Origin of the sequence: Anaerobacterium chartisolvens (assembly GCF_003337415.1) — a bacterium.
GTDB classification, from domain to species: domain Bacteria; phylum Bacillota; class Clostridia; order Acetivibrionales; family DSM-27016; genus Anaerobacterium; species Anaerobacterium chartisolvens.
This window is the reverse complement of sequence record NZ_QPJT01000005.1, coordinates 115,343-230,685: the sequence shown is the minus strand read 5'-3', so window position 1 is coordinate 230,685 and position 115,343 is coordinate 115,343. Positions and strand designations below refer to the sequence as shown.

General features: G+C 42.3%; 78 protein-coding genes and 1 other annotated feature (2 of these 79 running past the window's edge). Of the genes, 19 read left to right on the top strand and 59 right to left on the bottom strand.

The features are described from left to right. The 6 genes from mfd to purR all read right to left on the bottom strand — a co-directional run. A protein-coding gene (gene mfd, locus DFR58_RS06355) for a transcription-repair coupling factor (protein WP_114296967.1) crosses the window boundary here: on the bottom strand, positions 1 to 2,094 show its 5' portion. It extends 1,428 nt beyond the left edge of the window; only the first 2,094 of its 3,522 coding nucleotides appear in the window; it begins with the start codon at positions 2,092 to 2,094; the stop codon falls past the left edge of the window. Positions 2,095 to 2,151: 57 nt separating this feature from the next. Further along, positions 2,152 to 2,721, bottom strand: coding sequence for an aminoacyl-tRNA hydrolase (pth, locus tag DFR58_RS06350; RefSeq protein WP_114296966.1), 570 nt, complete (start codon positions 2,719 to 2,721; stop codon positions 2,152 to 2,154). Between the two features lie 160 nt (positions 2,722 to 2,881). Next, on the bottom strand, positions 2,882 to 3,841 hold the full coding sequence (locus DFR58_RS06345; RefSeq protein ID WP_114296965.1) for a ribose-phosphate diphosphokinase: 960 nt from the start codon (positions 3,839 to 3,841) through the stop codon (positions 2,882 to 2,884). A 62-nt stretch (positions 3,842 to 3,903) separates the two neighbouring features. Next, positions 3,904 to 5,286: a bifunctional UDP-N-acetylglucosamine diphosphorylase/glucosamine-1-phosphate N-acetyltransferase GlmU gene (gene glmU, locus DFR58_RS06340; protein ID WP_114296964.1), complete on the bottom strand. Its 1,383-nt coding sequence runs from the start codon at positions 5,284 to 5,286 to the stop codon at positions 3,904 to 3,906. Positions 5,287 to 5,702: 416 nt separating this feature from the next. Continuing rightward, positions 5,703 to 5,963 carry a septation regulator SpoVG gene (gene spoVG / locus DFR58_RS06335; protein ID WP_114296963.1) on the bottom strand — a complete coding sequence of 87 codons (261 nt, stop codon included), beginning with the start codon at positions 5,961 to 5,963 and terminating at the stop codon, positions 5,703 to 5,705. Between the two features lie 167 nt (positions 5,964 to 6,130). Continuing rightward, on the bottom strand, positions 6,131 to 6,949 hold the full coding sequence (purR, locus tag DFR58_RS06330) for a pur operon repressor (RefSeq protein WP_114296962.1): 819 nt from the start codon (positions 6,947 to 6,949) through the stop codon (positions 6,131 to 6,133). Positions 6,950 to 7,236: 287 nt separating this feature from the next. On the opposite strand from purR, the gene murC reads away from it, so the two are divergent. Then, on the top strand, positions 7,237 to 8,643 hold the full coding sequence (gene murC, locus DFR58_RS06325) for a UDP-N-acetylmuramate--L-alanine ligase (protein WP_114296961.1): 1,407 nt from the start codon (positions 7,237 to 7,239) through the stop codon (positions 8,641 to 8,643). 132 nt (positions 8,644 to 8,775) lie between these two features. Here the strand turns inward: murC and DFR58_RS06320 are convergent, their stop codons facing one another. The 3 genes from DFR58_RS06320 to DFR58_RS06310 form a co-directional block, all read right to left on the bottom strand. Continuing rightward, a complete protein-coding gene (locus DFR58_RS06320; protein ID WP_114296960.1) occupies positions 8,776 to 9,135 on the bottom strand; it encodes a helix-turn-helix domain-containing protein in 360 nt (119 codons plus the stop codon). A gap of 155 nt (positions 9,136 to 9,290) precedes the next feature. Then, complete coding sequence (locus DFR58_RS06315; RefSeq protein WP_114296959.1) at positions 9,291 to 10,118, bottom strand: endonuclease VIII; 828 nt, start codon at positions 10,116 to 10,118, stop codon at positions 9,291 to 9,293. 135 nt (positions 10,119 to 10,253) lie between these two features. After that, positions 10,254 to 12,449 carry a glycoside hydrolase family 9 protein gene (locus DFR58_RS06310; protein WP_114296958.1) on the bottom strand — a complete coding sequence of 732 codons (2,196 nt, stop codon included), beginning with the start codon at positions 12,447 to 12,449 and terminating at the stop codon, positions 10,254 to 10,256. Positions 12,450 to 12,845: 396 nt separating this feature from the next. Between DFR58_RS06310 and DFR58_RS06305 the strand changes: the two genes are divergently transcribed. Further along, the gene (locus DFR58_RS06305; protein WP_114296957.1) at positions 12,846 to 14,450 is read left to right on the top strand and encodes a hypothetical protein; all 1,605 of its coding nucleotides are present in this window, start codon (positions 12,846 to 12,848) and stop codon (positions 14,448 to 14,450) included. Positions 14,451 to 14,457: 7 nt separating this feature from the next. Here DFR58_RS06305 and DFR58_RS06300 read toward each other — a convergent pair whose 3' ends face one another. After that, complete coding sequence (locus DFR58_RS06300; RefSeq protein ID WP_114296956.1) at positions 14,458 to 15,048, bottom strand: cupin domain-containing protein; 591 nt, start codon at positions 15,046 to 15,048, stop codon at positions 14,458 to 14,460. Positions 15,049 to 15,291: 243 nt separating this feature from the next. Between DFR58_RS06300 and DFR58_RS06295 the strand changes: the two genes are divergently transcribed. The 4 genes from DFR58_RS06295 (at position 15,292) to DFR58_RS06280 (ending at position 18,292) form a co-directional block, all read left to right on the top strand. Beyond that, on the top strand, positions 15,292 to 15,660 hold the full coding sequence (locus DFR58_RS06295) for a YbaN family protein (protein WP_114296955.1): 369 nt from the start codon (positions 15,292 to 15,294) through the stop codon (positions 15,658 to 15,660). A 74-nt stretch (positions 15,661 to 15,734) separates the two neighbouring features. Then, positions 15,735 to 15,790 (top strand) — a sequence feature (sodium ion sensor (DUF1646 type); this cis-regulatory element may regulate processes involved in with the transportation of sodium ions). Between the two features lie 84 nt (positions 15,791 to 15,874). After that, positions 15,875 to 16,210, top strand: a complete 336-nt coding sequence (locus DFR58_RS06290; protein ID WP_170138054.1) for an OadG family protein — start codon at positions 15,875 to 15,877, stop codon at positions 16,208 to 16,210. 391 nt (positions 16,211 to 16,601) lie between these two features. Next, positions 16,602 to 16,793: a hypothetical protein gene (locus DFR58_RS06285; protein ID WP_114296953.1), complete on the top strand. Its 192-nt coding sequence runs from the start codon at positions 16,602 to 16,604 to the stop codon at positions 16,791 to 16,793. A gap of 131 nt (positions 16,794 to 16,924) precedes the next feature. Next, entirely contained in the window at positions 16,925 to 18,292 is a 1,368-nt protein-coding gene (locus DFR58_RS06280) for a CCA tRNA nucleotidyltransferase (RefSeq protein ID WP_114296952.1), read from the top strand. 13 nt (positions 18,293 to 18,305) lie between these two features. Here DFR58_RS06280 and DFR58_RS06275 read toward each other — a convergent pair whose 3' ends face one another. The 5 genes from DFR58_RS06275 to mtaB form a co-directional block, all read right to left on the bottom strand. Beyond that, complete coding sequence (locus DFR58_RS06275; protein ID WP_114296951.1) at positions 18,306 to 19,355, bottom strand: DUF3048 domain-containing protein; 1,050 nt, start codon at positions 19,353 to 19,355, stop codon at positions 18,306 to 18,308. 130 nt (positions 19,356 to 19,485) lie between these two features. Next, positions 19,486 to 19,815 (bottom strand): DUF1292 domain-containing protein, encoded by a 330-nt coding sequence (locus DFR58_RS06270; RefSeq protein WP_479722727.1) that lies wholly within the window; start codon positions 19,813 to 19,815, stop codon positions 19,486 to 19,488. Positions 19,816 to 19,996: 181 nt separating this feature from the next. Beyond that, complete coding sequence (gene ruvX / locus DFR58_RS06260) at positions 19,997 to 20,431, bottom strand: Holliday junction resolvase RuvX (protein WP_114296990.1); 435 nt, start codon at positions 20,429 to 20,431, stop codon at positions 19,997 to 19,999. A 79-nt stretch (positions 20,432 to 20,510) separates the two neighbouring features. Beyond that, complete coding sequence (locus DFR58_RS06255) at positions 20,511 to 20,747, bottom strand: IreB family regulatory phosphoprotein (protein ID WP_114296989.1); 237 nt, start codon at positions 20,745 to 20,747, stop codon at positions 20,511 to 20,513. Between the two features lie 162 nt (positions 20,748 to 20,909). Continuing rightward, entirely contained in the window at positions 20,910 to 22,283 is a 1,374-nt protein-coding gene (mtaB, locus tag DFR58_RS06250) for a tRNA (N(6)-L-threonylcarbamoyladenosine(37)-C(2))-methylthiotransferase MtaB (RefSeq protein ID WP_114296988.1), read from the bottom strand. 375 nt (positions 22,284 to 22,658) lie between these two features. Between mtaB and DFR58_RS06245 the strand changes: the two genes are divergently transcribed. Next, positions 22,659 to 22,886 carry an HPr family phosphocarrier protein gene (locus tag DFR58_RS06245; protein ID WP_114296948.1) on the top strand — a complete coding sequence of 76 codons (228 nt, stop codon included), beginning with the start codon at positions 22,659 to 22,661 and terminating at the stop codon, positions 22,884 to 22,886. A 40-nt stretch (positions 22,887 to 22,926) separates the two neighbouring features. On the opposite strand, the gene DFR58_RS06240 is transcribed toward DFR58_RS06245, so the two are convergent. The 4 genes from DFR58_RS06240 to eno form a co-directional block, all read right to left on the bottom strand. Further along, complete coding sequence (locus DFR58_RS06240) at positions 22,927 to 23,376, bottom strand: 2-thiouracil desulfurase family protein (RefSeq protein ID WP_114296947.1); 450 nt, start codon at positions 23,374 to 23,376, stop codon at positions 22,927 to 22,929. A 54-nt stretch (positions 23,377 to 23,430) separates the two neighbouring features. Further along, a complete protein-coding gene (rnr, locus tag DFR58_RS06235; RefSeq protein WP_114296946.1) occupies positions 23,431 to 25,689 on the bottom strand; it encodes a ribonuclease R in 2,259 nt (752 codons plus the stop codon). Between the two features lie 209 nt (positions 25,690 to 25,898). After that, entirely contained in the window at positions 25,899 to 26,150 is a 252-nt protein-coding gene (secG, locus tag DFR58_RS06230) for a preprotein translocase subunit SecG (protein WP_114296945.1), read from the bottom strand. 94 nt (positions 26,151 to 26,244) lie between these two features. Beyond that, the gene (gene eno, locus DFR58_RS06225) at positions 26,245 to 27,546 is read right to left on the bottom strand and encodes a phosphopyruvate hydratase (protein ID WP_114296944.1); all 1,302 of its coding nucleotides are present in this window, start codon (positions 27,544 to 27,546) and stop codon (positions 26,245 to 26,247) included. 259 nt (positions 27,547 to 27,805) lie between these two features. Between eno and DFR58_RS06220 the strand changes: the two genes are divergently transcribed. Then, positions 27,806 to 28,342, top strand: coding sequence for a peroxiredoxin (locus DFR58_RS06220; protein WP_114296943.1), 537 nt, complete (start codon positions 27,806 to 27,808; stop codon positions 28,340 to 28,342). 73 nt (positions 28,343 to 28,415) lie between these two features. Here DFR58_RS06220 and gpmI read toward each other — a convergent pair whose 3' ends face one another. Beyond that, positions 28,416 to 29,951, bottom strand: coding sequence for a 2,3-bisphosphoglycerate-independent phosphoglycerate mutase (gene gpmI, locus DFR58_RS06215; protein ID WP_114296942.1), 1,536 nt, complete (start codon positions 29,949 to 29,951; stop codon positions 28,416 to 28,418). A gap of 141 nt (positions 29,952 to 30,092) precedes the next feature. Further along, positions 30,093 to 32,039: a triose-phosphate isomerase gene (tpiA, locus tag DFR58_RS06210; RefSeq protein WP_114296941.1), complete on the bottom strand. Its 1,947-nt coding sequence runs from the start codon at positions 32,037 to 32,039 to the stop codon at positions 30,093 to 30,095. 677 nt (positions 32,040 to 32,716) lie between these two features. Between tpiA and DFR58_RS06205 the strand changes: the two genes are divergently transcribed. Continuing rightward, complete coding sequence (locus DFR58_RS06205; RefSeq protein ID WP_114296940.1) at positions 32,717 to 33,220, top strand: CBO0543 family protein; 504 nt, start codon at positions 32,717 to 32,719, stop codon at positions 33,218 to 33,220. Positions 33,221 to 33,223: 3 nt separating this feature from the next. Here DFR58_RS06205 and DFR58_RS06200 read toward each other — a convergent pair whose 3' ends face one another. The 3 genes from DFR58_RS06200 to DFR58_RS06190 all read right to left on the bottom strand — a co-directional run bounded on the left by DFR58_RS06200 (position 33,224) and on the right by DFR58_RS06190 (position 35,984). Next, complete coding sequence (locus DFR58_RS06200) at positions 33,224 to 33,790, bottom strand: CBO0543 family protein (RefSeq protein ID WP_114296939.1); 567 nt, start codon at positions 33,788 to 33,790, stop codon at positions 33,224 to 33,226. A 139-nt stretch (positions 33,791 to 33,929) separates the two neighbouring features. Then, positions 33,930 to 34,352, bottom strand: a complete 423-nt coding sequence (locus DFR58_RS06195) for a hypothetical protein (RefSeq protein WP_147273149.1) — start codon at positions 34,350 to 34,352, stop codon at positions 33,930 to 33,932. A 219-nt stretch (positions 34,353 to 34,571) separates the two neighbouring features. After that, a complete protein-coding gene (locus DFR58_RS06190) occupies positions 34,572 to 35,984 on the bottom strand; it encodes a cohesin domain-containing protein (RefSeq protein ID WP_114296937.1) in 1,413 nt (470 codons plus the stop codon). Positions 35,985 to 36,251: 267 nt separating this feature from the next. On the opposite strand from DFR58_RS06190, the gene DFR58_RS06185 reads away from it, so the two are divergent. Further along, complete coding sequence (locus tag DFR58_RS06185) at positions 36,252 to 36,437, top strand: hypothetical protein (RefSeq protein ID WP_114296936.1); 186 nt, start codon at positions 36,252 to 36,254, stop codon at positions 36,435 to 36,437. A 149-nt stretch (positions 36,438 to 36,586) separates the two neighbouring features. Here the strand turns inward: DFR58_RS06185 and DFR58_RS06180 are convergent, their stop codons facing one another. Further along, positions 36,587 to 36,727 carry an AgrD family cyclic lactone autoinducer peptide gene (locus DFR58_RS06180; RefSeq protein WP_114296935.1) on the bottom strand — a complete coding sequence of 47 codons (141 nt, stop codon included), beginning with the start codon at positions 36,725 to 36,727 and terminating at the stop codon, positions 36,587 to 36,589. A gap of 195 nt (positions 36,728 to 36,922) precedes the next feature. Between DFR58_RS06180 and DFR58_RS06175 the strand changes: the two genes are divergently transcribed. Both DFR58_RS06175 and DFR58_RS06170 read left to right on the top strand, forming a co-directional pair. Beyond that, positions 36,923 to 37,909, top strand: a complete 987-nt coding sequence (locus DFR58_RS06175; RefSeq protein ID WP_147273148.1) for a hypothetical protein — start codon at positions 36,923 to 36,925, stop codon at positions 37,907 to 37,909. Positions 37,910 to 37,962: 53 nt separating this feature from the next. Then, a complete protein-coding gene (locus tag DFR58_RS06170) occupies positions 37,963 to 38,793 on the top strand; it encodes a carbon-nitrogen hydrolase family protein (RefSeq protein WP_114296933.1) in 831 nt (276 codons plus the stop codon). Positions 38,794 to 38,812: 19 nt separating this feature from the next. Here the strand turns inward: DFR58_RS06170 and DFR58_RS06165 are convergent, their stop codons facing one another. Next, positions 38,813 to 40,393, bottom strand: a complete 1,581-nt coding sequence (locus tag DFR58_RS06165) for a family 43 glycosylhydrolase (protein WP_114296932.1) — start codon at positions 40,391 to 40,393, stop codon at positions 38,813 to 38,815. 243 nt (positions 40,394 to 40,636) lie between these two features. Between DFR58_RS06165 and DFR58_RS21770 the strand changes: the two genes are divergently transcribed. Next, positions 40,637 to 40,774, top strand: coding sequence for a hypothetical protein (locus DFR58_RS21770; RefSeq protein ID WP_170138053.1), 138 nt, complete (start codon positions 40,637 to 40,639; stop codon positions 40,772 to 40,774). On the opposite strand, the gene DFR58_RS06160 is transcribed toward DFR58_RS21770, so the two are convergent. From DFR58_RS06160 to bioF, 13 genes are all read right to left on the bottom strand, one after another. Beyond that, positions 40,749 to 42,365 carry a PDZ domain-containing protein gene (locus tag DFR58_RS06160; protein ID WP_114296931.1) on the bottom strand — a complete coding sequence of 539 codons (1,617 nt, stop codon included), beginning with the start codon at positions 42,363 to 42,365 and terminating at the stop codon, positions 40,749 to 40,751. The two genes, DFR58_RS21770 and DFR58_RS06160, sit on opposite strands and share 26 nt — an antisense overlap. Before the next feature lie 46 nt (positions 42,366 to 42,411). Beyond that, positions 42,412 to 43,713 carry a sensor histidine kinase gene (locus tag DFR58_RS06155; protein WP_114296930.1) on the bottom strand — a complete coding sequence of 434 codons (1,302 nt, stop codon included), beginning with the start codon at positions 43,711 to 43,713 and terminating at the stop codon, positions 42,412 to 42,414. A 23-nt stretch (positions 43,714 to 43,736) separates the two neighbouring features. Continuing rightward, the gene (locus DFR58_RS06150; RefSeq protein ID WP_114296929.1) at positions 43,737 to 44,393 is read right to left on the bottom strand and encodes a response regulator; all 657 of its coding nucleotides are present in this window, start codon (positions 44,391 to 44,393) and stop codon (positions 43,737 to 43,739) included. 108 nt (positions 44,394 to 44,501) lie between these two features. After that, positions 44,502 to 45,287 (bottom strand): SWIM zinc finger family protein, encoded by a 786-nt coding sequence (locus DFR58_RS06145; RefSeq protein WP_114296928.1) that lies wholly within the window; start codon positions 45,285 to 45,287, stop codon positions 44,502 to 44,504. Between the two features lie 44 nt (positions 45,288 to 45,331). Next, positions 45,332 to 47,992, bottom strand: coding sequence for a DEAD/DEAH box helicase (locus DFR58_RS06140; RefSeq protein WP_114296927.1), 2,661 nt, complete (start codon positions 47,990 to 47,992; stop codon positions 45,332 to 45,334). A gap of 111 nt (positions 47,993 to 48,103) precedes the next feature. Further along, complete coding sequence (locus DFR58_RS06135) at positions 48,104 to 49,399, bottom strand: diaminopimelate decarboxylase family protein (RefSeq protein ID WP_114296926.1); 1,296 nt, start codon at positions 49,397 to 49,399, stop codon at positions 48,104 to 48,106. Further along, entirely contained in the window at positions 49,396 to 50,100 is a 705-nt protein-coding gene (locus tag DFR58_RS06130) for a TrmB family transcriptional regulator (protein ID WP_114296925.1), read from the bottom strand. Before DFR58_RS06130 ends, DFR58_RS06135 begins: the two co-directional genes overlap by 4 nt. 150 nt (positions 50,101 to 50,250) lie before the next feature. Continuing rightward, entirely contained in the window at positions 50,251 to 51,609 is a 1,359-nt protein-coding gene (bioA, locus tag DFR58_RS06125) for an adenosylmethionine--8-amino-7-oxononanoate transaminase (protein ID WP_114296924.1), read from the bottom strand. Between the two features lie 12 nt (positions 51,610 to 51,621). Next, positions 51,622 to 52,332: a dethiobiotin synthase gene (bioD, locus tag DFR58_RS06120; protein WP_170138052.1), complete on the bottom strand. Its 711-nt coding sequence runs from the start codon at positions 52,330 to 52,332 to the stop codon at positions 51,622 to 51,624. Between the two features lie 10 nt (positions 52,333 to 52,342). Then, on the bottom strand, positions 52,343 to 53,323 hold the full coding sequence (bioB, locus tag DFR58_RS06115; protein ID WP_114296922.1) for a biotin synthase BioB: 981 nt from the start codon (positions 53,321 to 53,323) through the stop codon (positions 52,343 to 52,345). Positions 53,324 to 53,338: 15 nt separating this feature from the next. Next, positions 53,339 to 54,142, bottom strand: coding sequence for a malonyl-ACP O-methyltransferase BioC (gene bioC, locus DFR58_RS06110; RefSeq protein ID WP_114296921.1), 804 nt, complete (start codon positions 54,140 to 54,142; stop codon positions 53,339 to 53,341). Positions 54,143 to 54,144: 2 nt separating this feature from the next. Continuing rightward, complete coding sequence (locus DFR58_RS06105) at positions 54,145 to 54,888, bottom strand: alpha/beta fold hydrolase (protein ID WP_114296920.1); 744 nt, start codon at positions 54,886 to 54,888, stop codon at positions 54,145 to 54,147. After that, on the bottom strand, positions 54,885 to 56,231 hold the full coding sequence (bioF, locus tag DFR58_RS06100; protein WP_242987421.1) for an 8-amino-7-oxononanoate synthase: 1,347 nt from the start codon (positions 56,229 to 56,231) through the stop codon (positions 54,885 to 54,887). Before bioF ends, DFR58_RS06105 begins: the two co-directional genes overlap by 4 nt. A 165-nt stretch (positions 56,232 to 56,396) precedes the next feature. Here bioF and DFR58_RS06095 point away from each other — a divergent pair, with 165 nt between their 5' ends. After that, positions 56,397 to 56,627, top strand: coding sequence for an acyl carrier protein (locus DFR58_RS06095; RefSeq protein WP_114296919.1), 231 nt, complete (start codon positions 56,397 to 56,399; stop codon positions 56,625 to 56,627). Positions 56,628 to 56,647: 20 nt separating this feature from the next. Continuing rightward, complete coding sequence (gene fabF / locus DFR58_RS06090) at positions 56,648 to 57,883, top strand: beta-ketoacyl-ACP synthase II (protein ID WP_114296918.1); 1,236 nt, start codon at positions 56,648 to 56,650, stop codon at positions 57,881 to 57,883. A 154-nt stretch (positions 57,884 to 58,037) separates the two neighbouring features. Here the strand turns inward: fabF and DFR58_RS06080 are convergent, their stop codons facing one another. The 5 genes from DFR58_RS06080 to ltrA all read right to left on the bottom strand — a co-directional run bounded on the left by DFR58_RS06080 (position 58,038) and on the right by ltrA (position 62,606). Further along, positions 58,038 to 58,613, bottom strand: coding sequence for a GrpB family protein (locus tag DFR58_RS06080; RefSeq protein WP_114296916.1), 576 nt, complete (start codon positions 58,611 to 58,613; stop codon positions 58,038 to 58,040). Between the two features lie 217 nt (positions 58,614 to 58,830). Further along, entirely contained in the window at positions 58,831 to 59,292 is a 462-nt protein-coding gene (locus tag DFR58_RS06075; protein WP_114296915.1) for a pyridoxamine 5'-phosphate oxidase family protein, read from the bottom strand. Then, complete coding sequence (locus tag DFR58_RS06070; RefSeq protein WP_242987418.1) at positions 59,276 to 59,839, bottom strand: GNAT family N-acetyltransferase; 564 nt, start codon at positions 59,837 to 59,839, stop codon at positions 59,276 to 59,278. The genes DFR58_RS06075 and DFR58_RS06070 overlap by 17 nt, the downstream gene beginning before the upstream one ends. Before the next feature lie 79 nt (positions 59,840 to 59,918). Then, positions 59,919 to 61,172: an ATP-binding protein gene (locus DFR58_RS06065; protein WP_114296914.1), complete on the bottom strand. Its 1,254-nt coding sequence runs from the start codon at positions 61,170 to 61,172 to the stop codon at positions 59,919 to 59,921. 210 nt (positions 61,173 to 61,382) lie between these two features. After that, positions 61,383 to 62,606, bottom strand: coding sequence for a group II intron reverse transcriptase/maturase (gene ltrA / locus DFR58_RS06060; RefSeq protein ID WP_242987415.1), 1,224 nt, complete (start codon positions 62,604 to 62,606; stop codon positions 61,383 to 61,385). 152 nt (positions 62,607 to 62,758) lie between these two features. Between ltrA and DFR58_RS06055 the strand changes: the two genes are divergently transcribed. From DFR58_RS06055 to DFR58_RS21765, 4 genes are all read left to right on the top strand, one after another. Beyond that, on the top strand, positions 62,759 to 63,049 hold the full coding sequence (locus DFR58_RS06055) for a helix-turn-helix domain-containing protein (RefSeq protein WP_147273147.1): 291 nt from the start codon (positions 62,759 to 62,761) through the stop codon (positions 63,047 to 63,049). Positions 63,050 to 63,186: 137 nt separating this feature from the next. After that, positions 63,187 to 63,321: a hypothetical protein gene (locus tag DFR58_RS22480; protein WP_278278800.1), complete on the top strand. Its 135-nt coding sequence runs from the start codon at positions 63,187 to 63,189 to the stop codon at positions 63,319 to 63,321. A 9-nt stretch (positions 63,322 to 63,330) separates the two neighbouring features. Then, entirely contained in the window at positions 63,331 to 63,750 is a 420-nt protein-coding gene (locus DFR58_RS06050) for an IS630 family transposase (protein ID WP_114296911.1), read from the top strand. A gap of 114 nt (positions 63,751 to 63,864) precedes the next feature. Then, positions 63,865 to 64,020: a hypothetical protein gene (locus tag DFR58_RS21765; protein ID WP_170138051.1), complete on the top strand. Its 156-nt coding sequence runs from the start codon at positions 63,865 to 63,867 to the stop codon at positions 64,018 to 64,020. 485 nt (positions 64,021 to 64,505) lie between these two features. Here DFR58_RS21765 and DFR58_RS06040 read toward each other — a convergent pair whose 3' ends face one another. The 15 genes from DFR58_RS06040 to DFR58_RS05975 form a co-directional block, all read right to left on the bottom strand. Next, a complete protein-coding gene (locus DFR58_RS06040) occupies positions 64,506 to 65,690 on the bottom strand; it encodes a class-II aminoacyl-tRNA synthetase family protein (protein WP_114296909.1) in 1,185 nt (394 codons plus the stop codon). A 10-nt stretch (positions 65,691 to 65,700) separates the two neighbouring features. Continuing rightward, positions 65,701 to 65,949 (bottom strand): acyl carrier protein, encoded by a 249-nt coding sequence (locus tag DFR58_RS06035; RefSeq protein WP_114296908.1) that lies wholly within the window; start codon positions 65,947 to 65,949, stop codon positions 65,701 to 65,703. A gap of 16 nt (positions 65,950 to 65,965) precedes the next feature. Beyond that, a complete protein-coding gene (locus DFR58_RS06030; protein ID WP_114296907.1) occupies positions 65,966 to 66,835 on the bottom strand; it encodes a 3-hydroxyacyl-CoA dehydrogenase family protein in 870 nt (289 codons plus the stop codon). Next, a complete protein-coding gene (locus DFR58_RS06025) occupies positions 66,828 to 68,456 on the bottom strand; it encodes a PhpK family radical SAM P-methyltransferase (protein WP_114296906.1) in 1,629 nt (542 codons plus the stop codon). Before DFR58_RS06025 ends, DFR58_RS06030 begins: the two co-directional genes overlap by 8 nt. Before the next feature lie 189 nt (positions 68,457 to 68,645). Beyond that, on the bottom strand, positions 68,646 to 68,900 hold the full coding sequence (locus tag DFR58_RS21680; protein WP_147273146.1) for a YkgJ family cysteine cluster protein: 255 nt from the start codon (positions 68,898 to 68,900) through the stop codon (positions 68,646 to 68,648). A gap of 40 nt (positions 68,901 to 68,940) precedes the next feature. Beyond that, the gene (locus DFR58_RS06020) at positions 68,941 to 70,215 is read right to left on the bottom strand and encodes a B12-binding domain-containing radical SAM protein (protein ID WP_114296905.1); all 1,275 of its coding nucleotides are present in this window, start codon (positions 70,213 to 70,215) and stop codon (positions 68,941 to 68,943) included. Positions 70,216 to 70,255: 40 nt separating this feature from the next. Next, positions 70,256 to 71,860, bottom strand: coding sequence for a radical SAM protein (locus DFR58_RS06015; protein WP_114296904.1), 1,605 nt, complete (start codon positions 71,858 to 71,860; stop codon positions 70,256 to 70,258). A gap of 70 nt (positions 71,861 to 71,930) precedes the next feature. Further along, positions 71,931 to 75,362, bottom strand: a complete 3,432-nt coding sequence (locus DFR58_RS06010) for an AMP-binding protein (protein WP_114296903.1) — start codon at positions 75,360 to 75,362, stop codon at positions 71,931 to 71,933. 49 nt (positions 75,363 to 75,411) lie between these two features. Further along, positions 75,412 to 78,798, bottom strand: coding sequence for a non-ribosomal peptide synthetase (locus DFR58_RS06005; protein WP_114296902.1), 3,387 nt, complete (start codon positions 78,796 to 78,798; stop codon positions 75,412 to 75,414). A gap of 310 nt (positions 78,799 to 79,108) precedes the next feature. After that, a complete protein-coding gene (uvrA, locus tag DFR58_RS06000) occupies positions 79,109 to 83,020 on the bottom strand; it encodes an excinuclease ABC subunit UvrA (protein ID WP_114296901.1) in 3,912 nt (1,303 codons plus the stop codon). A 140-nt stretch (positions 83,021 to 83,160) separates the two neighbouring features. Then, positions 83,161 to 84,780 carry a PhpK family radical SAM P-methyltransferase gene (locus DFR58_RS05995; protein WP_114296900.1) on the bottom strand — a complete coding sequence of 540 codons (1,620 nt, stop codon included), beginning with the start codon at positions 84,778 to 84,780 and terminating at the stop codon, positions 83,161 to 83,163. 98 nt (positions 84,781 to 84,878) lie between these two features. After that, positions 84,879 to 95,618, bottom strand: coding sequence for a non-ribosomal peptide synthetase (locus DFR58_RS05990; protein WP_114296899.1), 10,740 nt, complete (start codon positions 95,616 to 95,618; stop codon positions 84,879 to 84,881). A gap of 295 nt (positions 95,619 to 95,913) precedes the next feature. Then, positions 95,914 to 100,602, bottom strand: a complete 4,689-nt coding sequence (locus DFR58_RS05985; protein ID WP_114296898.1) for a type I polyketide synthase — start codon at positions 100,600 to 100,602, stop codon at positions 95,914 to 95,916. Between the two features lie 13 nt (positions 100,603 to 100,615). Further along, positions 100,616 to 107,986, bottom strand: coding sequence for a non-ribosomal peptide synthetase/type I polyketide synthase (locus tag DFR58_RS05980; RefSeq protein WP_114296897.1), 7,371 nt, complete (start codon positions 107,984 to 107,986; stop codon positions 100,616 to 100,618). After that, positions 107,983 to 115,343: the 3' portion of a non-ribosomal peptide synthetase gene (locus DFR58_RS05975; protein ID WP_114296896.1), read on the bottom strand. 3,151 nt of this gene lie beyond the right edge of the window; the window shows 7,361 of its 10,512 coding nt (coding positions 3,152-10,512); the start codon falls outside the window, past its right edge; it ends in the stop codon at positions 107,983 to 107,985. Before DFR58_RS05975 ends, DFR58_RS05980 begins: the two co-directional genes overlap by 4 nt.

The window sequence follows — 115,343 nt, the reverse complement described above, 5'->3', positions numbered from 1 at the left end:
GAAATTGTTATATTGCTGCTGGGCGAGCACTGTAGTAGGCACAAGGTATGCCACCTGCTTTCCGTCCATAACGGCTTTAAACACAGCTCTTATAGCCACCTCTGTTTTACCGTAGCCCACATCTCCGCAAAGCAACCTGTCCATGGGTCTTTCAGACTCCATGTCCTCCTTTATTTCCTCAATACATTTTAATTGATCTCCCGTTTCCTCGTATGGAAACAGCTCTTCAAGCTGATTCTGCCATATTGTGTCCTTAGAAAAGGCAAAGCCCTTGAGAGACTGCCTCTGCGCATACAGCTTAACCAGTTCCCCTGCAAGCTCCCTTAAGGATTCCTTAACCCTGCTTTTTGCCTTGCTCCACTCAAGACCTCCCAGCTTGTTCATTTTAGGAGTTTTGCCGTCCGAGCCTATATATTTTTGTATCAGGTCAAGCTGGTTGGTGGGAATATAGAGATATCCTCCCTCCTGATATCTTATTTTAAGATAGTCCTTTTTAATGTTCTCTACGGTAAGCTTTTCTATTCCTACGTATTGCCCTATTCCGTGGGCCTGATGAACTACAAAATCCCCCACAGACAGGTCTGTAAACATTTTTATTTTACTTCCCTGTTTTTTTGCAGATGTTTTCCGAAGCTTTTTGTCATGTGAAAACACCTCTTTGTCACTTACCACCGCAAGACCTATTGAAGGATATTCAAAGCCCTTGTTTAAATTTCCCTTTGTCACAATAGCCTGCCCTTGAACCAATTCATAATCACTATCATCTACATAAGGCGCTTCAATTCCTTTTTCGGAAAGTGCCAAAGACAGCCTTTCTCCCCGTGGCCTGAGCCCCGACAGTATTATAATTCTGCTTTTGCCCTTCATCCAGTTCTTTATATCATCCATAAGCAAATCGGTATGTCCCGAATACATGCTTACCGACTTTGAAGGAATGCTGAAGCTTACCGCCGGTTTAAGCCTGTCGCCCTGAGCTGGAAGAGTATTTAAGGTTACCGCATTCCCGTTTTCTATACGGTCTATAATATCCTCAGGTTCAAAAAACACCTCACAGCTCTTTGGCAGTATATAGCCTTTTTCCATCAAGGCCTTACAGCCCTCATAATGCTCCAGGGCAATATTATTAAGCCTCTGGCCAAGTCTTTCAGGCTGGTCTGCAAAAATCATGCCGCAGCCGCCGCTGCGGGCATAGTCAAGCAAATTTGCAGGCTCGCTTATAATATAAGGTATATATTTATCCATACCGGGGAAATAATAATTGCTCCTGAAAGCCTCAATTCCTGAATTGATTTTTCCTTTTATCTGCTTTATATAGTCAGAGCTGCCCATTACTTCAGGCTTTTTGATATGCCGGGACAAATCTGCTTCTATTTGCTTTATAATTTGTTCCTTGTCCTCAGGCCTGTACATTGCTTCCTTTGCGGGAATAATCCTGACAATGCTCAGGTTATTGACAGACCTCTGGGAGGCCACATCAAAGCTTCTGACAGAGTCCACCTCGTCATCGAAAAGCTCTATTCGGGAAGCATATTCATTGTTAACCGCAAATATATCTATTATGCCTCCCCTTATGGAGAATTGCCCCTTTCCCTCAACCGACACAACTCTTTCATACCCCATAGCCACAAGCCTTGCCGGCAATGCCGATAAATTCACTTTATCTCCTTGGCCTATTTTAATTACATTTGCCAAAAAATCTTTGACGGGTGAAAGCTTATGGGCAGCAGCCTCTGCGGAAGTGACTATGATACTGTAATCTCCCGATAATATCCTGTCAAGCATTGTAAGTCTTTGAAAAATTTCATCATAGCTTTTGGCCTCAACATCATGCAATATTATTTCCTTATTGGGAAAAAGCACTGCCTCATTGCCCATAAAAAAAGAAAAATCCTCATGCATTTTTCTGGCCTGCATTTCGTTATAGGTAATAAACAGTCCCTTAACTCCTCCATGCCTGCACAGGGCATGACAAATATGGGCCTTCTGGGAATCAGCCGGCCCCGTAACATTAATTGGGAATGAACAATTTTTAATTGATTTAAGGATGTCTTTGTACTCCTGCATTTCGAGAAGCGGATTTATAAGACTATTCATAGCAATCCTTTCATAAGCTGTAGCTGTCATATTAAATATGGCATATTTAATATGTAATTATTTATTATATTTACTCATAGTCGTTTCAATTCCTCCGCTGATAATTGAAGAAACAGCCTCCACAGCCAAATCAATACTTGTATTTACTGCCCTTCTTTCATCCTCCTTAAACCGGGAAAGGACGTAGTCCGCCAAATCCCAGCCTTCCGGGGGCCGGCCTATTCCGATCCTTATACGCGGGAAATTTTCCGACTGTATGTGGTACAATATCGACCTCATTCCATTATGAGTGCCTGCACTTCCTTTTGACCGTATTCTAAGCTTTCCAGTATCTAAATCAATGTCGTCATATATTATTATAACATCACTTAAGGGGACCTTGTACCAATCTGCTATATCTCTTACACTTTCGCCGCTTAAGTTCATAAAGGTCTGAGGCTTTGCCAGAATAACCCTTTGTCCGTCTATGCTTCCTTCTCCTATAAGCGCCTTAAATTTCAGCTTCGATATTTTTATGCAATGCCTTGCCCCTAGCAGGTCAAGCGTGTCAAAGCCCACGTTATGCCTTGTATTGTCATATTTTTTTCCGGGATTACCCAATCCCACAACTATAAAAAGCCTATCCAAAAAATCCACTCCTCCAATTGCTTTTACGCGACATTAAGGCCCCTTGCTAAAGAGGCCTTACCTTTAAAAATTACCAACCTGTCCTCACTGTCCTCACTGTTCTCACTGTCAGAAACCAATTAGAGAACATTTACCCATCACGGCATACGCAATGGTGCGGCTATCTCTGTGTAAACAATGTGCTTATTGACATATCCCCGTATATTCTCTCTATTGCCTCTGCAAATATACCTGCCACAGACAGAGACTTTATTTTTGAAAGCTGCCTGCCTTGAGGCAGAGGAATAGTGTTTAGGGTAATAAGCTCTTTCATGGGAGATCCCTCTATCCTGTCCAATGCAGGACCGGACAGCACACCGTGGGTGCAGCAGGCATATATTTCCTTAGCCCCTATTTCAGAAAGAGCGTTAACAGCATTTACTATTGTGCCTCCCGTATCAATAAGATCATCTACAAGTATAACCCTCTTATCCTTAACATCACCTATAATATTCATAATCTCGCATACATTTGCTTTCGGCCTTCTTTTGTCAATAATGGCAAGAGGAGTTTCTAAACGCTCCGCCACCTTTCTGGATCGCGTAACACTTCCTACGTCAGGGGAAACAACCACCACATCGTCAAAGGTTTTAAACTTTTGCTTGAAGTATTCAGCCAGCAGCGGCATTCCTACAAGATGATCAAGCGGTATGTCAAAGAAGCCCTGAAGCTGAGGTGCATGTAAATCCATTGTCAAAACCCTGTCTGCCCCCGCCACTGTGATGAGGTTTGCAATGAGCTTGGCGGAGATTGGATCTCTTGCCTTTGCCTTTCTATCCTGTCTGGCATACCCAAAATACGGCATAACAGCAGTGATTCTTCCTGCTGAAGCCCTTTTCAATGCATCTATCATAACCAGAAGCTCTATAAGATTGTCATTTACAGGGCAACAGGTGGACTGGATAATAAACACATCCGACCCTCTAACCACTTCTCCTATATTAACCTGTACCTCTCCGTCGCTGAACTTTCCCACTGTCGCCATCCCTACCGGCAGACCTATTTTTTCAGCAATTTCCTCTGCCAGGCCTCTATTGGAATTTCCAGCAAAAATCTTAATATCTTTTCCGTGTAAATTCATTTCTCTTCCTCTTCTCTATTAATACAGCTTATTCCTTAAACTATAGTTTTCAGTCCCAGATACTATTTACCATCTCTTTTCATATCCTTTTCCTTAACCCAGTTTTCCTTTACTATCTGTCTTGATCTTGCTATGGCAAGAGAGTTTTGTGGAACCTCGTCAGTAATTGTAGAGCCGGCGGCTATATACGCATTTTCCTTAACGGTGACCGGTGCTATCAGATTTACATTGCAGCCTATAAAGCTGTTGTCCCCCACAACAACCCGGCACTTCTTCCTTCCATCATAATTTACAAAAACAACTCCGCACCCCAAATTTACATTTTTTCCGACTTCCGCGTCTCCCACATATGTAAGGTGTGATATTTTAGTTCCGTCCCCTATTGAAGATTTTTTGACCTCAACAAAATCTCCTATTTTTACATTCCTTCCGACATGGCTTCCCGGCCTGACATACGCAAAAGGCCCCACATGAGCTTTCTCTCCTACAAAGCTTTCAATGACTACAGATTTATTGATTTCCGCACCATCTGCAACCTGTGCCGAAACCAGCCTGCTGTCGGGCCCTATAATGCAATCCTCTCCTATAACCGTTTTTCCCTCTATTATTGAACCGGGGTATATTACCGTATCCATGCCTATCTCTGCGTCATCTCCTATAAATGTGGATGCCGGATCAATTATAGTGACCCCTTCTAGCATGTGCCTCTCTAAAATTTTTCTCCTGCAGATCTCAGAAGCACGCGACAACTGAAGCCTGTCATTTATTCCGAGAATTTCATCGGAATCCTCGGCCCTTAACGCTCCTACCTTAAGATTATTTTTTATAAGAATTTCCAGCGTATCGGTAAGGTAATACTCACCCTGACTGTTTGCGTTGTTTATTTTTTTAAGCGCCTCCATAAGGCAGGATATAGTAAAGCAATAAATTCCCGAATTTATTTCCCTTATATTTTTTTCCTCTTCAGAGGCATCCTTATGCTCGACAATTTTTTGTACATTTCCCTGCCCGTCTCTTACAACCCTTCCGTAGCCGTCAGGGCAATCCAGCAGAGCAGTGATAACGGTAGCCGAATTTGAGTTTTCCTCATGGTACCTTACTGTACGTAAAATAGTCTCCGAAGTTATAAGAGGAGTATCCCCGTTTAGTATAATAACACAGCCTTCCTTACCTTTGAGCTGCTCCTCCGCCTGCATTACAGCATGCCCTGTGCCCAGCCTCTCAGCCTGAGTCACATATTCCACCCTGTCCCCCAAGCATTCCATCACCTGATCCGCGCGGTGCCCCACAACCACTACTTGCTTGTCAACTCCCGCTTTTGCGGCTGCTTGACTTACCCATTCAATAATGGGCTTATTCAAAATCCGATGTGAAACCTTGGAGTTTTTTGACTTCATTCTTTTTCCTTCACCCGCAGCAAGTATTACTGCTATTAGGTGTTTCATACTGCCAGTCCCCCCAATACGACTATATAAAATATATATGGAAAACATCCTTAGCTGTTACACTATATTCATAGCAGCCTGTTTTACGGATATATTTTCTCACTTTTTATAAAAAGTTTCAACTTTTTATTTATATATGCAGCGATAAAGATTTTACATGGAGGATATAACTTGATGTAAGAAATTTTTTTGACCCGTAAGGAATACATCTAAGAAAAGCGCCTGATGACATACCCGTGAGACATTTCCCGCAAGGCGTCTTTTCGTTGTAGTTAAAAATTTCTGTAAGCAATTATATCCTCTATGTTTGTAAAATCTTTATCGCGTCCTATATAGCGATTGTTGTTTTCCTTCTTATTTCCATATAGATTTTATCAAGAAAAAAGACACCCTCATCAAGTGTCCTTTTATATCTATTATTCATTTGCGGTAGACTCATATTTTTCAAAAATTGCTTTTTGAATTTTTTCTCTGGCGGCAGCGTTTATAGGATGTGCTATGTCTTTAAACTCACCATCTGGGGTTTTCCTGCTTGGCATCGCAACGAACAGCCCGTTTTGACTTTCTATAACCTTTATGTCATGGATTACAAATTCATTGTCAAATGTTACAGAAACAACGGCCTTCATCTTTCCCTCTACATCAATTTTCCTTATGCGTACGTCTGTAATCTCCATAAGCTGTTACCACCTTCCGTTATATTTGTATATATTAAATATAAATATTCGCTATAAAATAAAATTTTCCTTCTTTACGGGCAATAAAATTTGTATACTTTTTATAAAATCTACTAAAAATTTTATATAATATTCATCTTTTCATATCATATCTTAATTGCAATTTTTTATACCCAGGATATACTGGGCTTTATATCAATCAAATCCTTGGCTTCATTTACCTCATTAAGCGTAAGAAGGGAAAAATAATTGTCCACCAATTTTTTTTGAGGCCGGGCAGTCTCAATCAGCACTCCTATGCCTGCCACTTCACAATCAAACTCCTTTGCAAGCTCCAAAATTCCTTTTGCAGTGCCCCCGCCCTTCATAAAGTCATCTATAAACAGCAGTCTGGATTTTCTTCTTAATGCCTTTAACGATAGCACCATTGTCTGAATCTTTTTTGAAGATCCCGATACATAATTGATATTTACAGACGAGCCGTCGGTTGCTTCATTATAATGCCTTACAATCACCAAAGGAACATTTAAATGCTTTGCAGTCTCAAAAGCCAGAGGTATCCCCTTTGTCTCAACGGTGACCACATAATCCACACCTTGCGAAAAAAAATGTCCTGCAAATATGCGTGCTATTTTACTTATTCTTTCAGGATCACAAATAATGTCGAGCATATAAATATAGTCTCCCGGCAATATTCTTTCACTTTTTGACAGCTCTCCGCAAAGAGAATGCAGCACCTCATGAACCCTGCCTCTTCCCAGAAAGGGCATAAGCCTGACTCCTCCTGCCGCACCGGGTATGGTTTCTATATTTCCCAGCTCAAATCTCTTAAGAGTATTTCCTGCAATATCTATGTCTTCACTTATTGTAGACTTTGCAGATCCGAACATTTCAGCAAAATATCCAAGCGTGAATATTTTCCCGGGTGAATCGCACAATATTTTAATTAACGCCGAAACGCGTTCATTTCTTTGGAGTTTATCCATCCTCATACCTCAGATTAATTCAATTTTAAATATATATATTATACTATATATACAGTACAAAGTGTAAAATATAATAAAAAATGTTCATGCCTTAAATAGTTATATAAATACTAATATTTGGATACTACTAATAATATAATAATTGTATATTTTATATTTTAAGAACTTTTTCTTTTATATAAAATGGTGTATCATATCATATGTAGTGCATAGAGATGCGGGGGCCTTATTTACTGTGCTTTTGTTTCCCGCACAGTTTGATGCACTGATGAAGGAGTGTTTATACTTTGACATATTTTAACTTGTTTGAGTCGGACGTAAAAAAAATACACTTTATAGGAATAGGCGGAAGCAGCATGAGCGGTCTGGCAGAGATCGTCATAAATTTGGGCTATAAAGTATCGGGTTCCGATATAAAAGCCTCTGATGCAACCCAGAAGCTTGAAAAGCTTGGTGCAAGAATACATATATACCACAACGAGGATAACATTGAGGACCCTGATCTGGTTGTATATACCGTTGCGGTGAAGGAAAACAACCCTGAGCTGTGCAAGGCAAGTGCGCTTGGCATTCCCACAATAGACAGGGCCGCTCTGCTTGGGCAGCTTATGAAGAAATATCCGTTCAGCGTCTCCATATCAGGCACACACGGCAAGACTACGACAACCTCAATGGCTGCCATGATTATGCTGGAAGCGGCTTTAAATCCTACCGTGCATATAGGAGGGGAGCTCGCAAGCATAGGCGGTAATACGCGCATAGGAAGCGGCAAGTACTTTTTAACAGAGGCCTGTGAATACTACGGAAGCTTTTTAAAGTTTAATCCGTTTATAGCGGTTGTGCTGAATATAGAGCTGGATCATGTTGATTATTTTAAGAACATAGATCATGTCAAGGATACCTTTCTGCGCTTCGCTTCTCTTGTTCCCCCGGAGGGCTATGTAATAGGCTGTGCGGATGATTCAAATATCCGCTGGCTGCTGGACGGCGTTTGCTGCAATAAAATTACTTACGGCATAGAGAACCAGAATGCCGATTGGACAGCAAAGGAAATTACCTTCGACCAGAGGGGATGCGCCTCCTTTATAGTGTTTAAAAACAAGGAGCGTATGGGAAGCATAGATCTTAATGTGCCGGGAATACACAATGTAAGCAACTCCCTTGCGGCAATATGTGCGTGCTATACCCTTGGCTGCGGCATGGAAGCCATAAGGGAGGGTCTGTTTAAGTTTAACGGCACACACAGGCGCTTTGAGCTAAAGGGCAGCTATAACGATATAAAGGTGATAGACGACTATGCACACCACCCGTCGGAGGTAAAGGCCACCTTAAATGCCGCACGAAACGCAAGCCGGCGGAAGGTGTGGTGTGTCTTCCAGCCTCATACCTATACCAGAACCAAATTCCTTCTCGATGACTTTGCAGCCGCCTTCTCGGATGCGGATACCGTAATTGTATCCGATATTTATGCCGCAAGGGAGGCCGACACGGGAGAAATCCATGCTTCGGTGCTTGCAGACAGAATAAAATTCTCGGGAAAGGATGCGTTATATCTTGACAGCTTTGATGCCATAGCCGAATATCTTGAAGAAAATGTGTCTTCGGGGGATCTGGTGATTACAATGGGCGCAGGGGATATATACAAGGCGGGAGAATTGTTTTTAAAAAAGCTGACGGAAAGGATAGAGGTCTGAAATAAGGGCCTCTTTCTTAAATTATACTTTAAACAATCTTAATTTGGTTCAGCAAATCTTTAGGATTTACGGTATTGTCATATTTATATTCCTTAGAGAATATCCCTCGTATATAAATAGCATTTTATCAGTTCAATTATTGCTCTTAATACCTTTAAATATTTTTACAAGTTTTCCAAGCATTTCATTAGTATATTCCAATTTATCAATATCACATCCGGCTAAGACAGATAGTGCCATGTAGGATATATCTGATTCAGCTTTTCCTTTATCTTCGGCATTACCGAATACAAGATAGTCTATGGAAATTTTCATCAACAATGATATTTTAACAATTGTACCAAGTGAAGGTTTTTGAAACGCATTTTCTATTTTTGAGTAAGAGCTGTAAGATATGCCCAACATTTCACATACTTGTTCTTGGGTAAATCCAAGCTCTTTCCTCCTCTTCTTTATCCTGCTGCTCATTTCTTTATATTGAGACTTATCCATAATTCACCTCTTATAAAGATTGTAAAAAAGATTCCCTTGCTTTACTATTCGTTAAAGCAGTATACTCAAGCATGGAAAAAGACTTGAGAGACATGCTTTTAAACACGTCTGCACAATTAGACAGAAAACTTCAGGCACTGCGTCATAAGCTTGGCCTATAGCCTCTGGCAGCCCTCACAGAAATATATGCTCCCTCCCATATAGCTTGCCTTGCGGATAGTGCTGCCGCATACACCGCAGGGCTTGTCCACAGTGTTTTTGCACAGCCTTGTCCTGTACCCCCCATAGCAGCCAAAGAGATCCCTTTCGGTGTCCCGTCCCCCTTCAAAGACCATCTGCGAAAGGGTGGACTTTATAGAGTTAAACAGGCTGTCTATGTCCCTATTGTCAAGTGTGCTCACCTTCCTCTTGGGATGAATACCACAATTGTAAAGAATGTCCTGCAGCACGCCGTTTCCTAAGCCGGGAATCCTCTGCTCTGTAGCAAGAAAAGCCTTTGCACTGAGCTTTTGCATATCCAGCAGGGATATGAGGGAATCATAATATGCCCTGTCAAATTGAGGCGTTATGGGAGAAGGCTTTTCTTTTGCCACCTTATAGTAGGGGTTGTCCAGCTCCCCCTCCTTAAAGCACCATATGCCTCCATACATCTGCACTGAAGCACTGACAGCCGAGAAATCCTCAAACTCTATAAGAAGCTGGTGCTTTTGAGGATGCCTGTCTCCCTGTGCATGATACCTTAGCCCCACACCGTCCCCGACAAGTATTACGGCTCCACCGGCTTTAATCTCTACCATTCCCCCGAAGCCTTCCGCTCTTTCTACAGTTTTTCCCGAAAGCAGCCCGTGGTAGCCCTCCGGCTCTCCGAAAAACCAAGCGAATTTATGGGGAGATTGAGCGGCGGTTACATTCATAATTGTTTTTCCCAATATTGTGGAATTTATCTGTCCGGCAATAGTAAAAGCCTCCGGCAGCTCAAGCATCGGAACACCTCCTAAGCAGACCCACGGGGCTTGGCCTCACCTAAGCCCCGCCCCTGCTGCTTTTATTTCCATATTATCTTTATGATACTATAAAAAAGATGTTTTTAAAATACCTTTAAATAATATCGGATTATTTTACATCCTGTGAGGAAGCGAATCAATTATATTCATAAGGTAGCTTTTCAAAATAGCATAGTCTATGGAGTTTACCTGTCCGTCGGCGTTGACATCAGCCGCCTGCATATTTGTATTTTGGGCAGGCTCTCCTATCAACACTCTCTTTAGTAATGCAAAGTCTATAGAATTAACATTTCCGTCATCATTCAAATCTCCGTAGATAAACTCCGGCTCTCCCAAAGGAGGTTCCTTACCCCATAGAAGAACACCGTCATCATATATGGGTATGTACGGAGTCATTCCCGCAAAGGATATGGCATCATAGTCAGGAGAGCCCGTTAAACCCTGATACGACCAGTCATTTGTGTTTGAGCCAATGTCGCTGCGCTTATATTTTATTGATACGGTGGCATCCTTTTCACACATTTGCCATTCAGCCGGCAAAATCTGTGTGCCTGAAAAATCCACCGTAAAATAGTAAATATTGTCCTTGTACCGCTTCAGTCCGTAAAGCTTTGCTCCCTCGTTCTGCCCAAGTGTTATTTCCACATCCTCCAGACCATACCCTGCCTCAAACAGCTCGGACAGATCCATGTAATAACGGGCAGAAAGCTTGTCCTTCATTACAGCGGGGTGAGCCGAACGGTTGTTAATCTGAAGCATCAGGTTCAAGGCTCCATAACCCTCATACATTATCCAGCCACGCACGAAATATTCATTCAGGTTGTCCTCGGGAGCTCTGAAATCCTCAGGCTGAGGCCAATTTTGAAGGGGCTCTCCCCCGTATATATCATACATTTTGGCTAAAGCACCTACAAATCCCGCATTATAATCAGTCGCCACCTCGTTTAAGGTGTAGTCGGAGATATCATCCTTCCAGCCGTCGTCCGAGCCCGGACCTCCAACCAACGCCCCGTAAAGTATATTGCGGTGGAACAGGGGTACCGACAGCATACTTGTCCATGAACCGTGGGCAGTCCTGTGATGCGGATGAACAGGCGAATTTTCGCCGAAGCCCACCACATAGCTTCCTCCCCTTGGGTTATCTCCAAGGGCATAATTTATCTGCCTTTCGGCGAAATTGTGATAGGTCTCTTTTTTAGAGGCAGTCCCTACCGTTTTGTCGTCAGACCATACAAATGCTAAAAATGCCGCCGTAGACGCATAGCGCAGAGATCCCCATTGTGAAAGCCATGCCAGACCTCCGGGAGTATACTTCATACTTCCACCAGGCATCCATATGTCTAGGTTTTTTTCAACCATAGCGGCATAACTGCTGTCGTGGGTAGCCTGAGCTATCTTAAGTGCCGCACCGTAGCTCACATCATCCCAGCAATGTGTGTGTCCCCCGCCTAGAGAGGTAACCGGCAAGGCCGACTTAGCCTTGTCAAGGTAATATGTATTCTCTGTTTTTATATAAAGCCAGATAGCTCCCCACGCCAGATCATCCATATACCCTCCCGAAGGATATAAGCTTCCCAGAGGGTTTTTACCTCTATATGTATCGGCAAAGCTGAAAAGCTGCTTTGCATGAGTTAAACAGGTATTGGCATATTCAGGATCGGTAGGCTCAAATATAATGGATGCAATGGCTAATGCTGCGGCAGTCTGTCCTGCCACATCTGACCCCGGTGTGGACGGGTCTACCTTGAAGGATTTCCTGTCAGTCACATAGTCAAGCATTTCATGGGTTACCCATACCGAATGATCCGATTCCTCGTAGCCGCACATATAGTACAATAGATTAGGACTTGGATGTGCCTTTATGAAAAAATCCGTAGCCCATTTGATTTCATCAAGAATATTGTCCAATTGCCCCGACTTTTCAAATGCCCTGCGATACTCATACACCGCCCATCCCAACTGGCCTGCGGCATAGGACATGGGATGAGTGAACTTAATTCCGTCTCCTGCATCTGCCCAGCCCCCCGTCAAATCAAGACCCACGTCCTGTCCGTCTGTCATGGCGGCATCTCCACGGTAAGGCAGAATGTAATCGTCAGGCAAGTCGCCGAGACGGTTGGCCTTGTAGAAAAGAATTGCTTTTTGCATGGCTTCCCCATAGCTGTAGTAAGACCCGCCTATACGCGGTGAAGCAGCTCCCTGTACCGTTGGCCCGGGAGCAAGCAAAGGCAGTAATAAGGAAATTACAAGCAGCATGACAATCGGCCTCAGCCACTTTTTGCATGATGCTTTGCCCTTTGTTTTTTCCATCGTTAATCTTCCCCCTTATAAAATTATATTTATATAAAAGACATTGAAGCCAGTATTTTTAATAATATTGGAGCTTTACAAGGCCAATTGGTTTATTGGGAAATGCGAATTGTTTAGTGTTGTTTATGTTGGGAGCATTGCTTCTAGACTATAATAGGCTTTAATGTAAAAAAATTAATAGAATTACTTTTTATTATATAATTATATTATTAATTTGTATAGTAGGAGAACTATGGTTTTAAAAAAAGTCGTATTTTTGTGCTTCTATTCCGGCAGTTTTTATTATATTTTGAAAATATATTGCGAACATTTTAATTTTAGGCTAATATAATTCTTATAATTTACCATTCATTAAAATTTAAATCTTCCATTTAAAAACAATTGGGGGGTTAATATATGTTGTATTTAGATATAAAATTAGAGCAGCCTCAAGAAATGTTTTGTGAGGAAGCATTATTGGCCACCGTATCATTTTGGCTAAAACGCCGGTATGACATGATTTTCTCCCGGTTTTGGAGTTTTGGGCTGTTGCCCGCAGCTCCGAATAATTCGTCAGCCATTTTTGACAGAATATTTATAGAAGATAACGACTATGCTTCCCTCTTAGAACAATATCACGGTATACAGCTAACCTTTATGGGAATAGAGGGAGTTGAAGATATTATAGGCATAGCATACCGCGAGCTTAAAAAGGGCTTTCCTATTGCAGTAAACTTTAATAACAAATATTACCCCTGGACTCCTGAGAACACAAAAGGGGAGAGCCTTTATTATCCCTGTCTCGTCACCGGAATAAGCGATGACAATGAAGGCATATATTGCATAGACATACATGATTTCAAAAAGCCTGCTATAATACCAAAGGATGTATTCATAAAAGCCTATAAGGACTGTGTAACCTTTTCAATAGTAGATGATGAAAAGAATGATATAGACTGGCGCGCTGTAATTAAGAGCAATACAAGCTCTCTGCTTGAAAATAATTCCTTCGAGTCCATAAGGGAGTTTTCAAAACTCATTGCCAATCCTGACAATTATGCTTTGGAAATCAGCGGCAACGGTAATCTTGGTGAAAAAATAAAATATACATACCACAGCCGGTATTTTTTCTCCCACTTTTTTACTTATTTAATTAATTACCATAACGCTCATGTACTTTCAGAGTGCAGGGATCGTTTTATTTTCCTTTCCAACCAGTGGCTGTCACTGTGGGGACTGGTTACCGCAACAGTTTATCGGCAGAAATTAAATGGTGCGATGGATGTTACTTCACAAGGCAGCTTTATCCGTAAACTTGAAACAGCTTCGGCCAAGCTTTGCAATATTGCCGACATAGAACAAAGCCTTTGTGATGATTTGATAAAGATAATTGAAGGCAGGTCTGTATCCTCCCAGGTAGCAGATTCTTCCGCAAATATAACTGCTCAGACGGACGGGCTTCAGGAATACAGGTTTGTAGATATTTCCGGGTTTCTTAATAATGAGGGGTTTTACAGTGATATAGGCGAGTATACCGAGGCGAGCCTGACATCTACAGGACAGGTTTTTTTGACGCATGGACTCCCTTCGGATGACATATGGAATTTTCAAGGCATGAGATTTAAGTTTCCGCAGCCGGTTGACAACAAAACCGACAATATCTCCTGCGCGGGCCAAAAAATCAATTTAGAAAATGGTTGCTTTTCTTGTATTATGCTTATGGGCTGTGCAGAGTGGGGACACTACTCTGAATTATTGGAAATCCGTTATTTGGATGGAACTGTTTCTCACGTTCCTCTGGAATTTACAGACTGGACCTACCCCGAATCTCATTTTGGTGAGATCGTGGTCTGGGAAGGAATGTGCGCGGAAAAAGACAGAGATGGCGTGTTGAGAAGCAGTATGCTTAAAGGGCATTTGTACGCCAGAGCTTTGAATTTGAACCCAATCCGGCAGTTAGATTATATCCGGCTGCCGGACTGCAGCAATATTCATTTATTTGCAATTACACTTGCAAAGTAAATATCTTCTAGTGCGTGTGACTTTCCTCAGCGGCCTCTGCAATTGCTTTGGTCGCATGAACCGTGCCTTTCGGATGCTGGGGCGGTGCATAAATAGAGTATAATTTAAGCGGCCTGTAGCCTGTGTTGATAAGGTTATGCCATTTACCGGCAGGTATGATGAATGCAAAGTCATCATAGACCTTCTCCTGAAAATCCGGCTTATCCTTTGTATCACCCATTACAACAAGCCCCTGGCCCTCTTCAATGCGTATAAACTGGTCAAGTCCGGGGTGAACCTCGAACCCTATGTCCTCCCCGACATTGATGCTCATTAAGGTAACCTGCAAATGGCTTCCTGTCCATAAGGCCGTGCGGAAGGTATTATTTTGCAAGGTGGCCTCTTCAATGTTGATTGCGAAAGGCTGCGGGCCATAATCCTTCAATTTGATTGTACTTCCGTCCTTTTCCTTACCTGTAAAGGGAATATACTGATTAGGATACTGCTTAAATAAATTTGAGCTATACATTGGTGCAGTCCCGGAGTAAGGAAAGGGATTATAAGCATTATACACCGGCGTGTTTATGTAATATGGATATGTATTATACATGTTATACATATTTCTCAATCCTTTCATGTGCTTATAGCATTATTGTATGCTCTATGCCGAAAGGCTGTGATTTGATTAGCACAATAAGCGCTGCGAAAAGATGAGAGACAAAGACCAGGGGCCTCTTCATCTCCTTATTACAAAACTTATCCGATATATTCTCTGTTTTTATAGCTGTTTATGTAAAAAATTGATATAATAGGTGTATAAAAAATGCTAAGGATTATAACAATATCGGAGGTATAAAGCCTTTTGAAAAAAATTATATATGTTTTAATCGGTATCCTCTCATTGGCACTTGGCTTACTGGGCGCCATACTGCCCGGGCTTCCCACAACTCCTTTTCTCCTGCTTACGCTATATTGCTTCACCAGAGGCTCCGAAAGAATGAATCACTGGTTTAAGGGAACACGGATATATAAAAAATATTTATATGGATATGAAAGGGATAGATCCTTGCCGATACAGCAAAAGCTGGTCGTGCAGCTTGTTGCCAGCTCTGCAATTGCAGCTTCTTTTATTGTGATTGACAACCTTATAATACGCATCCTTCTTGCAGGTGCTTTTGTGACACATCATTACGTTTTTTTATTTGTAATAAAAACACGAAAACAGAATTAAAATAGTCTTTCGTTTTGCTTGCCAAAAATTAAAAATTATGATATACTGGCTGCAATTGAACAGGGTTGATTTACGGTTGGGCGAGTTTGGTATTCGTTTTCAAGATTTCAGTCTTCTGGGGTGGGAAGCTCATTATTTATGAGGCTTTTCGCCCTTTTTATATGCCTTTAAAGCATAAACCATGGAAAAAATTTTTTATGAAAGGGTGGTGTCCATGTCTATAGCTCAAAGTATAGGACTGTCTTTGTTCTGCATTTCATTGGTGTTTTTTGTACTTATATGCCTGTTTTTCTTAATAAAGCTGCTGTCGGTAATTCTAAGCAGTGCAAGGCATAATAAAAGCCAGCCGGCTCTTATACAGGCGGAAGCTTCAGCTCCGGCTGCTAAAGAGCTTGAGGAGGACAATCGCGGTGTTTCGGCAGGAGAGCTTAAGCTTATTAACGTAGATGAAAAAACTGCTGCTATGATCATGGCTATTGTAAGCCATGAATCAGGCATTCCTCTATCTCAGCTTTCTTTTAAATCAATAAGGGCTTTAGAGGAGTCTTAAAGAGGCGTTCTCGTTATGAGGTCCTCTACCTGAATAAACCTGCTTCGAAGCACAATGCGGGTGCAAGTCCTCAGTACCTTGTTTCTCGCATTTGTTTCGCAGCGGCTTTTTATTTGTGAAGCTTTTATGATATCAGCCTTTATACAACAAATCTATTATTCATTCCCATTCTTTTAGCCGATTCAAGAATTCCCGATATTTTGTCGCATGTTTCTTTATCAAAAAGATTTATTTCTATGGCAAACGCACTTTATGTTTATCCTGTAATTTTTTATGTCCGTAAAAATGTACATGGTAATTTAAACGACGAATTAACATATACTTAATATGCATCTAATGCATATGGCTTAAATTCTGTAATACAGGCCACAATAAAAAGGAGCGTATAATAATGTATAAATTTACATGTCTTCGTTGCTACAATTGTAACTCGGTCATAATAAATCTTCCTGAAAGTGAGGTTGAAAAGCTGAACGGCCTTACCTTTCAGTGCGAATGCTGTGATTATCTGAATCTTCTCAGTAATTCACGCTTTATAGAAGCTGCGAAAGAGAATTTGAAAAGCATATGCAGCTTTTCTTAGCCTTCCCTTTTCGCCTGAACATTTACATCTTAAGAGTTGATACATATTTTACTTACTGCCGCACTATATAGTATAATTATTATTAAAAAAGCTACAATAAATAATTATATTATACGTGGTGAAATAAGTATATGGATAATGCTGCCGGTTCAAAACTGAAAATTCACATTCCCCCTCTTCCGCTTCGCGCAATTGAAGCCTTAAACTCAGAAGGCTTTGAAGCGTACGCTGTGGGGGGGTGTGTAAGGGACAGCCTGATAGGCATAAGCCCTAATGATTGGGACATAGCGACAGGCGCAGAGCCGGAGCAGGTTAAAAAGCTTTTCAAAAGAACTGTAGACACGGGTCTTAAGCATGGCACGGTAACTGTTTTGCTGGATAATGAGAGCTTTGAAATTACAACCTTCAGGATAGACGGCGAGTACCGGGACAACAGAAAGCCTGAGGAGGTACGCTTTACCCGCTCACTTAAGGAGGATCTTTCAAGAAGGGATTTCACCGCAAACGCAATAGCCTATCACCCGTTTCACGGCCTAATAGACCCCTTTGGCGGTGTCTCTGACATACAGAAAAGGATTATTCGCGCCGTAGGAAATGCAGAAAAAAGGTTTAATGAGGATGCTTTGAGGATTCTGAGGGCCGTGCGTTTTTCTGCGCAGCTTGGCTTCGAAATAGATAAAAAGACCTTGGAAGGCATAAAAGCCACGTCCTTTCTGCTATCTAACATAAGCAGCGAAAGGATCAGGGATGAGCTTACCCGGTTGCTGCTGTCGAATAACCCTATGAAATTCAGCCTGCTTAACGACACGGGAATTCTCTCTCACGTGCTTCCCGAGCTTGAACCATGCTTTGCAACCGACCAGAGGCATCCTTATCATATTTACAATGTAGCTCTGCATTCTCTGACAGCTGTAAAGAATATTGAAGCCACTCCCGTTCTCAGGTGGACAATGCTTTTGCATGATACCGGCAAGCCTCATACAAAAACCACAGACAAAAAAGGCACCGACCACTTTTACGGACACCATCATAAGAGCACTGAAATAGCGAATGCAGTGCTTAAAAGGCTGAAATTTGACAACAAAACTATAGACACCGTATGCAGGCTGGTTAAGAACCATGACAGGCAAATAGAACCCCAACCCACAGCCGTAAGAAGAGCCGTATGCAGCATAGGCGAGGATATATTTGAGCTGCTTCTGAAAGTCAGAGCAGCCGATATTAAGGCTCAAAACCCCGCCTTCCTGCCCGACAGGCTTGAAAAGCTGGGCAAAATAAGGAACATATATATGGAAATCAAAGCCATGGGGCAGTGCTTAAGCACCAGAGAGCTTTCCATAAACGGGGATGACCTTATAGCATCAGGTTTTCGTCAGGGTAAGGAAATAGGAGGGATATTAAAAAATCTTCTGAAAGAAGTAGTAAATAACCCCGAGCTTAATCAGAGAGAAACTCTTCTGGAAATGGCACTTAAAGCACAGCGCCGCAAACCCCGATGACAACAATTTAAACCTATTCTATGACTGCATTATTGCCCTTAGGCACAATCTGAATCCATGTCTGCCCAGGATTCAATAAAACAGGCTTTCCCTCCATATCCATATACTCTGTTTTTGAGCTTCTTGATTTCTTTGACCATGTTATTTCCATCATTTTTCCGCAGGATATAAACAGCCCTCTTCCGCTTCCTATGTTGGAAAGCTCCTGCCTGTCCTCTCTGTCCCCGCTGATTCTTTTATTTGCGACATACTGAATAATGATGTTCTTTGCCGTTAGCTGAGTATTGTCTGCTCTTTCCATATGAGGCTTTCCCTGCCTGAATCTGGAATATTTTTTAGAGGAGGAATCATACTCATAGCTGCATACATACCCTCCCGAATATTTTATTTTAATCTTCTCGGCCTTTTCACCGGTACCCGGCTCTACGTCCGACGCATTATAAGAAAATATAAGCTTTTTATCGGTGCTCACGGGATATTTAAGCCTTCCCACACACTCATCAAGATTTTTTGCAGAGGTATAAGAATCCTGCCAGTTATTTTTGTCCTTAGTCAGATCCCAGAATGCCTCTCCCCCCTTGCCTACTCCGTTAATATTGTTGATTTTAAGCTTTGAAATGTCCGATTTGGCAAGAGGACTCCATCCAAAATGCACGTATATTGCGTCATGCTCCATAACATAGTCCAGAAAATAATGCCTTGAGCTCCTGACCGGGCCTATTAATTCACCATCGGCGTTCCAGAATATAGGCATAAGCCTTGTTACTCCGCCCTCTGCTATCATCTCATATACTATCTGTGCCTTTTTTATTCCGCCCTGAGGTAAAGGCTTGCTCCCTTCATTATCTATCATTACCGCATACGGCCTTTTACCTTCAACAGGCATAATAAATGCATCCTCTTGGGCTGGCTCTTCTTCAATTCCCGTGTCCTCCGCAGGTATAAAGGTCTGCTCTGAGGTGGAGTCCTGCTCGGCTATTATTTCCTTTGCGTCATTGCTGCAGGCAGAAAGCATTATAAGCAGCAAAAAAAGGGCGGCAAGCATAAGTCCGATTTTCTTCATATGTATTACCCCTCCAGAAATGAGTTATAGATTATGATTCTACAAATATTTATCAATACCTTTTAAAATTAAAATCTTTTTATAGATATGAAGATGATGAATAAAAAAACCGGCATGGCAGCCGGTTTTTTTATTCATCATCTTCAAATTCGTATTCATCTTCCATTCTAAGCTTGAATTCCTCAAACACCGCATTGAGCTCCTCTTCATTCTCTACACTCACAAAGGAGTCCTCTCCGTCTTCCCCATGCTCTATTTTAAGAATAACAACCTCTTCCTCTTCCATATCCTCGTCTTCATTCTCAGAAAGAGGTATTAATATTACATATTCGCTTTCATTAATTTCAATGGTATCCAGATGCTCAAACTCTGCTTCGTCACCATTGTCATCCACCAGTATAACTATATCATCCCGTTCTTCAGCCATCGTATACTCCTCCTGTTCTAAAACATCAATCATTTGGATTCCAACCCATTATAACATATAAAATTACCATTTCCCATATTATTTCAACAAATTTCAAAATGTAATTTAAAATTTGCTTTGGGTACAATAATACTATTGCTAACACCTTCTGAAGCTGCCCCGTGGGCAACCCAAGCTTAGGTTTTGTAATATAAGCTTTTTTATTCAAAGGCGCTTATAAATTCTTTAAGCTGTCAAGATACCCTTGCAGTATATAAACAGCCGCAATCTGATCAACCAGCTTTTTCTTCCTGGAGGTTTTCACTCCAAGCTCATGCATGGTTCTGTTTGCCGCAACCGTAGTGAGCCTCTCGTCCCATTTGATAATTTCAATCCCATTTTCCTCATTATTAATTTTTCTGTCTAAAAGCTCTATAAATTCAAGTGTCTTCTCTCCCCTTGGCCCTATGGTTCCATTCATGTTCTTAGGGAATCCCACAACAATTCTCCCGGCAGAATAGCCCTGCGCCAGCTCGTATATTCTCTGCAACGCTTTAGAGGTACTGCCGTTCAGATTAATAGTCTCCACAGCCTGAGCAATCCAGCCCATAGGATCACTTACCGAAACGCCTATCCTGCTGTCACCATAATCAATTCCCATTATTCTCATACTATTTGCGCTTTCTGTGCACAGCACAGCCCTTCCCATAATATAAAGCCCTGCATTTTTAATAATACAGGGCCAAAGGCTATTTCTTATCCTCCAGATACCACTTTAATATTTCCTCAAGCAGCTCATCCCTCTCAAGCCGCCTTATTACACTTCTTGCGTTCTGATGACTGGTTATATATGTAGGATCACCCGACAGAATATATCCCACTATCTGGCTTATGGGATTGTACCCCTTCTCCTTCAAGGCTTGGTAAACAGTCATTACTACCTCTCTTGCCTCGCTATCCTTATCCTTTTCCACCTTAAACATCATTGTCTCGTTAATATCAGCCACATCAACCACTCTCCCAACTACAGCATAGACTATATCTCACTCAAAACGACCATTTGTAAAATATAAAGTGAAATCATCTATATTTATATAGTAATACAACGGAGTAATTTATGCAAGACATATAAGCTTAGGATTTGCAAATCATTCAACAATTTTTCCGGCAGCATAGTCCTGTTCCGCGCTTTCTATCTCAACCCGTGCAACCTGTCCTTTTAACTTAACGGGAGCCCTGCTGATTACCTTTATGTAATTGGGAGTCAGTCCCTCTATCATTCCTTTTACGCCTGCATAGTGCTGCTCAAAAAGCACAGGCATGATCCTTCCTATAAAACGCGAATTAAATTCAAGTGTTTTGAGCCTTGCAAGCTCTGTAAGCGTCTTGGCTCTCTCCTCCTTTAATTCTGAAGAAATTTGATCCTCAAAATCCGCGGCGGGAGTTCCCTTCCGGCGGGAATATTTAAATATGTGCATTTGTGCAAATGATATTTCTTCTATAAATCTGTATGTCTCTCTAAACTCACTGTCGGTTTCTCCTGGAAATCCCACCATAATATCGGTAGTTATAGCCACATCGGGCACAGCTTGTCTTAGCCTCTCAACCACTTCCTTATATTCAGCTACGGAATATTTCCTGTTCATCCTATTTAATGTGGCATTACACCCGCTCTGGAGCGACAGATGATAGTGCGGGCAAAGCCTTGTAAGCTCCTTTGCCATGCCGATAAACTCATCCGTTATCGCCATAGGCTCCAGCGACCCCAGCCTTATTCTTTCAATCCCTTTAACTTCATGCACCTGCCGGATGATTTCGGTTAATGAGGTGCTTTTAATATCCTTCCCATACGAGGCTATATGTATTCCTGTCAGAACCACCTCTTTAAAGCCGCTTTCCGAAAGTCTTTCCACCTCACTCAAAATCTCATCATGCGGCCTGCTTCTTATGGGTCCTCTTGCATATGGTATAATACAGTATGCACAAAACTGGCTGCAGCCCTCCTGAATTTTCAGAAAGGCCCTCGTGCGCCCCTCATATGCATCTATCTTAAGGGCTTCAAAGCTTTTTTCCTTCATGATGTTTTCCACAATGCAAACCTGTCCGGCATCTGCTTCTATTTCATTTACGTAATCAACTATTTTGCTTCTTTCCCTCGTTCCTATAATGACGTTCACCCCGGGAATATTCCGCACCTCCTCGGGAGATGCCTGAGAATAACACCCTACAACGGCGACAATAGAGTTTTTATTGCTGCTTTTTGCCCTCCTGATCATCTGCCTGGACTTTCTGTCGCTAAGGCTGGTAACGGTACATGTATTTATAACATAAACATCCGCCTCACCGCTGAAATCAACCACCTCATAGCCTTTTTGCCTGAAAATCCCCGCCATGGCCTCCGTCTCATACTGGTTAACCTTGCAACCGAGGGTAAACATTCCCACCGTCTTTTTTCTGCCGTATTGCCTGAAAAACTCTTCACCATCCAAGCTCAAATCAACTTTCCCATTATTATCCTTCATTTTTATAGCATCCTCCGAAAGCCAAAGACTATCCCCGTAAATAAAAATATCCTCATAATTATGTGCTTTATGCACATAGCCTATTATACTCTACCTCACCTCATGCTGACAAATATAATGCTTTCTTGCGTCCTCCTTTTTCCTTAACAGTATTTTCTTAATTTTCACATAAATTTGCACAAAAGTTTGTTAATAATGCACAATACCTTTCATAAGCCGTCTATAATGCCACATTCAGTCCATTTTCCAATAACGGCCTTAGAAAGTTTTAACAACATCCTCATTGACTTGAGACAATAAAAAAGATAATATTATAGTAGGTGGTTATTAAATTGAACAGACTATTGCAACACCTATTATTAAGGAGGTATAGATATGAAAACATTCAATATTATGCTAAAGTCAATCAATGATGTTAAGGATTTCGTTAACTTTGTAAACAAATACGATTTCGATGTTGATTTAACATCCGGTCGGTATATTGTAGATGCAAAATCAATTATGGGAATTTTCAGCCTTGATTTGAGCAAGCCCATTAAGGTTGATGTCCATACAGACGCATGCGATAACTTCTGCGAAGAAATCAAGTCTTTCTTAGTTTAATATACAGTTTATTTAAAAACCGGACATATATGCCCGGTTTTTAAATATTAAGCCGTTCTTCCGAAACAACCTCTATACCGTTTCTTATAAGGAGCTCGGAGGTAACTCCGTTGCCCTTTATTTTATTTCCTGAAAAGCTTCCGTCGTATATGCTTCCACATCCGCAGGACGGGCTTCCCGATTTTAAAACAGCCCTCTTTGCTCCTGTAAGCAAGGCTATTTTCAGCACCTCCTCAGCCCCCTTAATGAATTCCTGCGTTGCGTTCTCTCCATTCTCCTTTACTACAATGCATTTCCCATCCAGTACATCCGCGCCTGTTCCGTTAAGAATTTCGGCCTTAAGGCGCGGGGTGGGACAGCCCCCCATCTGCTCGGGACATACCGGGACAGCCTTGCCGCTCTTAACCAGCTTTTCCGCTTCGCTGTTAAAATTGCTCTTACCGTTATATTTGCACTTCACACCCGCAAGACATGCACTCACAATTACCATTTTTCACTCACCCTCCATACAGCATATCCATATATAGCGATAAAGATTTTTTAATTAAGACTTTTTTCTTCTGCCCTTGCCCATTATATTTTTTTTAACCTTTGGGTCCATAGTCTTTTTACCTCTTTTGATCTTGGCAGGCTTCTGCTCCTTAACATGTTCAGGCGCGCTTTTGGCTTCCTCGGAAGCCGGAGCCTCCACAAGCACAAAATCTATCTTGCGAGCGGCAATATCAGCCCTGGCAAGCTTTACATTCACTATATCCCCTATTCTGTAAATTTTTCTGCTTCTCTCTCCGATCAAATAATACTGCTTGTCATTGTATATATAATAATCATCCTCCATGCTGCTCATCCTTACAAGCCCTTCTATGGTGTTGTCAAGCTCTATAAACATTCCGAAGGATGTAACATTTGAAATAATGCCCTCAAATACTTCTCCCTCCTGCTGCTTCATAAACTCAACCTTCTTTAAATCCTCAGTCTCTCTTTCGGCCTCCTCCGATGCCCTCTCTCTCTCAGAGCAAAGCTTTGCAACTCCTGGCAGCCGGGAATTTAAGACCTCCTGCCTGTCCATTCCCATCTGCCCCTTTATATACTCCTTCATTATCCGGTGTATAATGAGATCGGGATACCTTCTTATAGGTGAAGTAAAGTGGCAGTAATATTTTGCCGCCAAGCCAAAATGCCCTCCGTTTTCATTGCTGTACCTCGCCTTTTGAAGCGAACGCAGCATTACGGTGCTTATTATCCTTTCCTCTCTTTTGCCCTTCACCCTCTCCAACAGCTCCTGTAAGGCTCTTGGATGAATTTTATTAATACCTTTGACATTATACCCAAGATTGTGTATAAACTCATTAAATGAAGAGATTTTTTCGGCATCCGGGTCCTCGTGTATTCTATAAACAAAAGGACAGTTCGCCCAATAAAAATGCTCCGCCACAGTTTCATTGCATACAAGCATAAACTCCTCAATAATTTTATTGGCTATGGTGATTTCATATCTCCTAACTTCTACCGGCCTGCCCTTTTCATCAAGTATGATTTTGGCCTCCTCAAAGTCAAAATCAATTGCTCCTCTTGCAAACCTTTTTTTGCGCAGTATAGCCGCCAGCTCCTCCATAGACTTAAAGTCCTCTATAAGGTAATTATACCTGCTTATAAGCTCGCTGTCGTTTTCAACCAATATTTTATAGACATTCGTATAAGTCATTCTCTCGTTTGTTTTTATAACGCTTTCAAAAATCTCATGATCGACTACTCTTCCGCTTGAATCTACATCCATCATGACGGAAAAGGCAAGCCTGTCCACCTGAGGATTAAGACTGCATATCCCGTTGGAAAGCTTTTTAGGCAGCATAGGTATAACCCTGTCAACAAGATAGACGCTTGTACCCCTTTTCAATGCCTCCTGATCCAGAGGGGAGCCTTCCGTTACGTAGCGGCTTACATCGGCAATATGTACTCCCAGCCTGTAATTCCCGTTAGCAAGCCTTTCTATAGAAACGGCATCGTCAAGATCCTTCGCATCCTCCCCGTCTATAGTCACCATTGTAAGCCCTCTTAAATCACGCCTCCCCTCCAGCATTTCCTCTGTTACGCTATCGTCTATATCCTCCGCCTGTTTTATTACATCCTCGGGAAACTCCTCAATAAAGTTATGCGCCTTTATAATAGACAGTATATCTACTCCTGCTTCATTTGCGTTTCCGATTATCTCAACAATCCGCCCCTCGGCATTTCTTCTTTTTTCCGGCCATTTTACCAGCTCGGCTATAACCTTTTGCCCCGGCTTGGCATTGTTAAATTCATCCCTTGGAATAAATATGTCCCCAGAAATTCTGGCATTGTCGGGAACGACAAACCCAAAGTACTTGCTTTTTTCAAATGTCCCCACAACGGTGTTGTTGGCGCGCTTCAAAATTCTTATTATCTCACCCTCAGACCGTTTATCCGCCGTTGTTTTCTTGCTTATGCGCGCAATAACCCTGTCATTATGCATGGCTCCGTTTAAAGCCTCCGCAGTAATAAAAACGTCGCCTACTCCTTCCTCGTCAGGTATTACAAAACCATACCCGCGCTCATTTCCCTGCAACCGTCCTACTGCAAGGCTCATTCTGTCAGGTACGCCATACCTGTCCTTATGTGTCTTGAATATTCTGCCTTCAGCCTCAAGCTCTTCTATCACCTCTTCAAACTCCTGCAAATCGTCCTTAGGTACATCCAGCACCATAAGCAGCTCCTTGAATAAGAGGGGCTTGTACGCATCCTCTCTCATAAAAGCAAGTATCCGTTCTTTTCTCTGTTCTCTCATACAAAAACCACAGGGCCGCCGCAAAAAACAATTTACACTTATTTCACGGCACTTCCGCTTTCTCCTTATTCATAATTAACTATAACTGTTATCACTAATATCTATTGTTTACAATTATTAATACTTAATTCATATTTTCCATGAGACAAAAAAGACAAAGGGACATTTTTTTGATCCCTTTGTCTTTACTGTATTTACTTTATATTCAACTATATTAATTTGCTTGCGAAAGCATAAACCAGTATTGAGGTAATAAGAAAAGCAATAGCGGCAACGGCAGTGTACTTGCTTAATAAAGCGTCAATAGTCCTGCCCTTGTTCTTACCGAAAAAAGTCTCCGCACCACCTGAAATAGCTCCCGATATCCCTGCTGTTTTTCCAGACTGCAATAATACAATAACGATGATGGACAACGCAAATATTACATGAATTGCAGTTACAATATAGCCACCTACGCTCAAAGGAAACACCTCCTAAAAAATTGACAAGTATCATTCTAACATATTATAGAAAAAAAAACAAGCCATAGCGACTTGTTTTTTTATTAGCAACATATTACTTGTTTTTAAGATTAAACCATGCGCTTAAGCCGGGATATTCTGCAACCTCCCCGAGCTCCTCTTCTATCCTCAGAAGCTGGTTGTACTTGGCAACACGGTCAGTCCTTGAAGGCGCACCCGTTTTGATCTGTCCAGAGTTTGTCGCAACGGCGATGTCTGCTATAGTAGCATCCTCAGTCTCACCTGACCTGTGAGAGGTAACAGCGGTATATCCCGCTCTGTTAGCCATTTCAATAGCTTCCAGCGTCTCTGTAAGAGACCCTATCTGATTAACCTTTATGAGTATTGAGTTGGCAACACCCATATCTATTCCCTTTTTCAGCCTTTCGGTATTTGTAACAAACAGATCGTCTCCGACAAGCTGAATCTTGGAGCCTATCCTTTCGGTGAGCATCTTCCAGCCCTCCCAGTCCTCTTCCGATACGCCGTCCTCAAGAGAAATGATAGGATACCTTTCAGCCAGATCCGCCCAGAAATCCACCATTTCCTGCTTGCTCTTCCTTATACCCGTCTTCCAGAAGAAATAGGTTCCGTCCTCTTGATACATTTCCGTCGCAGCAGCGTCTATAGCTATCCTGAAGTCGTCACCGGGCTTATATCCCGCTTTTTCCACAGCCTCAAGTATAACCTGAATTGCTTCCTCGTCAGTTTTGAGATTGGGCGCAAAGCCTCCCTCATCACCCACTGCGGTGCTGTATCCCTTGCTGCTCAACACTTTTTTAAGGTTATGGAAAACCTCGGCGCACATCTGAAGAGCTGTCTTAAAGCAGCACGCACCAACAGGCATTATCATAAACTCCTGTATATTTACGCTGTTGTCGGCATGTTTGCCTCCATTTATAATATTCATCATAGGCACAGGAAGAGTCTTTGCATTTACGCCTCCTATGTACTGGTACAGGCTTAATCCAAGTGCTTCAGCCGCTGCCTTTGCAGTCGCCAGTGAAACTCCCAATATGGCGTTTGCTCCCAGCTTAGCCTTGTTTGGTGTCCCGTCCAGCTCTATCATTAAGCGGTCTATGGCAACTTGATCAAAAACATTCATTCCCTCTACTTCAGGAGCAATGATGTCATTAACATTATCTACAGCCTTTTGAACACCTTTCCCAAGGTATCTGTCCTTGTCCTCGTCTCTAAGCTCTACAGCCTCAAAAGCTCCCGTAGATGCTCCCGAAGGCACTGCGGCCCTTCCTACAAATCCACCCTCGGCTATTACTTCCACCTCAACGGTCGGATTGCCTCTTGAGTCCAGTATCTCTCTGGCAAAAACGCTTTCAATTTCCAAGTATTGCTTCATTTTTGATTATCCCTCCCATATATAAGTTTTCATTATTAAGAATACCCTAACATTTTGAAAATGTAAACAAAATTTAGTCTTTAATTTTTATTATAACGTTATTTTAACCCAATTTTAAAAATTAAATCTGCAAGCGCAAAAAGATTTTGACTTATTTTTTTATTTAGTTATTTCATCATAAAAATAGGGTATATTAAAGCCATAGCGCAGTAATGCAATAATTTTACGTATAAGCATTTAAAATAAGGAGGTAAAAATTATGGAAAGGCTGGTAGGTATGCAGGCTCCGCATTTCAAAATGGAGGCAGTTGAAGGCAACGGAGATACCTTTACATCTGTAGATTTGTATGACTATAAAGGGAAATGGCTTGTTTTGTTCTTCTATCCCCTTGATTTCACCTTTGTGTGCCCCACTGAAATATCTGGAATAAGCAGAAGGATAGCCGAATTTAAGGATCTGAAGGCCGAGGTTGTCGGTGTCAGCATAGACAGTGTTCATTCGCACAAGGCATGGATCAATTCCAGCCCGGAAAATGGAGGTCTTGGCAAAATCAATTATCCTCTTGCATCCGACATAACCAAGGAGGTATCCAGAAATTACGGGGTACTTCTGGAGCAGAACGGAATAGCCTTAAGGGGATTGTTTATAATAGACCCAAAGGGTGTTGTGAAATATTCCGTTATACATGATTTAAACGTTGGGAGAAGCGTGGATGAAACCTTAAGGGTGCTTCAGGCACTTCAGTCCGGGGGCCTGTGCCCAATAGACTGGCAGCCGGGAGAGGCGCAGCTTTAATAAAGCATAATGATGCAAACTCACCCCCGGCCCCTCTCTTTTCAAAAGAGGGGAGCAGGGGCGTGAGTATTGCCTACTTTTGAATAAGTGAAGCCCCTGTCATTTCGCCGGGCTTTTCAAGCCCCATTATGTCAAGCATGGTGGGCGCAAGATCGGCAAGCTTGCCTTCCTTAAGCGACGCTCCTCCAAGGCCGACTCCTATTAACGGAACAACATTGGTGGTATGGGCGGTAAACGCTCCGCCTGTTTCATAATCAAGCATCTGCTCTGCATTTCCGTGATCGGCGGTAATCAGTGCAACTCCTCCCTGCTCCTCTATTGCAGCTACCACATGCCCTAAGCATTCGTCTATGGCTTCAACAGCGGCTTTAGCAGCACTTAATACCCCTGTATGCCCTACCATGTCGCAGTTTGCATAATTTAAAATTATTGAATCGTACTCCTTTGAAGCAATCTTTTTTAATATCTCATCAGTCACCTCATATGCACTCATTTCAGGCTTTAGGTCGTAGGTGGCAACCTTCGGCGAAGGCACAAGCACCCTGTCCTCTCCCTCATACATTGTTTCAACCCCTCCGTTAAAGAAGAAGGTTACATGGGCATATTTCTCCGTCTCGGCTATTCTGAGCTGCCGGAACCCAAGCCTGCTTATATATTCTCCAAAGGTATTCTGAAGGCTTTGCGGCTTAAAGGCAACCGTTACATTGGGAATTGTTCTGTCATACTGCGTCATGCATACATAATGCAGCGGGAAGAAGCCCTTTGCCCTCTGAAATCCGTTAAATTCGGGGTCAACAAAGGTTCTGGTGATTTCCCTTGCCCTGTCGGGCCTGAAGTTAAAGAATATCACAGAATCATTTTCCTCTATTCTTGAGGCATTGCCCGCACCAAGTATTACTGTGGGCTTTACAAACTCATCCAACTCATTTCTGGCATAGGACTCGGCGACAGCCTGTGCGGCACTTTCGGCAGAAAGCCCCTCGCCCAGCACCATAGCTTCATATGCCAGCTTTACCCTGTCCCATCTGTTATCCCTGTCCATGGAATAGTACCTCCCCATAACAGAGGCAATTTTTCCCGCTCCTATATCTGAAAGCTTTTGCTCAAGCTCCTCTACATATGTCTTGGCGCTGTCGGGAGGGACGTCCCTTCCGTCGAAAAAGCAGTGTATATATATATCTTTAAGCCCCTGCCTTTTAGCCAACTCAACCAATGCATACAGGTGTGTGTTATGGCTGTGAACACCTCCGTCGGAAAGCAGCCCGAACAGGTGAAGCTTTGTGCCCTTGCTCTTGCAATTGTCAATGGCATCAAGAAATTCCTTCTTGTCAAAGAAATCTCCGTCCTGTATGGACTTTGTTATCCTGGTGAGCTCCTGGTAAACGATCCTGCCCGCTCCTATATTTGTATGTCCAACCTCCGAATTGCCCATCTGTCCGTCCGGCAAGCCCACATCCATACCGCTGGTATGAACAATGGTGTTGGGGTACTCATTAAAAAGCCTGTCTATATTAGGCTTGCTTGCAGCCTTTACCGCATTGCCATCCTCTCTGGGGTTTATTCCAAAGCCGTCAAGAATAATTAACGCAACCAATTTATCGCCTTTCATATTTCACTCTCCGTTTCGTTTTATAAAGGGCCTTAGAGACTAAGTCATATTATAAGTTAAGACTAAGATTAGGTTAACCTTAGCCTTAACTTAAAGTAATATTTATATTTTAATTGTGACCTTAAGCAATACAGTCGTAAATTATTTATTGTATTTAGCTATCTTTTCAAAGTCGTCAAGCTTTAAGCTCGCTCCGCCGACCAAGCCTCCGTCTATGTCGGACATCGAGAAGAGCTCACCTGCGCTTGCAGCCGTTACACTTCCGCCATACTGGATTCTTACGGAATCTGAAGTTTCTCCGTCATACAGCGACTTTACAGTTTCCCTTATAATTGCGCAGACCTCGTTTGCCTGTTCGTTTGTCGCGGTCTTTCCTGTGCCTATGGCCCATATTGGCTCATATGCTATAACCAGCTTCTTAACCTGTTCTGCGTCTAAGCCCAGAAGTGCTATTTTAACCTGATACCTGATAAGGTCGGGCATTATACCCTGCTCCCTTTGAGTAAGGGATTCACCCACACAGATTATAGGTGTCATTCCATATTTAAATACCGCATGAGCCTTCTTGTTTACAGTCTCATCTGTTTCCGCGAAGTACTGCCTTCTTTCAGAATGCCCTATTATAACATAATCAACACCTAAATCTGAAAGCATAGAGCCTGAAATCTCTCCTGTAAACGCACCCTTCTCCTCCCAGTGCATGTTCTGGGCAGCAACCTTTATATTCGAGCCTTCTACGGCGCTCTTTACTCCGGGTATGCACACAAAAGGCACTCCAACAACCACTTCAGCATCGGCATCCGCTACTCTGGGCTTTAATGCCTCTACAAACTCAACCGCCTCTTTGGCTGTCTTGTTCATTTTCCAGTTTCCTGCGGCAATTTTCTTCCTTGAGTTTTTATCCATCAGTACAGCTATTCCCGGCAGTTCCTTGCCTTCAAGGAATTCAAGCGAGGCTCCTCCGCCTGTGGAAATATGCGTTATTTTATCGGCAAAGCCCAATTGCTCAACGGCGGCCGCCGAATCTCCTCCTCCGACTATAGAGATGGAGCCAGACTCCGCAACTGCTTTTGCAACTTCCTTTGTGCCTGTCGCAAAGTTGGGGAACTCAAACACTCCCATCGGTCCGTTCCAGATAACCGTCTTTGCCTTTTTAATTTCCTTTGAAAATTTCTCTATTGTAAGAGAGCCTATATCCATTCCCATCCATCCGTCAGGCATGTCGTCGGACGGAACATATTTATGCTCGGTATCGTTTTTAAATTCCTGCCCTACAATACTGCCTATAGGCAGCATTAATTTAATACCCTTCTTTTCAGCCTTTTCCATCAGGCTCTTTGCAAGATCAATTTTGTCGTTTTCACATATTGAATTTCCTATCTTGTAGCCCTTTGCCTTTAAAAAGGTGTATGCCATACCTCCGCCGATTATAAGAGTGTCCACCTTATCTATAAGGTTTTCTATAACGGCAATTTTGTCAGAAACCTTAGCTCCGCCAAGTATCGCAACAAAAGGTCTTGCAGGATTTGCAAGAGCCTTGCCCATGAAGTTCAGCTCTTTCTGAATAAGGAATCCGCATACCGCCGGGAGATAATCCGCAAGGCCCGCGGTAGAGGCATGTGCCCTGTGAGCAGTTCCGAATGCGTCGTTTACAAAAATTTCGGCCAAAGAAGCAAGCTCCTTTGCAAAATCTGCATTGTTCTTTTCCTCCTCCTTATGAAACCTTACGTTCTCCAGCATTAAGACTTCCCCCGACTTAAGGCTTGCAGCCTTAGCCTTTGCATCCTCGCCTATAACGTCGGCAGCCATAACCACTTCTTTTCCAAGCAGCTCGCTCAGTCTTTCAGCAGTGGGCTTCATGCTGTATTTATCCTCAAAACCGTTCTTAGGCCTTCCAAGATGAGAAACCAGTATGGTTTTCGCTCCATTTTCAACAAGGTACTTAATAGTAGGCAGTGCGCCCACAATTCTCTTATCGTCGGTTATTTTTCTGTTTTCATCCAACGGTACATTAAAATCAACCCTCACTATGACCTTTTTGCCTTTTACGTCAATGTCCTCAATAGTCTTTTTGTTCATCATTCCCATAATACTTCACCCTCCTGTGCATTAATTGATTTAAATTATATTTTTTAAAAATAAACTGTATTTCACCGGGTATTGCTTAAATATTTGTCCAATGAAAGACGCCCTTGTTCTACAAATAAAGCACCAACAAACGACCGCTGTCAGCTATTAGTGTTTTTTAAATATAGAAAATTTATGTACATCTCTCAAATAAAACACTCTTTTAAAACCCTTTGCAAGCCTTTAGGACGTTAAAGTTAACACCACCTTAACCGTTTACATTTTACATCTTTTTGAAGGGTATTTCAATAGGCCCGCCGAAATTTATCTATTTTTTAACAAAGTCTCTTAGGGCTTCCTTTGTTCGTGTATTCCGCGCTGTGCCTTAAAGCTAAAAGCCATATTGGCCTGCTCTTTAAAAATCACCGCCTTTGTGCATGATATTAAGCCTTAGTGAAGATACTATATATATAGCGATAAAGATTTTACATGGAGAATATAACTTGATGGAAGAAATTTTTTTGACCCGTAAGGAATACATCTAAGAAAAGCGCCTGATGACATACCCGTGAGACATTTCCCCGCAAGGCGTCTTTTCGTTGCTATTAAAAATTTCTGTAAGCAATTATATCCTCCATGTTTGTAAAATCTTTATTGCATCCTATATATAAATAATTACTTTGTTAGAGGTATTGCCTATGTTCAGAATTTTTGTTGTATTGATATCTGTTTTCTGCTGCTTTATATGGGGCGATTGGAAAAACTGGAGGATGTACTACCCCACAATTTTATATTTTATAATATGGGATATGATATATAACTTTATTTTTTTCAATCATACGCTATGGATGTATTCAGGCCTTGTTAACCATACCTTCAGCACCCTGCTGATAGCATTTACAGTCTTTCCGTGTACTACTATGGTATATTTGCCCCATATCCCTAAAAAGCTCTGGCAGCAGGTTGCTTACATATTTTTTTGGGTATTTCTGTATTCGGTTATCGAATTTATATCTTATCTCATGAAAACCTTTGAATATGATAATAATTGGAATATATGGTGGTCGGCAGGGTTTAATACGGTAATGTTTTTAATGCTGTGGCTTCATCACAAGAAGCCTTTGATTGTCTGGCCCATATCTGTTGCACTGTTTTCTCTGGCAATGTACATATTTAAAATCCCATTTGATAAAATTAAATAAAAATTATTCCTTTGTTTCAAGGGCCTTTCTTTGTGCCTTCATGACAGCATTCAATATCACCTTGAAAGATACTGCTATAATAAAGTAAATGGGGAGTGAAAAGAAGCTGTTCCATTTAATCAGCCGGTATATTCCAATCCATACAAAAAGAGGCTCTCCTACAAAGGAGAATAACACTGATGTAACAAGGCTTGCCCATATAAACGGCTTCCAGCGGGTAAAGTACTGGTAAATAAGCATGTACCCAATAGGAAGCATTGTAAAGTTCATGGATATAAGTCTGGGAAACAAAGGCTCAATGTCATAGTGGTACTCCCAAAGGTTCAACTGGCATCCAAGCTCGTCAAGGAAAGCCGCAACTGTCTCCACCAGCAACCCGTATATGAGTATTTCGGCAAGCCTCTTTTTATCCGCAAATCTCCACCATATGAACCACGGCAGGATCAGCATCGCAACAAGCAGCCAAAATTGAGCGGTAAATATTTCAAATTTTAACCAATGCTCCGTCTGCAATTCAACAACCTTATCCTGCAGCTCCAAGAGCTTCTGAAATGACTCGGATTCACTCATACGCAAGAATACTCCCTTTTTATACGCTTTACAAATTAATTTGTACATATATTCTTTAATTTATACTATATAAAAAGAGAATAAAGATATCGTTCATTAAAATTCGCGCCATTTATAGCTCTGTTATTTACAATGCTTTTTAGTCGAATAGTCCCTTAAAAAAATCAAATATGCCTTCTATAATGCCTCCGCCTTCATTAATATCTACATCTGTAATTGCTTCGGCTGTATCAATGGAATCTGCTATATCGGCAGAACTGCCTGTGTCTATAAATGGCGCGAAGATTTCCTTCTGCTCTGGGGTTAAGCTTCCTGTGGCAAAAGAAGTTGTAATTGAATTGCTGATCTCCGATTTTTCATCATCCGAAAAACTGTCCTTAACCCTATCCCATAAATCTGACATTTTATGCTGAAGCTCCTGCATTCCGTGTCTCTGATACGCAGGTGAATTCGTAATCTCTTCAATTAATCTGGTCAGATCTTCAGCTCCCGCATCACCAGTTTTCTTTGAAATTAATTTCAGTATGGTCTTGGTCGGTCCAAAGAAATCAGTAGGATCCATAAGCATTAGCCCCCTCTTTAAAGCGGCATAATTTTCTCTAAACTATTTACGCCGTATATTTGCCATATACTAAGAAAAAGTCTATCACAGCCCTCCTCCCTTTAACAGGAGGATATTTGTCACCAAGATAGTGATTAATGTCACCGTTTATTTTCAGCTTAAGTTTCCTAAATAAAAGCAAGGCTGTTCATAAGCCTTGCTTTTATCTTCACCTATAATTTAGTTATTCCCCGAATAATTGTAGTTAGCCAGCATCTGGGCCACCGCCTCAGCCAAGTCATTGTCATCAATAGTTCCATCCTGAATTACGTCAACATCATACCTTGAGGTATCTGTCTCACTTGCCGGGTCACCATAGTACCAGGCGGCAATTCCTAAGTCAAGGAGGGTAAATTCGCCTGTCCTGTTAATATCATATATCATACCTATATTAATTGTTTTCTCCCCGCAGCTTTCGTAATCCACATCTTCCTCAAGTGTCCCATTATCGGCAATACGCCCATTTATTATGTCAATTTTGGCTTGCCCCGGTGCCTTTGCCCTGAACCTGAGATGAAACAGAACCCTGTCTCCTTCGGCTGCATTGTCTTTACCCAGACTTGCAGTAATGTAGCGGTTTGTGCCGTCTCCCAAATCGGCCTCCTTGTATATTCTCATTCCATCCGCTGCTTCCGCACCCAGATATTCCAAGAGGTCGGTATCATATTTAATTTTTATATCCTCGGCGCATATTGTGTGTGCATTGTTTATTACCACATCGGCAACAAATTCATTCCCTATACCGGCAGTATCGGAGGCCGAAATGTTAAGAGCAGCACCATAGCTGACAGGCTCTCCGGGAGTGACGGAAATCTCGTTGGAATCGGGAAGCTCCACAGAATCAACTACCGGGCTTACAACATAGTAGTATGTAATACTTCTGACTACGGTAGTATCAATATAGGTGTTGTTTGTTACTCCCGCCGCTATTGTGATATATGGGCCTCCCGGTGTTTCGGAGCGCTTTATGTTGTAGCCGGACGCATTCTCTGCTCCATCCCACGAAAGGCTCACTGCCGGAAATGTGTACTCGGAATCAAATTCGCATATGAATCCCGCTACATTAGAAGGCATTAAGGAATCAAGCCCCCGCTCGTTCAATGCCGCTACATTCTGATCCCATGGGGTTTGCCATGAATTTGGCTCGTTATTTAACGGATCCCATACGTTGTCGCTTAACGGCGTGTAATAGAAGTAATCACCTTCCACCCCCGGTTCAGGCTCGTGCATTATCCCAATGACATGACCGGAATGCTCCCAAATCCATTCTCTGGTATTGCCGCCCTGAAATGCACAGCCGCCTGTCCAGCCAAGTGAAGAAAGACCTTGAACGGCAGCCTGCTCATCATATGTTTCGAGCGTGGCAAGGTATCCTCCCATCTCCTCACAAAGGCTTTTGGCCTCATACCAATTAAACAAGCCTGTAAAGGCCATATAGGTATGCCCATTGTAATATATGCTGTCCTGAGGCACTATGGCCTCTGCCAGATATACCGGGCTCCCGTTTTGTACCTCCTCGGCACTTGCGGATAAGGGAGCTAAAGCCACAACAAGCACCGCTATAAGTACTGCTGTAATTATTGATTTTTTCATACATGTATTCCTCCTTAAATAATAAATAAATTTACAAAAATGTAAGTTATGTGTATTAACAAAAAGTGTACCATAGACCTCCTACCTTTAACATCAGGATATCTGTCACTAAGATAATGATTAATGTCACCTTTTATTTGCCCCACACGCCCTACAGGTGACATTTATAACCGGCAAATGTTACAAAAAGCCTTATTTTAAAACACCTTCCCCTATGGTATATTCCAGTTAACATATATTTTCATTTGTGTAAAGGGGGAGTGTTTTATGAGCATATCGGGAATAGCACGTGGACTTTTTAAAACTATCAGAGGCGTAGCTGAAGGAGATGGAGAATTAATAGCCCAAGGGGCTATTAAAACGGTAAAGTCCACTGTAACAACCATAGTAAGTGCTGTAGCCGCAGATATTGCAGAGGTTATCCATAAGCCGGAGGATCACGAGGATGATTAGGCATATTTAATGCTGACACTCGCAAATCCCCAAATACCATATAATTTCCCGTGCAGCTCAGCCGTTTCAGCCCGGAGTACCGCTTTTGCCACTTAACGACGGTACTCCTGACTGATACACAATCACTTCAAAACATAAATATCCCCGTTTCAGTTCATTCTCTTAAGGCACGCCGGCTCACGGGGCTGATAAAACATAAACCACGTGGCGGAGCTTGCCACCGAAGCTGCGATTACAACCAGTAAAGCCGCAGCAACGGAGTAAATTTTATATATAAGCGGTTGCTTCATCCCTGTTCCCTCCTTCATTTTATTTGCAAGCCGGCCTGCTATGTCTTTATTCTAATCCCTGAGGCATTGACGTTTTAAGTGCTTCAATATTGACTTTTTATTGCGGATGTATTGACGTGCGGATAAAAACACACGCAGCTTTTTTATCTGCTTGCAAATGATAAGGCAGGAAGGTAAAATTGTGGTATAAAGACAGTGAAAGGAAAATACGGCATGGAGGATCAGTTGTTTAGCATAAAGTCCTTGCTTGAGATTATATGCAGAGTGACAGCCATATCGGCCAGCAGACTTGCGGAGAATTATCTCCATAAGGATCCTGCGGTTATAGTAAGGTGGAAGACAGGACGCGTGATTCCCGGAATGGAGGATTTATCCGCAGTTGCAAAGGTTGCTTCCAAAAAATCAATGGAAAGCCAGAAGATTCAAATGCGAAAGGAGATTGAAAATCTTGCGTCGGCCTCAGATCTTGCTCCCGAGCTTAAAGCGGTGATACTTTGCAAGGCGGATTTTGAGGAATTTCTTTTGGAAGCGTTAAGCACTTCGGTCATGAGACGGCCCAAACCCTCTCCTTGTAAACATGATGATCAGAACGCCTCTGAAATAATTGAGGCCATGGAATGTATCCGCGGAAGGCTTTCATACTTGCAGGAGCATAGCTTTTATAGCACGGAATCCATGCAAATTGATTTAAAGCAGGTTGAGTCATTTACTAAAGCGGTATGCAAACTGCCTGTGAAAGCCGGACTAATGGACGGACTGCAAAAGCCGCAAAAGGAAAGTAAATTAAGCTGCGGGCATATGCAGTCCTTTTATGATGATATCAGGGACATTTGCGGACAGTATGACTCCCTTATTGAGTTTTTGGGTGCAGCCGCACAAGCCGCAGCAAGCCGTCAGGATATACTGTCCTGCTATATTGAGTTTATAAGGCTGAACACGGAAATCATCGGAATATGCACAAATATCGCCTGCCTCAACGGGCTCCTTGCCTTAAACGACACAGTTAAATTAAATAAATTCTCCGTGCTCCCTTTTAAAAGCATACCATGCCCAAGCACAGAGGAAATACTCTCTGTCCCCGGAGCGGCGTTAAGCTGTCTTTCAGCTTGCATGACCCAATACGATAAGGCTGTCCTTGGAAAAGCAAATCTCCTGGAGAGGCTGAAGGCTATTGATTCATAGGGACGGTTAACGTGAAAACGAATTAAAATCTATTTTATAAGCAGAGGTGTTTTATGGAGGAAAAATTGAGGTTGGCAATATGCCAAATGAAGGTGACGGAAAACAAAGAAGGAAACATCCAAAAGGCGTTTGACATGATAAGAACTGCGGCAAAAAATCATATTGATATGGTTTTGCTGCCGGAAATGTTTATTTGTCCTTATGACAACAGCAAATTTGAAGCCTTCTCGGAAGACCCGGACGACAGCCCTCTTCTGGGCGGGCTGTCCCAATTGTCCAAGCAGCATAATATATTTATTGCCGCAGGCACCATACCCGAAAAAACGGGGGACAGGGTATACAACACAAGCTTTATCTTTGACAGAGAAGGGAAGGTAGCGGCAAAGTACAGCAAAGCCCATCTGTTTGACATTGACATACCCGGAAGGATAACCTTTAAGGAATCCGATGTTCTGTCTCCGGGCAGCGGGATAACCACCTTTGACATGGGGCTTTGCAAGGTGGGGGTTGCCATATGCTATGACGTAAGGTTCCCGGAATTTTTTAAGCTCATGGCGTTGCGGGATGTAAAGCTGATAATTTTGCCGGCTTCCTTTAACATGGTAACGGGCCCTGCCCACTGGGAGCTGCTTATGAGGTGCAGGTCTGTGGACAATCAGGTTTACATAGCTGCCGCATCTGCCGCAAGGGACACAGGTGCGGGCTATGTTTCATACGCCAATTCCATGGTTGTCGATCCGTGGGGAACCGTCACGGCCAGAGCAGGGGAAGGTGAAGAAATAATCTATGCCGATATTGACCTGCAAGCGGTCGGCAGAATCCGCAACGAGCTCCCGTTGCTCAAAAACCGCAGGACGGACATTTACGATCTGCGTGAGATATAAGTCTTTTAGGCGGCGGCAGTTAAAGCTCTGTAATTAGCCCCAACAGATACCTCCTCATCTGCAAATAGTCAATGGTATCTATACAACCGTTTCCATCAACATCCGCCGCTTCAAATGCATTCCCCGTTAAAAGCTCAATCTCAAGTATATGCTTTTTCATAAGCGCAAAATCCACAGTATTTATGCTTCCGTCAAGGTTTACATCCCCTTTTTTTATGACAGCCGCCATAATATCCATCTGATCAATATTGGCAAGATCCTGCCCTGTCGATTCCAGCCGGATCGTATTTGAAGCCCCTCTATTGAGTACAGCTTTTACTTCTTTTAAAGCCCAAACTGTCCAATCTCCGGTGGGTTCAAAGGTTATATCCCTCCAGTCCCCTTTATTTATCTGTATTCGGCCTGTTCTTGAGGCATCGGCACCCAAAGCATACCTAAGCATCAGTGACGCGTTTCCTCCGCCACCCCCGTCTACATTTTGGAACTCAATATATCCTCCGCTGGCGGGCAGATTTATATACCCCGTCCCGTAATACCCTGTGTTTTTTGCTTCAAATACAGTGCCGGTTCCTCCATAAGCAGCTTCCTCAGCCTGATACAAACTTCCCCCCGGTACCGTTGCGGGAGCGGTATATGTTGGCCATCCGTTTTCAAAGTAAAGGTCGCTTATGCGGAGAGTAGCCATACCGTTATTGTTTGCATCATAGCAATGCCTAACCATAACCAATCCCGAACCATTTTGGGCAACAGACTGCCCTCCCGGACCCTTCCAGCGTGTGCCGCTCTGCTCAAGGAGAGTGCCTCCGCCTTCCCGCATGTCTTTACCGCTTTGGTCAAGATACGGCCCCGTTACGCCGGATGAGCGCCCATATGCAATTTTGTATGTGCTGTTAACACCATTGCAGCAGCTATCCCACGAAACAAACAAATAATAGTATCCGTTTGCATATAGAATGTATGCCGCCTCTACAGGGTTTCCTGATACGCCGGGTCTGGATGCGATAGAGCTAATAGCAGCTTCTGTGACGGGCTTCATGGTTTTTTTATCAATCTTCACCATCTTGATGCCTGTCCAGAATGAGCCGAAAGCCATCCAAAGGTCTCCCGATGTATCCTGAATAATAGCCGGATCTATACAGTTATAGCTGCTTGATCTGGTGGAATACATTACCAGACCGTCATCCCTCCAATCCCCTTTAATAATGCTTGTGCAGGATGTAAGGCCTATACACGATGTGTTTGAGCCGAATGTGGAAACAGAATAATACAGCCAGTATCTTCCGTTATAATAAAATATCTCGGGTGCCCATATATTACGGTCAGTCTTATCCGGCACATATGCGCTCCACCATGAAAGGTTGCTGGAGAATATAGGAACACCCTGGTTCCAGGAAGTTCCGTTAGATGAGTATTTTACCCCTATTCCATCGGCAGTATAGAATTGCCACCAGATAGATCCCTCCTTAATAATACAGGGATCGTGAGTAAATGTACTTCCCGTAATGTCCCAATCCGCGGCTGAAGCCGGCAGTGCCGCAAGCAATATAATAATAATTGCCGTACACATGGCCAAAAGAGTCTTATTTTTTAAGACATGCATTTTATTACCCCCTTAATCATAGCAAGTACTCCTGCCCCTTTAAATATGGTTTTGTAATATGGATAAGTATGCTTCTATGAGCAGATAAGTAATTTAAATTTTGCAAAAAGGTATTTATTAGTTAATTTTATTGTATTGTACAATTTTATATCTGCACTGTAAATGAGATATTTTTTGTTAATATATCAAATTTATATGGATTTTCTGTGAAGACGAAGAAATGAAGGGGGACAATTGGCGTGTATGGGATCAAAAGATTTATGCAACGGAATGAATTTGCAAAAGAAGGCGAAAGGAAAAGATCTGCCCCCCTCTTTTGAAAAGAGAGGGGCTGGGGGTGAGTTAATTCTTTACTTCAAAGTTGGAACAGGCTGTATATAACAAGCTGGCTTAAGGCTCCCCCTGCCGGATGGCCTGAATTCAGCACCGCTGTTTCGTACCCTTTATTTCTCACCAGCTTAAGGAGTATCGGCGTCCCCGCCTTCTCACCCGCCAGAGCAGAGGATAAATCAAAGGGCTCCATAAAAACCTGCCCGTTAATTGATATAATCACATCTCCAAACTGTACGCCTGCCCTTTCAAGCCCTCCCCCATTATTTACACCAAGCACCATAACGCCTAATGCCCCCTGATAAAAATCGGGGTTTTTAAGCCTGTGCAGCGAGTTCTCGGCAAATCTCCTGTGCGTGGGCGAAATATCCCCAAGCTCCAATATCCTTTGAAAGTATACAACAGTGGCCTCACCGTCAAGCTCAATATACGAAAAGGCAGCAAGCTGAAAAAGCTTTAAGGGGTCCCTCTCGTCCATGTCTATTTTCAAATTCCGAAGCTTTCGTATTTCAGCCTCCGAAAGAGTTTCGCTCAAGCCGACAGTTCTTCGGAGCATGGCAATATAAGGATCATGAATATGGGGATCCACATTCCTTATTCCCTCATCCTCCACAATACGCTCCCTCAGAATGTGCGTTTTTTCCTCCCAATATTCCGCAATCTTTTTGCGGCACTCTGAAAAGGCCTGTTGCCCCGGAGCCACGTTTACGCATATATTTGCCATGCAAAGGGATAACAGCACCTCCGCAATATCAGCCTCCCCGTCAAACGCTTCAAAGTAATGCGCCGCAGCCTCCAGCAGCTCTATCTTAAGCATAGCGGCAGCCTCCTTATGCTTTGAAAGACACTCCCTGTGCCTCCTGCCGTCTTCAGTTCCAAGGCTTAGCAGGTGATTTAAATAGTCATCATAGTCATGAATATAATAAATAACCTCTTCAAAGCTTCGGTATATTTTGTCTAAGCTTTCGAGCATCCCTCCGTCTGTAATGTAGGTTTTAAAAGATAAATACATCGTTTGTGAATATCTTATTTTTGAAACCTCCGAGGTCACCAGTTCCTTGTATTTTAAAAATGCTCCCTCCGCTCTGGACTGATAGCCCTGCTCCGTTTCATTAACCCTGCGCTTGTCCCAGAAGGGCTGCGGCTTTAAGCACTCAATCCCAAGCACATGCTTTGACAACTCGGTAAAATTGTTCTTGATCTCAGAATTTATTTTCACCCGTGCTTCCCGCTGTTTTTCGGCAACGTCACCTATGGTTATATTTCCAACGGTATTATTTCCCTGTATGATAACGCTTCCGGCCAGGCTTTCGGCCTGTACGCTGTATTTTGCTCCTCCGTCGCCACCCGTGGCACCACTTTCCCGCGTATTACCCTTGCCTCCGTTCTCCCCGGGATTTTGCGAATATGGATAGTCCATATCAAGTATACGCTCAATCCCGCCAATTCCAAGCTCTTTTAAAAAGCTTAAATCAAGGCTGTTTATTGTACTCCGTCCTATTTCCCTGAGCAGAGGCTTATAAAAGCTTCTTCCCAAAAAATGCTCCCGCCTTAGAACCTCATATATTTGCCGGCTTACGCCGCTGTCCTTCTCTCTGATAAGTTTTAGGCCCGCACAGGCCTCCTCCCAATTATCCCCCATTATTTCTGTTTCCTTTCGTGAAGTTTAAAAAGTCTATACCCATATTTTACTCCACAGGTATTGTGGCATATATCTGAAAACCTTTGCAATCCGAAGAACCAAAGCTCAACTGTCCGCCCAGCTCCTTAATCCTTTGCTCCATACCCGAAAGCCCCAAGCCTTTTTTAATCTCGCTGCACCCCGTACCGTCATCGCAGATGAAAAGCTTTAGCATCTCTTCAAAGCGGAGGGCCACCGTAATATTTAATGCATTTCCGTGCCTCACGGCATTGGATACAGCCTCCTGGCATATCCTGTAGACAGTGCCGGAAAGTCTGACGCTGCCTGTAAACCTCCCCTGCATTGTAAAATCAATGTTTATACCCGATGATCTAAAGCCTGAAAACAGCTCCCTCAATGCAGCCTCAAGATCTTCACACTCCAGACTTTCCGGGATCAGTCCGGCAATGGATCTCCTGATTTCCCGAAGGCCTTCTCTTGCGTAATCCGCCGCTTCCGTAATCATTTCCGACTCTTTACCGGCATTTTTAAACGAAATACGGCACTTTTCAAGCAAGGCTATAATCCTAGACATTGTATGCCCTATTGTGTCATGGGCATCCCTCGCAAAACGGTTTCTCTCTTTGGCTGCCGCCAGCTCAGCCACGGTATCTAAGTGTTGCTCCATGAGCTTTTTATATTTCAGCAGGCTTAAGCCTGAGCTTACATTGGCATAAACCATATATAGAAAAGCTGTACAATTGGCAATAAGTATCCACTTGTTTTCAGTCCCGGACATATAAACATAGTAATTCATATTACAAATAATGATTAAAACGGTAACAGATAGAAAGGCTATATTGGAAATAAAAATACTCCTTCTTACAGCCGGCGGAAATTTGGAAACGAGCCTGAAAAACCTTATTATCAGCAATTCAATAATGTATAAGGAAAAGGTCAGAAGGCACGCCGTTACATATACCCTAATATCGGAAAACATCCTGCCTATGTCAAGAATAGATAATATTGCCGCTGTGCCAAGGCTGGCTATAATAAACAACACCATTGTAAAAAACATAGATATGAAGCACTTCAATATACTGAAGCGATAAACCAATTTAAAAACGGCAAAGTAGAGAGCGGCAGTTAAAATAGTGCTTATAGACATGTTTACCGGCGCAAAGAGCAGATGGGACAAGCTTTCTAAGAGGCTGCACAGGATGCCTAAAATAAAGGAGTACAGCAAATGCTGCAAAACCAGCTTCTGTTTAAAGACCATAAAGGAAAACAGGAATAACACCAGCAGTGCCTGAATGCTGTTCATAAGAACACCTGTGTATATCTGGTATACGTTCCCATATCCCGTCACGCTATCAACCCCATGTGAGCATATTATACAATATTATTTTTAAAAGCATATATTGCAAGCTGTGTCCTGTCTCCCAGATCAAGCTTTTTGAGCATATTGGTTATGATGTTCCTGACCCTTCCTTCAGAGAGTAAAAGATCTGCCGCAATTTCCTTATTGCTCCTTCCGCATACAATCCGCTGGAGCACGCTTTTTTCCCTTCCGGTAAGGCGTATTGTTAAGAGTCTCTCTTCACTTTCATGTGTGGGCGGGCTGCTTTCAGTATACCCGGTACCGTGCTTTATCATTTTGCTTAAAACATTGCTGTGAACGGCTCTCAGCCCCATCACAGTGCTTTTAATCATCTGAATCAGCTCTCCGGGCCGAACATCCTTTAAAATGTACCCGTCAGCCCCGCTGTCCAAAGCCTTTGACACTGTATCACTTTCAAAGCTGATTGTTAATATAATCACCTTTATATCATATTTACTTTTAATCAATCTGGTTCCCTCAACGCCGTCACATTCAGGCATTGAAAAGTCCATCAATACCACATCAGGCAGCAGCCTGCCGCAAAGCTCAAAAGCCTGCAAGCCGTTAGAGGCGCAGCCAACCACTTCAATAGCCTCATCCTGCTCAACCGTCAATTTCAGTGCCTCACGGATAAGCTGGTCGTCTTCCGCTATAACAATCCTAATCACATCGACCCTCCGAAAACCCGGTCTGTAAGCCATTTAAATATGCAATCGCATTACTATTATACCATAAAGTGGTGGGATGTCACATAGTGTGGATTTTATTTTTATCTGCTATTCTTTTTTCTTCCTTCCTCTTTTCTTTTGTTCTTTCACATCCTGAGCAGGGCCGGTACTATCCATTTCCACTCCGAACATGGCTCCTAGATCTGCATCTTCTAAAATGCGCCGGCTCTTCGCCCCTGTTCTACCCAGCATGTCCCTTGTTTTTCCTTTGATAGCTTCGGTAATTAGCTCTTCTATGTTTACGTTTCTTAAAGTAAAGAACAACGCGGGATTCTCATCAAGCCTCGCTCCAATTCCATACAGCACAGCGGCCACATGCTTGCACATGACAGCCCAGTCAGGGCAACTGCAGCTCAAGCTTGTTTCCTTCGGCGAAGGAAACAAACCGCTTCCCTTTGCAGTGAACAGCTCAGATAACGCCTTGGGAAACTTCCCATCGATCAGCTCCTGCAATGATTCTATCTTGCCTTCACATGACTTTTTTATCTTTTCCCATGCTTCATTCTTAATCTTAGCAATCCCTATCTCAACTTTATAGGGCTTAGAGGAGCTTCCCTGCACCAATGCAATTACCGTGCCTTTTTCAATCTTTAAGTCAAGAACCGCACCGTTGCGTACATAGCTGCGTCCCCTGTCAATACGGTTTTCATAATCTGAATAGCTCTCTAAATTGTCATTCCATGCCTTTCCCCACCATGTAACGGCAAGCTTCCTTCCCTGTATCACTACCGGTGAAATATCCGGGTTCTTTTTCTTGAGCTTCTCAACAGCTTTCTGGGCCTTTCTCTTTTTTTCTGCCACAGGTACATATTCAGGGAACCCATAAAATGGCATATGCTCCACCTACCTATCTGTAGAATTCTAACTATTATACATGGTTATACTGTTAGTCTGAATAAATCCATCAACTGTCTGCTATCCATTTCGGTAATCCATCTTTCGTTCATATCAGGCATAATTTCACTTGTTATTTTTATCTTTTCCTCTATCATCCTGTCAATTTTCTCTTCCACTGTCCCCTTGGTAATAAATTTATGCACAAGCACATTTTTTCTTTGGCCTATCCTGAACGCCCTGTCCGTAGCCTGATTTTCAACAGCCGGATTCCACCAGCGGTCAAAGTGTATTACATGATTTGCCGCCGTAAGATTCAAGCCTACGCCTCCCGCTTTAATGGATAGTACCATAAACGGCACATATTCATGCCCCTGAAACCTTGCAACAATATCCTTACGCTTTGCTACAGGTGTCTCCCCATGAAGCACAAGCCCCTCATGCTGGAAGACATCTTTTAAAAATGCCGCAATGGGCTCCGTAATCTCTTTAAACTGTGTAAACACAATTACGCGTTCTCTTTTTTCGTATATGGTTTCACAAATTTCTCTAAGCCTTTGATACTTGCCGCTTTCATTCTCGGCATAAGTATGCTGTCCAAGGTACTGGTCAGGATGATTGCATATCTGCTTGAATTTTGTAAGTGCTGCCAGCACAAGCCCTTTCCGTTCAATGCCTTCTGTAGTTTCCAGCTTCCTTTGAAGCTCGTCCACCATAGAGCTGTACAGCGCGGCTTGTCTCTTGCTGAGAGTTGAATAGGTTTTCATCTCGATTTTTTCAGGCAGGTCTGCTATAATGCTCTTGTCAGTTTTCAGCCTTCTCATTATGAATGGTGATATCATCTGCTTAAGTTTTGCATACCCTTCACTGTTTTCCTTGAGTTTCTTGGAAAACTCGGTGAATTCCTTTGCGCTTCCCAAAAGCCCTTTATTTAGAAAATCAAAAATAGACCATAAATCCGATAACCTGTTTTCTACAGGAGTCCCTGTCAGTGCTATTCTGCTCCGTGCTTTCAATTGTTTTACGGTTTTTGACTGTTTTGTTCCGGCATTTTTTATAGCCTGTGCCTCATCCAATACAATTATGTCCCACTCGGTTTGTTTTATCCACTCCAGCCTTAGCAGCATACCGTAAGTGGTAATATAAACACCGCCGCTTGAGTCGTCAGCTTCGGTCACTATTCTGCTTTCCTGAGGATGTATTACATAGTGCTTCAGCATTGGAGCAAATCTTGCAATTTCTGAAGTCCAGTTGCTGATTAATGAAGCCGGCACAACCAGCAGAACCCTCTCTTCTTTTTTCATCCTTATGCTGTTTAGCAGGGCAATTACCTGTATTGTTTTTCCAAGACCCATGTCGTCGGCAAGACATGCTCCCAGCCCAAGCTCTTTCATGGTATAAAGCCATCCAAGCCCTTTTTGCTGATACTCCCTGAGCGTAGCGTTAAAATTGGCTCCACACCCCACAGCTTTGATATTATCAGGACTTTTAAGCTGTGCCAGAATTGTTTCCAGCCACTCTCCGTTGCTGACCTCAACCTCACATATATTATCTTTAATATTAAGGAGCTTTTCTGCCGAAAGCTGCATCCTCATAGCCTCCATCATAGTCAGCTCTCCCCGCTCCGCTTCCCTTTTGGCATGTTCGTAGGCTGCCAGAGTCTCCCGAAGCTTTATGGGATCTACCTCCACCCACTTGCCTTTAATAAACGCCAGACCCTCTGATTCAGATACAAGCTTGTTCAGCTCTTCAACTGTTATTTTTTCTCCTCCCAAGGACAAATGCACATTGAAATCCACAAGTGCGTCCAAGCCCACAAATGAAGCTGCTTTTTCACCTATGCTCACAGACATTTTCAGGGATTCCGCTTTTTTTCTCCACCAATTGGGTATCCTGCAAAGAACACCTGCCGATTCATATAAAGGCACTTCCTTTAAGAAAGTATATGCCTCGTCGGGGTATAGTCCTATGGGATAGAATATTTCACCTGTTTCCACCAAGCCCGATATAAACTGGCTCTGTCCAGCCGCCTTATTGACGGTAGATAACAATTCCAATAATTTTTTGCTGTTTTGCCCATACTCCATCAGCGCATTCTTTAGGGGCAGATGTCTGGCCTTTCCGACAGCGGACGGCTCTGCGGCATACGTCGCAAGAAGCGCAAAGGGATAATCCTCCTTTTTGCTTTCTACCAAATGGAAATATACCTTCCCCGCAAAGTGAATATCGGGATTTTTGCTGATAAAGTATTCCGCCACAGTGCCCTGATGCTTTTTCATTTCTTTGGAAAAAATCTTGTTCAGCTTGTCCCATGCACATGTAATCCAATGCCTGTCAAGGTACTCTGCGCCGTTTATAAAGGGTGCTTCAGCAAGCAGCTCGTCCTGCTCTTTATCCTCCGGCAGCCCCTTTGCCTTTTCACGCAAGGCCTCCAGATCGGGATTTCTTGAAAGACACTTCACAAAAGCCGACGCTACTTTAAACAGGTACTCCACCGTTTCAGGAAGCACTACGTTTTTTTTCGCTGCACCCAGCATAAGCAAAGCCATGTCACGATCTGCAAGATACATGTCATATATATTTTGTTGGAATTTGGCGCAATATTCTTCAACATCCTTATTCACATATTGCCAATCAAGCGCATATCCCCCGTCCGGCTCAATGATGGCAATTAATTCCCTTGGCTTCGGCGTCGTATACTCCATTGCAGCACCTCCCTTAGGCTGTCGGTTTGGTACAAATATAATTTATTACAATTATAACCACAATCCCAGTCAAAAGTACAGATATTTCAGGTTTTAAAAGGAATATCATTATTAAGTTTTCTGGCTCTGGCTTTTGCTTTCCTGAATATCTGCAAATTTATACCGTTCAGAAAAATCAAAAGTTGCAAAATAGTCAGCCGGTGTCTCTGCCCGGCGAATAAGCTCAGTCTCACCATTTTCTTTCAGTAAAATTTCAGCAGATCGCAGCTTGCCATTGTAATTGTAGCCCATAGCAAATCCATGAGCACCAGTATCATGTATAATTAGCAAGTCCCCTATATCAATTTTAGGCAGCATTCTATCAATTGCAAATTTATCATTATTTTCACACAATCCTCCGGTTACGTCATATTTATGGTCAGAAGCATCTTGCTCCTTGCCCATTACTGTAATATGGTGATATGCTTTGTACATTGCCGGACGCATTAAATTCGCGGCGCAAGCATCCAATCCAATATATTCTTTATGTATACGCTTTTGATGAATTACTGTTGAAACAAGGCAGCCATATGGTCCAAGCACAAACCTTCCCAATTCAGTGTATATTGCTACATCATCCATACCGGCTGGTACCAGTATCTCTTCAAAAGCCTTCCTGACTCCCCGCCCCACCCTGTAAATATCCGCTGGCTGCTCTTCTGGGCGATATGGTATGCCAATACCTCCTGAAAGATTTATAAATGTGATATTTGCACCCGTTTCTCTATGAAGCTCTACTGCGGTTTTAAAAAGCATTCTTGCCAAAACAGGATAATACTCATTTGCAACTGTGTTGCTTGCTAAAAATGAATGCAGTCCAAATTGCTTTACCCCTTTATTGATAAGCATTTTAAAGCCTTCGGTCAGTTGCTCTCGTGTGAAGCCATACTTGGCTTCCTGCGGAGTGTCCATAATGTCATTGTCTATTGCAAACACCCCTCCGGGATTATAACGGCAGCTTATTATTTCAGGGATTCCCGCAATTTTTTCTAAGAGAGCAATATGTGTAATGTCATCAAGATTAATGATTGAGTTCAATCTGCGTGCAAGCCGAAAATCCTCTTTGGGTGTAACATTTGATGAAAACATAATTTCATCATCGTTAAATCCTACAGCTTCAGCCATCATAAGCTCCGTATAAGACGAGCAGTCAACACCGAAGCTTTCTTCCTTGAGAACCTTTAATATATACGGGTTTGGTGTTGCCTTCACTGCAAAGTATTCTTTAAATCCCTTGTTCCATGCAAATGCTTCCTTTAGCCTCCGGGCATTTTCGCGTATTCCCTTTTCGTCATACAAATAAAATGGTGTTGGATATTTTTTTACTATTTCCTTTAACTGCTCAGTACTAACAAAAGGCTTTTTCATGTTCTGTTTTCTCCTTTCATCATTTCTATCAACCTGATTTCATTTTTGAGAGAATCCTTTAATAGATCAATAAGGTTTTTCTTTTTGGAATAAAGGCAGGTGGAGTGTTCACCATCATCAATATCCCCTGTAAGTACATTTGTTGAGTCTACTATAAGCCGTATCTGCTGCTGTGGCTTCTCTGTGAAATAAGCCGTTGCACCCTCTAGGCTGAAGGACATATTGGTTATTAAGACCATCTTTATTCCTCTATTTATTGCATTCCTGATTTCAGGAAGAATGCATTGAAGTGCCGTCTCTGATATAGAAAGATATACTCTCTCTTTTGCTTCCTTTACCATGTTTCTCATTTTATCGAGTATATGGCTTCTCCCTTTAATAGTGATATATCCCTCAATCTCATCCCTTTTGTGAGGAATGCTCTTTATGATGTCCTGCTTTTTTTCCTGAAGATTTCTTATTTTATTTTCACAGAATTCTTCAATTGGAACAGGTGTATATCTGGTAGTTGGACCCTCTATAGTAAATGCCCCCCCCTTATCTACTAGAGAAGCAAGGGAAGTATATGTATTGGAGCGTGAAATGCCAGTGACCTTTGCAACTTCATATCCGTTCATATCACCTTCCGAAAGCAAGGTCAAATATATAGAGGCTTCTTGTCTTGTTAAGTTAAATTGTATCAGCAAATCAATTATATCCATTTATGCATAACTCCTTTGGTATTAGTATTAATAGGCAACAGTTTAGTGTTCCTTTATAGTAATACTATATACCATATGAATACTTTTGTCTATATGAAAAAATAAATACCGAATAAAGCCTTAACCAGACCTTAATCGGTATTCTGAAAATCAAGTAATATTGAGGTGTTCAAGAATGGCATCCCTTGCTGCGGAAACCATATAATCTGTTTCGCTTTCATTTATTATATATGGGGGCATGAAGTATATTATATTGCCGAGGGGCCTTAATAGAACACCTTTATTCAAGGCTTTTTTATAAATTTCATAGCCTACTCTTTTTTTCCAATTGAATCCTTCCTTTGTTTTTTTATCCTTAACAAGCTCGATTGCACCAATCATGCCTATTTGCCTGTATTCCCCAACATGAGGTATATCAAGCAGCATCTTTTCAACACTTTTTCTTAAGTAATTGGATTTATAAATGTTTTTTTCAAGGATCTTTTCCTCTTCAAATATTTTCAATGTTTCAACTGCAACGGCACACCCCAAGGGATTGCCGGAATAACTGTGGCTGTGCAGAAAGGACTTTAAACTGGTATAGTCATCATAAAATGCAGAATATATTTTATCAGGTACAAGTGTTAACGACAGAGGCATATAACCCGCTGTAAGGCCTTTTGATACACACATCAAATCAGGGGTTATATCTGCATGGTTGCATCCGAACATTTTGCCGGTTCTCCCAAATCCGACTGCGATCTCGTCTGCTATAAGGTTAATATCATATAAGGTACAAAGCTGTCTTAATTTTTTCAAATATACGGGAGAGTATATTTTCATACCCGCAGCGCATTGAACAACAGGTTCAATAATTATTCCTGTTACCTCCTGATGCTTTTCCTTCATCGAATTTTCCAATATTTCAAAGCATTCGGCATTACAGGTTTCTCTTTTCAGATTATATTTGCATCTGTAGCAATTGGGTCCTTCTGCCCGGATTACTTCGAGAAGTATAGGTTTGTATACATTATTGTATAAGTCAACACCACCCACAGATAATGCCCCAATGGTTTCACCGTGGTACGCATTCGTCAGAGCAACAAATTTTTGTTTTTTGGGTTTTCCTGTCTGCCTGTGATACTGGAAGCTAAGCTTTAATGCTATTTCAACAGCGGATGAGCCGTTATCGCCAAAAAACACTTTGCCAAGTCCTGCAGGCGCCGCATTTATAATTCGCTCAGCAAGCTCAATAGCAGGTTCATGTGAAAAGTTAGCAAAAATCACATGCTCCAACCGGTTTACCTGTTTGTATAAAGCCTCATTTATTCTTTTGTTGGAATGCCCAAACAAATTAACCCACCATGAGGAAATGGCATCTAAATAGCGATTTCCGTTAATATCCTCGATAAATACTCCTTCACCCTTTTTGATAATTATTGGAGGAAATGTTTCATAGTCCTTCATTTGTGAACAAGGATGCCATATATATTTTAAATCTTTTTGAGGTAAGTCTTTAGTATGCTCCAAATTAATCCCCCATTAAAATACTTTTAATATTTCATCAATATTCATACTTCGTGCATACTCCAATTTAGCTTTTTCAATAAATTTTTCTTCATTCTCAATATCTATCCGGCTCAAAACTGATATAACTTTAATTCCGGTTATATTTTCAATTACTTTTATATTATCTTTTTCAAAATAACTGCCATTGTACCCGTTGATAATTATACCTTTAATAGTGATTCCAATGCTTTTTGCAAAATTAACGGTCAGGGCGGTATGGTTAATCGTCCCCACACCTGCTCTGGCTACAACAACCGCAGGAATATCCAAGTCTTTCACAAGATTGTATATGTAATATTTTTCTCTTATAATAGGTACAATAATTCCGCCGGCACCTTCCACGACGACATAATCATATTTGTCGCCAAGGGTTTTGTAGTCTTCCAGTATTTTATTTATATTAATATTAATACCCTCTGCTTCCGCTGCCATATGGGGTGATACCTCGGCTTTAAGACAGTAAGAATTCATATGAGCGCAGAATTCTTGCATATCGTTAATGTCTTTAATAAATTTAATGTCTCCCGAAACAAGCTTACCGTCTTTTAGTATGCCTCCGCTTTGAACTGCTTTAAAGCAGCACACATTATGGTGGTGCTGTTTTAAGATGTATGCAATTCCGGCAGTTGCAAAAGTTTTTCCCACCCCTGTATCTGTTCCTAAAATAAATATACCTTTTGCCAAAGCTAACCTCCTATATTTCAAGACCCGAACAAATAATCATTTGTTTGTCTTCTTCTACATTACTTCCTGAGGTTGTAAGGTAATTTCCTACAAGAGCCGCATTTACTCCGGCTTTAAAACCAATACCTTGCTTGTCTTTTAATGCTATTCTGCCCCCTGCATAGCGTATATAAGAGTCGGGGATAATGAAGCGGGCTACAGCCATTGTTTTTAATATTTCCATTGGGGAAAGTATTGGCAAGGCCTCCAGAGGCGTACCCTTTATCGGATTTAAAACATTAATCGGTATCGACTTGACACCCAGCTCTCTTATTTCAAAGAACATTTTAATGCGCTCTTCCAAGGTTTCACCCATACCGATAATTCCACCGCAGCAAATTTCCATTCCCGCTTCTTGGACATTTCTTATTGTATTTATCCTGTCTTCATAATCATGGGTGGTGCAAATATTGGGGTAGTGGCTGCTGCTGGTTTCTATATTATGATGATACATGCTTACTCCGGCTTCTTTAAGCTGTTTTGCCTGTTCATAGGATATTATCCCATGTGAAGCACATATTTTAAGAGAGGTATCCTTTCTTAATCGTTGGTAAATACTTGTTAACTTATCAAGTAATTCTTTACTTTTAATTCCTCTTCCACTAGTTACCATCGAAAATCTGTGAGCGCCTTGGCTCTGAACTTCCAAAGCTCTTTTCAGCACGTTTTCATAACTTACAAGCTCAAACTCTTCCGCTCCGGTGGTATAGTGTGCGGATTGAGCGCAATATTTACAGTTTTCAGAGCACTTTCCCGATTTGACATTCATTATTGTGCATAAATCAACCTTGTTTCCTGCAAATTTTTTTCTTATCTCATTTGAACTTTCAAATAAAACAGAGAGGGTATCCGCGTCATTTTCATCAATATTTATCAGCTTCAGAGCTTCATCAAAATCAATTGAATTTCCTTGCAATACCTTGGCTTTTAATTCATTAATAAAATTTAACATTATTTGTTTCTCCCCTTATTTTATATTTATATAAGCAAAAATATTGTGATAAGTAGCTTTTACCTTGTTATTTACGGAATGATCCGAATCGTAAATATCCATTACTTTTTCAATAAAGTCATGTCTTGAAGCATTTCTGTCACTTTGACTGTTGTTTGCTCCAATCTTTTTGACCGAATATAAAAAATCCATACAGCAGTCAAAATATTCTGTATCATAGATTTCTTCCAAAAAGAATTCCGAATTACCATGTATATTTTTTCCAATAACATCCTTTAGCTTTGCCACAGAAAAAAAAGACTGTCCGGGGGTGATAGGTTCATCAATTTCCAGCAGCTCTCCCGCCTTTAAAAAAGCCTGACGCAATTCACTAAAGGTGTGTTGCCCGAAGATTGAAAAGCACAGAACTCCTCCCTTGTTTACCAATTTGACTAAATTTTCAAAAGTCCTCTCCAGATCATTAAACCATTGAAAGGCTGCATTCGATATTATTAAGTCATACATACTGTTTAAATCAATGCATTCAGCATCGGCACATATAAAATCCACATTTTGATTTTGAACGGTTGACTTTATATGCTCAATCATACCGGGAGCGATATCTATACCCGTAATTTTAGCATTGGGGAATTTATGTACCATAGCTCTGGTTATGTAGCCTGTGCCGCAGCCTACTTCTAAAATATCATTGAAATAAATGTTTTGGGATAAAACGTAGTCTATAAGCCTGTCCCCCATCCGTTTCTGGACAGTTGCATATTTATCATACTGTTTTGCATTTCTGCTGAATCTTATTTTTAATTTCTCTTTGTCAATCATATTTACAATAGTCCTTTCAATAAAAAATCATTAATTATTTGAACACATTTCTCAGGCTGCGTATAAAACGGCATATGGCCTGTTGCTGCAAGGACTGTGAGTCTTGATTTATTTAAATGCCTGTCCAAATAAATTCCAGCTTCTAAAGGGCATATCCTGTCACCTTCACCGTGTATCAGACAAACCGGAGTATTGATCCTCTCCATGGTCGTTCTCATATCTTTTGAAATTAAGTATTCCAGTCCCACTGATAGTGATTTAACGGAATATGTATTTGTCAAGGTCCCGGCAGTCTCAAGAAAATTGTTATAATAACCCTTGCTTTTTTCCGAATATGTAAAAAGCTTTTTATAGAAGCTGTTTAATGTATTCTCAAGCTGTTTTGTCAACACAAATAACATTTTGTCAATATTTCTTTTATCCCAGCCAAATTTATAATTGGTTTTGTTGTCACATACAAATCTGGCTGTTCCATTAAAAAGTACCATTCGCTCAACCCTTGAGGGATAAGCTTCTGCAATCTCCATTGCCGTCAGACTTCCCAGAGACCAACCAAGCAGCGTAACCCTGCCAATTTTTTTTGCTTCAATATGTGAAATGACCTTTTGTGCGTATTCCTCAGTTGAATTAATATCATTCCAATCAAATACATCTATTTCATAGTCGATATTCATCAATTCACATAATGGCTGCCACACCACCTTATTTACCGCCCATCCTGACAATATCAAAATATAATTCTTCATCTATGTACCTTTTTGCCATGTTTTTTAATCATAGCCACAACATATTGCAAATCTTCACGGGTATGAGTTGCCATGAGAGATATCCTAAGTCTGCTCGTTCCGCGTGGTACGGTGGGAGGTCTTATAGCGGGCACATAAATTCCTTCTGCATACAGGTTATTACACAGCTCCACAGTCTCATCGGCGCCACCTGTGATAACAGGAATAATGGGAGTGAGTTCGCCGGACACCGTAAAACCCGATTCTTTTAGTTCGGTTCTAAACCAGTCGGAAAGTTCTTTTAAATGTTGTCTTCTGTCATTATCATTTTCAATAATTTCTATTGATTTCAGAGATACCGCAATAGTTGATGGAGGAAGTGCCGTTGAAAAAATAAAACTCCTTGAAAAATTCTTCAGGTAATCAATAATTCCTTTTTTTCCTGCTGCATATCCGCCGACAGATGCCACTGCTTTACTTAATGTTCCCATTTGTATGTCTATTTGTCCGTTCAAGTTAAAATGTGACACAGTTCCCGAACCATTCTCTCCCAAAACACCAAATCCGTGCGCATCATCTACCATTGTAAGGCAGCCGTACTTTTTTGCTATCCCGACAATATCGGTTAATGGGGCAACGTCGCCATCCATACTGAATACGCCGTCGGTTATTATTAAATTATTATCGCCTTTATTTGTATGTACCTTGCGTTCCAAGTCACCCATATTGCAGTGCTTGTATCTTATTATTCTGGCACCGCTTAATAAAGCTCCGTCAACTATGCTTGCATGATTATTCTTATCACAAAAAATAGTCCATTTTCTGTCACATATAGCAGAAATAATTCCTGTGTTTGCCATATACCCGGTGGTATATATAAGGCTTGACTCAACACATTTGAATCTGGCGATTTTTTCTTCGAGCTTTTTGTGCAATTCATAGGAACCTGTTGTAAGCCTTGCGCCCCCTGAGCCTACACCATATTTGGCCGTGGCTTCCATAGCCGCTTCCTTAAGGCGGGAATCGTTACAAAGCCCCAGATAATTATTTGAACCCAACAGAATAATATCCCTGTTTTCAATTACTACTTTAGGAGCTTGTTCCGTATTTAAATACTTAAAATCTCCCCTGTATAATCCGTTCTCTTTTACATAGGATAGTTTTTTTTCAAAATAGTCCATAACCATTCCTTTTATATCAGCTATATATATATCGATAAAGATTTTACATGGAGGATATAACTTGCTGGAAGAAATTTTTTTGACCCATAAGGAATACATCTGAGAAAAGCGCCTGATGACAGACCCGTGAGACATTTCCCCGCAAGGCGTCTTTTCGTCGCTATTAAAAATTTCTGTAAGCAATTATATCCTCTATGTTTGTAAAATCTTTATCGTATCCTATATAGATATATAAACAATATATATTAAACCAAACATCATTGTCAACTTGTTTGCGAAAAATGGTTTACAATTAATACTATTAACTATATAATACTTGTAAAATATATCATGTAAGGAGCAGGAATTATGGTTTATGAGAGGGTAAAAAAACTGTTCTGGGATATTATGGGGATACCTGAAGAAGAAATTTCACTGGAAAGCAATTTATATGATGGGCTGTGTGCGGATTCACTTGATATTTCTCAAATAATTATCCAATTGGAGAATGATTATAAGATAAAGGTTGAGGATGATGTTGCACTTAAGTTAAGGACGGTTGAGGATATTGTAAAGTATGTCGAAGGCAAAATCAGTTAATTTCCTTAGCGGAGGCATAAATGAAAAAAAGAGTTGTAATAACCGGTCTGGGTGCTGTGACACCCATTGGCAATAATACTTCTGATTTTTGGAGAAATTCCAGAGAAGGTGTTTGCGGCATTGACTACATAAAAACCTTTGATGTGTCAAATTCCAAAGTTAAGATTGCTGCAGAGCTAAAAAATTTTGAACCAAAAGATTTTTTTGACAGAAAGCATGTAAACAGGCTTGACCGTTTTTCGCATCTGGGAATTGTTGCGGCGAGAGAAGCTTATGCTGACGCCGGACTGTATGGCTTACATGTGGATAAAAACCGTATGGGAGTAGTAATAGGGACTGGGGTAGGCGGAATAATTACTATTGCAGAAGAAACCGCAAATCTTGTCAACGGAGGTATGAATATGGTTTCGCCTCTGCTTTTGCCAAAATCACTCCCGAATATTCTGGCTGGAAACATATCTGTGGAGTTCAATGCCAAAGGTATATGCAATACGGTTGTTACAGCATGTGCAGCCGGGACAAATTCAATTGGAGAGGCGTTCAGGGCAATTCAATATGGGGATGCCGACATTATTATTTCGGGAGCAAGCGAAGCAAGCATAACTCCGCTTATGCTTGCGGGTTTTACCAACATGAGTGCCCTTTCTGTCAAAGACGATCCTTGCAGGGCTTCAATACCATTTGATAAGGAAAGGGACGGTTTTGTCATGGGAGAAGGAGCCGGAATTTTAATACTGGAAGAACTGGAGCACGCATTAAAAAGAAATGCAAGAATTTATTGTGAAGTTGCGGGCTATGGCTTCACCTGTGATGCCTATCATTTAACCGCCCCTGCACCCCACGGCGAGGGAGGTGCGAGGGCCATGAGACTGGCTCTTGATAATGCGGCTATAGAACCGGAAGATATTTCATATATAAACGCTCACGGCACATCGACCCGTTACAATGATAAGTATGAAACCGAAGCAATTAAATCAGTTTTTAAAGAACATGCATATAAAATACCCATCAGTTCTACAAAATCAATGATAGGACACTTGCTGGGTGCGTCGGGCGCAGTTGAAGCCATTGCATGTATAAAAGCAATTGAAGAGGATTATATACACGGGACAATAGGGTATAAAACAGAGGATGAAGAATGTGATCTCGACTATACCGTAAACAAAGGAAAAAAAGTCAGGGTAGAATATGCTTTGTCCAATTCCTTCGGTTTTGGAGGACATAACGCTTCAATTATATTTAAACGTTTGGCTTAGTGCCACAGCGAAACCGACAAATTCATTTTTATATCTTATATAGTTTAGGCTTTGCATATCGGATAACGGAGCATGTAAAATAATATCCTCCAGAATAATTTCTACTCTAACCATAGAAGCATGTATACCTGTAGAAGACGCTTGTATTAACCAGTCAATATTTTTGCCCAAGCTTTTCTCTTGCTTGCTGTGTTATAATTCTAATAAATTCTGTCTTACCTTGAGTATAAGCTTCCCTGTCATTTTCAAATATATCCTTCAGTTTACGTTTTACAATTTCGTATTCTTTTGCAGCCTCAGGATTCAAGAGAAGGTAATCCCTGAAATATAGCTCATCCCAATCCCCACTGTATCGGACATGAAGGTGAAATGCCTGTCCTTCAAAGCCATCAGGGGTGTACCCCTTCATAAACATCATATGAGGAGCTGGATTATTAGGCTGTGGCGTATAGAGATAGCCCATACCTTTAACTTTTGATATAAGATTGTTAATATCAGCTTCGTAAGCAATCTCCAGCAAAATATCAATTGTTGGTTTTGCTGCCAATCCAGGCACAGCAGTACTTCCGTAGTGGCTTATTCTTGTAATATTTTCTTTGCCAACAACATTTTCAATTTCTGTTCTCTCGCTCTCATAAAGCTTTTTCCAAGCTGGATTATGCTCAGCTATGATAATAGGGAAAAGCTTACCAAGCTCGTGTAGGTTCATTTGTTCAAGCCTTTTCGTCATTTATTATTCCACCCAACCATTACTATTTTGACAACCAAAGTGTCATGCCTGCGCCCAGTGAATCATTTGGTACGTCAACAAAACCAAACTTTTTATAGAAGTTTTCTTCCCCATAGATGCCATAAGCGCGATATATACCCTCTGTCCTTCTCTTAAACCATCGAGGTAATTCTTAATTTTACTGTACTGCAAAAATCAATTCCATACGGCACTCTCCTCAATACCCCGACTTTTTACCTGTCAACGACTCAATTTCCACCTTAATAATCATCGTTTTTCCAAGTACCTTATCGGGGTATTCAAACTCAACTCCCCCTGTATGCTTTGTCATTATCGCATCTAAAGCTTTTACCTTCTCTTTTTTTTCATCTATTAAAATTGCCTTTCCTGTCCCAAAAACACTCAGATACCTGATGCTGCAGCTGCAGGCTTCTTCCTTCATAACCGGTTCCACACCTGTGTCTGTCTGGAATGCCACCTTATTGTTTTTACTTAATATGTCAATCTTCCTGCCTTCCTTAGCAGAATGCATATAAAGGCAGCTATCAACGTATGCATAATTCATGGCAACCAAGTACGGGCTCCCATCATCAACCATGGCAAGTCTGATGACCTCAGACTTGTTCAGAATATCATTGATTAATTGTTTATCGGTAATTTCCTTATCCTTTCTTCTCATTCATTATGCTCCCACATTTAATAAATTCGCACTTTAAAATTGCATAGATACAACTGTCTTCTATTATACCGTTTTTAACAGCATTACATTTCAATTCCGCTTCCAGCCTGAAACCGACCTTTTCGAGACTACGTCTTGAAGCAACATTCCTAGCAAATGGTTCTGCATATATCCTAGTAATATCAAAGGTTTCAAACACATATTCTATAAGAATTTTTATTGCTTTTGTCATAATGCCTATTCCCCAATATTCTTCAGCCAGATAATATCCGATTTCAGCATTTTTTCTATAAACATCTTCCTTTAAAAATGCACCAATACTCCCTGCAACTTTTCCATCAACCAAAATTGCAAATACCTTTGATAGCTTATTATCCCCATTGAGCTGCAGCGTTATATATTGCCTGGCATCATCTATTGAATAAGGATGAGGAAAAGCATCCCTCAAATTATCATAAATCTTCTTATTGTTTGCAATTTCAGCAAGCCTTTCAACATCGGTTTCTTCCCATTCTCTCAATATAATGTTATCATCTTCGAGCTTCATTTTAGCCCCTCCAATCCACTCCAAGCATATGCTATTACAAGTTTTTCTTCTAAAAAGTTTTTTTCGCAACCAAATCCCGTCATATCAACCAAACAGGAACGGTCCAATTTTTACTGTCAATCGGACGCAGGTTATTGGCAAGGCATATGACATTACCTGTTCCAATTTTCATTTTAAGATGCTTTGAAAGCTCGTCAAAATTGGTTTCATCCGTTACCGGGTTCAATACGCCGAAGTTTTTTGTTGCCCCTACCGGGTTTGAGCTTTTTTTAATCTCTATGGGATACAGCGTACCATTCTGCCATATGATTAGGTCAATCTCCTTTGTATTACTGTCTCTGTAATAGTATAACGGAGGCTTTTTCCCAACATTGACAAAACTCTTATAGATTTCGGAAACAACATAGGTTTCAAAAAATTCACCGGCCATAGCGCCTGATTCTAAAACAGCTGAACTGCTCCACTTGGTCAAATGAGCTGCCAGTCCTGTATCTAAAAAGTACATTCTGGGTGATTTCACCACGCGTTTTAATGCATTATTATGGTACGGCTCAATCAGAATTACAATTCCGGAGGAGACTAAAACAGATAGCCATTGCTTTGCCGTAGGTGCTGATATTTCAGCTTCCTTTGCAAGCGCATCATAGTTTACCATTGAGCCTGTACGTGCGGCGGCAATACACAGAAACCGATAAAAAGTTAATTCATCCGCAACCTGTGTCAATTCTCTGATATCTCTGCTTAGATACGTCTGAACATAGGAGGAATAGTATTCCTCTTGATTTACATTCGGCTGCTCATAAATCCTGGGCATACCGCCTTTGAATATTCGCTCAAAGACATCAGGCAGGGTCATGGGCTTTGCGGTATGAATGCGCTTTAATAGTTCATCCTTTTCAGTCGTGTACTGCTCAAATAAGGTTCCGGAAATCTCATTATTTGAAAGCCCAAACAAATTGATGATTCCTGCCCTTCCAGCCAAACTCTCCGAGACATTTTTCATCATGTGGAACATCTGCGAGCCTGTAAGCCAAAAGTCACCGGAATTTTTATGACGGTCAACATGCATTTTAATATATGGAAATAATTCCGGTGCATACTGAATTTCGTCTATAATGACAGGAGGACTATACCGCTCTAAAAAAGCTGTAGGCTCATTTCTCGCAAATAATCTGTCAGCAGGATCATCTAAGGTGACGTATTTCCTGTCAGCTTCACTCAGTTTGTTCAATAGCGTTGTTTTGCCCGACTGCCTTGGGCCGGTAAGCATGAGGACAGGGAAGGTACTGCTTATATTCAAAATGGTATCCTCAACTTTACGCTTAATGTACATATAATTTCACCTCTGTTTAGGCAAATCTAAAGTATGAGTTTATATTAGCATGAACAACTAGGAGTGTCAACATGAATGGGCAATTTCTTTCTAAAAGCGTTGATTTTACCGGATTTTACGGTTATATTATATAATAATTCGAGAATTTATGGTGTAATAATTTGGAAATTTAAGCTTTAACTGAATTTTTATCCTGTATTCAAGTAGAATTTAATGTACTTTTGTATACCTTTCAGTCACTGTCGGAAATCCTTGTTTCCTGAGTTTTTCGTTGGTGAGGCTCGCTGCAAGGATTGGGCTATTGGATACTCTCCAGTAGCCTTTTCTTGTATTTGCAAATTCCCACGCTTTATAGTTGTCAATCCCAAGTTTGACAAGGTTGTCATGTTTGGTTTTGATTTTCTTCCAGCGTTTCCAGAAGCACATACGTATCCTTCTCCTTAGCCATTCATCCAGTTTCTTTGCAAGTCCAGCCATGTCTGCAATCCTGAAGTAGTTCACCCATCCCGTGATTATCTGGTTAAGCTTTAGAGTCCACTCTTGCAGACTCTTTACCCTGCTTCTTCCTGTAGCTTCCTTCAATTTCATCTTGAATTTATTTACAGGCTTTGGGTGTACTCGTATCCCGATTCCACCCTTTTTGTAGTAAAACGAGAACCCAAGAAATTTCAGCTTCCACGGTCTATCAACAGCACTTTTGTCTTTATTAACTCTAAGTTTCAGCTCTTCTTCAATAAATCTCGTAATACTTGCCATTACGCGGTCTGCTGCCTTCTTGCTTTTGACGTAGATATTCGCATCATCAGCGTAGCGACAGAATCTTAACCCTCTTTTAGTGAGTTCCCTGTCCAGTTCATTCAGCATAATGTTGCTGAGAAGGGGCGAAATATTTCCGCCTTGTGGTGTTCCCTCCTCAGTATTGATAACCACACCGTTTATCATCACTCCCGACTGCAAGTACTTCCTTATAAGGGATAATACCCGACTATCTTTTATCGTTTGCGATAGAAGCCTCATCAGTTTGTCATGGTTTACCGTGTCGAAGTACTTCGCAAGGTCAATATCCACAGCCCATGTGTAGCCTGCCTCTATATATTCCTTGCACTTCCTTATGGCTTGGTGTGCATTCCTTTTGGGTCTGAATCCATAGCTGAATTCTGAAAATTCTCTCTCATAAATTGGAGTCAGAGCTTGTGCAATGGCTTGCTGTATTACTCTGTCAAGCACTGTCGGTATTCCCAGCAGCCTTATTCCACCGTCAGGTTTTGGTATTTCTACCCTTCTGACGGGCTTAGGGATGTAAGTCCCCTCCATTATGGCTTTCTTGATTCGGTCCCCATTCTTTTCAAGAAACGGTCGAAGTTCATCCACCGTCATTCCATCAATTCCAGGTTTGCCCTTATTTGCCTTGACCCTCTTATATGCTCTATTCATGTTGTCTTTGTCAAGAATCCTCTCAAGTAGCCTAGTACAGGATGCCGGAAATCCGTACCTAATAGGGCAATAATGGATATATACGAACCAGTGAATAATACAGGATATCATAACCAGTGAGTTTTTATGTAAATCAAGTTACTATAGTATACATGAGAAAGCTGATTGATAAAATAAGGGTAAATCGAGATCAAAGAGAAAAGTTGATAAAAATAGTGAGGGCAAAAAAGTCGGAACAACGGGAAGTGCTAAGGGCAAGAATAATTCTTCTGCTTTGGGAAGGAAATGATGAAAACGAAGTAGCAGAGAAACTTAGCGTAACTGCCAAGACTGTTCGAAAATGGAGAGACAGGTTCCATGCTAAAGGCATTAAAGGACTTAAGATAGCCCTCGCCCAGGGGCGCCAACGACCTTTACTGCCTTACAAAGGTGTGAAATTATAGCGATCGCATGTGATAGTCCTAGCAATTATGGCCACGATACGCATAACTACTGGACCGATAAAATCTTAACGGAAGCAGCAAATGAAAATATTGAAGGTCTTTCCATAAGCGAATCCAGCGTAAGAAGGACTCTGGAAATGAATGATTTAAAGCCTCACAAGCTCAGAATGTGGCTTCATAGCAAAGACCCTGAATTTACAGAGAGGGTTAATGAGATCATTGAGCTATATGTAAATACCCCTCGTGATGAGACGGTTATCTGCGTAGACTAAAAGACAGGGATGCAAGCTACTGAAAGAATTGCGGAGACCGTCCTGCCAAAACCCGGTATTGCGGGTAAGTATGAAAGTGAATATATTCGCCATGGCACACAGTATCTAATTGCAGCATTTGACATCAAGACCGGTAATGTCATCGCACAGTGTGGAGAAAAAAGAACCGCAGAAGATTTGCTCGCACTGATGGAACAAGTAGTCCAGGCATATGCTGGCGATAAAAAAATACATGTTATCTGGGATAATCTCAACATTCATAAAGATGGGGCAAATGAACGGTGGACCCAGTTTAACAAAAAACACGGGGACAAATTTGAGTTTCATTATACCCCAAAGCATGCATCATGGGTTAATCAGATAGAAATATTCTTTTCGATACTGCATAGAAGGTGCCTAAAACTCTCAAGCTTTAAATCAAAAGAATAATTGAGAGAAATGGTAATGAAATTTATCAAACTCTGGAATGATAAAGAAGGACACGCTTTTAATTGGACGTTTAAAGGTTATCCAATGCAGAGTGTAGAAAAGGAGGTTGCTTAAATGTCTGAAAACCCTTTGAAATGGACTTGTGACACTGTAGAGAACGAACTGAGATCAAAAGGATACAATCATTTGAAAACTGCCGCAAGAGGAAGTCATATTGTTATATATACAGAGCTTACAGAGCAGTTCCCATGGGTTTTAGCAAAATGGTAAGTTTTGCCTTTTAGGAACGAATTTATGAAAATCTGTACTAGTAGTAAGTCAAAACTACTAATAAAATCACCAGCCGCCGGAATCGCCGGCGGCTGGATATAGACGCGCATAGGGCTAAATATACTTACAAGCTCAAAAGTATTAACTTAATTCTATTCAGATAGACATGCATACGGTTCGGAAAGCATTCCTTTTTTATTGTAATGTATACAGGAGTGTTATATTTTTGATGTACCTTGGGGTTTGAAAACAACATTAAGTTAACCATAATTATTTTAGCATAAAATAAATCTTCATTTCTGTATTTTAGTCCTTTACAAATAACATATGTTGCCGAGTCTTCCACACAGTGAATATCGCACATCTTCAAGTTTCTGAAATCGAAGAATTTTTCTCTTTTCTTGTCAAAAACTCAATATTCAATTAAGATAAATTGTTATAAAATTTTCTCATCCCACTACAAAACACCGACCTATTCTCTATATTCACAGAGTCTTAACTCCATCCAATATTTTAACCCACTTATCCTCATCAAGTCCATGCTTGCACGCAAATACGTACGCAAGCCTTTCAATTCCAAACCCAACACATCCTGTACTTATCCAATTGGAATCGGACTTTTTGATATTAAACCTTTGTCCAAAAAATTGGTCATGAAAATTAAAGGATGCTGCTGCAATAGTCTTGTCTTCTTCAATATTCAACCTCAATTCATATTTTAATTTCTGCATTTTCTGGTTAAATATCTTGGAAGCAGTGTCAGGACTGCAAAAGAAAGGGTCACTGGCAACCTCGCAATGGCCTTTTAAATCAAGGCTCTCAATTAATGCAAATGAAGCTTCCATGAATTTTTGACGACACTCCAACACAAAGTCTTTAGATCCCATGAAAACTATTTCACGTATTGTAAAATCCCACAGTCGTTCTAATGTACGGAAATACTTCGACTCAAATCTAAAGGATTTCCCCTTTGAAGTAACAACCCTATTTTCATTGGATTCGGTATTTCTCATGTGATGATATGTGTGATAGCACATTGTCGGAGGCAGGCAGTAGTCGGTGTTATTGCAATAATTAAGAACATACGAGTCTATTCCCTTTTTATTTCCGTATTCTCTGGCGAAGGCTTCATAAGTTTCTACATCGCTGTGCAGACGGGTTACCATCATAAGCATATGTGGAAATGAGTTAAAATAGCCGCAGTCTTCCAGAGCTCTGGTAGGAATCAAGGTAGGATATCTGTATTCATATCCCCCCATCTTAGAAATAGCAATATCCTTGATTTTATCATCCAAAGCATCCATAAGTCTGATAAAAGGTTCACCAAAGCAGAGCTGACCTTCTCCCATTTCAAAGACTAGGCCTTTTTCAACCAGCCGGTCAAAAACATCTTTTTCAAATCCGCTTTTGTCGCTTGACTGCCAAACGATTTTAGGCGGTAGAATTTTTTGGGTGGTTATCTCTGCTTCAATTGTAAGGTTTATTTTCTGAGCCAGCCTCTCAACATCCGCATCATCGGTTATTTTAACTTCTATAGCCTGAATATTCTCGTCCTTAAATGAAAGTGTGAAATCCAGAATCTCCGAAGCTATGAAATATATGCGCCTGTAAAGCTCCTCGGTGTATATTTGTGGAATTGGTTTTCGAAACATTATTATTTCAGTTTTCATTTTCTTCCTCCTAACATGCAATAATATTTTTCTTCTTCCCGATAAAGTTATTAATATTATTTATGGAGTTGAAGTTTTCCAAGTCAAGATCATTATCCTGAAAACAAATTCCAAACTCTTTCTCCACAAAAAGTACTATCTGCATCGCAAATAAAGAATTTACAACTCCCAATTCAAAAATATCCTGATCGTCGCTAACTACCATATTATTTAAAATTTCATAAATGAACGCCTGAATTTTTTGTTTATTATCTTCCATCTTTTAACCCTCCTAATTAATATATCAATTCCTTTGAATATGTATAAAAACCCTTCCCGCTCTTACGCCCCAACTGTCCTGCATCTACCATCTTTTTCAACAAGGGGCACGGCCTGAATTTACTGTCATTAAAGCTTTCATAGAGCACTTCCATAGAATAAAGAATTGTATCTACACCAATCAGGTCCGCGGTTTCCAGAGGCCCCATTTTATGACCGTAGGAAGTCTTTATAAGTCGGTCGATATCCTCAACCGCCGCAACCTGTTCCTGAACGAGAAAAGCAGCTTCGTTAATCATAAACGTCATAAGCCGGTTTGAAACAAAACCCGGCATGTCATTTATTATAATTGCTTCCTTTTGCATATGCTTTAGTAATTCCTCTGCTGCTTTAATGGTCTCTGCGGATGTATGAAATCCCCTAATAACCTCTACTACAGGTTTGATTGGAACGGGATTCATAAAATGCATGCCTAAAATCTGAGAAGGACGCTTAGTTACAGAACCTACTCTGGTAATCGATATACAGGATGAATTAACTGCAAACATTGTATTCTCGGGACATATCTCATCAATCCTTTTGTATACTTCCTTCTTGGCTTCCCAATTTTCAGTTATATTCTCTATTACAAATGAAGCTTCTTCAAGTTCTTTATAATCGGTAGTAAAGGTTAGTAATTCCATTATTTCATCCGCATTACCTATAGGTTTTGTCTTGTTGTACAGTTTGTACAACCGTATGTTTTGCCTTATTTTATTCCGGGCAGTATCCAGTGCAGCCTGGGAAACATCAACAACGATTGTCTTAATCCCGTTTTGGGCCAAATCCTGGGCAACTCCGCTCCCGATAGTACCTGCTCCAATGACCCCCACTGTTTTATTATTCATGTGTATTCCCACCTTTTATAAGAATTCTTTCTTTAGAACTCCATTTTTTTATATGTGAGATAACTTCTTCACTCACCTCAGTTTTTTCAGGGTTTTGTATACCTTCTTTTATTCCGGCTGTAAATCCCCTTAAAAATCCTTTTACCTGGTCCACACTCATTCCCATATGAATCAGCCTGTAGAGATTGTGCAGATTGAAATTGTGTACCGGAACCCAAACCGATTCCTTAATACCTTCTATAAGTACTTCTTCTATTAATCCGCATGCTTCGCCACACGACATGGTATCATGACTCCACACAAAATTGGAACCTTTGATATTGAAAAGTTCCCTGTTCTTCCATATAGGCGTTACCCGGTCAAAATACCATGGCTGCATCCTATAAAAGTCGGGCTGGAACTCTTTTATAAAGTTAACGGTATCCCGCAAGGTTTCTTTGGTTTCTCCCACAAAACCTACAATAAAGTTGGTGTGAATCAATATATGGGATTTCTTTAATAAGCTGATACCTTTGCGGTATTGCTCTACTGTAACCCCTTTTCGCATATTGTTTAATACTTTTTGGTTAGCAGATTCAATGCCCAGGTATACACCCTCACATCCGCTTTCTTCCATTAACTTTACCATTTCTTCATCAGCAAACTGGCAGCGGAAATAGCTGTTCCATTTAAAAGAATAATTCTTCCTTATTATCATCCTTAAAAGCTCTTTAAACCGGTCTGGAGGATAATTAAAAGTATCATCAATAAAATTAATACTTTTAACAGTACCTATGCTTTCCAATATATCCAGCTCTTTTTCGACTTGTTCCAAAGAAGTCATCTGATGCTTTCCCGCTCTTTGATTGAATCCGCAGAAATAGCAATTGAATGTACAGGACAGGCAGGTCCTGACGCCTACAAATTTACCGACCTTTTCCTTGAAAAGATTCCAGTCAATAGTATTTTCATCAAGTTTGTTATTCTCATGCTCGGTGAAATTAACCCTTGCCGTACCATCCTTCCAGTAGGCAATATTCGGAATTTGGTCCATTGATGTCCCGGATTTGAATGCACTTAAAACATTGCACAGGGCAGCTTCCCCCTGGGAACTGTTGATTAATACATCGGCCTTGGTTGTTTTCAGGAAGGTTTGAAGAGTCTTTTGGTCTTGTGATGCAAAAAAGAGATTTAGTACGTACGGCCCTCCGATGATAATTTTGACATCCTTGCTATACTGCCGTATAAACCTGCAAATTTCATTTATTGGTCCTGAACTGGTATACAATGTGGTTGTAATTCCTACAGCCATGACATTTCCGCTCAGTAATTTTTCCTTCAATACTTCTTTTTCATACTTGAAGTCATTAATATAGTCATAGGAAAAGCCCCGGCGGTGAAGATAGGTGGCCAAATATGCTATAGTTGTGCTAAAGACATCTCCCATGTGAAATTGAAAGGAATCCGAATACTTGTTTAGAATATCTGTCACGGTATGTCTTTCGCCTTTATGCCATATGAAATTTAACCTCAGGTCTCTGTATGCAGGAGAATCCTTCCCTAAAGCATACACAGCGTCAGCATATGTATTGAAGTCCATTTCATTATGCCCGATTAATATACAATCTGTTACTGAATTCATTTCATCCCCCCTCAAGGATATTCTGTATAATTATCCTATACTAATTTGTATTAAAAGTTATATTAACCGCCTCTCAAAAAGCACTTAACACAGCTATTTGATTTGTGGAATATTACTATATTTAATGCAAATTAGTATTAATTGCTGCTGATGTTTCTATATAGTTACTAGCTTCTATACAGAAAGTCTTCATGGTTTTGTTGCCTCTTCCATATAGCTTAAGTAACGGGCTGCATACTCAAAGTCATCCCCGCACATTTCCTTCGACGGCCTTAAAGCATTACATACAGGCGGACGTTCCGGTTTGCCAAACAGCATACACTTGTTATCGTGCGTTAAGTGAATGCATCTAACCCCTGCCGGCTTTCCATCCGGCATTCCGGGTATCGGACTGCTGATGGATATTACGATACAGCAGGCGCCGCAGCCAACACGACATTCCATTTTATTATCTCCCTCCTTTAACCACATCTAGGTTTTATCATCAATAGTTATAAAAGTGTTTATTTAAAATTCCCATGGTTTTTGGTGATACCTTCTGTCTTTTTTCCATGTTTTCTTTTGAATAATATTCAGTCCAAAGCCAATGAATTCCGTCTTCTATTGTCTTCGGCGACATGCCTATGGGTTCGTAAACTACATTTGAACAGTCATATTTTGACCAGTCGTTAGATAAAATTCTCCCGTCCCTTTCCAGGCGTTCGCGTAATTTTGTTCCGGGGAATGGAGTCATTGCATTAAATGTCCCCATATCTATACCGGTTTTCTGCGCAAAGTCAAAAGTTCTTTCAAATACTCCTTCATCGTCTCCATCCAATCCGAATACAAAAGAACCGTTTATTGGTATCCCATAAGAGTGGACCTTTTTTATTATCGCTTCGTATTCTTCTACCTTGTTGTGACCCTTTCCCATGCCTTTCAACAAGTTTTCCGAGAGAGATTCAAATCCGATAAATACATTTGTACAGTTGGTTTCGGATAATATCTGCAGAATCTCATCATCTGCCGCATTCTTAAGTGTCATCTGACAAGACCACATAAAATGTCCAAGCTTTTTCATTTCTTTGAAAAGCTTCAGAAAGTATGATTTCCTTGCAGTAATATGGTCATCAACAAAAAACAGTATTCTTTGTACCCCTGTTGCATTCTTTAGGGATATGCTAACTTCCTTTACCACATCTTCAAGCTTGCGGAACCTGTAACTCGCACCATAGGCAGCGGTCACAGCACAGAACTCACAGGAATAGGGGCAGCCTCGGCTGGCTTGAAATGTATTGGGAATGGTGTACTGGTCCAGCTTCAAAAGTGAGCGTTCTTTTTCTGTTATTACAGGTATTTTTGTTAAATCACACTTTTCTGTCGGGACATACCTCTGTTTTAAAGTTCCGTTTTCAAAGTCCCTTAGTATTTCCGGCACTGTATTTTCAGCTTCCCCAACAGCAACAGCATCTGCATGCTGCAAAGCTTCATCTACCATAAATCGGACATGCAAACCTCCCATTACAACTTTTGCTCCTCTTTTCCGGTAGTTGTCCGCAATATTATACCCGCCTAATACATTGAAGGTATAACTCGTAATAAATACCAGATCTACAGGTTCGTCATAATTAATCACTTCATTTCGGATACTTTCATCAATTATTTTTACTTCGTGCTGGGGAGGTATAAGACTTGCAATAATTTTCAATGGCATGGGCGGAGCAAATTTGTATTCCGATGTGCGAATATTTACCTTCGGCGTTACAATGTGTATTTTCATTTTGTATCCTCCTTGAGAATTAATCAGGCAGTGTTTTTACCTACCTATTTATTTTTGTAATATGTTTCTTCATTTCTTCTATTATTTCGCTGCTTATGCCGGTACTTCCGGGATATTTAATCCCTTCTTTTATTCCTTCATTGAAGGCTCTTAAGAATCCTTTTACATCTTCTACATCCATGCCCATATGTATTAATCTGAATAGGTTATGGAAATTAAAATTATGTACGGGAAGCCATATTGAAGATTTGATTTGGTTAAGAATGATATCATCCAGGTAGTCACAGACCTCGGATGAGGTCATGGTATCATGGGACCACATGAAGTTAGAGCCTTTGATATTGTATTTTTCCCTGTCCTTATAAATTGGTGTGCCAGCATCCAGATACCACATTTGCATACGGTAAAAATCCGGTGCATAATCGTTTATGAAATTTACAGTATCCTTCATGGTTTCCTTTGTTTCCCCCACATAGCCCAAAATGAAATTGGCGTGAACAATGATTCCGGTCTTTTTCAATAGTGATACTCCTTTTTTGTACTGGTCCAGAGAGACACCCTTCCGCATATTGTTCAAGACCTTCTGGTTTGCCGATTCAATCCCCAGATATACTCCTTCACAGCCACTCTCTTCCATCATTTTCACTGTTTCTTCGTCCATAAACTGGCAGCGTAAATAGCTGTTCCATTTAAATGAGTATTTTTTTCTAGTCATCATTTTAAGAAAATCCTTAAAATGATCATGGGGGTAATTAAAGGTACCATCAACAAAATTTACAGTTTTAACCGTTCCAATACTCTCCAGGGTATCCAGTTCTCTTTCAATCGCTTCCAGACTGGCAGTCCTCAGTCTTCCGGCTCTTTGGTTGAAGCCGCAGAAATAACAGTCGAAAGCACAGGAAATACATGTCCTGACTCCGGCAAATTTTCCTATTCTGTCACCGAACAATCCCCAATCTACTGTATTTTCATCCAGCTTATTGTCTTCAGGCTCAAATTTATTGGTAGCAGGCACACCATTTTTCCAGTAGGTTACGTTTGGTATTCCATCTAAGGATTCATAATTTTTAAAGGCTTGTATGACTCTGACCAAAGCTGCCTCTCCCTGTGGATTGGTCAGCAATGCATCTGCCTTTGAACTTCTAAGCAAATTATGCAGGGGTTTCACATCCTGAGATATAAAATGAAGGTTAAGTACAAAAGGCCCTCCGATTATTATCCTAGCCTCTTTGTTATACTGCCGGATAAACCTGCATATCTCCAGAATGGGTGTGGGGACGGTATAAAGTGTGGTCGTAATTCCTATGGTGCGTATATTTCCAGCCAACAGCTTATTCTTCAACTCCTCCTTCTCCGCTTGAAAATCATTTATATAGTCAAAGGTTAGCCCCCGGCGATGAAGGTAGGTTCCAAGATACGATATGGCGGTGCTTAGAACATCACCAATTTTAAACTGCATTGATTCATTCGAGTACCGATTGAAAATATCTGTCACTGTGTGGCGCTTTTGCTCATGCCAGATGAAATTCAATCTCAAATCGCGGTACGCAGGAGAATCTTTTCCCAAATCATATACTACATTGGAGTATTGCGTAAAATCCATTTCATTGTGTCCAATGAAAAGGCAGTCGGTCATCATATTCATTCAAATTCCCTCTTTACAGTAAGTTTGTTTTCATTGCGCTACATTCTGCATAATTTAATCAGTCTGCCGTCTACGTAAACTCATTATCTTTCGCTTGCTTTTCCAGGGCTGCTGCAATATACTCCACCGTCCCCTCAGAAAATAATACAGACGGGGGCACCTGCCTCCCGAAGGCCTCCATTAAACGGTAATTCAACTTTGTTAATGCCAACGAATCACCCCCAATCTCAAAAAAGTTGTCCCTGATTCCTATGGTTTTTTTGTTCAATATGTCCTCCCATATTTCAACAATCTGTTTTTGGAGTTGATTCCTCGGCTCCTCAAATCGACTCACCCTTTCAAAAGTGCTTGCCTCCGGGATACCTAAAACACTGCGGTCAAATGTCCCTTCATTTGTAAGCTGAAGTTTTTCGATAGTTATGAATTCGGAAGGTATCATATAATAGGGATAGCCAGGAATTTCGAAGGATAAAAAGTGCTTTAATTCGTCTGATGTCGGTTTGATTACACTGTCTTTGATAATGTATGCCGCCAGGGATTTGTGCCCCATTCGATCTTTTTTAGGTAAAACAATAGCATTTTTGACGCCGGGGTGCATTTCCAAAGCAGCCTCAACATGCTCTAAAACTACCGGATATCCCAAAGCAGCCTCTGCTTTATCCGGTTCCTTTCCCATCAATTCAATCATCCCTCCAGGAATATAGCGGCCTGTCACTCCGGTTTTATATAAACGTTCCTCGGTGACCGGATGTATGATAAAACTTGCTTTTTCCATACCCTTATCTTGCCAATATCCCTCCGCAAGGGCAGACCCGCCAATATATACCTCTCCCTGTACCCAAAACGGGCAAAGCTTCAGGGCATCATTCAATATATAAAGTTTTTGATGCTTAAACGGGTACTGGAATACAAGGTTTTGGCATATGTTGCTTTTACCGGAATATTGGGTTAAGTCCACAGGATTATGCAATGAGAATATGGTAGCCTCCTTACAGCCCCACACACTGACTGTCAGGGCGCTGTCAAACACTTTTGCCGCCCTGTGGGCAAGCTTCACCGGGATCCGTTCCCGGTTTATCAGTACCAGTCGGATTTTAACACTTCTCTTGTCAAAGTGCTTCTTTTCAAAGCTAGATACCAGTGGTTCGAGCAGGCCCGGTGTTGAATTAATTACTGTGACACCTTCTTTTACCGCCAGCTCCGCCCAGTACTCATTTTCCATTCTTGACCCATCATCACCAAACACAATTGCCGCCCCGGACAGAAGCGGTCCGAAAATATCATAGAGCATCAAATCGGAGCCCGGCTGTGAAAGTGAGAGCAGCTTATCTTCCCGACCAACTCCATAGCTTTCATTCATGCTTAATATTGAATTAACCAGTGCCTGATGATTTAATACGACACCGCAGGGTCTGAGACTCCCTGGTTTCTGCGAGGCGAGAAATTCGTTTATAATACATGCCGGAGCCCTGCACTCTTGACTCTCGGTATTATACCTTTGCGAATGTCTGGAGGGCTTTTCATCGTCTACAAGATACCTTTGTACTCCATCAGGCCATCTGCGACTCCCCTCAATGGATGCCTGCGTCAGAACTACACCAATATTATAGAATTGCAGTGTTTGACAAAGGACCTCATCAGAAATTTCAGGAGATAGGAAAAGAAGCACCGCATTTGCCTTTATAATTCCCATGGCAGCAGCCGCCAATTCCCAGCCCATCTTCATCACTACGGCGACATGGGTTCCCAGTAAAACACCTGACTGCCTGAGTCTGCCCGCAATGCCTTCAGATAAATTATTCAGTTCACGGTAGGTCAGAGTCCGGTCAGAAGCTATTACCGCAATTTCTTCATGGCATTCTATGACCTGCTTTTCAAACAACGTATTTACCATTTCATCAGAAGTTGAATGGGTATTTTCAAAGAATTTGATGCATTCAGTGCTCTGCCGCAGCGGCATCCAATTTATTTCAGCTTCCTTCCATAATTCTTCCCAGCTTTTTTTTTCTATGGCAAGCCGGAATAAGTGGCTTTTAAAGGCATTTATCATTTCATCTATCATTCCGTCAGGGAAAATATTCTCTGCGATTTGCCACTTTCCCGAAAGACTGCCGTCGCTGTCAATCCTGAATGTAGGGAATAAAAGCATTTGCGGTGCGAAAAGTGTTGCCTCGATTCCTTCTATTACAGGATCAGGCATGATAAATTTCCTTATTATGCCCCCTTCGCTTCCGGATTTATTTTCCCCATGCACAGTATCATGGGAAATTGTATAGTCAATCACGCTGTTGAAAAAGACAGGGGTAAATACTTTGGAAGTATATCCGTACCTAGAATTTAAATCCCTCAATACACGGCATCCCGGATAGTAAGGATAATCCATGGCATTCACAACCTGCTGCTGGAGAGCCCGTGCCCTTTCTGTAAAATTGCCCGACATGACATCCACATCCAGAATAAAGGATGTATTAAAATTCCCTACAACCTTATCAATTTGAGGATGTATAGGAGGACGCTGCGCCACTATAAGATTTATACTGAAACGCAGCTTCCGGCTCCAGTAGGCTAATACATCGGTAAAAGCCGCAAGTATAAAATTCGAGGCACTTATGCCTTCCGCACCGGCCTTCTTTGAAACTTTTCCCCACAGTTCCCTTTCCAACAGTTTTACTTGCTTTAATATAATCTCTGTCGGTGTTGACGGAGAAATATTTGTATTGAAAGGCAGCTGAGGCCCCGGCAATAATTGGGGCAAACGCTCGTTCCAAAAGCTGTGGGATTTTTGATATAGAGGATTCGATGTAAAGTCTTTCATTATCAGAGCATAATCGCGATAGCTGCATTCGACAGGCTCCAAAACGATATCTGGGTCTTGCACCAAACGGATTAAATCTCTCCAGATTATAAACTGGCTTGTTCCGTCGACTATTAATGAACTAATCCTGAAATGCAGAATGACTCTTTTATCGGGGATAAAAGCCGCTAAAACATCAAAGAGAGGCCACTTTCCGATTGCTACTTTTTCAGAAGCCATCTGCTTCTGTACCTGACTTAGCCCGTCCTGTACCTTCTCCTTGTCTTCTCTCCGCAGGTCAATTACCTTTATTTTATACTCGGGTACATTTTGCAGTATCTTTTGCTCTCCTGACGGAAGAATGACCGCACGAAGCATTTCATGGCGCTCAATCAGACGCTTAAATGCTTTATTCAGAATTCTTTGAAACATCATCTTTGTCAGGCTTGTTACTCTGGAAATTTCCACCTTCATGTATATATTTCCACCCGAAGTATTCAGGTCATACAGCCCGCTTTGACCTATCCAATAAGTTTGCTGAATATCGGTAAGGGGAAAGGGTAGATGCCTGTTTTCCCTATCCTCGGTAATTTGAGGCAGAATAGGCCTTTCAACGGATTTGTCCTCCAGTTGCTTGCCTAGCTTTTTTAAAAGAAGCTCGCGTTTTTCCGGTGATAGTGCAGCAATTCGTTGGTTTATATCATTCATTCATCACACCTCACAAATGTTCACTGAGAAAATTGCATAATTATCTGAACTATATACTCTCCACCTCACCCAGCATTTTTAACAAGTCATCTGTATCTACCATCTTCGCCTGCTCCTGTAATATAACCAGTGCAAGACGCTCAATGGTGGGTGTTTCAAACAAGTCCCGTATAGGCAGTTCAACATGAAATACTTCTCGTATCTTATTTATCACTTGAGGTACAAGAAGAGAATGTCCCCCTAATTCGAAAAAGCTCTCATTTATTCCGATTTCGTCAATGCCCAATACCTCGGCCCATAATTCGGATAACAGCTTTTCTGTTGGTGTTCTGGGTCCTATGAACTCATTATTTGGATCAGGTGTGCTCTCACGGAATTGAGAAAGCGCCTTCCTGTCAATTTTTCCATTAGGGGTAAGTGGAATGGCTTCCAGCGGCACAAAAACTGACGGAACCATATATTCAGGCAGCCGCTCACCTAAAAACGTACGCAATTCTCCTGTTGTCGGTATTTCTCCACCTTTTAATACCATATAAGCTGCCAGTCGTTTATCTCCCGGTTCATCCTCACGAATGATAACTATGCTTTCCATTATTCCTGGATGTTGTCCAAGTACAGTTTCGATTTCTCCCAACTCAATTCTGAAGCCTCGGATTTTCACCTGATTATCACAGCGCCCCATGAATATAATATTGCCATCAGGCAGGAACCTCGCCCTGTCCCCGGTATCGTACATACGGTTGTTGGGCTTATCATTGAAAGGATCATCTACAAACCTTTCAGCCGTAAGCTCCGGCCGATTTGCATAACCGCGTGACAAACATTCTCCACCAATAAAAAGTTTTCCCGCAACCCCTATCGGACATGGATTTAGATATTGGTCAAGAATGTAGTATCTTGCATTTTGTATTGGCTTTCCGTAGGGAATACTCGTCCAGCCCGGATCCACCTGACCAATGCGGTAATAGTTGGACCAGACCACAGCTTCAGTTGCTCCTCCAAGGCTTATTACTTCAGCCTTCGGGAAAACATTTCTTATCAAATCGGGAAGCTGGACCGGAATCCAATCACCGCTCAGGAATACTAATCTAAGGTTATTCACTTCCCATTCCGGCCTGACCGATGACAAAAACGGTACAATCTGCTGTAAGGTAGCCGGAGCCGAATCCCAGAAAGTGATTGGCTTGCTGCACATAATACGGATTAGTTCCTGCGGGTCCCTGACTGCCGTTTCGTCAGGTATCTCAATGGAGCCCCCTGCAGCCAGTATCCCGAAAATATCATAAACCGATAAGTCAAAGCACAAAGAAGTGACAAACAAAAGCCTATCGTTCGGGTTGACCTTGAAGGTACGGTTTACCCATTCAATAAGATTAATTACCGGTCGGTGACATACTTCTACGCCTTTAGGATTGCCCGTTGAGCCTGAGGTATATATGATGTAAGCAAGGTTATCGGCAGTTGCTTTGCTTCCCGGATTTTTGCCACTTTTGCATTGGATTTCCTCCATGCAGTAATCGGTACATACCACTCTTCTGTTGCCTGCCGGAAGTCTGTCCAGTAAGCGTGATTGGGTTATCAGTACTGAGGTATTTGTATCTTCCAGCATGAATGCAAGCCTTTGGGAAGGATATTTGGGGTCCAATGGCAAGTACGCCCCACCTGCTTTAAGTATGCCTAAAAGGCCTACAAGCATATCTAGAGAACGTTCCATACAGATGGCTACCGGTACATTAGGTCCTACTCCCAGTTCCTGCAGATAATGTGCGAGTTGATTTGCCTTTCGGTCCAATTCCCCATAACTCAGTTTTTCATCTCCAAATACCGTTGCAACTGCATCAGGAGCCTCATTTGCCTGCTCTTCAAAAAGCTGGTGAATAAGCTTGTCTTTTGAATATAACGTAGCGGTATCATTCCATTTTGTTAATATTTGATAGCGTTCTTCGTCAGATAATAAAGGTATATCGGAAATGGGACGATCGGGGTTTTGTACGCAATTTTCAAGCAGCCTTTCAAAATAGTGCACAAAATAACGCATGGTATTCCCGCTAAAAAGATCAGTATTATATGCAAGAACACCGCCTAATCCCTCTGAAGTTTCCCACATCTGGAACTCAATATCAAAGCGCACAGGTTCAATATCAAAGGTTAGCGGGCTAATCTTTAAATCTCCGAATTTTTCCTCTTCCATCAAAGGTGTTCCTTGAAGTGTAAAGACCACCTGTGCAAACGGGGTACGATTCAAACTACGTTCGGGTTTTAATCTTTCAACTAGAAGCTCAAAGGGCAAATCCTGATGGTCATAAGCTTCTATTGTCACATCCCTCACACGGCTTATCAATTCCCTAAAGCTCGGGTTTGCGCTTAAATCTGTCCTTAAGACCAACATATTAACAAAGAAGCCTATCAGTCCTTCGATGTCGCTCTTGTTACGGTTTGCAATCGGTGAGCCTATGACTATATCCTGCTGTCCTGAGTAATGGCCCAACAAGGTACTGAATGCTGCCATAAGTACCATGAAGAGCGTTGCTCCCTCCTGTTGGCTCAAAGCCTTCAGTTCTCTTGTCAATTCCTTGGACAATTGCAAGATTTGCCTTGAACCGCGGTATCTGAAATCAGCGGGACGCGGGTAATCGGTAAGCAATTCCAAAGCGCTTGGCGCTCCTTTTAAGCGGTTTTCCCAATATTCCAGCTGTTCTTTAAGGTTATCCCCCTGCAGTTTTTCCCTCTGCCATACTGCAAAGTCAACGTATTGAATCGGCAATTTGGGTAGTGGTGACGGCTTACCATTGCTAAACGCCTCATATAAGGAGGTTATTTCTCTAATTAATATCCGCATTGACCACCCATCCGAAACAATATGGTGCATGGTTAAAAGCAGTATATGTTCTCTTTCATTAAGATAGAGTAGCGTTATACGCATCAATGGCCCTGTGGAAAGGTCAAAAGGCTTCATTGCCTCTTCAACTGCAAGTCTCTGGATTTCACTTTCCGCTTCCTTTGGGGATAAATTGTGCAAGTCAATCACAGGAATATCCATATTCAGTTCGGGTAAAATCACCTGAATAGGCATACCGTCCAAGGTTGCAAAGGTAGTGCGCAATGTCTCATGGCGGTTCACAATTTCATTAATTACTTTCTTTAAAGTACCGGTGTCCGGCAGTCCTTCCAAACGTACAGAAAAGGGAACATTGTAAAATTGGTTACCTGGGGTAAACCGATCCAAAAACCACAGCCTCTGCTGAGCAAAGGATGCAAAGGCATATATCTTTCCTTCCTCCAGAAGCCCGATAATCTCAGTCTTACACTGTACTATCTCATCTTTCATTTCAGACGCAAGGGCATCCTTTGGCGCCCAGTAGCGGAGTTTTCCATCCGCAACCCAAAGCCGTATTCCTTTTTGCAATGTCTCTAAGACAAAACGTAAAGTACTCATATTTTCACTCCCACTTCTTCAGCTTCAAAGAATATTTCAATCTTTTTTATACTACTTCGTAATATTGTATCCCCATCCCGAACCCTTCCCCGATGAAGGGCTGTTTACGGAGGTTAAGTCAAACAAATTTTGACTTAACCTCCTCTTAACCCCTATAAAAATTGAATTAACCGGATAATAAAAAAACTCGCCATCAAGGATTTAATTCCTTGATAGCGATTTATAGTCCAGACCTTATTAAAATTATATTTGGACCTTTGCCCGAAAAATTCTTCAATATCTTTTTAGTTTTTTACATATATTCAGGTCGTCAATTTCTGGAGTAAAGCTGCTTTAAAAACTTGCCCGTATAGCTTTCCTCTACCTCCGAAACTTCTTCAGGAGTTCCCTGGGCTACAATCCTTCCGCCTTCATCTCCGCCATTCGGACCTACATCAATAACCCAGTCGGCCGTTTTTACTACATCGAGGTTATGCTCAATTATAATAATGGTATTCCCCTGGTCCGTGAGTCTGTGGAGTACATTAAGCAGTTTCTGTATATCTGCAAAATGCAAGCCTGTAGTCGGTTCATCAAGAATATATATGGTCTTGCCTGTATCCGGTCGGCACAACTCCTTTGCCAACTTGATACGCTGAGCTTCTCCGCCGCTCAGGCTAACTGCGCTTTGACCGAGCTTGATATAATCAAGTCCTACATCTTGAAGCGTACGCAATATACGAGTGATTTTCGCATTTCCTTCAAAGAGTTCCAAAGCTTGCTGTGCATCCATGTCTAGCACATCGGAAATTGTTTTACCTTTATATTTCACTTCCAGCACCTGCTGGTTATACCTCTGACCGTTGCAATCCTGGCATTTTATCCATGCATCGGGCAAGAAATGAAGCTCTACTTTTTTCATCCCCAATCCTTCACAGGACTCACAACAGCCCTCTTTATTATTAAAACTGAACCAGTCGGCAGAAATTCCTCTTATTTTAGCTTCGTCTGTTGCAGCAAAGACCTTACGGACTTCATCAAACACTTCAATATAAGTTGCCGGGTTTGACCGTGGAGTACGTCCTATGGGAGTCTGATTCACCCTGATAAGCTTATCCAGCAGGGCTATCCCCTCAATTTGCTTATAAGATCCCGGAATGTCCTGGGAGTTATTTAATATTCGGCTTAGTGCAGGTGCAAGCGTCTGAGCTACAAGACTGCTTTTGCCCGAACCACTCACCCCGGTAACACAAGTAAGCATTCCTATAGGAAAACGGGCCGTAACATCCTTTAAATTATTCATTTGTGCACCAATAAGGTTTAGCCATCCTTTCGGCTGGCGTTTCTTAGCTCCTTTGGGAGAAGATATCTTCAATTCACCCTTAAGGTATCTTCCAGTCAGGGAAAGTGGATTTTGCATTAATTCCTGAGGCGTTCCGGTCGCCACCAGTTGTCCCCCCAACACCCCTGCTCCAGGTCCAAGTTCAATCATATAGTCGGCTTCATACATTGTATCTGCATCGTGTTCAACCACCACTACCGTATTTCCCGAATCCTTCAGGTTTTTCATAGTCTCCAGCAGCGGCTTGTGATCGCGGGGATGCAGACCTATGGAAGGTTCATCCAGAACATATAATATTCCTACCAGACCGCACCCTAATTGGGTTGCAAGCCTGATTCTCTGTGCCTCACCGCCCGAGAGAGTTGGGGCAGGACGTTCCAGAGATAGGTAATGCAAGCCTACACGGATCATGAATTGAAGTCGAACTTGGATTTCTTTCAAAAGCTCTCTGGCTACTTGCAGTTTATCTGATTTAAGTATATTGGGAAGATTGCTTATCCATCCGTTTAATCTCGCAATTGACATAGATGCTACTTCCGGATAACGCACATTTCCGATTTCAACATAGCGTGCTTCAGGACATAAGCGCTCACCTTTGCACAACTGGCAGGGCTGTTCGCTCATATACTGGGCATAGGCTTCCCGGTTTTTATCCTGCTTCGTCTGCCGATACAATCGGTTTACCATATTAACCAGTCCTTCCATAGGCCGGTTGATATCCGATGACCTTCCCCCTTTATTCATTTCATGAGTAAAGTGTATGCATTCCTCTCCTGTACCATAAAGCACAGCATCTCGAAACTCTTTGGGAAGTTCTTGCCAGGGCTGTTCCATATCTACTCCAAGTTTTTCAGCAAGAGCAAAAACCTGTCCTGTAACCCAATTTCCGCCTTTCTTTGCCTTTCGCATGTCCCCGTAAATCTGACATGCGCCATCCATCAAGGATAAATGTGGTTTATTTACAATCAGATTGGCATCTATATTGAGCTTTACTCCGAGACCATCACATTCAGGACACATGCCCTCGGGATGATTGTAGCTGAAATATGATGTTTTAAGCTCTGAATAGGTAATATCACAATCAGGACATACATTTTTTTCACTTAAAGTAATATCCTTTTCTCCTTCGAGAGAAACGATTAATGTGCCCTTTCCTGCCTTATAGGCTTTCTTAACCGCATTAACAAGCCTGTCAAGGAATTGAGAATTCCCTCCCTGTACATTTTCCGGAACAGCCATTCGGTCAATCTCCACCTCGATGCTATGTAGCTCCGCTTTATCCAGTGAAGGTATTTCATCCCGCAGATCGTATACTTTCATGTCAATCCGTGCATGTGAATATCCCTGTTTAACGAAGTCACCAAAAAGCTTGCTTTGTTCGCCTTTTGCTCCTTTAGCCACGGGGGCAAATATCCTGAATTCTGTCCCTTTTTTCAGGCTTGACAGCCTGCTTACAACCTGCTGAGAATTATATGGTTCTACAGCTTTACCGCACTGTGGACAGTGGAATGTACCAACTCTTACGAAAAGCACTCTCAGATAATCGTAAATATCCGTTAATGTGCCCACCGTCGAACGCGGATTGCTGCTATTATTTTTCTGTTCAATTGCAATAGTCGGATTCAGCCCTAAAATTTGGTCAAAATCCGGTTTTTCAAACTGCTGCTGGCTGGAACCCGAAAAGCTTCCTACAAAGCGCCTTTGGCCCTCGGCATAAAGTGTATCGAAGGCTATGGAAGATTTCCCGCTTCCACTGACACCTGTAACTACTGTAAACTTAGACCTTGGTATAGTTAGGTTCACATTTTTAAGATTATTCTGTCGGGCGCCTCGAATGACAATATTATTTAAATCCACGGGCTGGCTTTTAACATATGCACCTTGTGAGTCAGCCAGTTCAAGGAGTTCGGACTTTATCCGGTTCTTTATGCCGCTATCGGATTCCGCAGGTTTGGCACGAAATTCATCCAAACGGTTTATATCCGATGTAACAAGGTTATTTGCATCAACTGCTTCCATATCCCCGGTTAAGCCCAACAAACGGAGCTTTGAACGAACAAGGCGGCTGTACGGCATCTCTTCGTATATCTCTCGGATTTTGTCCAGCGAGCTGTCCGCATCGGATGTCAAATCAGCCAGACTTTCCAACCATGCTTTTTCTTCTCTGGTCAGCTTGTTGTCTTCCTTTTGGATCAAATCGCCGAAGAAGTCCCAGGGAAGCAGTTCGATACTATTCAGCGAATCCACATCCCGCAGCAGATTACCGCGTATATAGCGGTTTCCTCCCCATTTCTTGTATCCGAAATCAAGAGGCTTGGCATTACCTTCCCGACAAAGTTTCCACGCATGCCCAGCAAGATAAAAATGCTCATGATATTTCAAATCCGACATATCAAAATCTATGTTATAATGCTCGCGCTGTACGTCATCAATGGACGGATCGACTAAAACCCATTTGGACTTTCCACTATTCCAATACTCAACAATCCAGCGGTCTTCATTTTTCTTTTTATCAAGATATGTAGCAAAACCCACCCTCATTCTTGCTGGAATTCCTTTGCTGCGAAGCATGGAAATCAAAAGAACCGAAAAATGGCGGATGCTTCCCGAAACTCTTTGAGAAGGCTCACGAGCCGAAGTAAGCGGCGAAGCATCAAATTTTTGAATATTATATAGCATGTGGCTTACAGTCCTCATATGGGCTTCTTCTCGCTGTTTAGTACTGAAATTAACTCCATACAGGTCATCATCATTAGGATTGATAACTAGGCCCTGAACAATTCGCACCAGTTCAGGTACAGCCTCTGGGAGTTTATTAAAAAGTCCTGCATATTCTCCGGGGTCTGTAAAGAGACTATGCCTTGAATAGAATTCAAATGCTGTGTCTACAGCTTTCGTCATGCTTGTTTTTCCCTCCTGATACCATAGTTTCCTGAATATTTTAACATATAATTACACATAATTGGAATAAGTTTGATTTAAAAGCCCCGATATATTTTTTCATCTCTAACTGTAGAATATTCATTTACGACTATAAAAATTTATTCGATGCCGCTCCCAAATTGGCAGCTCTTAACGAAATCATCCATAAGTTCGGGTGCTATAGTGTTTCTGCCAGGATTCTTCAACTGGTCTCCAGCAGCCAGTCTGAAGAATCTTAAGAACTCTTTTATCTGCGGAAGTGTCATTCCCCTTCTTTGCAGATAGAAAACGCTCCAAAAAGCAAACCCGTCCAAAGGCAGCCAGTTTGAATTGTGTACCGTCATAAACACCTTTTCCAGCAAGTCGCATGCAGTTTTCCAATCCATTGTATTGTGGGTCCACCGGAAAGCCGAACCTTTTATTCCATATTCCTCTCGCTTTTTATAAATGGGAGTTATAGGGTCGCAATACCATAGCTGGGCATTAAAAAAGTCTGGTTTAGCCTCTTGAATAAGGTTTATTGTGTCCTGCACCGACTCCTCTGTTTCTCCTGGAAATCCAACGATAAAATTGGTATGGGTCACAATTCCAAGTTCTCTAAAGCGGGGTATCATCTCATAAACATCTTTGGGGCGTACACCCTTATTCATGTTTTTCAATACTCTTTCATTTCCCGATTCTACCCCAAGGAATACACCTTCACAGCCTGCTTCCTTCATCAGTTCCAAAGACTCCTCGTCCCGGAAATCACATCGGTAAAAGCAGTTCCATTTAAAGTTATACTTGTTCTTAACCATTGTGCGAAGAAGCTCTTTAAATCTGTCCTTAGGAACATTCAGGGTGTCATCAATAAATGTCAGCATCTTTACCGAGCCTATGTCCCTCAGTGCATTCAAATCCTTCTCTATATGTGCTACATCCAGGAATTTGTATTTGCCTCCACGTTCGTGGAAACCGCAGTATGTACAAGCAAAAGGACAAGACTTTGAAGTCCTCAGCGATACATATTCACCCAGACTCTCTTTAGAGAAAAGCTTATAGTCAACCGGGTTTTCTTCCAATGAATTATTCTCTTCTGAGGCCTTAGTAAATATAAACCCGTTATCACTCTTGTAGTAAATGTTGTCTATCTCGCTGTAGTCCCCATTGTTTTTAACAGCCCTTATGATTTTCTCTAGTGCAGTTTCACCTTCTGTGTTAACAATGTAGAAATCTGCCCCTATAAACTTGAAGACCCTCTGTATCTCAGCCTGAGTAGAACTTCCTCCGGTGCTGTTTAAAATATAAGGACCGCCGATAATTATTTTCGCGCTTTTATTATATTTTTTTATAAACGATATTATCTCCAATATAGGGTGCGGAGTCACATACATGGTCGTAGTGATTGCAATTGTAAGGATTTCTTCATTCAACAGCTTTTCTTTCAGCTTCTCTTTCTCAAACTGAAACAGGTTAATATAGTCAAAAGACAGCCCTCTTCTTGAAAGAAAGGAACCGAGATAAAGAACCACCGGCCACATAAAATCAGCATTATGCAGTGGTTTATAGCTGCCCGGAACTTTATCCTTAAAATGGAAGTGATTTAAAATATCCATACTCCTGTATGGCTTTCCTTCGTGTTCAACAAAATGGAATCTTAAGTCCCTATAATTCCCGTAATCTGTTCCCATAGCCCGTACCATAGTCACATAATCCTGAAAATTCGATACATTATATCCTAATATTAAGCAATCAATCATTTTTTCCTCCTAATACACTACATATATCTTCGATTTTCTATTTATTCTACGGCTGACTCCAATAAATCAGCCGCAAAACAAAGTCGGAGAGGGGTGGCTTAAAGCTCCCCTTCCTCACCTTCAAGCTCTCCGATAATTGAAGCAGCCCCCTCTTTATAAGTGCCTTCATCAATCATTCTTGCTAGATTTTCAATTGTTGGTGCTTCAAAAATACTGCGCAGCGGCAGCTCTATTTGGAAAGCATCACAGACTCGGGATACTATCTGCGTAGCCAGCAGTGAGTGTCCTCCCAGCTCAAAGAAGTTGTTGTTGACACCTATTTTTTCTATCCCGAGGGTTTCAGTCCAAATCTCAACCAATGCCTTTTCGGTTTCAGTCCTGGCATCAGTAAAGTTTTCTGTTTTCAATCCGCTCGGTTCGGGCAGTGCCTTCCAGTCTACCTTACCGTTATGAGTCATTGGAATTTCATCCATTGGCACAAAGGCCGTAGGTATCATGTATTCAGGAAGTTTTTCCTCCAGGTATCTGCGAAGTACGTCCACAGTAATTTCTCTTTCCGGCCTTGCAACTATGTATGCGATAAGCCTTTCGGAAGTTCCAGGTATTTCACCCGATACATTACGCGCCTTCCTATCATCAATAACTACTGCATTCTGTACATCAGGATGCTGCAATAATGCTGCCTCAATTTCACCCAATTCTATACGGTATCCGCGTACCTTTACCTGTTGGTCCAAACGTCCAAGGAATTTCAGACTTCCGTCAGGCAGGTATTTTGCCAAGTCACCGGTTTTGTAAAGCCTTGCCCCATCCTCATTGCTGAAAGGATTTGGAACAAATCTTTCCTCTGTTAATTCAGGTCTATTCAGATAGCCCCTCGCAATTCCCGCACCGCCAATGTATATTTCACCAGCTACACCTATCGGTACAAGTTTCTGATACTTATCCATCAAGTATATCTGAACATTTGATATAGGACGGCCTATTCCCGGTTCTTCCCCGTTGTCACTGAGATGCGACATAGTAGCACAAATTGTACCCTCTGTCGGGCCATACGCATTTATGAATCGGCATTTACCCGCCCATTTTTCTGCTACCGACGCAGAGCATGCTTCACCGGCGGATATGACGGTGTCCAATGCCTCAAGTCCATCCGTCTGCAATACCACCAATGCTGAAGGAGAAAGAGTAATTGTTGTAATTCCGAGGTCGGACATTACTTTATTCAACTGCTGTCCGGGCATCAGCGATTCTCTCTGACCCATAAAGAGTGTCGCACCGCTGATAAGGGTTGTAAATATCTCCGATACCGAAGCATCAAAGCTTAAGGATGCAAATTGTAGAACTCTGCTGCTTGGACTTAAGTTAAATTCCCTTATTTGTGCTTCTGTCAAGTTGCATAGGCCTTTATGTTCTACCATTACACCTTTCGGTTTTCCGGTCGAACCTGATGTATATATAATGTAAGCCAGATTTTGAGGCTTCACTCCGCTGTTAGGGTTTGTAGAAGGCTTAGCAGCCACTAATGCGGAATCTCTGTCAAGGCAAACTACTTCACCTTTATATGCTGACGGAAGCTTTTCCAATAACTGCTGCCCCGTAACAAGTATTGATACCCCGGCGTCCTCAAGCATGAATTCCAGACGTTCGTTTGGATATGCCGGATCAATCGGCAGGTAACATCCTCCAGCCTTTAAGATACCAAGAATACCCACTATGGATTCAATCGAACGCTCTGTGATTATTCCGACTACTTTTTCCGGCCCTACACCCTTTTCCTGCAGCAAATGCGCCAACTGATTGGCTTTTTCATTCAACTGCCTGTAGGTCAGTGTCTTCTCTTCAAAGGCTGCCGCAATGCTGTCTGGGCTTTGTTCTACCCTAGCTTCAAATAACTCATGGATACAATTGCTGCTGGAATATACCCTATCCGTCTTGTTCCATTCCACAAGCAGCTGCTGTTTCTCCGCTTCAGGCATCAGCGGCAATTCTGAAATACATTGTCCCGGATCACGGGTGATTCCTTCCAACAGAATCCTGATGTGCTCTATCAAACGAGTAATTGTTTCATCCTCAAACAAGGCAGTGTTATATTCCATTGTTCCCCTGAGGCCTTGTGAGGTTTCCATAATAGTCAATGTCAGTTCAAATTGCGCTTGCTGACGGTCAATATCAATAGGAGTAAGAGTTATTTCAGGGAATTGGAAGTGCTTTGTAGGCTCTCCCGGTAAGTTCTGCAATGAGAATGCCACTTGGAACAGAGGATTTCTGCTCAAATCCCTTTCGAGATTCATAGCGTCAACCAATACTTCAAACGGCAAATCCTGATTGGCATATGCTCCGAGTGTTACTTCGCGCACCCTTGTAACCAGTTCTTTAAATGACAGTTCACCCGACACATTAGTCCTAAGGGCCAACATGTTTACAAAGAAGCCTACCAATTCTTCAATCTCTCTCCTGCTTCGGCTTGCAATAGGCGAACCGACGATAATATCCTCCTGCCCGGTATACTTGTACAATGCTACATTGAAGGAAGCCAGCAGCGCCATAAATAGGGTTACTCCCTCCTGGCGGCAGAAATCCTTTAATTCATCCACAAGTTCAGTAGGAAGAATAAATGTTTGAATGCTTCCTTCATAGGACTGTACCTTTGGTCTCGGCTTGTCTGTCGGAAGATTCAGTATGCCCGATGCACCCTCAAGCTGCTTCTTCCAGTACCCCAACTGGGTTTCAGTTGTTTCTCCCTGCAGCCATTTTCTTTGCCAGCTTGCAAAGTCTGCATACTGTATTTTAAGCTCCGGCAGAGGTGACGGTTGATTCTCATCAAACGCCTTTGCTATAGATGCCATCTCCTGGATAAATACCCCCATGGACCATGCATCGGATACAATATGATGCATTGACATTACCAAGACATGCTCTTCCTCAGCTGTCTTAAGCAATTGGCACCTTACCAGAGGCCCAACTGCAAGGTCAAAGGATCTATGAGCCTCGCCCTTGGCAATACGCTGTATTTCTGCTTCACGTTCTTCCTCAGTCATGGACTGTAAGTCAGTCAAAGGCAGTGAAACGGTTAATTCCGGCTTGATTATCTGGGTAGCCCTACCTTCAACAGTTATAAATATCGTGCGCAACGATTCGTGTCTTCTGATGATTTCATTAAAGGCCTTTTCCAAGGCTTCAACATTAAGTCTTCCGTTCATTCTTGTAGCCGCAACTACGTTATACGCAGGATTGCCGGGTTCCAGCTTATCCAGGAACCACAGTCTTTGCTGTGCAAAGGAAAGCGGAAGTTCTCCATCACGCGGTATGGGAACAAGAGGCACCGATTTCAGGTCACGTCCTGATTTCATGATATCCTCTATTTTCTCAGCGAGACTTGCAATGGTAAGGGTATCGAAGAGCATTCTCAAAGGAACCTCTACCTGAAGCACCTGCTGCATACGCGATACGACCTGCATAGCAAGCAGTGATTGTCCTCCCAGTTCAAAGAAGTTATCATTTACGCCTACTTTCTTGATACCGATTACATCGCCCCATATTTCAACCAGCATAGTTTCAACCGGGGTCCTAGGAGCCACATATTTGCGGGCTCTGCCAGCCTCTCCTGAGAATTCTTCCGAATCCGGCATTGGCAATGCCTTCCTATCGACTTTTCCATTAGCTGTCAGCGGCAATTCATCAAGGACAACAATAGCAGTCGGTATCATGTAAGGCGGAAGCTTCTGGCTCAGGTATTCCATGAATATATCCATAAGCGAACCTTCCGCTTCCGATTCATCATTGGACATAAAGGACACTTGGTATCCGCTCCAGTCTTTTACAAGAGCCTGATATTTATCCTGGGCTGTGTCAAAACCTCCGCCGATTAGGCAATGCAGGAATACATTGCTTTCTTCAAGCTTGAAAAGTTCCTGCACCCTGTCCAGCTCTACAATACCAATCTGACAAAGTCCTATACCGCAATCCGGTGCTTTTGTCTCCAGGAGCTGTGCCATCAAACCTGCTTCTATATTCAGGAAGCGGTCGCTGAATTCATTTCCGTACATTGGTTCAATAGCTTTCCTTTCTCCGATAAAGAATATTGAGAAAGCTGATTGTTCTATAAATGTTTGTTCATTCTTGGTATGAGGGCTACCGTCAATCTCCTCAAAGGGTTTAATAAGTATCAATTTATGGTCTTTTGAATTGTAATAATAAGCCCCTCCGCTTATTCCCTCAACTCTTCCCGGCTTTATATATAGGTATGCCTGTACAGGATAAAGACCTCCGCCTGAAGAATATTGATATTTCGGGAATGGCAAATCTTCAAATTCCACTTGTAGCAGACTACTCAGCAGCATACTGAATTTTTCCTGCGAAATAGGCTCTTCCAGGAAGTTTCTATGGCTGCGGCGGTCGATATACGAGTTGAGAAACTCCTTGGTCTGCTCGGGTTTTTTCAGTTCAACTGAAGGAGTCTCACTTTCAAACCGGCGTTCCCCATAATGTTTAAGCTTAAACTCCATACGGGCTATAGGGTCGGATATGATATCCTCTGGCAATGTATCGAGGAACATTTGCTCCTTGTCCTGCATTGCTGAAGACTGCTCATTTTCCAGCACCACATATGCAACCAGACGTTTGTCTTCTCCCGGCTCACCAACGGCAGAAACTGCTGAAGCCCTTACTTTGGGATGTTTTGCTATTACAGCTTCAATTTCACCAAGTTCAATTCTTTGACCTCTGATTTTTACCTGGAAATCCGACCTTCCAAGGAACTCTATGTTTCCATCGGGCAGATACCGTCCCATATCTCCCGTCCTATACAAACGTTCGCCCGTCCTTGGGTGCGGAACAAAGCTGGTACTGTTTTTCTCTTCATCACTCCAGTATCCTTTTGCCAATTGTACCCCCGAGCAATACATTTCTCCGGGTACCCATACCGGGCAATCTTCCATCAATTCATTGAATATAAAATATTTTGAATTGGCAATCGGCTTACCGTAAGGTATACTGGTCCAATCCTTATCGATATTGCCGATAGGATACCATATGTTCCATATGGTTGTTTCGGTTGGTCCACCGATACTGAGAATATTGGCATTCTTACCCAATGCTCTGATACGTTCCGGCAGCGTTACAGGTATCCAGTCTCCCCCTAGGATTACTAATCTTAAGGATTCAGGAATCTCCCTGGACTGTTCTTCCGCATAGGTTGCCATCATTTCCATCAAAGCCGGCACAGTATTCCATATAGTTACCTGTTCCTGTTTCAAAAGTTTAAGCCAATGAGCAGGATTAAGTCTGGATTCCTCATCAGGAATAACCAGAGCACCTCCGCAGGATAACATACCGAAAACATCGTACATAGCCAGGTCATGATGAATGGTCGTCAATGCAATAGCCCTGTCGTCCGGGCCTACCTTAAATTCTTTATTTGTATGTAAAACAACATTTACTACGTTGCGGTGAGAAATCATTACACCCTTTGGGAATCCTGAAGAACCTGATGTATACATTACGTATGCCAAATCATCAGGACTTTGTTCTTTTGCTACAGGCTCGTCGCTCCATCCATCGAATGTTTCTTCACCATCAAGTATTATAACCTTCACATTTTCAGGCCAGGTAATAATTCCGTTCAAGTGGGCTTGCGTAAATACAACATCAACTTCGGCATTTTCCAGGAGATACCATATTCTCTCCTTTGGAAGCTCCGAGTCAATAGGCAGGAATGCAGAACCCGACTGCAAAATTCCCATAATGGCTGCAATTTGTTCCCAACCCTTTTCCATAACAACTGCCACTAACTTATTAGGTTTAGCATTTTCTGAAAGCAGCATATGGCTTAACTGGTTGGAATATCTATATAATTCCTGATAGGTCAATGTTTTTTCGCTGGTGATTACAGCCAATTGGTCAGGCCTTTGTGTGACCTGAGCAGCAAAAAGTGAATGCACGAGCTCATCCGACACAGCAGTATCGGTATCATTCACCGAAGCCCTTTGCTTTAGCTGCCACTCGGGAATCATCTGGGCTGTTTTCCCTTTCCATGCAGTTTCACCTTTAGCCAGACTCTTCAACAGCTTGCAGTATGTCCCAAACATATCATCCAGAAAGCCTTTCGGGAATAGTTCTTCTACAGCATCCCAGTTAAAGGTCAGGGCGCCGTCCTTTTCTCCTATCTGGCAATCCAGCCATACCTGAGGAGTCTGTGATATACTGTAAACCACATTACCCAACATGGTAAGAGGTGAATCCCCTTCATTGAATTTTTCCGATGCTCCGGTTCCTGCGTCAATTAGACCTATGGTACTTGTGTATACAATAGGCATTGCTACCTGCGGAGAACCCTTCTGCACCCTTGCAAGTTCACGGAGTATTTCTACACCGCTTACATAACGGTTATTCATATCTTCCCACAGCTGCCGCTGAACACGCATAGCATGTTCCTCAAAGCTTCCCTCGGTAGAATTGTCTACTTCCAGAAGATAGAAGGACGCAAACTCTCCTACAAGATTGCCTACTTGAGGATGCAAAGGCAACCTGTTGAAATGCGGTATATTCAAAGTAAACCGCGGTGATTTGCACCACAGCCTCAAAACCTCTGCAAATGCTGCCAAAACAGCTCCAGCAGGAGTCATTCCAGCCTTTGTCGCTTTTTCCTTAAGACTGTTCCACTCTTCAATACTCAGCTCATCTCCACGACGTACAAACTTTGGCTGTGAAATAGATGTAAAACTCTTTGCCAAAGGAAGGTCAGGGGCTGGTGGAAGGGTTTCCACACGCTTATACCAATAATCCAGTGCCTTTTTATATAGCTCCGTTTCCTTTAAAACCTCCAAGCCTACCACATAATCACGAAATGTAATATCCAGTGGTGCAAGAGGTGCTTCGATGTCCTGATAGACTCTGCATGCCTCTTCGGTCAGAAGTCCCACGCTCCACGCATCGGCAATCAATGCATCTACACTGAGATGAAGGCGCGTAATGTCATTGTCCAGTCTGGTTACCTGAATATCGAAGAGCGGCCATTCATGTGTTGTTAAAACCTGATGGGACATATATTCACGCATACTGTCAAGTTCGGATTGAATAAATTCAGGTTTCTTACCTCTTAAATTCGTCACCTTGATTTCATAGTGGGGAATATCCTTCAAAACTTGCTGATGTCCATCAGTCAACACTATCGTTCTCAATACATCGTGGCGGTTTATCAGCCTTTCCCATGCCTTATCAAATCTTTCAAGATCAAAGTTTGAGATATCAACCTCCTGATAAGTGTGGCATGCAACATTTCCAAGGGCAACCGCATCGCTTCGGCCTACCAGATACGCTTGCTGCAATCCGGTCAGAGGGAAAGGCTTGTGCAGGTTTTCAAGGTCAGGAGTTATTTTCGGCAGTTCGTCCGCCGTATTCAATGACTTCTCCCGGTTTTCCGGATTCTCCTGATTTTCAATTATTTTGAGAGCAAGTGCTTCCACTGTAGGAGTTTCAAAGAACAACTGTATGGGCAGCTCCACATGGAACTTCTGATAAATCTGTGTGAGCACCTGGGCAGCAATAATGGAGTCTCCTCCAAGGTCAAAGAAATTATCTAATACACCTACCTCGTCAACATCCAGCTCACGGGCAACGATAGCTGCCAGTTCTTTTTCAATCTCGTTGCGAGGCTCTACATAGGTTTTCTCAGTTTTATTTTCCCCGTATCCCGGAACAGATAAGGCCTTCCTGTCAATCTTCCCATTCATGGTAACCGGCAAAGCTTCCAAGGTGATTATAGGGGCCGGAATCATATATTCCGGCAGCTTATCTTTCATGAAACGCTGCAGTCCATTTTCATCCAGAATTTGTCCAGCCTCAGGCACAACATAACCGGTCAAGCGTCTTGTACCATTAGCTTCATCCACCACCACAGCTACTCCGGCCTTAACTGCCGGATACTGCATAAGCACTGCTTCAATCTCTTCCAATTCTATTCTGTGTCCGCGAATTTTAACTTGATAATCTTCCCTGCCTAAAAACTCAATGTTTCCGTCAGGCAGATATCTCCCCAAGTCTCCTGTTTTGTAAAGCCTTTCACCTGTTTTAGGATGGATGATAAATCTGTCCGCGGTTTTTTCATTATCTCTCCAATAGCCCTTAGCTAATCCGATACCGCCAATATAAAGGCTTCCCGGAACCCATACCGGACGCTGCTCCAGCATATTGTCCAGTACATGCATGCTCTGGTTAACCATAGCCTTTCCGTAAGGTATACTTGTCCATGAAGGGCTTACCTCGTCAATGGGGTATATAATGGACCAGATAGATGCTTCTGTAGCTCCACCAAGACTTATTACCTTAACCCCATCTATTAAGGATTTTATCCTTCCCGGGAGTGTAACCGGAATCCAGTCACCGCTTAGCATCATAAGGCGCAAACTGCACTGCAGTTTGTCCATGCGGCCTTCTACATAGTTTACCAGCATTTCCATAAAGGCCGGAACGGTATTCCATACCGTAATATTTTCCCGTTGTATCAAATCTAACCATTGATACGGTTCCCGGCTTAACTTTGCATCCGGGTACACAACGGTTCCGCCTGCCGCCAGAATTCCAAAAACATCATATACAGAAAGGTCAAAGCTTAGTGACGAAATAGCTAAAACGCGGTCGGACGGTTTTATATCAAATCTCTGATTTATATCTAAAATAGTGTTTACTGCACCTATATGGTCAATCATTACGCCTTTAGGATTACCGGTAGAGCCTGAGGTATAGATTACATAAGCTAGGTCTTCGGGACTTTGAACAACCTCCAGGGGCTCATTGCTCATCTTTTCCATCTCACTGCTTCCAACTACCAGCCGCTTTATTCCATCTGGCCATATAATACGTCCATCTGTCACAGGCTGAGTAACAGCCAACTCAACCTCACCATTTTTCAGCATGTACTCTACTCTGTCCTGAGGCATGTCGGATGCTATAGGAAGATAAGCCGCACCCGCTTGAAGTATCCCAAGCACCGCAACCGTCTGTTCCCATCCTTTTTCCATGAATACGGCAACCAACTTGCTTTGCCCGGCACCCTTTTCTTTAAGCCAGCGTCCTACTTGATTTGCCTTACTGTATAATTCTTTGTATGTCAGCACAGCACCAGAAGATACAATTGCTGTCTGTTCTGGCTGTAAGGATGCCCGTCGTGTAAACAATGTATGCAGCATTTCCCCTGTCGCATGCTTGACTGCCGAAGAATTATCATTTTCAGGCAAGAGCTGTGATACATAGCTGTAAATAAGTTGACGGGAATTCTTTTGCCATGCACCGCTATCATTTGCCAAAGTATGAAGCACATCGGTGTAAGCCTTAAACATACTGTCTAAAAGCCCTTCTGGGAAGAGGTCTTCAACAGCATCCCAGTTATAGAAAAGAGCTCCGCCTCTTTCAGCTACCTGATGGTCCAGCCAAATCTGAGGCGTTTGGCTTATGCCGTAGATTTCCTTTCCAAGTCCAACAACTTCCACCAATTCTGTGGAATCTTCCTGAGCTTCATTGTTTTTCTGATCGATAAATACCGATTCATCGGTATTTTCAAGCTCGCTTGTGAAAACAACCGTCATGGTATCCATTTGCGCTCCGCGCATTTTGGCCATTTCTCTCATTACACGAACTCCACTGACATATCGGTGGTCCATATCCTCCCACAAACGTTCCTGAAGTCTGCGTGCCTGCTCTTCAAAGGTTCCCTGTCCTCCGTTTTCTACTGCCAGAAAAATCAGAGACGAAAAGTCACCGATAATATCATTAATTTGCGGATGCAGCGGCAGTCTGTTAAAGAGTGTAAGGTTCATTGTGAAATCCTGGTTTTTACTCCATACCGCAAGCACCTGTGCAAATGCGTTCATTATTACTGCCGATAAGGTTAATCCCGATTTGGATGCATATTGTTTTATTGATTTCCATGTCTTTTGGTCCAATCTACCCTTCCGTCTGACAAAATTCGGGTGGGTAAGCGTACTCGGATGACGGCTTAACGGCAGCTGCGGAGCAGGCGGCAATGTGGGCAGCCTTTTCCTCCAGTACTCTAAAGAATTCTGAAAAACTTCCGATTTTTGCAGTTCTGCTTCAGCCAGTACACAATCCCTGAATGAAAGCTCCAGAGGAGGCAGTTCCACCAAAGGATTCTGGTAGACCTGTGCAAATTCTTTTATTAGTATTTGGCAGCTGTGACCATCGGCAATCATTAAATCGATACTTATATGCAGCCTTACCACGTTGTCATCCAAAAGAGAAACCTTCAAATCGAATAATGGCCATTTATCACAGGGAAGTACCTGATGAGAGAGTGTGTCTCGGATTTTTTGAAGCCTGATATTTACTTCATCAGCCTCCATTCCGGACAAATCAAGAACCTCCATTTTGTATGCAGGAACCTCTTTTAAAATCTGCTGCTGACCATCAGGCCTTACGACCGCACGCAGCATTTCATGACGCTGTATCAGCTTTTGCCATGCCTTTTCAAGGCGTTCCGGCTCCAATCCTACATCCTCAAACTCAACATAAAGATGGGTAGCAACATTTCCTAACTCAAAGTTTCCTGTACGTCCGATCCAGTTTGCCTGCTGGACATCGGTAAGCAGGAACGGCTGGTATTTATCCTCCGGTACAGGTACTATCGGAGGCAATTGGATTGTGCCTTTGCTCTCCTTTAAGAATTTTATTATGTCCTCTTTCTGCAACATAATCTCGTCTCTAAGATCTGGAGTCAATACGCCCATGGGAGCGTGAAAACGCAGCCTGCCGCCATCGACTTCGAGCTTTACATTAAGACTTCTCAAGCGTGATAATAGCTCAATAACTGTTGTGGTAATCATCTTTTCCCTCCTGAAGATTTTTACAGCTGTGAATATAAGGCACGTTTCAACAATAACTTCCCGTAATTTTCCTCCAAAAATCCTTTGTTTCCAGATAAATTGCGAAAATGATTTCACAAGGAATCAATTGGATTTTCGCAATAATACTTAAGGTAATATAAGCGCACAAAAGGATAAATGAAAAAACTTTTGTGCGTTATATATAGATATTTTGTTTTCAAAAACGGGAAGTAATGTTTAAGCCGTCCATTAGCACAACCGGGAATTATATTAAATACCAATTTGGTAATTATCCCTAAATTTCGACCGTCTCCCAGCACATTTCGGAATTTTCAGCCTCGTCTGTTCCGGAAGTCATTTGATATTCCCCTGCAAGCCACTTTACCGTATCTACGTAGTTTGCAAGGAAAGCTACTGTCGGTTGTTTAGCTAAATTAGCCATTGAAATGTCCACATTGAATATCTTGCGGATTTGAAAAATAACTCTTACGGCAAGTAAGGAGTTTCCTCCCAGTTCAAAGAAATCATCTTCTATGCCTATATTTTTAATTCCCAAAGCCTGCTGCCAAACCTCCGCTATTTCAAGCTCGGTCTTTGTACGGGGAGCTATAAATCCGGTCCGTAAATCCGGCCGTTCATATAGCATAATATTGTCCTTGTATAATGTATCATGGAATTCGAGGGTTCTTTGGCAGGCTTCCTCAATCCTGTCCGGCAAATCTAACGTTGAAACGGTTATTTGACCTCCGATACCTGATGCTAGAATCCGGTTCAATACTTGCTCTTTTTCATCCTGAGAAAGAGCTAAAGCTGCCAGCTCTGTTTTAATTTCGGTATTTTGAACTTCCTCACGCTTCTGCCATGCATCCCAATTTATACTTATCCAACGTAAGCTGCCTATCCGGTTCTGCTCTTTGGAAAAGGCATCAAGGAAGTGGTCTGCCGCAGCGTAGGTTAAGAAGCCCATCCCTCCCAGAATTGTCGATAAGGAAGAGCTTAAAAGGCAAAAATCAGGCTTTTGCGAAAGCAAAAGTTTCTGTATGCAATACAAGCCGTATATTTTTTTTCGGAAGTGGGATTTAATATCATCCAATTCCACCATTGCAGCCAATTGAAATAAGGTTTCATCCTCTGTCCCTGCAGCATGAATGAAACCGTTAACAGGACCGAACTTTTCAATTCCTCGGGCAATTACGTCCTTCATTTGCTCCGGTTCGGCAATATCCGCTTCTATTAACATTACTTCCGCACCAAGTTCTTCAAGGTGCTTTATCATTTTTATATTTTTCTCCTGATTACTCAGTTCTTCACGCTGTTTGTCTCCAATGGAATATGCATCGCCAGCACCTGGCAGGATAAGCTTTCCTTTGACCCTTTTGGCTAGGAATTCGCATATGGCAAATCCGATATTACCCAGCGCGCCAGTAATGAGGTACACTCCGCCATTACGAAGTTTTCCTTCTTTGTTTATTGGTTCCTGGAGCTTGACCTGTTCAAAGGTCTGTACCCAACGGTATCTCCCCCTGTATGTCACAACTGGTTCAACGTTTTTTAGTGCAAATTCCTTCATTATCAGGTCTATATATGCTTTTTCCAAACTATCCGGAACAACATCAATTATTCTGCAGGTGATATGGGGATATTCCTGTGGGGTCACCCTGGTAAAGGCCTCCATACAAGTCTTTTCAGGATTCAGCTCCTCTTCACCCGTTATCTCATATAGACCATTTGTCATAATGACAATTTCCAATGGCTGATTAATACCTTTTCGCTCCATGCTTTGCAGCATTTCAAACAGGCTGTAAAGTCCCAGTGCCTGAGTCTCTTCGAATAATTCTTTATCATAAACTGTAGAAATATTTTTATTTATACTCCAGAGATGAAGGATTCTTTTCGGTACTCTGCCCGTTTCTGCAAGCTCCCCGAACAAAAGGTCATAGTCCTTACTCTGCTTATGATTCACAGTGTATACATTGCCGGAGGCTCTGGAAAAAGCTTTGTCTGCCTCTACAATTACAACATCCTGCCCATCTTGTACCAGACGATTGATAATTTTATCTCCTATTTCTCCTGTGCCCTTTAATACCATACAGCAGTATTTTTCATCAGCCTGCTGCACACTGAATCCTTCTACATCGGGCAGCACTGAACGTTTCCAAGAAGGATGGTAAAACCAATCCGCAATCTCGTTCTTCCTTCCCGGCAAGGCTGAAGGTACCTTGGTATTTTCACCGGGTTCAACCCAATAGGGCTTATACTCAAAGGGATACGTCGGAAGTGGAATCCGAAGCCGCCTTTCCTCTGAGTAAAACTTCTGCCAGTCTACCTGTATTCCAAGCAGCCACAACTTGCCAATGGCACTTAACAGCTGCTGCATATCGGACTGCAAGTCGAAGTAGCTCCGTAGAGTAGAGGCTACCCTTTCGGCTCTGCCTTTACTTGCCGGATGCTGTACCGATACGGTACTTAACATATGCCCCGGTCCGACCTCCAATAATGCCCGGTTTGGGTCTTTCCAAAGCTCACAAATGCCATCGGAGAAACGAACAGGCTGACGTAAATGACTGACCCAATATTCGGTGCTTGCCGCCTGTCCGGGTTCAATCCACGTACCTGTTACATTTGAGATATAAGGAATTTTTGGCGGCTGGAGTTTTATATTACTGATAATACCTGCAAAGCTTTCCATAACAGGTTCCATCATTTCAGAATGGAAAGCATGGGTAGCCTGAACTCGACGGCATGCAATCGCCTTTGATAAAAGCAAGCTTTCCATCTTGTTGACAGCTTCTATCCCTCCTGCAATTACACACGATGCAGGTCCGTTTATAATTGAAATGGAAACGCCCTTTACCAAATATGTCTTTAGTTCCTGTTCGGGCAGCATAACGGCTAACATGGAGCCTCCAGGCAATTCTTCAATCATTTTGCCCCTAATGCTGACCACCTTTAATGCATCCTCAAGTGAAAATACTTCCGCCAGGCAGGCCGCTACATATTCTCCGATGCTGTGTCCTATCATTGCCTGTGGGTAAATCCCCCACTCCATCAGCATCCGGGCTAAAGAGTACTCTATAATAAAAATAGCCGGGTATCCCAGCGATGGTCTGTCCAGTCTTTCGGCTACTTCATCCTTAACCTCATTTCCCCGGTTGAGTAGTTTTCGGAAATCAGTCCTTGACGCTCCGGGTTGGGATACGCTATCCGATTTCTGCTCAGCTTTGTTTACCTGTATCTCTTTTGGGAAAAGTATTTCACGCAAATCAACCTTTACAGTTTCTTTTAATATTTCCATACAGCGGTCGGCATATTTTCGGAATACCGGTTCATCCCTGTATAGTTCCTTTGCCATTCCCGGGTATTGTTCACCAAGCCCCGGAAACATAAATGCAAGTGAAGGATTTCCTTCATAATATCCTGTCAGCACGCGTCTGGAATCCTTTTTTTCAATGGCATCCAATGCATCTTCCCAGCTGCTGCAAATTATCGCTCTGCGATAACTGAAAGGCTGTCGGCCTATCTGCAAAGTATATGCGGCATCTGCCAGATTTACCGTAGGATTTTCATTTAAATAAGTAGAAATATTGTCAGTCGCATTTTCAAGTGCCACCGCAGTCTTCGCAGACAGGACAAGCATCTGTACTGCCCTTGAGATTCCCGAAGGTCTGACCTTTGGAGCCTCTTCCAATATAATATGGACATTGGTCCCGCCCATTCCGAATGAACTGACCCCTGCCCTCCTTGGAATACCATCGGTGTTCCATTCCTTCAGTTCGCTATTGACATAAAAAGGGCTGTTTTCAAAGTCAATTTGCGGATTTGGCTCTGTAAAATGCAAGCTGGGAGGAATTTTTTTATTTTTAAGTGCCAATACGGTTTTTATAAACCCTGCCATTCCTGAAGCTGTTGAAAGATGTCCGAAATTCGTTTTTACCGAACCTATGGCACAGAATCTGCCTTTTTTAGCATTACATCGGAAACCCTGTGTCAGGGCTGTAATTTCAATGGGGTCTCCCATTTCAGTCCCAGTTCCATGGGTTTCCACATAAGTCACTGTTTCAGGACTTATACCCGCCACACTTATTGCTTCTCTTATAACCGAAGCCTGCCCTGTTACACTGGGTGCAGTGTAACCTACCTTCAAAGCTCCGTCATTGTTAATAGCAGAGCCTCGTATTACTGCATGAATATTGTCCCCGTCCTTAAGTGCATCTTCCAGCTTCTTTAAAAGGACAATGCCAATACCATCACCGAAAAGTGTTCCCTGGGATTTGGCATCAAAAGCTCTGCAATGTCCGTCAGGAGAAACAATGCTCCCGTCTTCATAAAGATAGCCTGCCTTTTGAGGAACTCCTATTGATACGGCACCTGCAAGAGCCATATCACATTCCCCGCTTAAAAGGCTTTCTACGGCTTGATGTATTGCTACCAATGATGTGGAACATGCCGTCTGGACCGATATGCTTGGGCCACGGAGGTTAAGCTTGTATGAAACACGTGTGCTTAGGTAATCCTTATCATTCATTTTGCTCTGGATTACACCTACCGAAGTTATCATGTCACTATTAGACAATAGATTATTGAGCAGGTATGTATTTGTATCCGACCCTGCATAGACACCGATTCTTCCGTCAAACCTTTCAGGGTCATAACCTGCGTTTTCCATAAGCTGCCACGAGCTTTCCAGGAATATGCGCTGCTGCGGGTCCAGCATAACAGCTTCCCTTGGGTTCAATTTAAAAAACGGAGCATCAAGATTTTCAATACCTTCAATAATTGGTCTTGCTTTAACATAATTCGGATTTTCAATAAAAGAGGTATCAACCCCGGAATCTTTCAGTTCTTCATCTGAAAAAAAAGTTATGGATTCAATACCTTCACATAAATTTTTCCAGTACTCATCAATATTTTTAGCTCCCGGAAAACGGCAAACCATACCAATTATCGCTATCTGATCAAGCTGTTCATCCATATCTTCTTTCATCTATCAATCTCCTTTATTCCATTTTTACGCTTTCCCTATAACCGTGTCTGGCCTCTCTTCTCCTCTGCCTGGATGCTTTTCTGTTCTCACCGCGCTTCTCCCCCTGTTCCAAAGAGGATATGTCATCCTGCTGCCAGTTTATATACTGGCATAAAGAATAAACAGTAGGGAATTCAAACATTCTGACAATAGGTATATCCTTTCCAAGGACCTCTGTAAGCTTGTGGTGTACACGTATCAGGTGCACAGAATTTCCTCCCAAATCGAAGAAGCTGTCATGTATTCCTACATGCTCTGCTTGCAGTATTTCCTGCCAGATGGCTGCAACAGCTTGCTCCATCTCAGTCTGAGGAGCTTCAAAAGCCTTTTGCTGTATTTGCTTTATGGAATCCGGCTTTGGCAGAGCACGGCGATCGACCTTGCCGTTGGATGTCAGCGGAACTTCGTCGATGCATATGTATATTGACGGAATCATATATCCGGGAAGCTTCTCTCTTAAAAATGAACGCAGTTCTGCAACCAATTCATCCTGTGGAGCTGATTTCACTTGTTCATATTGAGGAATAGCGAAATTCACTTCTTCAATATCCGGTATCTGATAACTCCCATCCTCCTGACCGATGAGATTAATTAGAGACCTAAGTTCACTGGAGTCCTCCTGTAGTGCCGTAAGTTCTGTCTGGTCGGCATGAATATATCCTCCCAACAGGCTATGAAGATACAAGTGACTTTCTCCAAGTTTGAACCACTGCTTTACAGAGTCAAAATCAAAATTACCTATCTGACATAGCCCTATTTGAAATGAAGGAGAAACCATTTCCATTAGTTGTGTCATCAATCCCGCTTCAAGCATGCAAAAATCCCTGGATGATTTCCCATAGAGCGGAGTAATGGCATTCATCTCGGCTACAAGGAAAACAGAAAATGCCGATGCTTCAAAAAACTCTCTATTTCCCGGGGGATATATAGAAGGATCAATTCGGGCATTTTCTGTGAGCGCTATTAAATTGTGTTTTTCAGGGTGGTAGTAATACGTTCCTCCCGTTAAGCCCTCAACTCTGTCGGGCTTTACATACAGATATACCTGAACGGGATAAAGGCTTCCAGCAGAGCCATACCTGTACTTTGGAAGAGGAACCTCCTCCAGCCTAGTCTGGTGCAAACAGCTTAAAAAGCTGCTCAGCTGCTTTAAGGATATAGGATGGGTTTGAAATTTCTTGTAGCTTCTTCGCACAACGGCCAATTTCATCAAGTCTTCATCCGTTTCAGACTCGGGAAGTTGTATACAATCCTGTTCATTTTCCATCTTTCGCAATCCGGGATGTGTCAATTTGAATTTCAGGCGCACAATGGGATCCATGAGTATATTCTCACCGGCCGCATTGTCTTGCTGGTACGAATAAGTTTCAGTTTTATCCTTATAGAATAAGTTATTATCTTTCAACACAAGATAGGCCGCCAGTTCTTTACTGCCTCCGGCTTCCGTCACTACTGCAGCCACACTTTCCTGTATCCTGGGATGCAGGTTTAACGCCGTCTCAATCTCACCCAACTCTATCCGGTATCCACGAATTTTCACCTGGAAGTCCTCTCTGCCAAGGAATTCGATATTCCCGTCAGGCAGATACCGACCCATATCTCCGGTCCTGTAAAGCCTCTCGCCTGTCTTTGGATGGACTATAAAAGATGCGTTTGTTTTTTCCTCATCCCTCCAATAACCTTTTGCCAGTCCGATTCCTCCGATATATATTTGTCCCGGCACCCATACCGGTCTCGGCTGTAATGCTTCATCAAGAATATGAATTTTCTGATTTATCATTGGTGTACCGTATGGAATACTTCTCCATGTAGGAACTATAGTTTCTATAGGGTACAAAATCGACCAAATGGATGCCTCGGTTGCTCCTCCGAGGCTTATTATCCTTACATTTCCGGCCAGTGTTCGTATACGGTCGGGTAAAGCAACCGGAATCCAGTCACCGCTCATCATTACCAGTCGGAGGGATTTGGATAAACACCCGGAATAATCACCGGCATATTCCACGAGCATTTCCATGAGGGCCGGTACAGTATTCCAGACAGTTACAGCGTTTTGCTCCATCAATTCCAGCCAATGAGACGGATCACGTCCGGCAGAAGAATCGGGAATAACAATAGTTCCGCCCGCAGCCAGCATTCCGAAAACATCATAAACAGAAAGGTCAAAGCTCAGTGATGAGAGGGCTAGAACCCTATCCTGGGGTCCAACATCGAAACGGCAATTGATATCCCTAATTGTATTCACAGCTCCCCGGTGGTCTATCATAACCCCTTTTGGAAACCCGGTAGAGCCTGAAGTATGAATAACATAGGCAAGATCGTCAGGGCTCTGCGACATCTCTATAGGGCTGTCGTCCAATCCCTGTAGTGCTTCATCCTCGTCCACATTCAGGCATAGAACTCCTTCCGGCCAGGCAACTGAGTTTTTTACCCAGGACTGGGTCAATGCCAATTCTACCTTGCAATTTTTTAAAATGTATTGCAGCCTTTCCATGGGAAGTTCAGGGCTGACAGGCAAATAGGCCGCCCCCGATTGAAGCACACCAAGTACACCTGCTACTTGCTCCCAGCCTTTTTCCATCACTACGGCTACAAGCCTGTTAGGGCGCGCTCCTCTATCGGCCAGCCATCGCCCGATTCTATTGGAGCAGCGGTATAATTCATCATAGGTTAATGCCCTTCCGGAGGTAATTACAGCAATCCGGTCAGGCTGCCTTCCGGCAGTTTCGGCAAACAATGAATGCAGCAGTTCGTCGGATACAGCCGTAGAGGTATTATTTATAATTTCACGTTTTTCAAGCTGGACTTCCGGCACCGGGAGCAATTGCTGCCGGGTTAGCTCCCAGGCATCCGGTTCATCAGCCAAACGTTTCAGTAGCTTGCAATATGCATTAAACATATCATCCAGCAATCCATCCGGAAAAAGCTCTTCGACAGCATCCCAATTAAATACCAGTCCGCCCTTTGATTCGGTGACCTGATGATCAAGCCACACCTGCGGTGTCTGTGAAATGCTATATACTTCACTGTCCACGCCATTTACTCCTAAGGAGCCCAAATCAACCATGGCGGAAGCATCCTGGTCCGGCGTTATCTGGTTGAGTATACTGGTAAATACTATAGGCATAACCGCCCCGGGAGTTTCTCCAGACATTTTTGCCTTTTCGCGCATTACCTGCACTCCGCTGACATAGCGGTTATCCAGGTCCTCCCACAGCTGTTTCTGGATGCGTCTTGCACGTTTTTCAAAGCTTTCGCTGCCCGAATTATCGACTTCAAGCAGTATTAAAGATGTAAAATCCCCAACAATATCATTGACTTGCCGGCTTAAGGGCAATCTATTAAAAAGTGTCAGATTAATAGTAAATGCAGGATTTCTGCTCCATGCTGTAAGAACTTCGGCAAACGCAGCACACAATATTCCCGACTGTGACAGCCCGATACAAGCTGCCCTTGACTTAAGACTGTCCCATGTCTCCGCAGCAAGTCTGGCTGTCCTGCGCACAAATCTTGGCTGTTCAAGGGAAGACGGGTTTTTAGCCAGTGGAAGTTCAGGAGCAGGCGGCAGCGTTGGCAGGCGCTCCTGCCAGTACTTCAGCGACCGTTTGTATATTTCTGTTTCACGAAGCTTTGCTTCTGTCATTACATAGTCTCTGAAAGTCAATTCCAGAGCAGGGAGCACAGCCTCGGTATTTTCATAAAACTTAGCCAGTTCTCCGCTTAGAATCTGCATAAAACTCCATGCGTCCCCAATCAGAAGATCAAGACTGATATGAAGCCTTATCCGGTCGTCCAACCTGCTGGCTTGTATATCAAACAAAGGCCATGTATCACTCGGCAGAATCTGATGGGACATATGTTCACGGATGCTCTCCATTTTTACGGCAGCTTTTCCGTCTTCATATCCTCGCAGATCCACAACCTTTATCCTGTAATCCGGCACGCTTTCCAACACCTGCTGTTGACCATCCTCCCGCACTATAGCTCTCAGCATTTCATGGCGATTAATCAAGCATTGCCATGCCCGTTCAAATCTTTCCAAATCTAAGGTGGTGCTTTCCACTTCCCAATAAATGTGAGTAGCAACATTCCCCAGTTCCATTCCCTTATTGCGTCCAATCCAGTATGCCTGTTGGACATCGGTAAGTGGAAACGGTTGATATCGTTCATTTAAATTGGTTGTTATTTGCGGAAGCAAATCCAATACCGACTGTGTTTTTTCCATTGAGGAAATTATCACACCCAGTTCAGCGATAGTTGGCGTTTCAAAGAACTGGCGCATGGTCAGTTCTACATGAAAGGCTTGACGGATTTTTGAAATAACTTGCAGTGCTAGAAGCGAACTGCCTCCTAATTCAAAGAACTTGTCATATATTCCTATACCGCTAATTCCTAATACTTGCTGCCAGATTAACTCGATTTCTTTTTCGGTTTCATCCCTAGGCGGAACAAAAGCAGTCATCAGTGCCGGTCGCATATGGACTTGACCTGTAGAGATATTATCCTGTTTTAATACTATTTTTTGACTGTCCTTGTCAGAAATCATTATTTCTGCCGAGGATGAGACCATGGAAATACCGTTTCCGTTCTTTCCATTTTCTATCCAATAACGCTCCCGCTCAAAAGGATAGGTTGGAAGCGGTATGCGATGACGATTTTCTTTTCTATAAAACAATTCCCAATCTATATTAACACCCGACATCCACAGTCGTCCAAGCATTCCGTAAAAGAATTCCATATCCGGCTGACTGTCATACATCCCCGGAAGTGAGGATAAAACTCTTTCTGCTGCCCCCTTGCCAGCGGGATGTTGTATTGCTGCACTGCTTAAAGTGTGTCCTGGTCCAATCTCCAATAAAATCCGGCTTGTATCCTTCAAAAGCTCCTGTATACTGTCTGACAATCGTACCGGCTGTCTAAGGTGGCTCACCCAGTATTTCGGGTCTATTGCCTGTTCCTTTGAAATCCATGTTCCAGTTACATTTGATATGAAAGGTATTTCAGGCATATTCAACTTAACAACTTTAAGTACCTCAGCATAGGCTCCCATAATAGGTTCCATCATTTCTGAATGGAAAGCATGGGTACTCTGAACACGTCTGCAGGCGATCCCCTGCTCCAGCAGCAACTGTTCCAGCTCTGCTACTTTCTCCGCAGTACCCGCAACAACACAGACTTTTGGACCGTTTATAGAGGATATGGAGAGACCATCACTTAAAAGGGGCTGGATTTTTTCCTCCGAAAGCATTACTACCAGCATCGCGCCGCCAAGCAATGTCTCAATCAGCTTTCCCCTTCTACTTACAAGTTTCAAAGCATCTTCAAGGGAAAAGACACCCGACAGGCAAGCAGCTACATATTCGCCTATACTATGTCCCATCATGGCCTGGGGACGGATTCCCCAATCCATCAGCAGCTTTGCTGCGGCATATTCAATTGCAAATATTGCTAGATATGCCATCGAAGGCTGAGAAAGTATATTTTCTGACTCGTCTTTACTACTCTGTCCTCGTCCCAATATTCTTTTCATATCAAAAGTCGGCTCACTGCCGACTGTATTTCTTTTTCGGTCCTGCCTTCCCGGGAAAAGCACTTTACGTATATCCATTCCCAGCTCAGACTTTAAAATCTCGGCACAATTATCCACATGACGACGGAATTCCTCTTCATTGTGGTACAATTCCGAGGCCATATCCGGATACTGATCTCCTAAGCCTGTAAACATAAATGCAATAGGTCTTTCTTTTTCTGTACATACAGTGGAAAGCACCCGTGACGGGTCACGCTTTTTAAGAGCAACTATGGCATCATCTATGGTCTTACAGATCACAACCCGTCGTTTTTCAAAGCTATGACGTCCGACTTTGAGGGTATAGGCTGCATCATCCAGATTTGTATGTATATTTGCATTAAGATAATCCGTCAAATTGTCCGTCATCTTTTCGAGGGCATTGTCGGTTCTGGCTGACAATGCTATCAGTTTGTATGGTCGGGATTCTCCCGAAGGCTCAATTTCAGGAGCTTCCTCTAAAATCACATGGGCATTGGAGCCCCCCATACCGAAGGAACTGACCCCCGCACGAAGTATATTTTCTTTTTCCTGCCATTTCCTTAGCTCTGTATTCACATAAAAGGGGCTGTTTTTGAAATCAATTTTCTTATTAGGCTTACTATAGTGCAAGCTTGGCGGAATTTCTCTATTTTTCATAGCCAGTATTGTCTTAATAAGACCTGCTGAACCTGCTGCCGTTGATAAGTGCCCGAAATTCGATTTTACCGAGCCAATTGCACAAAACCCGTTTTCTTCAGTATAGGTTCTAAAAGCCTTGGTAAGAGCTGTAACCTCGATTGGGTCACCCAGTTCGGTTCCTGTGCCGTGAGTTTCTATATAAGTGATAGTCTCAGGTTCAACCCCAGCCATTTCAATAGCTTCGGTAATTACACCCGATTGTCCCTCTACTCCCGGAGCAGTATACCCTACCTTTAGCGAACCGTCATTATTTATAGCAGTTCCTTTCACAACAGCATATATAGTATCTCCGTCGTTAATTGCATCCTCCAGCCTCTTCATAACTACAACACCGACACCGCTTCCGAAAACCGTCCCCTGAGCATCTTCATCAAAAGCACGGCAATGCCCGTCGGGAGAAAGAATTCCTCCTCCAATACATTTGTAGCCTTCCTTTTGTGGTACCCTGATAGAAACCGCACCCGATAAAGCCATATCGCATTCGCCGTTCAGAAGGCTCTGAAAAGCCATATGTACCGAAACCAAAGCAGAAGAGCAAGCTGTCTGGACTGCAACACTTGGCCCCCTAAGATTCAAGTGGTATGAAACCCTCGAACTAAGGTAATCTTTTTCGGTTAACGTAATTATCTGGTAAGGGTTTAACGAAGACATAATGCTTTTGTTTGAGAAAATATTATTTAAAAAATATGTATTCACATCAGCACCGGCGTAAATACCGATACGACCTTTATAAGTCTTAGGGTTATATCCTGCATTTTCAAGCACACTCCATGCACTTTCAAGAAATACCCTGTGCTGTGGGTCTAAAAGCTCTGCTTCCCTTGGAGTAAGATTAAAAAAGAATGCATCAAATAAGTCTATGCCATCGAGAACAGCTGCCGCCTTTACATAATTGGGATCATTTAAAGCAGCTTCGTCTACACCTGCATCCAGCAAATCCTGTTCGGTGAAGAATGTAATGCTTTCTACTCCGTCTCTCAGGTTTTGCCAGAATTCCTCGGTTCCATTTGCTCCCGGAAACCGACAAGTCATACCAATGATGGCTATTTGTCCGAAATAATCCTGATTGTCCTTACCGTTTTGTTCTTTCATCATTGTTGTGTTCGACCCCTATCCTTAAGCATTGCTCTTTGTCTCATTAAATCTTTTCGTGTCTGTGAACGTTCTTGACTTTCCCTGGTGGAAGCCGCCTCATCCTTTTTCTTGCTCAAATGCTTGGCAAGATCGCGGATAGTAGGGTTTTCAAAGATTTTAACAATAGAAATCTTCTTTTCCATCAACTCCTCCAACCTGCCGTGGATTTTAATGATTTGCAGAGAATTCACACCTAAATTGAACAGGTTTTCATATACATTTACATGCTCTACATTCAATATATCTTTCAGTATTTCAGCAATTATTCTTTCGGTTTCATTTGCAGGCATTTCGTTTTCCAATGGCTGCTGTTTTCTCACGCTCCCAAGCTTCACAAGTGCCTTGTGATCTACTTTGCCGTTGGGAGTCAAAGGTATTTTGTCCAGCAGCACAATACTAGACGGCACCATATATTCCGGTAGCTTGCTTCTCAAATACTTTCTTAATTCCTCAACTAGCTTTGTACCTGAGTTCAATGCCGGTTCGTAGGAAATATGTTTGCCAGGTTCAAAGGATTTGCAGCCATTATCTTCATCAGAACCCTGCTCTTTTATAAGTTCCAGCATGGAGTGTACATCCTTAGAGTCGTCAACGAGCGCATGTATTCCCCTCTGTTTTACATGTATTTGTCCTCCGAGCAGACTGTGCAGATAAATCTGGCTTTCTCCAAGGCCAAACAAGACCCTTACAGGGGCAAAATCAAAGCCGCCTACCTGGCAGAACCCCAATTCATGCCGGGGTGCAGCCATTTCCATCAGCTGGCTCATCATTCCTGCTTCCAGCAGACAGAAGTCCCTTGACCATTCACCATACATCGGTGCCACTGCATCCAACTCTCCCACTAGGAAGATAACAAAAGCGGATTCTTCAAAGATATCTCTGTTGCCCGATGCAAACATCATGGAATCCATCTCTGCATTCTCCTTAAGCAGCACCAAATAGTGCTCCTCAGGATGATAATAATAGGCTCCTCCAGCCAATCCTTCAATACGACCGGATTTCAGGTAAAGGTATATCTGCACCGGATAGAGACTTCCGGCAGAACCATAGCGGTATTTACGAAGCGGTACTCCTTCAAGGTCAATCCCATAGAAGCAATTTAGCAGCAAATTAAGCTGTCCAAGGGTTATAGGTGTATCCATAAACCTCCTGTAGCTTCTTCTGGCAGTATAATTCTCGACCTCTGCTTCACTAAGCTGTGGTCTTTCAAGCTTAATGCAGCAGTTATCCTCTTTTATTTTTCTTACCCCGGGATGACTCATCTTGTGTCTGAATCGTGCAATCGGGTCCTGGATTATATGATAGGATTGCGGCTTTTCAGCCACATTTGCTTCATCCGTTAACAATTGTTTAGGTACAACATAAGCTGCCAAGTACCTCTCGCCTTGCGAGTCTCTGTTTACAGTGACTATCCCGGACTGAACATCCGGATGCTTTCCCAGCACCGATTCAATCTCTCCCAATTCGATGCGGTAGCCTCTTATCTTGACCTGATAGTCCTCGCGGCCTAAAAATTCAATATTTCCGTCAGGCAGGTAACGTCCCAAATCCCCGGTCCTGTACAGACATTCTCCCGTTTCAGGGTGAATTATAAAGCTGGTCTGGGTTTTCTCACTGTCTTTCCAGTACCCCTTAGCCAGCCCTGCGCCTCCGATATATAATTGTCCCGGAACCCAATCCGGCTTGGGACTTAACTTTGCATCCAGTACATGGAATGTCTGGTTTGCCATAGGCATGCCGTAGGGAATGCTCTTCCAATCGGCTTCAACCTGTTCTATGGGATAAAATATCGACCATATGGATGCTTCTGTAGCTCCACCCAGGCTAACAAGTTTTACATCTTTAAGCTTTGAGCGGATTTGTCCCGGTAATGCTACAGGAATCCAATCTCCGCTCAGCATTACCAAACGCAGTGATCTCGGCAGGTCTTGGGAATGAACTTCCACATACTCCATCAGCATTTCCAATAATGCCGGGACTGAATTCCATACAGAAATCTTTTCCCTTCTCATTAATTCCAGCCAATGACCGGGGTCCCTTTCCGCAACCTTATCAGGAATTACAATGGTCCCACCGGCTCCCAGTACTCCGAAAATATCATAAACCGAAAGGTCAAAGCTTAAAGACGAAAGAGCCAAAACCCTGTCTAAGCGGTTTATATCAAACCTCCGGTTAATATCTAAAATAGTGTTCATTGCACCTTTATGGTCAATCATTACACCCTTCGGAAATCCAGTAGATCCCGAGGTATAAATTACATATGCCAAATCCTCCGGTTTCTGCTGGGATTCCGATATGCATTCTTCATCTGTATCCGGCAGTTCTTCTCCATCTACACACAGTAATTCGACCCCTTCGGTCAAAGTTATGGAATTTCCAAACCGCTTTTGAGTCAAAACAAGTTCAACCTCACCGTTTTCAAGGAGATATTTAATTCTCTCTTTAGGCAATTCGGGATTTATCGGTAGATATGCAGCCCCTGAAAAAAGCACTCCCAGAACTGCAGTCACCTGCTCCCAACCCTTTTCCATTACCACAGCCACCAGTCGGTTTGGACACGCACCTTTTTTCCTCAGCCATTGCCCAATCCGGCGGGAATAAATATAAAGTTCACCATAGGTCATTGTGCGTCCGCTGCAAATGACTGCATCCAGTTCTGGCTGCTCAATGGCCTTTTTTATAAGAAGATTATGAAGAAGTTCGTTTGATATTGGTACGGAAGTGTTGTTGACACTTTCCCGTTTATTAAGCTGCTCCAATGGTAAAGGAACCAACAAATTCGTCGCTTCCCCCCATGCCCCTTCACTATTTGCAAGCTTCTCCAGAAGATTGCAATAAGCAGTAAACATATCATCCAAAAGCCCTGACGGAAAAAGCTCCTCAACAGCATCCCAGTTAAACACTAGAGCACCTTTATACTCTGCAGTTTGATGATCCAGCCATACCTGGGGAGTCTGAGAAATACTATATGTCCCATCCTCCGAGTCACTAAACCCAAGGGCATTGAAATCAATCAACACTGACTCATCCTGTTCAGCCGCAGGCTGGTTAAGAATACTGGTAAACACAACAGGCATCGCAGCCTTTTGTGCTTCTCCCCTCATCACCGATAAATCCCTCATCACCTGTAAACCGCTGTAATACCTGTTGTCCAGGTTTTCCCACAACTGTTCCTGGAGGTTCAGCACCCTTTTGTCAAACCCGTTTTGTTCTCTATTATCTATTTCCAGGAGTGTCAGCGATGTAAAGTCTCCTACAATATCATTGACCTGAGGATGCATGGGAAGTCGGTTGAACAATGTCAGGTTCAATGTAAAATGCGGGCTTTTGCTCCATACCGTCAGAACCTCGGCAAAAGCAGCTGCCAAAACTGCAGAAGGTGTAAGTCTCATGCTGCTGATTTTCATTTTCATTTTGTTCCAAGCTTCCGCCGAAAGTCTGCCTGTTCTCCTAACAAACCTTGGATTTTTTATGTAAGATGGGCTCTTGGCCAGCGGAAGGTCTGGAGCGGATGGCAGCTTCGGCAATCTCTCCTGCCAATACCTATAGGATTTTTTATATCCTTCGGTATCAGCGAGTTTTGCTTCTGTCAACACATAATCCCGGAAAGATAGCTCAAGTTTTGGGAGGCTGGCGGATTCATTCATGTAAAGTTTATTTAATTCTCTCCCTATAATCTGCCAACTCCACGCATCTCCGATTAATACATCTACGCTGATGTGCAGCCTTACCCTGTCACTCTTCAGCAGAGAAGCACGTATATCAAACAAAGGCCACTGATCACTGGACAGAATCTGGTGAGACATTTCCTCTCTGGTTTCCTCAAGCATCAAAGAATTTTGCTCAGTTATCAGCTCTCTTAAATCAATTACTTTCACCTTATAGCGAGGCACATACTCCAAAACCTGCTGTTGTCCTTCCCTGATAATAGACCTTAACATATCATGACGTTCAATAAGCCTTTGCAATACAATTTCAAACCTTTGAACATCAAACCCTTCCAAGTCAATTTCGGTATAGCCATGAGCAGCAACGTTACCCAATTCGTATGCATCTCTGCGTCCGATCCAGTACGCCTGCTGCACATCAGTGAGAGGAAAGGGTAAATATTTATCATCCTGAGACGATATAACATTTGGGAGCACAGCAGCCGCAATCGGCTCCTGGCCTTTCATGCCCATTTGTCGCTCAATCTCCTCAGCCATAAAGGCTAAAGTAGGCACTTCAAAAAAACGTTTCAATGAAAGCGTAACCTGGAATTCTTCCTGAACATGGGATATTATTTGGAATGCCATCAGAGAGTGTCCGCCAAGTTCAAAGAAATCATCATTGACTCCCACCCTTGGAATTCCTATTACCCTGCTCCATATAGCTGCCAATCCTTTTTGGATTGGTGTTTCGGGCGCAATATACTCTTCACCTATCTCTGGCCTTTCATAACCGGGCACAGGCAGTGCGCTGCGGTCCACTTTACCATTGATGGTCAAAGGCAACTTATCCAATTTTATAAAATGCGCAGGAATCATGTACTCGGGAAGCTTCTGCGACAAAAACGCCCTGTGCGCAGATACCGGAATATTGGAATTTGAGACGTAATAGGCTGCCAGATACTTATCAGGCTTCTCCTTATTACGCTCCCTTATGCTGTATCCTATTTCAGAAAGAATCCTCTTTGCCAACTCCTCATCAACATTACTTTCAATCTCTTTCAATACAACCTTTCTGGCTGCATGACCCAAGCGTACTTCCCAGCTTTCGGGAAGGGCATAATTATGAAATCCCTTTTCCTTGGTATGTACATAGATACCTGCATCATTCACAAGACAATTTGTCGTACAGCCTGTGCCTGCCGGATTCCGCCATGGAACATTCTTTTCCAGGAAACTGTAGATTTCTTCCTGGGAAACATCACAATACCTGTAGAAATCCTCAAACTGAATATCCTCAAATACCCTGTCATCCTTAAAAATGCTTACATCCAGACATCTGGAAATAGCATCATCCATTCTGTGGTATACTTTTCTTGCTTCCAAAACCGTATCGTCAATATCCCTGACGTTAAATCCAGGATTGTTTGTAAATATATTCATTAAGCGTGTTTCAAATATCTGTCCTCTGGACAGTCCTGTAACAACATGCTTTATACCGTACTCACCGGCAAGGTTGATACTAAGGGTATAAATAACCTTGAAGCAGCTATTGCATACATTGCTGTATCTTTTGAGCCCGTCTGCCAGTATATCCTTAATAAATGGAGTCGTACCCATAACATGGTCTACCCCAAGTTCTTTGACAACCCTCAGTATGTTGTCTTTTGCACCTTCATAGAGGTATCCGTTGTCAAAGGTGTAGGCCAAGACTTTAAGACCCATGCTTACTACCTTGTAAAGCATATAGGTACTGTCCTTGCCTCCGCTGTACAACACCAGGCAATCATATTTCCCTCTTTCTGAAGCCTTTACAGCTTCAAAAATCGCCTTGAAATCATCCATCGTCTTAAAATATTCCATGGCCTTGCTTTTATAATTCTCAAAAGCAGCGCACATGCTGCATACACCCTTTTCATCAAAGGTTATTCCAGGATAGTTTGATGGAATTACACATCTAGTGCAGTACTTTATTTCACTATGGCTTTGAAGCCGCTGCTCCGATGCCACAATATCCACTACACACTCTGAAATTTCTTTATTTGAAAGCAGAGCAGCCTCAATTTCCTCCAACTCAATACGGTAGCCCCTGATTTTTACCTGGCGGTCCACACGTCCCAAAAACTCAATATTTCCATCAGGTAAATAACGCGCCATATCTCCTGTTCTATAAAGTCGGCTGCCAGTTTCGTCACTAAACGGGTCTGGAATAAACTTCTCAGCCGTCAGTTCAGGACAATTCCAATATCCCCTGGCTACTCCAGCCCCTCCTATATATAGTTCTCCAGCAACACCGATTGGAACGGGATTCAAACTGTTATCCAGAATGTAGAGTCTTGTATTGATGATAGGCCGTCCGATAGGTATAGAGCCGTCCCGCCCCTTACCTGGAACTACCTGATAAGTACAGCATCCCACCACAGTCTCGGTAGGCCCGTATTCATTCACCAGAATTGTATCCGGAGCATTGTCCTGCCAAAATGCCGTACTCTCGGCTAGTAAATTCTCTCCGCCGATAATAAAAGCTCTTGTCCGTCCTGCTGCCTCTTGCTGATATAACTGCCGACCGAGCAGTTCCAGATGTGCAGGTGTTATTTTGACAAGGCTGAAGTCACCGACCTCCCTCAGTACTTGGCTTAACGTCTCGATAGACGGACCCTGGGGAAGCAGATGCACAGTACGGCCCGATATAAGCGGTGAAAAAATGCTTGTTACAGTCAAATCAAAGCTTATGGAGGAGTGTACCGGGGCTCCGGCTCCCTCGTTAAGAGGGTAGGCAATTTTACACCATGTAAGATAATTCACCAGACCCCTGTGAAGCAGAACTGCACCCTTGGGCTTACCTGTCGAACCTGATGTATAAATGACATACACCGGATTATCGGGGGCTGCACTACATTCGATGTTCTCTCCACATTCCTGTGAAATTTGCTGCAGCACTTTATCGAGACAGATTATATTTGAATTAATATTGGGCATCTTATCCAATAGCTTCTTCTGGGTCAAAACCACCGGAGCGCATGTATCCTCCAGCATAAAAGCCAGCCTTTCATTCGGATAGTCCGGATCTAAAGGAACATATGCTCCGCCTGCCTTTAAAACCCCCAGCATGCCAATAATCATTCCAGGAGACCGTTCGGTATAAATGCCCACAAGAGTCTCCAGCCCCACTCCAAGCTTCTGCAAATAACGTCCCAGTTGGTTTGCTTTCCTGTTCAGTTCAGAATATGTCAATCTTTCTTCTTTAAAAACCACGGCAATTTCATTTGGAGATTTATCCACCTGCTCCTCAAACAATTGGTGTGCGCACTTATCATGGGGATATTGTGTTTTTGTATTATTCCAATCTATAAGAATACGTTTTCGTTCCTCCTCTGATAATATCCCGTAATCCGAAATATTTTTCGAAGGCTCCGTCATTATATTTTCAAGCAAAATTTTAAAGTGGCCCAGCATTCTGGAAATTGTCGAGCTGTCAAACAAATCACGGTTATACCTCATGGAAATTCCCACTCCGTTAGGACCCTCGGCAGCCATAACCATAATATCAAAGGGAACGCCACGCTGTTCCAGTTCCATAGATTCAAATGTCAATCCGTTTATATCCACTTGAAAACCTTGCGCGCTTAAAGCAAAAGATGTTAGTCCTGCATCGTCTGTTGTGAGTGACT

What these genes read in the sequence shown, in the direction of transcription:
- DFR58_RS06315 (WP_114296959.1), bottom strand. Translation starts at nt 10,118, where the DNA reads ATGCTTGAGCTGCCGGAGGCTTTTACTATTGCCGGACAGATAAATTCC.
- DFR58_RS06320 (WP_114296960.1), bottom strand. Translation starts at nt 9,135, where the DNA reads ATGGATAAGTCTCAATATAAAGAAATGAGCAGCAGGATAAAGAAGAGG.
- DFR58_RS21770 (WP_170138053.1), top strand. Translation starts at nt 40,637, where the DNA reads ATGGGATCAAAAGATTTATGCAACGGAATGAATTTGCAAAAGAAGGCG.
- DFR58_RS06280 (WP_114296952.1), top strand. Translation starts at nt 16,925, where the DNA reads ATGGATAATGCTGCCGGTTCAAAACTGAAAATTCACATTCCCCCTCTT.
- DFR58_RS06240 (WP_114296947.1), bottom strand. Translation starts at nt 23,376, where the DNA reads ATGGTAATTGTGAGTGCATGTCTTGCGGGTGTGAAGTGCAAATATAAC.
- DFR58_RS06285 (WP_114296953.1), top strand. Translation starts at nt 16,602, where the DNA reads ATGTATAAATTTACATGTCTTCGTTGCTACAATTGTAACTCGGTCATA.
- DFR58_RS06170 (WP_114296933.1), top strand. Translation starts at nt 37,963, where the DNA reads ATGGAGGAAAAATTGAGGTTGGCAATATGCCAAATGAAGGTGACGGAA.
- rnr (WP_114296946.1), bottom strand. Translation starts at nt 25,689, where the DNA reads ATGAGAGAACAGAGAAAAGAACGGATACTTGCTTTTATGAGAGAGGAT.
- DFR58_RS06165 (WP_114296932.1), bottom strand. Translation starts at nt 40,393, where the DNA reads ATGCATGTCTTAAAAAATAAGACTCTTTTGGCCATGTGTACGGCAATT.
- DFR58_RS06055 (WP_147273147.1), top strand. Translation starts at nt 62,759, where the DNA reads ATGAGAAAGCTGATTGATAAAATAAGGGTAAATCGAGATCAAAGAGAA.
- DFR58_RS06305 (WP_114296957.1), top strand. Translation starts at nt 12,846, where the DNA reads ATGTTGTATTTAGATATAAAATTAGAGCAGCCTCAAGAAATGTTTTGT.
- DFR58_RS06185 (WP_114296936.1), top strand. Translation starts at nt 36,252, where the DNA reads ATGAGCATATCGGGAATAGCACGTGGACTTTTTAAAACTATCAGAGGC.
- DFR58_RS06025 (WP_114296906.1), bottom strand. Translation starts at nt 68,456, where the DNA reads ATGAATTCAGTAACAGATTGTATATTAATCGGGCATAATGAAATGGAC.
- DFR58_RS06010 (WP_114296903.1), bottom strand. Translation starts at nt 75,362, where the DNA reads ATGAATGATATAAACCAACGAATTGCTGCACTATCACCGGAAAAACGC.
- DFR58_RS06145 (WP_114296928.1), bottom strand. Translation starts at nt 45,287, where the DNA reads ATGCCATTTTATGGGTTCCCTGAATATGTACCTGTGGCAGAAAAAAAG.
- DFR58_RS06180 (WP_114296935.1), bottom strand. Translation starts at nt 36,727, where the DNA reads ATGAAGCAACCGCTTATATATAAAATTTACTCCGTTGCTGCGGCTTTA.
- bioB (WP_114296922.1), bottom strand. Translation starts at nt 53,323, where the DNA reads ATGTTAAATTTTATTAATGAATTAAAAGCCAAGGTATTGCAAGGAAAT.
- DFR58_RS06160 (WP_114296931.1), bottom strand. Translation starts at nt 42,365, where the DNA reads ATGGGGGATAATTGGGAGGAGGCCTGTGCGGGCCTAAAACTTATCAGA.
- gpmI (WP_114296942.1), bottom strand. Translation starts at nt 29,951, where the DNA reads ATGAAAGGCGATAAATTGGTTGCGTTAATTATTCTTGACGGCTTTGGA.
- DFR58_RS06195 (WP_147273149.1), bottom strand. Translation starts at nt 34,352, where the DNA reads ATGGATCCTACTGATTTCTTTGGACCGACCAAGACCATACTGAAATTA.
- glmU (WP_114296964.1), bottom strand. Translation starts at nt 5,286, where the DNA reads ATGAAACACCTAATAGCAGTAATACTTGCTGCGGGTGAAGGAAAAAGA.
- DFR58_RS06190 (WP_114296937.1), bottom strand. Translation starts at nt 35,984, where the DNA reads ATGAAAAAATCAATAATTACAGCAGTACTTATAGCGGTGCTTGTTGTG.
- DFR58_RS06345 (WP_114296965.1), bottom strand. Translation starts at nt 3,841, where the DNA reads ATGAATTTACACGGAAAAGATATTAAGATTTTTGCTGGAAATTCCAAT.
- DFR58_RS06070 (WP_242987418.1), bottom strand. Translation starts at nt 59,839, where the DNA reads ATGAAGCTCGAAGATGATAACATTATATTGAGAGAATGGGAAGAAACC.
- DFR58_RS06290 (WP_170138054.1), top strand. Translation starts at nt 15,875, where the DNA reads ATGTCTATAGCTCAAAGTATAGGACTGTCTTTGTTCTGCATTTCATTG.
- DFR58_RS06310 (WP_114296958.1), bottom strand. Translation starts at nt 12,449, where the DNA reads ATGGAAAAAACAAAGGGCAAAGCATCATGCAAAAAGTGGCTGAGGCCG.
- DFR58_RS06065 (WP_114296914.1), bottom strand. Translation starts at nt 61,172, where the DNA reads ATGTACATTAAGCGTAAAGTTGAGGATACCATTTTGAATATAAGCAGT.
- DFR58_RS06105 (WP_114296920.1), bottom strand. Translation starts at nt 54,888, where the DNA reads ATGAAGAATTATATTTTGATATTGTCAGGATGGGCGGTAAATAAGGTG.
- DFR58_RS22480 (WP_278278800.1), top strand. Translation starts at nt 63,187, where the DNA reads ATGAATGATTTAAAGCCTCACAAGCTCAGAATGTGGCTTCATAGCAAA.
- DFR58_RS06075 (WP_114296915.1), bottom strand. Translation starts at nt 59,292, where the DNA reads ATGAGAAGAAAGGATAAGGAAATTACCGATAAACAATTAATCAATGAT.
- DFR58_RS06140 (WP_114296927.1), bottom strand. Translation starts at nt 47,992, where the DNA reads ATGGAGTATACGACGCCGAAGCCAAGGGAATTAATTGCCATCATTGAG.
- ruvX (WP_114296990.1), bottom strand. Translation starts at nt 20,431, where the DNA reads ATGAGAATAATGGGAATTGATTATGGTGACAGCAGGATAGGCGTTTCG.
- eno (WP_114296944.1), bottom strand. Translation starts at nt 27,546, where the DNA reads ATGAAGCAATACTTGGAAATTGAAAGCGTTTTTGCCAGAGAGATACTG.
- DFR58_RS06245 (WP_114296948.1), top strand. Translation starts at nt 22,659, where the DNA reads ATGAAAACATTCAATATTATGCTAAAGTCAATCAATGATGTTAAGGAT.
- fabF (WP_114296918.1), top strand. Translation starts at nt 56,648, where the DNA reads ATGAAAAAAAGAGTTGTAATAACCGGTCTGGGTGCTGTGACACCCATT.
- DFR58_RS05990 (WP_114296899.1), bottom strand. Translation starts at nt 95,618, where the DNA reads ATGATTACCACAACAGTTATTGAGCTATTATCACGCTTGAGAAGTCTT.
- mtaB (WP_114296988.1), bottom strand. Translation starts at nt 22,283, where the DNA reads ATGAAGGATAATAATGGGAAAGTTGATTTGAGCTTGGATGGTGAAGAG.
- DFR58_RS21680 (WP_147273146.1), bottom strand. Translation starts at nt 68,900, where the DNA reads ATGGAATGTCGTGTTGGCTGCGGCGCCTGCTGTATCGTAATATCCATC.
- ltrA (WP_242987415.1), bottom strand. Translation starts at nt 62,606, where the DNA reads ATGAATAGAGCATATAAGAGGGTCAAGGCAAATAAGGGCAAACCTGGA.
- DFR58_RS06200 (WP_114296939.1), bottom strand. Translation starts at nt 33,790, where the DNA reads ATGAGTGAATCCGAGTCATTTCAGAAGCTCTTGGAGCTGCAGGATAAG.
- DFR58_RS06035 (WP_114296908.1), bottom strand. Translation starts at nt 65,949, where the DNA reads ATGGAAGATAATAAACAAAAAATTCAGGCGTTCATTTATGAAATTTTA.
- tpiA (WP_114296941.1), bottom strand. Translation starts at nt 32,039, where the DNA reads ATGGGAATGATGAACAAAAAGACTATTGAGGACATTGACGTAAAAGGC.
- bioC (WP_114296921.1), bottom strand. Translation starts at nt 54,142, where the DNA reads ATGATTGACAAAGAGAAATTAAAAATAAGATTCAGCAGAAATGCAAAA.
- purR (WP_114296962.1), bottom strand. Translation starts at nt 6,949, where the DNA reads ATGGATAAACTCCAAAGAAATGAACGCGTTTCGGCGTTAATTAAAATA.
- DFR58_RS06050 (WP_114296911.1), top strand. Translation starts at nt 63,331, where the DNA reads ATGCAAGCTACTGAAAGAATTGCGGAGACCGTCCTGCCAAAACCCGGT.
- DFR58_RS21765 (WP_170138051.1), top strand. Translation starts at nt 63,865, where the DNA reads ATGTCTGAAAACCCTTTGAAATGGACTTGTGACACTGTAGAGAACGAA.
- DFR58_RS05995 (WP_114296900.1), bottom strand. Translation starts at nt 84,780, where the DNA reads ATGATTGATTGCTTAATATTAGGATATAATGTATCGAATTTTCAGGAT.
- DFR58_RS06030 (WP_114296907.1), bottom strand. Translation starts at nt 66,835, where the DNA reads ATGAATAATAAAACAGTGGGGGTCATTGGAGCAGGTACTATCGGGAGC.
- DFR58_RS06095 (WP_114296919.1), top strand. Translation starts at nt 56,397, where the DNA reads ATGGTTTATGAGAGGGTAAAAAAACTGTTCTGGGATATTATGGGGATA.
- DFR58_RS06040 (WP_114296909.1), bottom strand. Translation starts at nt 65,690, where the DNA reads ATGAAAACTGAAATAATAATGTTTCGAAAACCAATTCCACAAATATAC.
- DFR58_RS06135 (WP_114296926.1), bottom strand. Translation starts at nt 49,399, where the DNA reads ATGAAAAAGCCTTTTGTTAGTACTGAGCAGTTAAAGGAAATAGTAAAA.
- DFR58_RS06130 (WP_114296925.1), bottom strand. Translation starts at nt 50,100, where the DNA reads ATGGATATAATTGATTTGCTGATACAATTTAACTTAACAAGACAAGAA.
- DFR58_RS06205 (WP_114296940.1), top strand. Translation starts at nt 32,717, where the DNA reads ATGTTCAGAATTTTTGTTGTATTGATATCTGTTTTCTGCTGCTTTATA.
- DFR58_RS06220 (WP_114296943.1), top strand. Translation starts at nt 27,806, where the DNA reads ATGGAAAGGCTGGTAGGTATGCAGGCTCCGCATTTCAAAATGGAGGCA.
- DFR58_RS06270 (WP_479722727.1), bottom strand. Translation starts at nt 19,815, where the DNA reads ATGATTGATGTTTTAGAACAGGAGGAGTATACGATGGCTGAAGAACGG.
- spoVG (WP_114296963.1), bottom strand. Translation starts at nt 5,963, where the DNA reads ATGGAGATTACAGACGTACGCATAAGGAAAATTGATGTAGAGGGAAAG.
- DFR58_RS05985 (WP_114296898.1), bottom strand. Translation starts at nt 100,602, where the DNA reads ATGAAAGAAGATATGGATGAACAGCTTGATCAGATAGCGATAATTGGT.
- DFR58_RS06080 (WP_114296916.1), bottom strand. Translation starts at nt 58,613, where the DNA reads ATGACGAAAAGGCTTGAACAAATGAACCTACACGAGCTTGGTAAGCTT.
- DFR58_RS06255 (WP_114296989.1), bottom strand. Translation starts at nt 20,747, where the DNA reads ATGATGTTTAAGGTGGAAAAGGATAAGGATAGCGAGGCAAGAGAGGTA.
- uvrA (WP_114296901.1), bottom strand. Translation starts at nt 83,020, where the DNA reads ATGACGAAAGCTGTAGACACAGCATTTGAATTCTATTCAAGGCATAGT.
- DFR58_RS06015 (WP_114296904.1), bottom strand. Translation starts at nt 71,860, where the DNA reads ATGAATATGATGACCGACTGCCTTTTCATTGGACACAATGAAATGGAT.
- DFR58_RS06020 (WP_114296905.1), bottom strand. Translation starts at nt 70,215, where the DNA reads ATGAAAATACACATTGTAACGCCGAAGGTAAATATTCGCACATCGGAA.
- DFR58_RS06300 (WP_114296956.1), bottom strand. Translation starts at nt 15,048, where the DNA reads ATGTATAACATGTATAATACATATCCATATTACATAAACACGCCGGTG.
- DFR58_RS05980 (WP_114296897.1), bottom strand. Translation starts at nt 107,986, where the DNA reads ATGATGAAAGAACAAAACGGTAAGGACAATCAGGATTATTTCGGACAA.
- DFR58_RS06005 (WP_114296902.1), bottom strand. Translation starts at nt 78,798, where the DNA reads ATGAGTACTTTACGTTTTGTCTTAGAGACATTGCAAAAAGGAATACGG.
- DFR58_RS06275 (WP_114296951.1), bottom strand. Translation starts at nt 19,355, where the DNA reads ATGAAGAAAATCGGACTTATGCTTGCCGCCCTTTTTTTGCTGCTTATA.